The following is a 108301-nucleotide window of genomic DNA, read 5'->3' on the forward strand; positions in this document are numbered from 1 at the left end:
CATTCCCCTTGTGATCAGGTCTCCACCCACCCGCAACCATATACCCCCCAGGGGTATTCCTCCATCGGGAGGAATTACGCCGGACAGAAGCAGCCGCGAGGACCGACCCGGCTCCCGTCGCCCGGCGGGGCAAGCCCGGCCGGGGGCATCCTCAAGATGCGGTTGCCCCCGGCCGGGGTGGGGTTACTGCTTACCGAGGATCTTGTTCATCTCGGTGATCTCGGCCGACTGCGAGGTGACGATCGACTTTGCCATGGTCTGGGCCGGGCCATAGGCGCCCTTGGCCTGCTCGGTCCTGGCCATCTTGATGGCGCCCTCGTGGTGGCTGATCATCATGCCCAGGAACGCCTCGTCGAAGGCGTCGCCGGTCCGTTGCTCCAGCTCGGCCATGTCGTCGTCCGACATCATGCCGGGCATCGACGACGAGCCGGAGTGGTCCATGCCCGGCATCCTCTCTGTGCCGGACGCGCCGGACGTGCCGGAGTCCGGAACCTCTTCACCCCAGGACTTCAGCCAGCTCGACATGGTGTTGATCTCTGGGTCCTGCGCGTTCTTGATCTTGGCGGCGAGATCCTTGACCTGCTGGGACTTGGCTCGGGACGCGGCCAGGTCGGCCATGGCGACGGCCTGCCGGTGGTGCGGGATCATCCCCTGCGCGAATGCCACGTCCCGGGTGTTGTGGCCGCCCGGCTGGGCGGAGGTGGTGGACGACGGGCCGGCCGTCGACCCCGTGTCGTGGCCGGAGTGTCCCGACGACGAGTCGTCGTTGCTGCCGCAGGCAGCCAGGACGACCCCAGCAGTGGCGGCTGCGACCAGCACGCCGGTTCGGCGGAAAAGAAGACGGCGAGATGCCATGGAAATACAGCTCCTTGACGAACCCGCGCTTGCGCGCGCGGGAAGAGCGGATCGTGAGACAGGCCGAAGCACGCCACCCCATGCGAGGGCGCCGTGCGGGTGCCTCTAGATCCTCAGAAGCTGCAGCTCGGACAGATCCGGTGGCGCTCGACCGTCGACCGCCTCCGCGGCCGGGCCGGTGAGCGTCGCCGAGACGGGCTCGACGACAGCGGCCGGCCCGCGCAGCAACGCGGGAGGGGCGTACGCGGTGGACGTACCGCCCGCCGCGCAGGTTCCCCCGGCGTGTTCCATGGCCATACCGTCCGCGCCCGTGCCGGACAGATGCCGGCACGGGCTGCCGGCGACATGAGTGGGTGCGGCATGATGCTCGGCCGCACCGAGCGGAGCCATCGCGCCGTGCTGGCCGGAGGCAGGCATACCGGACGGCGAGAGTGCGTGCATCGCCAGCACGGCCGCCACCACCACGAGAGCCAGCAGCGTCCAGCGGACACAGCTCGCTTGGGAGCGGCTGTGCACACGGGACGTCATGGGGCTCATAGTACGGGGGACCAGAACGCGCAGCAGCTAGTGCCGCATCAGAGAACCTTTGACCTATGGTCATGTGACACGCCGTTGGGACACTGTATGTGGTGTGCAACTCGGTGTCACTCACCGCGCATCCTTCGGGCTTCAAAACCGTGTGCGAGCGACTGGGACGAATCCTTACCCTCCGGCCATGGAGCTTCGCGAAGAACTTCCGAACGACAGAGAGTCCGTGCGGGACATCCACCTGCGGGCGTTCGGTGACCACGGCCTTGTCGTGGCCGACCTGGTCGATACCCTGCGGGGCACGATCACGCCCGCGGACGGTCTCTCACTGGTCGCTGAGCTCGACGGGCAGATCGTCGGGCACATCATGTTCACCCGCAGTCTGCTCGATGCCCCTCGGCGACTGGTTGAGGTGCATGTGCTCAGCCCGTTGGCCGTCATGCCCGAGCATCACAAGCGCGGTATCGGCTCGGCCCTGGTCCGACACGGTCTGAAGATCCTCGCTGAGCGGGCCGTCCCCCTGGTCTTCCTGGAGGGCGATCCGGGCTACTACTCCCGCTTCGGCTTCGCGCCCGGTGACGCCCAGGGCTTCCGAAAGCCATCCCTGCGCATTCCAGATGGCGCCTTCCAGGCCCTCAGACTCCCGGAGTACGAGCCATGGATGACGGGGACACTGGTCTACGCAGAGCCGTTCTGGCGGCACGACGCAGTCGGCCTCCGCGACCCCAGCGCATAATGCCGCGAGAACCTCTACCCCTGTCGTGGCGTGGCGTGCCGTGCGGATGCTGGTCCGGACGGCGCGATGTCGCCAGGCTGTCCGGGTGGCAGAACAAGTACGCGTCCGCCAGATCGAGGGCGACGAGGGGCAGCGCCTGCTGCGGATCATCCGCAGAGGCACGGGATCGGTGGTGACCTGGCGGCGAGCCAAGATGGTGCTGGCGGGCGACCTACACCCGACCGCACGGGTCCGGCACCTGTTCGCCGCGTTGGACCTGGGCAAGGACAAGCTCCACGGCCACATCAAGCCGAGGAAGTACCGCACGAGGTTCCTGGAGTTCTGCCGCTACCTGCGCAGCCTCCACCCGCCCAGTTAACCGCCCTGCGCTGCTTCGCGCTGGACGGCACCGACCACGCCAGCCACAAGCGATGATTGGTCCCGATGTGGCCCGCTCCCATCTGCGTGCGGCGGGGTCGCGGTCAGTCGAGCGGGACGCCTGTGTGGCTCTCCAGGGTGTGAATGAGGTGGGCCTGGAACGCTTCGTCCTGCGATGCGGAGTGCGGTGTCTGGGTCTGCTGGTGGTACCAGTAGCCGCCGGTGCTCGGGGTCACGTCGTCGTGGGTGGCGAGCCACGCCTGTGTCCGGTGCCCGGCGGTCAGGTCGTCCGGGGCGCCGGGACCGCCCATACGGGTGGGGACCCATCCGGGATCGACCACATGGCTTGACGTTCCTTCCCACCGGGACGCGCATGCGAGCGCGAGGGTGGTGACCCAGAGTTTGCTGTCGTCGTAGGAAGCGGTGCCGGTGGCCAGCCGTCGCAAGTCCGTGGAGCCGGTTCGGTGCATGGAGCTGCTGAGGTAGATGAGCCTGGCCGGTTTGTCCATCAGGGCCGTCAGCATGTAGGGCGCGATGGTGTTGACGGTGATCGCCTCGGGGGAGTGCAGGGCTCCGGCGTTGTGGATGACGGCGTCGAAGCGGCCGAATTCGGCGGCATGGCGGGCGACGTCGCGGATCTCGTCGAGCTGGGCGAGGTCCCCGGAGACGATGCCTTTCCACCGGGCGGTGTCCTCCGCGTTGACGAGACGGGCCAGGTTGCGGACGTGGATGACCACGTCGTGCCGGTCGTCGGCCAATGCGTTCGCCGTGTCGTACCCGAGTCCGCTGGATGCCCCGGTCACCAGGATCAGTGCCATGCCAGTCATCTTGCCCGCTCTCGCCGAGCCACGCGTCACCGACTGGGACGACTTGCCGCGCATCGGCACCTGGGCATGAACTTGGCGTGACCACCAAGCTGCACCTGGCCGTCGAAACAAGCGCGGCCCCCGTGGTGGCAGGCCACCGAAGTTCGACGGCACCGTGCCGCCGCAACCCGATACGAGGTGATCGTCCTCGTCGCGGCGATCAACGAGTGGCTCCTAGACAACGTCGAATTCGTTGCCTTCCGGGTCCTGCAGCAGGACAGCGTAGTGCCCCATGTCCGGCTCATCCGTGATCCGAAGCACGCTGGCGCCAGCGTTGACCAGTCTTTCCACTGTGGTGGTGACCCGCTGCGTGCGGACCGCCAACGGGACGTCGCGCCCGCCGCCGACCTTCAGGTCGAGGTGTATTCGGTTCTTGGTGGCCTTGGGTTCCGGAACCTGCTGGAACCACACCCGGGGCCCTTGTCCTGCGGGATCGACGATCGACTCCGGGATGTCCCCCGCGCCTACAGGCAACTCCTCCTCGGGCACCCCCATGGCTGCCCAGTACTCCCGCCACGTGGCATGGCCGCCCGGTGGAGGTTCGGGTATGTATCCCAGAGCCTCGCTCCAGAACGCCACCAGCCTCTGCGGGTCGGCACAGTCGATCGTCAGTTGCAGCGTCATCTCCATAACCAGAGCCTGACAGACAGGTCTGACATTCATGCTGGACCGACCCCGCCTACGGGAGAGGCGCACGTTCGCAACAGGCCCTGAACTTGTCGTTCAACCAGGCGGCCGGTTCGGCGGCAGGCAGCCTGGGCGCGGGCCGGGATGTTCGCGCTGTTCTTGCAGAGGTGCTATCGGGCATCGACTATTCACAGAGTGGGTGGGGCGATTACGAGGGTCCCGGGTTCTCCATCAGCACGCCGGTCAACGAGGCTGACGACGCGCCGGTCCCCGGAGTAAGCCTCTTCATCCATGGCGACAGCGAAGCAGCAGCTCACGTTGCGCTCGCGGTCGCCGATGCGTTGCAAGCACGGGCCTCGACACAGGGTCGGGAGACTTCCTCACCGAGGAGTCCGCTCAGGCGGCCTTCGATGCATGGCGTGCATACCGCGATCGTGTCCTGGAGATTCCTGTGCGCCCTCTACCGTCCTCCTTCGGTCGCACCGTTCAATCAGCCTTGCGGTGGAGCGAGTTCAACCCACGGACCGATCCGGAGCGAACCCCTTGACTGCGATCTTCATGAGCGAACGGGGCAGCCAAGCCCCGCCGAAGCCGAGGACCGCACATGCAGCCGCAGCTCCTGCACGCCGAAGACCTCACCACCACCCGTCCCGGACGGCTTCGTGCGGCATGGCGGGAAGCCCACGAGCCTGTTGCCGGGGTGTCCCCGCGGATGCGGCTCGTCGCCTACGCTGTGCTGCTGGCCGTCCTGCCCTCCAGCCTCTGGAGGCTCCCGGCCGCGCTCGACAACGGAATCACGGTCGGCGAGCGGATCTACATCGTCGTTCTGTCGGCCCTGTCCGAGGTACTCGCCTTCACCGCGTTCGGTCTGATCGCCCGCTGGGGCGAGATGTTTCCACGCTGGATCCCGTTCCTGCGTGGCCGCCGGATCCCGACCACGGCAGTGGTCATCCCCGCCGCGACCGGAGCCACTCTCGTCACGTTCATCTGCTGCCTGACCCTCGTCACCCAGATCATGGGAAAGACGATCCGAGGCGACGCGGCTCCCGACGATTCTCCCAACGACCCCTTGTTCTACATCTGCTACGCGCCGCTGCTCCTGTGGGGGCCGCTCCTGGCCGTACTGACCGTCGCATACTGGAAGCGCCGTCGAGCGATCGAGCACCCGCCCGTGAAGGCCTGACGTCCAGCCCCTCGCTCCGCAGTGGTGCAAGTCCGGAGCCCCACCGCCACAGGCTGAAGCGGTACCCGGGCGCTGGGTTCGACCTGTGCCTGCATATGCACATGACCGTGAGGTCGACGGTGCCGACGGCATCGCAGTGCTGCTGGACATGGGCCAGCAGACGGTCTCACGTGCCGTCGGCGGACCAGCGGCGGAAGCGCTCCTGGACCGTCTTCCACGGCCCGTAGCGTTCGGGCAGGTCCCGTCAAGGCCGCCCCGGTCGAAAGCTGCGACAGGATGCCGTTGACCACCTGCCGCCGGTCGCGGACCGGCCGGTCCATCCGCGGCGGAGCCGGAAGCGGCTTGATCACCGCCCACGACTCATCGGTCAGCTCATGACGACGCACCACGAACAGACCAACGACCAACTCACTTTGCGGACAAGACCTAGCGCCGAGCTGTCAGCTTTGCACCCATTCGACCCGTTCGACGGTGTCGTTGTGCTCGGCGGGTTCCTCCAGGGACTCGCCGGCCTTGAGGACACGGGTGCCCTTGCTGCTGATCAGCTTTGCGTCGCTCTGGGTCTTGTTGACCCATGAGGACACGTTCTTCATCATGCTGCCGCCATCCGCGGGCAGCTCCCTGAGGGCGACCGTGTACCCCGCGCCGATCCCGTAGGCGGGGCCCTTGCGCCCGTAGTGCTTCCACAGCCCCAAAGTCGCCGGAGGGCACTCGCTGCCCTCGATCGCGACCACGCCGGCAGGCAGTCTTGTCTCCTGAGTCGTCACGACTCGCTCCTTTCCTTCGGCCCGTCGGCCTGGTGGCAGGCGGCGCCGCTCCTCATCTCAGTTGAAAGCGGCCCAAAGCGCATGTCGAGCAGGCGGCAATCCGGAACGGTGAAGGAAAAGTGAGGCCGATCGGTGGAAGGCCGTCCCGTGCGGGGCGGTGGTTCGGCGCGACCCCGCCCGCCGTGCGGGTGGCGGTGGCGGGCGGTCAATTCCCCTGCGTCCTCGTGGTGGTGTTTTCTGCTGACGTGGTGGGTTCCTCGTACGATCCACCCTGGACGCCGCCGACGGGCCTTCCCTCCGCTCGCCGGGCGTTCCTCGGCGAATGCGTCAGCAGGACGACACCAAGGCCGGCCGCCACGACCTGCGCGGCGGCCGCCATGCCCAGGAGCGGTGCGGCACCCAGTCCGCCCAGGGCACCGATCCCGGCCGCTCCCGCCGCGGCCGCCGTACTCTTCAGACCAGCGCCGAGGGTGAAGATCTGTGTGCGCAACGACTGCGGCGCATACCGTTCGCGCGCGGCGAGCAGGGCACTGAACAGCGGACCGGTGGCCCAGCCCGCCATGGCGAACAGCGCCGTGGTCAGTTCCATTCCGGCAACGCATGAGGCCAGGGCCAGGGGCAGTGCGGTGAGCGGCAGGCACAGCAGCACTACTCGTTCGGGCCGGGTCCGGGTCCACGGTTTGACGGCGTAGGTGAGGGAGCCCGCCATGGCGCCGACGGCGAAGGCGGTCATCAGGCCGCCCGCCGCCCAGCCGGCATGGCGTTCGGTGGCCAGCAGGGCGGTGATCACGGGCAGGGCGCCGACGCCGAGCTGGCCGATGCTGCTGGCCCAGGTCACGGACCGCAGCGGCGGGTTGCCCACGATCTCCCGGGCACCGGCCGTGAGGACGGCGGGCCGTAGCGCGGCGGTCGTACGGTTCTTGGTGGGAGGGCGGGCGGGCAGGCGCAGCAGGGGCAGGGCGAGGGCACCGGCCGGCGCGGCCGCGCCGAGGGTGAAGAGTGCCGCGCCCGGTCCGATCGCGGCGGCCAGCGTCGCTGCCAGCGCGGGGCCGAGGATGCCTGCCAGGTTGTAGGTGGTGGAGTCGATGCTGAAGGCGCGTGTGAGGGCCCGCTCGGGGAGGAGTTCGGCGAGCAGGCTGGTGAGTCCCCCGGTGACCAGGGGGGCGCAGCAGCCGGCCGCGAGGACCAGGACCAGGACCAGGGCCGTGGGGAGGCGGCCCAGCGCCCACGCGGTCGCGGCCAGGCCGGTGCCGTAGGCGGCCAGGCCCAGACCGTGGAAAAGCCTGCGGCGCCGGACCCGGTCGGCGAGGGCGCCGACCACGGGAGCCGCGACCACGTGAGGCACCATCAGTGCGGCGACCAGGAGGCCGCCGAGGCTCGCGCTGTGTTCGCGCGCCAGGGCCAGCAGGACGAGTGCGACGCGCGCTCCCTCGTCGGCCAGGCGCGCCGGAACAGCAACGCCGAGGTAGCAGGCCGTGGGCGCGGCGACGGGGGTGGATGCGGCGGTGGCGGCCATCGAAGTCCTGCCCGTCCTCAGGGGGCCGCAGCGGAGTGGAGGGCCGGCCCCGGTTTCCCGCGAGCGTTATCGGTCAAGGGTATGATTCCACGATCTTGCCGATCAATGCCCGGCCGGGCCACACTGCTTGGGTGGAGTTCACTTTCGTCAGCGGTCATCTGGCCTTGGACCTGGCCGCCACGCTGACTTGGCGCAACAGTTACGCGGTCGAGTTGCTCGCCGGTCCGCAGGACCTGTCCGCCTGGATCGAGCAGGCGGGCCTGGCAGACGTGGCCGGGGGCGTCGGCGACGACGACGTCGCACGGACCCGGGCACTGCGCGAGGCCGTCTACCGCACCGCGTCCGCGGATCTGCTGGAGCAGCAGCCGCGTGCCGGGGACCTGCGCCTCATCGGTAGGACGGCGGCCGGCAAGCAGGTCACGCCAGTGCTGGAAGGGTTGGGCCGCGGGGTGTGGCGTGGCAGCGTCGACCAGGTACTGGCCACGGTCGCCCACCAGGCATGCGTTCTGCTCGGCGGCCCCGACCACCGTCGCATCCGGGCATGCGCGGACACACAGTGCACCCGGCTGTTCGTCGACCACTCCCGGTCCGGCAGCCGCCGCTGGTGCGACAAGCTGACCTGTGGCGGGCGGGCCAACGCCGCAGCCTACCGCCGACGCCAGGCGCAGCACCCACCGCGTTGACCTCGGGCAAGCGCCGCAATCGCGGCCGGTGCGGGGCACCGCCCCTACGGCGGCGTCCCGCACTCGGCCTCAAGAACCGTGGATACCGACGTACGGACATCGGTGGTCTTCGGGCACATGTGCAAGAAGGTCATCGGTCCGGCGTGACACCGGCGCGGACCTACAGGTCGTTGGTGCGCCCCCGCTATCCGGCGCGAGTGATCGTGAACATGTAGCAGCCCCAGGCCACGTTACGGCTGTGGACCTGCACCACGTCAGGCTCCGCGAGCAGTTCAGCGATCGCTCCCTCTGGATCCTGGCCGTCGTGCACTCTGGTCGCGTCGTGGATCCAGCCGCGCGCATCGTATGCGCGCAGCACCTGTGGGCGTCCGCGCCAGTCCGGCGGATAGTCGTTGACGTCGGCGGGTCCCTCGCAGGGTTCAGCGTGTGCGAGCACGGCGCCGACCTCACGGTAGGGGCTGGCCGGGAGCGGCGGCTGGTAACCGAAGAGCAGCAGCGCTTCGCCTGGCTCGGCGTTGCGCAGACAGCACCGAAGGGGATCGCCGCCCTCGGCGGTAACGCGTTCCACGGGATTCCCGAAGGCGTCGACTCCGCCGGCGCGCACACTGTCCAGTACCTCAACGGGCAGCGCATGGACGCGGAAGGCGACTGTCGATGTCGTAGTCATGCACCCAGACTCTCGACTCGGCAATGATCGCGCTGGCGGATATCGGACGTGTACGCCGCCGGTGGCGGCCGACCGTCACCGGCGGCGGACAGGTGTCTTTTCGAACGGTCAGGTCAGGGGTTGGGGCTCACGTCCGGGTGCAGACAGTTCCACGTCTTCGGGCCGACGATGCCGTCCTTGGTGATGTGGCATCGTCCCTGCGCCCACATGACGGCGGCTTTCGTGCCGGAGCCGAAGATGCCGTCCTCGTCGAGGCCCCGGCCGTAGATGTTCAGCAGGCACTGTGCGTGGGTGACGGCCTTGCCGGTGTCGCCGGGGTAGAGAGTCGGGTGAGCCAGGTTGTACGGGCAGGCGCTCTCCGAGGCCGGCCCGGCCGATAAGGGGGCGGGTGAGGCGATCGCCGGTCCGGCAGCGACGGCTGCCGCGCCGAGTACGAGCGCCGAGACGACGAGCCCGGCTCGCCTGGTGAGGGTCATGGACATGGGGTTTCTCCTTTTCACATGGGGGTGAAGGGCAGCGGCCTTCGGCCGTCGCTGTTCGCCGGCGCGGATCTGCTCAGCAGCGGGAGATACCGGGACGCGGATCGGCGCCGGTGTTGATGTGCTGGCCCGGGGTGTATCCGTCGACCCAGTACTCGCCCTCCCACGTCGTGGTGTAGTACCAGATGGAGTTGCCCGAGACCGGCTGACCGACGTAGTAGCAGTCGATCGACAGCGGCTGCCCCTTGAAGAGATTCCTCTTCACCCGGCAGGTCGTCTTGGCGCAGGTGTACTGCTTGGTCGCCTGGGTGGTGAAGAAGACGTCGTCGCTCGCGGTGGACGCCGCCGACGACGGCGGCGCGAGGGCAAGCATTCCCGCGGTCACCAGTCCGCCCAGTATTCCTGCCGACTTCATGACAGCCTTCATCAGCTGCGACTCCTTCCAGTTTTTCGGCGACAGGGGCGTCTTGGCCCGACTCGTCACCGGATGAGGCATCCGTGCCGATGGCAACGGCCTAGAGCCTCCCCATGACGGCGAGCGGGCACAAGCCGCTCAGGCGTTCGCGTACGTTCGGAACAGTCCCGACCAGCCCCCGAACACTGCTGAACAGCGGAGCCCGAACATGGCCGGACAACGCACCTGGTTGACGAATTTGGCGGGGTTGCCCAGATGGGAGCCCCCGTTACGGTGGAAATGTGGAACAAGGGGCAGACAGCAACGGCGCCCAGCCGCCACCCGGGACACCGCAGCCGGAACAGGCCCGCACTGCCGAGGAGTTCACCGCGGCGTTGCGTGCCCTGCGGATCTGTTCCGGGTTGTCCTACCGGCAACTGGAAGGGAAAGCCGCGGCGCGCGGGGACACTCTGGCCTCCAGCACGATCGCGACCGCGCTCGGGCGCACCACGCTGCCCCGCGAGCCGTTCGTCGCCGCGTTCACCCGCGCGTGCGGACTGGGTGAGGCCGAGGCCCAGCGGTGGCTCGACGCTCGCCGACGCCTGGCCGTGGCCCAGCAGCCCCCCGGCCCCCGTACCGATCTCGTCCCGCCCGGCACCGACGAGCAGGCCACACCGGACACGGACGAAGCCGACCGTGAGCCGCGGTCCGGACACCGGTACCGCCACATGCGCTTGATCGCCGCCGCAGCGCTCGGCGCCGGGGCGGCCCTGGGCGTACAGGCACTGCTGTCGCCCCTGACCGCACCGCACACCACCACAACCGCCACCCACCCCGTGCGGGGCCTGGCCATCCTGGCCGTCGGCAGCTGGGCCCAGATCCACCCCGCCCGCACCCCGCGGCTATGTGTCACCGAAGGACGTGACCGGACGCACCACTACGCCACGGCCATCGCGGCCCAGTCCCCCTGCGCACGAGCCGTCCTGCCCCACACCTACATCGAACCCGTCGGCGAAAACCTGGTCCAGATCCAGTGGCACCATCCGAAGTACGGCATCGGCTGCCTGACCCTTTTGCGCGACGGCCCCGGCCGCGACCTGATCGAACCCCGTGACGACTGCGCCGAGGACAACCCCGCACAACAGTTCCGGATCGAACCCATCGGCCCACCGGCCTCAGCACACTTCCGTCTCCGCCCCGCCGCCACCGGCCAATGCCTCTCCGTCCGCGACCAGGACACCGTCGAAGGCGCCGAAATCGTCGAAGGCCGCTGCTCGGGCGCCCGCGACCAGGAATTCCTCATCACCCTGACACCGCCCGCATGACAACGCTCTTTTGACGGCGAAGAGTGAAGGCCCAGCGCACGACCGACCGGATGCGGGTGTCCCGGGCCGGGGTGAGCCATCTGGTGATACGTCAGCGGCGCAGCTACCTGCTGCTTCAGCTCCGGGCGGAGTGCGTGCTCGCCGGACCTTCTGTCCCCGGAGACCTTTCGGCGCCAAGCCGCGGCGAGCTCAGCGCCTGCATGGCCTCGCGCTCTATGCGTGAGAGATCGCAGAGGATGGTTCCCGCCTGGACGAGGCACTGCGCATTGCCTGACTCACCGGCTTTCGTGATCAGTGCTGCGACTTCCGTCCACAGGGTGGCTGCCTCGGTGTACAGCCCGTGACCGGTGCGCAGGTGGCTACTGTCGAGCAGTTGGATGCATTCGGCGAGGAAGTCGCGGTAGAGGTTACGGAACAGGGCGCCGCCGGTACCGGCCTTCTCCATCAAAAGTGCGGCCTGCGGTAGGTCCCGCTGCGGGTGGTCGGTCCGCTGGAGCCATGTGCGCACGAGCTTGCCGGCCTTCTCGATGCCTCGGTAACCGAGGTTGGCGATGGGCGGGTTGAGGAAGGCGTCGGCGCAGGCGGTGATGGCGGGGATGATCTGGCCCTGTGGGCAGGGCAGGTTCCTCGGAGCGGTGAGGGTGAAGGAGCGGTGCTTGGCGGTCATCGGGCCGCGCGCGGCCCTGGCCCGGGCGAGGCTGGTCAGGCTGGTGGATACGGTTCCTCCTTGCTGGTCGGTGTCCACCAGGTAGGCGTCGCGGTCGTCGTAGCCGTACATGGCGACGACATGGCCGCCGAAGTGCACCCTCGAGGCGAAGTGGTCCAAGTGATAGCTGTCCAGCTGGAGTCCGACGGGGTGGCCGGCGCCAATGGATGCCACCACGTTCTCCCAGGCCCTGCGGGGGGAGGTGGTCTCCTGGACCAGGAGCTCAAGCCCGAGTCTGGTGGCCAGGTTTCTGGTGAGCTCGAAAGGCTTGACCCGTCCCCCCAGGAAGGGGAAGCCCATGTTCTTGCTGTCCCAGTAGACGAAGGACAGACCGGAGCCGAGGCCGAAGAGCATGGGCTCGGACAGATCGAGCCCCTGGTGCCGCAGCAGCACCCCCAGAGCTGTTGTCTCGCAGTGCTGCGAACTGCGGGCGTCGATGTCTAATACCGTGGTCATGCCATGCTCTCCTGGACGGGGATGATCAGCCGGGTCATCGGTTCTGCCCGGCTGAGCGGGGCAGTCGGCCGCTTGCGCGGTCTTCCCACCGCGCAACCACCTCTCATGCCCCGGTGACTCCGTCGATCTGCTCGCGGATGAGATCGGCGTGGCCGTTGTGACGTGCGTATTCCTCGATCATGTGCACCATGATCCAACGCAGGGAAACTCCCTGATCGCCGACGTGACCCGCCTCCTGTCCAGACAGGCGGCCGGAGTCGTCCAGCGTTGCGTCGGCGATGAGCTCGCGGCCCAGCGCGACCTCCGCTCGCCAGACGGCCATCGCCTCGTCGAGTCCTCGGTCCGGCTGAAGGGCAAAGCCGTCGCCATTGTTCTCCCCGAAGACCGGAGGCACATCCCGGCTCGCGAACACTCGTTGGAACCAGTTGCGCTCGACCTCAGCCATGTGCTGGACGAGACCCAGCAGCGTCATCGACGAAGGTGACGCCGCAGCAAGCCGTAATTGATCATCCGTCAGGCCCTTGCACTTGAGGGCGAGAGTCGCACGGTGAAAGTCCAGCCATGACTCCAGCATGGCGCGCTCGTCAGCATGCGGGGGCGGGACAGGCCGACCATCCGGTGCCGTATTCATGAGCACACCCTGGCAGGAGTGGCCGCGAGCTACGAGTGTCTTCGCTAGCGATGAACACGGGGATCGTCCGCCCCCCAAGGCGGGCCCCTACTACTCCGCAGCAGCCGCGTGGGCGGACAGCGGCGTCCATTACCCTCGTTGCCGTACCGATCTTGCTTACAGGGGAGCCAGACTGTGCGTAGCGCCGTCGCAACGACCAAGGGTGACCGGATCCGCTGGGTGGAACTGCCAGGGCGGGAGCGCGCCCGGGTCTACGTACACGGTCTGGGCGCCACGTCGCCCGCCTACTTCGCGGAGACAGCGGTCCACCCACTGCTGGCAGGCCACCGCTCGCTGCTGATCGATCTGCTGGGTCATGGCATCAGCGACCGCCCGACGACATTCGACTACACGCTGGAGGCGCACGCCGACGCCCTCGCGGAAGCCCTGACCTCCGCGGGTGTCACCGGTGCGGAGGTGGTCGCCCACAGCATGGGCGGCTCGGTGGCCATCGTCCTGGCGGCCCGGCACCCGCACTTGGTTTCCCGCCTGGTCCTGGTCGACGCCAACCTGGACCCGATTCCGCGCCAGCCCGGCTCCAGCGGCAGCAGCGGCATCGCCGCCTACTCCGAACAGGAATTCCTGGCAGGTGGCTGGCAAGAGGTCCGCGACCGGGTCGGCCCCCACTGGTGGTCCACCATGCGCCTGGCCGGCCTCGAGGCCCTGCACCGCAGCGCGGTCCATCTCATCCGCGGCACCACCCCCACCATGCGCGAACTTCTGCTGGACTTGAAGATCCCCCGTACCTACCTGTTGCCCGAGGACGACGGTCCGCTCCTGGGCGCCGAAGCGCTCACCGAGTCCGGGGTGGCCGTGGTTCCGATCCCGAACTGTGGGCACAACATCATGCTGGACAACCCGGACGCCTTCGCCTCCGCCACCGCAGCAGCACTCGGCCAGAAGTAACGTTCTTCGTGAGCGGCGGCTGCCCGTGGCGCGGCAAGGACACTGCATCGCCGTCACCGTGCGGTGGAATTGCGGAAGTTCCTACCCGAACTCGACACGGAGGTGCCGACACCGCATCACCCGGGGACGCGCGGCCCAGGCCGCGCCTGCGAGGACCCGGACGCGGCCGATGCCTGCGCCCGAGGCACGGCCTATGAGCTGGTCCTCGCCCTGTACGGCAGCATGCCTTACGGCTCGCTTCAGCTCGGTTGTTGAGGCGTCGGGGTTCGGGTCGGGGCGGCCCCGGCGTCCGCGGATGGCGGGGGCCTTGTCCAGCAGCGGCAGGAGTGGGTGACGTCGTTGCGGTTGCCGCCGGTCACGGCCGGCTACGCCCGCCGCCCCAGCGCCCGGACCACCAGCCACGCGCACAGCGCGGCCAGCGGCAGCTCGGCGCAGAGAGCCATCGCTGCCGCCGTGGCGAGGTCGCTCCCTGCGGCCGCGGTCGTGATGTCGAACCATGCGTCGATCACGAGCAGGGTGGCGGTCACGGTGGCCGCCAGGGGATGGCGTGGGTCGCCGCGGGTGGCGAGGACGCCGGTGGCGATCAAACCGGCTGCCTCCAGGGCATCGAGGCCCACCCAGGCGACAGGCCAGTGCGCCGCCGTCGTGGTGTCCGGCAGCCCGGTCGTACGAGCCGCCCTCGTGATCCGCCGGCAGTGGCCGGGTACCTCCGTGCTGTTGCTGTCGCAGTATGTGGAGGAGCGGTACGCGGCCGATCTCCTCGCCGCCAACACGTCCGGCGTCGGTTACCTGCGCAAGCAGCGGATCGCCGACGTCGAGGAGTTCGCGGAGTCGGTACGCAGGGTGGCGGCCGGCGGCACCGCGTTGGACCCGCAGGTCGTCGCACAGCTGTTGATGCGCCGGCACAGCGATCCCCTCGACCGGCTGACGCCGCGCGAGCGCGAGGTGCTGGAGCTGATGGCTGGCGGCCGGTCCAACTCCGGGATCGCGGCCGAACTCGTGGTGAGCGAGAGCGCGGTCGCCAAGCACATCAACAGCATCTTCACCAAGCTCGACCTGCCCAAGGCGGACGCCGACCACCGCCGAGTGCTGGCGGTCCTGCGCTTCCTCGGCGTGGCGAACGCCTAGATGATCGACTCGCCGTGCGTGTGACGGTCTCACGTGAGCGCCCGCATTCCACCGGCGTGGAGTCGAGGATCCACATGTCATCGCTCCACGTGGAGGTGTCGGTCACCAGACACGTCATGGCTGCAGCCGGTACCAAACTCGATCGTTCAGACCGCAGTCCGCTCCACGGGGATCCACAGCTCCGCGTCCGCCTGCGTGGCATCCTGCGACAGCCGGGTCCGCAGGATCTCGGGTCCCGGCCGGCTCCGGTACGGATTGGACGGGAACCACTGCGTGAACACGTCCCGCCAGAGGTACTGGAGCGCCTGCGGAAACGGCCCGGAGCTCTCGAAGACGGCCCACGTCCCGGCCGGCACGGTGAGCGCATCCATGTCCTCGGGCACGGCGGCTCGGGTCACCACCCCGTGGTAGTAGTCGAGTTCGGTTCCCTCCGCCCGGCTCGGGTCGAGGTTGTCACTCACCCCTACGATCCCCTGCGGCTCCTGATCAGACAGATTCTGCATGCGCTGCAGGGTCTCCCGCCCGATGCCCCGGATGAAGTCGGCGATGGCGGGGTTCACCCCCTCGTGCACGAGGGGGACGAGTGCCTTCCTGCCGACCACACGGAACTCGTCCTTCTCCACGACCCGGTATCGCATACTGCTACTCCCTTCGACGGTGAGGCGGAAGGACAGCCGTGGCTGGGACTGCAGACTCGCACCGGACCGCCTGGCCTCGCCGGGACCGACGCCGTGCATGGCGCGGAACGCACGCGCGAACGCCTCCCCGGACGTGTAGCCGTACCGCACCGCGATCTCCAACAGCGTCCGGTCCCCGGCCAGCACCTCAGCACCGGCGACCGTGAGCCGCCTGCGCCGGATGTACTCCGACAGCGGAAATCCCGCCAGTGCGGAGAACAGCCGCCGGAGGTGGTACTCCGAAGTCACCACGATCCGCGCCAGGTCGACCGCCTCGATCTGCCGATCAAGGTGGCACTCGATGTGCTCCATGGCCTGATTCAGCCGCTCCAGCACCCCGGCCTCCTTCCCTTTCGATCACTCACGTTAGGAAGGACCCACCCTGCCGGACCCGACATCCTGTGCCCGATCCGGTCGGGTACGAGAGGAACGAAGGGCTTGCTGCCGCGGATGCGGATGACGCACTCCACACCGAGCAGCAAGGCCCTCGCTCTTTTCAAGATCCGTCAGCCCGGACCTTCGTCACCCGTCCGCAGGGTCGGGCGCCTGGGGTGACGTGCCGTCGGTCGGCTCAAGCCCTGTGGAGCTCCAGGGCAGCGCGCACAGCGGATTCCAACGCCCCCTCGATCCATGCGGGTTTGACGGAGGTGTGGTCGCCGGCGAAGTGCAGGGGGCCCTCAGGTGTCGGGATGGAAGGAAGCAGTTCCGTGTGCTGACCGGGCAGGAGTACGGATGCCTCACCGTAGGCGTAGGGGTCGCGCAGCCAGCTCTGGGTCTGGCCGGCGCCGGTGTAGAAGACCTCGATCCGCTGGCCGTAGACCTGTTGCAGGCCGCACAAGGCGTGCGGGTAGCGGGCCTCTTCGTCCAGGGAGTCCCAGCGCAGCGCGTCGTCCGCCCAGCTGTAGGAGGCGAGGACCACTCCTCCCCGGCTTCCGGGCACCGGGTGGGAGGGGTGGTACATGAAGCGGTTGGCGTTGTCGGACACCGAGCCGCCGCCGATGACGTCGGCCGCATGCGGCTGGTCTCGCGTGACAGCGCGGTTCGCGGCGTAGTGGGTGCGCTGACCGGGTGTGATGTGACCGGGCGGGACGGAAGGGTGTGCGCCGAGCAGGCTGCCGTCCCCGGGTGTGCGGTTGGTGCGGTAGGCGTCGTACAGGTCGGGGGAGATCCGGTTCAGTTCGCGCTTCCAGTCGGACTCGTCGAACTCCCACCAGCGGCGGCTGAACTCCAGCAGCACCTTGGTCGCGCAGTCGTAGTGCAGCTCGGTGATCGCGCGGCGCTTGGTGTACGACATCGGGGGACTGACCTGCACGTGCCGTAGACCGGAGAAGGGCACGGTGACCACGGCGGCGTCCGCGGTGAACTGTTCGCGCACGACGGGACCGCCACGCCCCTCGGACACGGTGTCCACCCACACGTGCGGCCCCTTGCGGCTGACGTGCGGCGAGCCGGTGTCGGCGCGCTCGGGGTCGTAGTACTCGATACGGGTGACGCGGCGGTCGAACCTCACCTCGTTGCGGACCCGGGCCAGCAGGGCGTCCGGCAGTACGGCCGTGCCGCCCTCCAGTTCCCAGAAAGCGGTGTCGGGGCTGATGAGGGAGGAGCCGATGAAGCTGTGGACGAAGGACAGGGGCAGGCGTGACGTGAGGTTCTCGACGGTGCCGATGAGATCGATGGTCCGCTCGTCCAGGCCGGCGTGCTCGGTCAGGAAGCGGAACATCGACCAGTCGCCGAAAGCCTGGATGACCCGGGCCCAGCCGCGTACCCGCTCGGGCAGCGGTTTGCCGACGCGTTTGCCGTCGGGGTTCACCGTGCTGAACTCGTCGCGGACAGGGTCGAGTACGGACCGCAGGATGGCGGCGGCGGGTGTGTCCCAGTGGGCGCGTGGCACACCGAAGGAGCGGTTGATGCGCCGTGGGGTGCGGGCGTAGTCGGCGCGTCGCATCCGGATGCCGTTGACGTGGATCCATGTGTGGTTGGCGGGCCGGCCGGCGCCGTCGACGTCGACGTAGTGGAACGGCCGCTTCTTCAGACCGAGTTGGCCGATGAGGTCCATCACCAGCGGGTGGCTGCCGGGCAGGCGCATGGCGCCCGCCTCCGCGTACTGGAGCGGGTCGGCGAAGGGTTGCGCCGCGTGCTCATGGCCGCCGCGGCGGAACGTCTTGATGCGTCCGCCCGCCCGGTTGCCGTTGGCCTCCAGGACGGCCACGCGATGTCCCGCCCGCTTCAGCAGCCACGCCGTCACGAGGCCGGCGGGGCCCGCACCGATGACGAGGACGTTCTTGGGCCGGCTCGCCCCCCGGTGCGGAAGACCGTCCCTGAGAACGCGCTGGTAGGTGGGGGCGAGGGGCCGGTCGTCGGCGTCCACGACGAGCACGGCCCGCGCGACGGCGAGACAGCGGTCGAAGTCCGCGCCGCGGGTGGGGGAGGGGGCGGCCGGGGCGGGCAGGGCCGCCGCGCTGCCGCCAGCGAGGAGGGTGGCCACGGCAGTCGCGCCGGCCGCGGTCGTGAGGGTGCGCCTGGTCAGGCCGTCGTCGCCGACGCCCGTCCGGTGATCTTCGGTCATGGCGCACTTCTACTGGCGTGGAGGGGGGACGGTGCCCGTGAACGCCGCTTTGTTGCCTCGGATGAGCGAACGGTGCAGTTCAAACCCGACAGAGCCGGCGCTCAGGTGCGCGAGGAGCAGGTGATCGCCGGATGCCTCGAAGGGATGAATCGGTGGCCTTGCCGACCTGGGCGGGTCGGCAGGTCAGCAGACTGCCACGTACACGTGTGACGTGCGGGTCTGCCGGGCCCGTGCGGGGCGTGGACAGGGATGTCGACCGCGAGGAGCGGCAGGTGTGGGGGAGAACGTGGCAGAGCGGCGTCGCGTGAGCGCCAGGGCCCGGTACTGGTTCGACACGACCCTCGCCCGCGGGACCCCCGCCCTGGTGGGCTGGCTGGTGGTGTTCTGCCTGGCCGTTGTCGTCCCCGCGAGCGCCGTGCTGGTGTGGGCGGGCCCGGACGTCCCCGCCGCGCTCCCCGCGAAGCTGGCGGCGGTGTGGCGCCTGACCGGCGAGACGCTGCGGCTGGGCGGGGCCACCGGTACGCCGTTGCATGTGCTGATGTCGGTGCTGCTGGCGCTGGTCGCCCTGCTGTACGTCTCCACCCTCGTCGGTCTCATCACGACCGGTCTGACCGAGCGGCTCATCGCGCTGCGGCGCGGGCGCTCCGTGCTCCTGGAGCGGGGGCACGCGGTGGTGCTGGGCTGGTCGGAGCAGGTGTTCACGGTGGTGGGTGAGCTGGTCGCCGCCACCGCCAACCAGCGGGACGCGGCCGTGGCCGTACTGGCCGACCGGGACAAGACCGCGATGGAGGAGGCCCTGCACGGCAAGGCGGGACCCACCGGCCGGACGCGCTTGATCTGCCGCAGCGGCCCGACGACCGACCCGGCCGTCCTGGCGCTGGCCAGTCCCGGCACGGCGGCCTCGGTGGTGGTGCTGCCGCCCGACGATCCGCGCGGCGACGCGGACGTGGTCAAGACCCTGCTGGCCCTGCGGGCGACGGTGACCGCAAGCGAAGCCGGTCCGCCCGTCGTGGCCGCGGTCCGGGACAGCCGCTACCTGCTGGCAGCGCGCCTCGCCGCAGGAGCGCACGGCGTCGTCATCGAGAGCGACACCATCGCCGCCCGGCTGATCGCGCAGGCCGCACGCCGCCCGGGGCTCTCCCTCGTCCACCGTGAACTCCTCGACTTCGCCGGGGACGAGTTCTATCTGACCTCGGATCCGTCGCTGGTCGGCCGGACCTTCGGTGACGTACTGCTTGGCTACGACCATGCGAGCGTCGTCGGTCTGGTCCGCGACGACACGCCGTGGCTGAACCCGCCCCCGCAGACGGTGATCCAGCGTGGTGACCGGATCATCGTCATCACCGCCGACGACGACACCGCCCGACTCGCCGACTGCGCGCACTCGGTCGAGGAGCGGCTGATGGCGGGCCCGCAGCCGGTGCCCACACGTCCCGAGCGCGTGCTCCTGCTGGGCTGGAATCGCCGGGCGCCGCTCGTCCTGCGGGAGTGGGGCCGCAACGCGCCACCCGGTTCCGTCGCCGACGTGGTCGCGGACGAGGACCAGACCGCCAGGCGGTACGGGTACGGCGCCGGACCCGCCGGACTGAGTACGGTGTTCCGCGAGGGCGACCCCACCCGACCCGAGACCCTGCGCGATCTGGACATCTTCTCGTACGCCAGCGTCATCGTCCTCGGTCAGGAACCGCTTCCCGGCGGGGCACACGAGGAGCCCGACAACCGCACGCTCGTCACGCTGCTGGTGCTGCGCCACCTCGAGCAGGAGATCGGCGGCAAACTGCCGGTGGTCACGGAGCTGACCGACGACAGCAACCGGCCTCTGGCGCCGATCGGTCCCGGGGCCGACGTGATCATCAGCGGCAAGCTCATCGGCCTGTTGATGGCGCAGATCTCGCAGAACCGGCACTTGGCGCGCGTGTTCGACGAGCTCTTCTCGGCCGGCGGCACGCAGATCCACCTGCGGTCGGCTGCCGACTACGTACTGCCCGACCGTGAGGCGTCCTTCGCCACGATCGTGGCGGCGGCGCGCACGCGGGGGGAGTGCGCCATCGGTTACCGCAGTCACGCCGAGGCCGGGGCCGGGCCGGGCTACGGTGTGCGCATCAACCCGGCCAAAGCCGAGCGCCGGCGCTGGACTTCCGGTGACGAGGTCGTCGTCATCGCCGGCGACGCGCACGAACGCGTCCTGTGACGCAGGGGCGTTGCCGAGAAGGGTGAGCGGGCAGGACGCACGCCGCCGTCGCCCGCGTCAGGAATAGAAGCCCCGGCCGTACTCGTCCGGGCTCACATGGAAGTCGTCGGGCCGGTCGCGACGGAGTTCCTCGTACCGCTCCACGAAGACGTCGAGTGCTTCGTGCAACGTGCAGCCCGTGGCCTCTCGGATCGTCTTGATCGCGAAGATGATCCGGTGTTCCAGGATGTCTCGGTCCACGCTCTCGGGCAGCTGTTCCATGAGGCCGCAGGGTAGCTGAGGCGGTGCGGGCCGGACCTGGTCGGTCAGCCTTCCCAGCATCGGTTCTCTCCACTGTCGGACGGATCGCCGCGTCCGGGGGTCCGAGCCCTCGGACGCGGCACGTTTCCGTTGCGGAGGTCACTCGGCTCCGGCGAGCAGCCGTGCCTCGCTTTCCTCGTACAGCTGCCGGTTCTCGCGGCTCTCGGCGGCGCGGCGCCGGTGGTCGAGACGGCTGCCCAGCCAGCCCGCCAGATAGCCGAACGGGATGGAGACCAGACCGGTGGACTGCATGGGGAACCAGCCGAAGTCGGCATGCGGGAAGACGGCGGACGGGGTGCCCGAAACGGCCTTGGAGAACACCATCAGCACCAGCGCGCAGGCCGTGCCGCCATAGAGGCTGGCGAGCAGGCCGGTGCGCGTGAGGCCTCGCCAGAACAGCGAGTAGGTCAACGCGGGGGCCACGGCCGACGCCCCGATGCAGATCGCGAGCGTTGTCAGCACACCGACGTCCCAGTTCTGGACCAGGGTGGAGAGCATGATGGCGACGGTCCCCACAGCCACGCTCGTCCACGCCGCGACCGTCATCTCCGTACGCGGTTCCGCCCGTCCCCGCCGTGCGGCATGGGCGAACAGGTCGTGGGCGAGCGAGGATGCCGCGGCCAGGGTCATCCCCGCGACAGAGGACAGGAGGGTGATGAACACCGTGCCCGCCACGGCCGCGTAGAGAATCGTCGCGCCTGCGGAGGTGGTGTCGCCACCGAGTGCCCGGGACAACATGAGCACCGACGTCCTGCCGTGCGGATCGGTGGCGGTGATGTACTGGGATCCCACCAGCGCCGCCGCGCCCGTACCCATGATGATCACGAGTAGGCAGAAGGTGGTGACCGTGCCGACGGCCCATGACATGGAGCGGCGTGCGGCGGGCACGTCTCGCGCGGAGTACAGGCGCATGGTGATGTGGGGCAGGCAGGCGGCACCGAGGATCACGGTGATCTGGAGACTGGCGAAGTCCAACCGGTCACCGGCCGTGGTGCCCAGCTGCAGGCCCTGCTGGAGGAAGGAGGGGCCCGCGCCGCTGCCGCGCTCGGCGGCCCGGAGCACGTCGCCGGGGCTCCAGTCGAAGCGGTTCAGAACCAGGGCGGCGATGGTGACGCTGGTGCCCAGGAGGAGCACGATCTTGATCATCTGGATGAGCGCGGTACCCCTCATCCCGCCGATCGCCGCGTAAATGATCATCAGGCTGCCGACGAGGACGATGCACGTCGTCCTGGCGCCCGTCTCGTGCGGGATCCCCAGGATGAAGGTGAGCAGCGACCCGGCCCCGGAGAGCTGGACGACCAGGAAGGGCAGGGTCGCCGAGAGCGTCACCACGCAGGAGGCGATGCGAACGGCCCGTCCCGGCATGTTGCGGGCCAGGACGTCCCCCATGGTGAAGCTGCCGGCGTTGCGCAGGGGTTCGGCCAGCAGGAACATCAGCAGCACCAGCGACATGGCGGTGCTGACCGCCAGTACGTAGCCGTCGTATCCGGCGAGCGCGATGATGCCGGTGGTGCTCAGCACGGTGGCCGCGGAGATGTAGTCGCCCGCGATCGCCAGGCCGTTCTTGAGCGGGGTGAGGGAGAGGTAGCCGGTGTAGAAGTTCGTCAGGTCGTCGCGGTCCGGCCCCGCCATCACGCACATCAGCAGCGTGAGGGTGACCAGGGTGCTGAACAGGATGAGGACGGTGGCCTGGGTCCCGGAACCGAAGTCGTTCATCCCGCCACCCCGGCATCCCGGCCCGCCCCGACGGCCTGCTCCCTGACGACCCGCGCAAGCGGGTCCACGGAGCGTTGTGCGCTGCGCTCGTACCAGACAACGGCCGCGAAGGTGACTACGAGCTGCAGGATCCCGAGGGCCATACCCAGGCTCAGCTCACCGGCGATCTTGGACCCCATCATGTCCGGCGCGTAGCAGGACAGCACCACATACACCACGAAAGAGCCGAGCGCGGTGAGCGTGGAGACGCGGCGGAGCACGCGGTAGGCCGACTGGAGGGCGGCGAGGTCGGTGCTGTGCCGATGGGTGTCCTGCTCGTACGGTTCGGGTCGGTGGGCTTGCCCGTACGAGGGGTCCCGGAAGGCGTCGTAACCGTACGGGTCGTATTGAGGGGCGTCGTGTCCGTACGACTCCTGCCATCCCCTGTCCCGCGCGTAGGACTCGGTGCGAGGGACGTGGCCATAGGGCCCGGGTTGCGGCTGCGACCATCCTGGCGGTGCTGGTGGTGGATGTCTGTTGTCGTCGTGGTGGGTCATCGCATGGCCTTCCGGTGCGGCTCGGATGCGTGGGAGTGGGAGGTGGAGCAGCGGGAGCGCACGATACCGACTGGTTGGAATGCGTGATAAGCCCACGACGCGTTACGTTTTGGGTTCGACGCGGCATCCGGTCGGCAGTGATCGGCCGCCGGTGCCGACGGCCTCCGCACTCTAGGCATCCGCACGGGCGGATGGCTTGTGGTGAATGTCATGCACTTGGCATACGTCCGCGCCGGCCGGCGCGTGCGGCGTTGGTGGGACGGATCGCCGCTGGAGCGTGCGGGTGACGGCCGCCGCGCCGCGACACGGCGGGCGGGCAGCGGGGCCTTGACCGGGTTCAATACGTCACATGGCCTGGTGTGTACACCCGGCGTCGCGGACTCGCCCGGGTCTGAGGCGCGCCGGTTTCCCACCGTGCGGAGGACCTGGCGGAGAACATCGGTAGCCGAGCACGAGGTGGTGTCCGAAGTGAACGAGCGGATGACGGTACTCAGCGAGGGCAGGGACGATCCGTTCGCCCTGCACCACGCCGCGTCGGCGGTGCTCGACGACCAGGGAACCGTGGTCGGCTGGAGCCGACGGGCGCAGGAGTTGCTCGGCTACGCGGAGACAGAGGTGATCGGCCGCTCGGCGCTCGATGCCCTGATCGTTCCCCGCGACCTGCCGGCCGCCAAGGACGCCGCGGCGGTGTGCAGGCGACACGGGGGCTGGTTCGGGGTGTTGGCGGTGCGACACGGCGGTGGGGGACTTGTCGAGATGGGGTTCAGGGCGCGTGCGATCCTGCGCGGCGACCTGCTCCGCGAGTGGTTCCTGGTCGGGGCGCCCGCGGCGGAGGTCCTCGACTGGCAAAGGGACCGCGCGGTCCTCGACGGGTTGTTCCGCCGGTGCCCGATCGGTCTGGTCGTCCACAGCCCCGAGATGAGGATTCTGCGGGTCAACCGGGCAGTCGAACGATTCACCGACCTCCCGACCGCCTCATTCCGGGGAATGCCTACGGGCTCGCTTCTGATCCCCGAGGATGCGCGGAAAGCCGTGGCACGGGTACGCCAGGTGTTGGACACCGGAAGATCACTGGTCTCCACCGAGCAGTACACCCGCCTCGAGCGGGATCCGACGAGATTGCGAGCCGCGTCCGTCTCTGCCTTCCGCCTGGAAGATCCCGCGGGCCGGGTTCTGGGAGTGGCCGAGACGATCCAGGACGTCACCGAACACCATCGGGCCCGACTACGGCTGGCGCTCCTCGACAGGGCAGGCGCCCGCATCGGATCCACACTCGATGTGGGGGAGACGGCCCGGGAACTCGCGGCTGTACTGGTCCCCGACCTGGCCGACTCGGTGTCGGTGTACCTGTCGCAGTGGGTGACGCGCGGCGAGGAGCCCGCGCAGGCCTCAGCGGGGCCCGTCACACGGGTCGCGGTCCGCAGCGACCTGGCCCAAGAGCCCGGCCTGGCGCACCCGGAAGGGGAGCCGACGCACTTCGCGCCCGGCACCCCCCTTGCCAGCTGCCTGGTCGAGGGGCGGCCCGTCCTCGAACCGGTGCTCTCGCCCGAGTGGTTCTCCGCGGAAGCGCGTCGGGGCGCGCATGCACCCACCCTCTCCGCCCATTCCCTGATCGTGGTGCCACTGGCCGCGCGGGGCCTCGTCCTGGGCGTGATGAGCCTGTGGCGAGCGCGGCACCCGGAGCCGTTCGAGGCCGACGATCTCACGCTGGCCCAGGAACTCGCCGCCCGCGCCGCCGTCAGCATCGACAACGCCCGACGCTTCACCCAACAGCAGCAGACCGCGTCCACCCTGCAACGCACCCTGCTGCCGAAAACCATCCCCGACCAGTCGGCTGTCGAGGTCGCCCCTCGCTACCTCCCGGCCAGCACTGCTCCGGGCCTCGGCGGTGACTGGTTCGACGTCATCCCCCTGTCCGGGGCCAGAGTCGCACTCGTCGTCGGTGACGCTGTGGGGCACGGACTGCATGCCGCTGCCGTGATGGGCCGACTGCGTACGGCCGTGCACACCCTCGCCACCCTCGACCTGGAACCGGACGAGGTCCTCTCCCGGCTGGACGACCTGGTCAACCTCCTTGCCGCGGAACAGGAGACAGCCGGTGACACCGCGGACGAGCAAGTCATCGGCGCCACCTGCCTGTATGCGGTCTACGACCCCGTCTCCCGGCAGTGCTCCGCCGCGCGCGCCGGCCACCCGCCACCGGTCGTGACCACACCGGGCGGGCAGGTCAGCCTGCTCGACCTGCCCCCAGGCCCACCGCTCGGCCTGGGCGGCCTGCCGTTCGAGACCCGGGAGACCGAACTGGCGGCGGGCAGTCTGCTTACGCTCTACACCAACGGACTCATCGGAGAACGCCACATCGACGTCGACACGGCCCTGCAGCGGCTGCGCGCAGCGCTCACCCGCCCCTCGGATCCCTTGGAGCAGACGTGCCAGGCGGTTGTCGACTCCCTCGTACCCGCTCACCCCACTGACGACATCGCGGTGCTCATCGCGCGGACCTGTTCACTGCCGCCACAGAACGTCGCCTCGTGGCAACTGCCTCTGCTACCCACGGCCGCCGCCCAGGCCAGGACCCTCGTTGCCACCCAACTCACCGCATGGGGACTGGACCACTTGGCATTCACCACCGAACTGGTCGCAAGCGAGTTGATCACCAACGCCTACCGCTACGCCAGCGGTCCCGTGACCCTGCGGCTCATCCGTGAACGACATCTCGTCTGCGAGGTCGCCGACGCAAGCCATACGTCACCCCACCTGCGTCGCTCCGCCACTACCGATGAAGGCGGACGGGGCCTGTACCTGGTGGCTCAGCTGACCGAGCGCTGGGGCACTCGCTACTCCCGCGAGGGCAAGACCGTATGGACCGAACAGTCACTGGTCGGGCTGTGAGGATGACCCGGCGACGGGGGCGGACTCCCATGTGGTGGTAGGCGACGTTCGCCCTGTTGTCGGCCGGTGGAGCCCTGAGGCGATGTCGGGCTCGCCGTCCTCGGGTATGACCTCGCCGTCGGCGAAGTACAGGCGCGTCCTTCCGGGTTCAGCAGTCCTCGGGCGGCCCGAGGACGCGGTGCAGACCCGGCTCGATGTCCGGGGCGTTGATCGAGCCGTAGCCGAAGACGAAGCCCGGGCGCGCGGAGCGGCTCGCGGCGACCTCGGCCAGGGTGTAGACCGCCACGCCGGATGCCCGGGCCCGGCCGGCCCGGACCGCGAGGGCGTCGGGGTCGGCGAGGTGGCCCCGGGTGAATGTGGTCACGTGCAGGCCCGCGGCGGAAGGCACCAACTCGGCCAGGTCCGCGAAGTGGTCGGTGAGCGCGCGGGTGATGGCTTGGTGCCGGGCCGCGTACGTGTGCTGCATCCGGCGGACGTGCCGGGCGAGCAAACCGTCGTCGACGAAGCGGGCGAGCGCCGCCTGTGTGGGGACCGCGGTGTGCCAGTCGGCGGTGTACTTGGCGGTACGCAGCGCCGTGCGCAGCGGGGCGGGCGCCACCAGGAAGCCGACGCGCAGGGAGGGCAGCATCACCTTGGAGAACGACCCCACATAGATGACGTGTCCGTCCCGGTCCAGACTCTTCAGCGTCTCGACCGGCCGCCCGCCGAACCGGAACTCGCTGTCGTAGTCGTCCTCGATCACCGCCGCGCCGTGCCGCCGCGCCCACCGCAGCAGCGCCGTCCTGCGCCGCAGGGACATCGGCATGCCGAGTGGGAACTGGTGGGCGGGGGTGACGTACACGGCGCGGGTGTCCGGCGGGATGGCGTCCACCAGCAGGCCCTCGGCGTCCACCGGTATGCCCGTGACCTCGGCGCCCTGCGCCAGGAACGGCAGCCGGGCCGGTGGGTAGCCGGGCTCTTCGACGGCCACCCGGTCGCCCGGTTCGAGCAGCACCCGCCCGATGAGGTCCAGGGCCTGCTGCGTGCCGGTGGTCACCAGCACGTCGTCCGGGACGGTCCGCACGCCGCGGGAGAGTCCGATGTGCCGGGCGAGTGCGGCCCGCAGCCCGGCGTGGCCGGCCGGATCGCCGTATCCGACCGCCCCGGACCCGGAGGGGCGCAGTTCCCGGGCGATCAGGGGACGCCAGGCGTCGTACGGGAAGAGCCGGGCGTCCGGCAGGCCGACCCGGAAGTCGTGGGCCGCCGTGGTCCGTCCCGTGGTCTCCGGAGCGGCCCATGGTGACAAGCCCGCCCACAGGGCGCGCGGGCGCAGTCCCGAGCCGGTGGTGCCGGTGGCGGTCACGGTCCCACGCGTGGGCAGTCCCGTCGTACGCACATACGTCCCGGAGCCGACCCTGCTGTCCGCGTAGCCCTCGGCGACGAGCCGTTCGTAGGCGACGCCGACGGTGTTGCGGGCCACCGCGAGGCGGCGGCCCAACTCCCGGGTCGGGGGCAGCGGATCGCCGGGCCGTAGCAGCCCGTCGTGGATCGCGGTGCGCAACTGGCGGTAGATCTGGCCGGACAGGTCGCGCTGCCCGTCGAGCCTGACGTGCACGTCCATCTCGGATTTCCGTTTTCGGCTCGGCTGCTGTCGGTCTTCAGCCCGGCAATTGGCTCAATCATTTGGCAGCTTATTGGCTCTGGAGCTGAACCGCTGTGCGATTTTACGCTCCAGCCATGGACATACGACAACTGGACCACCAGGCGCTGTTGTTGACCGGGGAGGCGGTCTCCCAGGTGAAGCCCGACCACTTGAGGCTGGCGACGCCCTGCGCGGACTGGACCCTGTACGGCCTGCTTCGCCATCTGGTCAGCCAGAACGAGGGGTTCGCCGCCTCCGCCCGCGGCGCGGGGCAGCCGTGGGCGGTATGGAGGGACGGCGACCTCGGTGACGACCCGGCCGGGGCGTATGAGGCGTCGGTGGGTGGGGTCACCGGGGCGTTCGCGGAAGACGACGTGCTGGAGCGGCCGTTCGCGCTGCCGGAGGTGGGCGAGGACTTCGCTGTCCCCGGACGGACAGCGATCGGCTTCCACATGCTCGACTACGTGGTGCACGCCTGGGACGTCGCGGTAACGATCGGTGCCCCGTGGGAGCCCACCGCCGAACTCACCACCGCCGCGCTGCGCGTCGCCGCCCTGGTCCCGGACGAGGGCCGCGGCGCCGGTGCCGCGTTCCGCCGACGGCTCGCCGTCCCCGACGACGCCCCGCCTGGCGACCGGTTGCTCGCCCTGCTCGGCCGGGACCCGTCCTGGAGGCCGGGGCCATGCTGAGGAGCAGCTGGTGCCAGGGCCCGGCCGGGGACGCCCTTGGCGACCGCGCCGCGGCGAACGGCGTCGACAGCGGCATGCTCGGTCGCCGCAGCGGCCCGCTGATCGTCAGCGTCACCGACTTCACCAGCCACGCATACCGAGACCTGCCCGGCATCGCCCGACGCGGCCTCACGCTGCGGCGCCACTGGCCGCATCTCGACGGAGCGGTCGGCATGTGGTTATGGGCCGAGCCCTGGGCCCGGCGCTGCGGATCGGTCTCGGTGTGGACCGGTCGGCGGGCCCTGGCGGAGTTCGTACGTCTGCCGGAGCATGTCGCGATCATGGACGAGTACCGCGAGCGAGGCACGATCAGGTCGGTGATCCGGGAGTGCGACAGCTTCGACGCGGCGCTGATCCGGCGGGACGCGGAGGCATGGCTGATGTCGGACGATCGCTGATGCCGCGCGGTGGGCGCCACCGCAGTGCCGCGAACAACGGCTTCTCACGGAGATCGCCGACTACGAGGAGCAGCGGGGGTGCCCGCCGGGGGAGCGGGGCACCTACGCACTGGACCAATGGGCTGCCGACGGTTCGCGCCCACCGAAGCCGCCCACGGCGAGGTCGCTTTCCGAACCGCGCGCACGGTGGCAGAAGTCGGCGATCCGGAAGGTGGGCGGCTGCGGCTTTCCGTTTCGCCATACCGCGCACGGCACGCACGCGGCGGCCATCCCCACACGCCCAAGCAGGAGCTCAATTCAGTTGCTCAAGGGCCATGGCATGGGGATAAATTCGTGATCGTGGATGAAATGGACTTACTCAAGCACTCCGGCGGCCCGGTCACCCGAAGCCGGATCAGCCATGACCTGGCCGCGCTCGGCCTCGGCGACGGCGACGTGGTCATGTTCCACACCCGCATGTCCGCCATCGGCTACGTGGCAGGCGGACCGCAGACCATCATCGGCGCGCTCCACGACGTGGTCGGAACGCAGGGAACCCTCATGGTGACCTGTGGCTGGAATGACGCACCACCCTATGACTTCGTCACCTGGCCGCTAGCCTGGCAGGACGACCTACGCGCAGAACACCCTGCCTACGATCCCGCCCTCAGCGAGGCGGACCACAACAACGGCCGTCTGCCAGAAGCACTGCGCCGCTGGCCCGGCGCCGTCCGCAGCCGTCACCCTGATGCCAGCTTCGCAGCCCTGGGAGCGGCAGCAGACGAACTGATGGCCGACCACCCCTGGGACGACCCCCATGGCGCCGACAGCCCTCTTGCGCGGCTGGTCGCCCGCGGTGGCCGGGTCCTGCTGCTCGGTGCTCCCTTGGACACCATGACGCTGCTGCACCACGCCGAGGCGCTGGCCGAGGCCCCCGGCAAGCGGTTCGTGGACTACGAACAGCCCATCCTCGTGCAGGGCCGGCGAGTCTGGCATCGCTTCCACGACATCGACTCGGAGAACGGGGCCTTCGACTACTCGGCTGTGGTGCCCGAGGGACAAGATCCGTTCGAAGCCATCGCCCAGGACATGCTCGCCGCTGGAATCGGTCGAAAAGGCAGAGTCGGCGCTGCCGAGAGCCACCTGTTCGAGGCCGCGCCAGTCATCGACTTCGCCACCGCCTGGATCGAGGAAAGACTGGGCAGGTAGACGCGCACTAGGAGTTCACCCCCTGGCCCTCTCGACGACCTGCGCACCCGCTGCCTGAGTTCCGGCGTCTGGACGCGATTCCCCGATACGGGGACCTTGTGGACGTCCGCGCAGCATGCCCAAGTCGAGGGCGACGGCAGAGGAGGAGAGAAGCGTCGCAGCGGCGAGGCTGCCCCACAGGGCGGCGGAGCCGTGGGGGGCGAGTGCGGTGATGACTGCTGGAGAGACGGCGAGGCCGAAGCCGGTGGAGAGCTGGAAACGGGCGAGGGCGCGGCCCAGGACGTGGGGCGGGGCGAGTGCGCTCACCAGTGCCGTGGCGCTGCCGGCGTAAATGATCTCGCCGAGGGTGCAGAGGACGGACACCGCGGCGATGGCGGGGGCGGCCCAACTGCGCTCCAGCGAAGCGGCGACGAGGAAGCCGAGATACGACACGGAGAGGACCACGCCGGCGAGGGCCAGCACGGTCCGCCGGGAGTAGCGGGACAGCAGAACGGTGATCGGCACCTGGAGAGCGACCACCAGTACCGTGTTGGCCACGAAAATGCCCGCCGACCATACCGGGGAGGCGTGCAACTGGGTCACCAGGATCAACGGAAGCGCGATTTCGGGGACGTTGAGGCAGAAGACGTAGATCACGTTGGCGGCGAGCAGGGCGCGCATGCCGGGCGCGGGATCGTCGTCCTTTTCCTGCGCCGGGTACGCGGCCGGATCCGCGTGAACACGGACCGACCAGGCCAGGGCCGCCGCGGCGATGTAGCTGAAACCCGTGACGGCCGCGAGCGCCTGCAACGCCGTGGTGCCGCCCGCCAGGCAGGCGGTGGCGATGAGCGCGCCGACGCCCAGGCCGGCGTTGCGCAGGGCGCGGCCCGCCGCAAGCGCCGCGTCCCGTTCTCGGCCGTGGGAGACCGTGGCCACCAGGGCTGCGTGGGCAGCCGGCCAGGCCTGGTTGCCGATGCCGAGGAAGAGCGCCGCCGTCGTGAACAGCCAGACGTTTCCCGCTGGGGCGGCCAGCAGGAGTGCCGTACCCACCACCCGCACCAGCATCGACGCCGCCACGGCCGTGCTGCGCGCCCCCCGGTCCAACCAGCGGCCCAGCGCGGGCATGCACACCAGACCTGCGACGACACCCACCGTCATGGCGGTGCCGGTCAGCGGTGCCGACAGGCGCAGCACCGTCACTCCGTACAGCAGCAGGAAGGGCCGCAGCAGGCCGGTGCCGAGCGCGTCCACGGCCAGGGCGACGGCGTAGCGGGGGCCTCCGGAGGCACGGACGAGGGTGCGGGGCCGGATCTTGGTGGTGGTTGGCATGGAGCCCACCGTGGCTTCGGATGGCCGGTGGGGGCACGTCGGTTGACGGACACCGTCAATCGACGCCTCCACCGACCAACCGGCCAGCGATGATGAAGGGATGACGCTGCGCATCGACATCACCGGCCTGCCGTCCGACCGGCTGCGGTTCGCCGCCTCCCCGCTGGCCGAGCTGACCGCGATGCTGCATGTGCTGGCCGCCCCCGGGCATCACCCTCAGCTCGCCGGCTGGGCCGCTGACGTCCGGGCCCGGCTGCGACCGGAGCTGGCCGAGCGCTTGCAGGAGGCGGAGTTCCTCTGGCGTTCCTCGTGCGCCGACTTCCTGCTCCCCGCCCGCCCTCGGCAGACCCTCGCCGAGGAGTTGGACGATGTCGACCGCATCGACGACGAGACCTATGTGACCGCCGCGCTCATCACCACGTGTGGCAGCAAACGGGTCCACTTCGGCGCGCCCTCTCCGCTCACCGATGCGGATGCGCGCGAGCGTGCCATGGACCTTGCCCAGGCCCGCGGCGCGCTCCAGGAGGCCTTCACGGAACGGCTGCTCGCGGACCCGGCCACCGTGCGGGCGCGGGTGCGCCACACACTCGAACAGTGCGCCGAGGCCTTCTTCGACACCGCCTGGACCGGTGTCGCCGCGCGGCTCGCCGCGGACCTGCGCCTGAAGACCGACCTGCTGGCGCGCCAGGGCATCGGCGCGGCACTCGCGTCCGTCTCCGGCGCCATAGCACTGGCACCGGACGGTGACTGCATCGTCGTGGACAAGCTGCAGGACAAAGCGACCGCCGCCCACAGCACCGGGGTCACCTTCATCCCCAGCGTCTACGGCCGCCCGCACCTGGTGGTGGTCCACGCGCCCGGGTGGCAGCCGGTGGTGCAGTACCCCGTGGCCGGGCCGAACCCGCCGGAGCCGGTGTCCCTGGAGACGGTCGGGCTACGACTGGAGGCGCTCGCCCATCCGGTACGGCTGCGCCTCCTGCGCACCCTGGCTCGCGGCCCGCACACCACCGGCGAGCTGGCCCACGCCTGGGAGCTGACACCCCCGGAGGTCTCCCGCCACCTCGCCGTCCTGCGTCGCGCCGACCTGCTGACAGCCAAGCGGCACGGTCGCTACGTCCACTACGCCCTCAACCTGCCCGCGATGACCACACTGGGCACGGACCTGCTGTCGGCCGTGCTGCGCTGAGCGCTCGGCGACTCCTGGCGCCCGCACCCTGTAAAGCGCGTCATTTGTGGGTGCTGACTGACCGGCAAGATAGGACAACTTGTCATCAGGCACTTCTTCGTCAAGTACGCAGGAGGGCGAGGGTAAGCGCTATCTGGCCAGCCGCCGGGCTGGGTTCGAACCTGTCCGAAAATGTATGGACAGTTGGCTACCCGCCCAGGACTCACCGCAGATCGAATAGTTCCAGTCAGTTCGGCATTCAAGAGGCGACAACGGAACGGAAAACTCCACCCATTGGATGCGACGACTCGCGCATTGATATCCGCATTCATCCCCGGCAAGCGGTGGGGCCGATTCCCGAGCATGTGCATATGGCTTACCTGTGACAACTTGTGAGGCCTCGGTGACCGCTGGGGTCGCTGTGCCTGTCTTCCCCTGTTTCTCGGCGCCGCCACGGGCACCGCAGCTGTCTCGGTCGGACCGCCGGAGTCGATGGCGGAGGCCGAGCTGAACAACAGACAGATATGCGACGAGAAAGGTATGAACGTGAAGAGAGCCATTTTAGTTTCCGTGGCCGCAGGGTCACTCCTGGTCGGCGGTGCTTTCACGGCAGCCCACGCGGTTGACGCGCCCGCAGGGTCGGCGGTGAAGGCATCGGCTCCGGTGCACGTGGCCGATGCTCGCGCAGACGGCAAGGCGCTGTTCGCCGGCCTGTACTTCGGCCAGGGAGGGGTCGGCGAGAAGCTGCTGAAGAGTGACGCTTTCATCGGGGATCGCAACGGTCAGCTGAAGAAGAACGGCACCCCCGAGGCACGTAAGGCGATCGCGAAGCTGACGGCCGCGATCGACAAGGCCTCGCCGGAGTTCTTCGCCAAGTTCTCGGCGAACGTCCGCAGCGGCAATCCGTTCAAGGTCAAGGACGCCGTCGACACCGGTACGGCCCAGATCGAGAAGATCGTCAAGGTGCAGTCGGAAGACGGCACGGGCAGCGGCAAGTGCGCGGTCACCGTCAACGTCGTGGCGTTCGTCAACGTCGTGGGGGGCATCAACGTGGCCTCCCAAGTCAACGTGGTGCTCGAACTTGCCCTCTGGTGGTCAGCGCCCGCCGGCTCCCTCGCTCCGGAGAAGAGCGATGAGCAGATCGCCGCGTTCACCAAGCAGCTCCGCGTGATCTGACTGACCCACCCCCGCGCGGCAGGCGGCTGTCCGTCGCCTGCCGCGCTCCACGCCCACCCCCGGGCGGACCGGAAGGACGAATGGGGTATGCCGAGGCGCAAGGACTGGCAAGACCGACTACCGCTGACGGTGGAGCGGCCGCGTTCCCTCGTCGGCTTCTCCCGGCGCTGGGTGGTGCTGACCGCCGTAGCCTGGTTGGTGCCCGCGCTCTACGTGATTCAGATTCATCTGCCCGGCAACACCCTCACCTTCCCTGGGCAGGACTCCGTGGCGACCACAGTCAGCCGACTGGCACCTCAGGGCTGGAGCTTCTTCACCAAGTCGCCCCGCGAGAGCGAACTACAGCCCTACGTTCTGCGTGACGGTGCCTGGCAGGACCGGCTGTTGGCCCCGCACGGTGCCCCGCACAACGCCTTCGGCCTGGACCGCCGCTCGCGCTCCCAGGGCATTGAGATGGCGCTGCTGCTCGCGGAGGCTCATGGGCTGCGCTGGACGAAATGCGACCTCGACCTGGCGGCGTGCCTGGGCCGGGCGAAGGGGGCGGGCACGGTCGCCAACCGCGTTCCCGAGCCAACCCTGTGTGGCCGGGTGGCGCTCGTGGAGCAGAAGCCGGTGCCCTTCGCCTGGCGCGACATCATGCACGCCACCCACACCGCCGACCGTCTCACCGTCCTGGACGTCACATGTTGAGTCACACACCGGTGCGCGCTCCCTCTCCCTGGACGAACGTCTACGGCCTCGCCCGCACTCTTCTCGCGCTCGGGACCCTCCTCACCCTGGCCTTCAGCGACTCCGCGACACTGTTCCGCCCGGTGGCCTTCCAGGGCGACCACCCCCCCTGCCGCGGTGTCGAGGCCGGCGGGGCCTTCTGCCTCGTCCCCGGCGACGAACTGGACGCAATGCGGTGGGCCTGCGTGGCGGTCCTGCTTGTCGTGGCCAGCGGTTGGCGACCGCGGCTGACCGCGCTTCCCCACGCGTACATCAGCTTCAGCGTCTTCACCGGCATCGCGATCGGTGACGGCGGCGACCAGATGACCACCGTACTGACCCTTCTGCTGATACTGCCCGCTCTCGGCGACGGCCGGCGATGGCACTGGAGCGCCGCCGACTCCACCGCCGTGCAACCGCGTTGGCTGCTACTGGCCGGTGACAGTGCCCTGGTCGTGGTGCGGCTGCAGATGTCGGTCGTGTACTTCCAAGCGTGCGTGTCGAAGCTGCCGCATGCGGAGTGGGGGGACGGCACCGGCATGTGGTACTGGGGGAACAGCCTGGCCTTCGGAGCATCCGGATGGCTGCACCCGCTGGTCGGCCCGGTGCTCGCCAACCCCGTCGGCGTCGCCGTGCTGACATGGACTCCGCTGTTCATCGAGATCTCCCTGGCAGCCGCGCTACTGGTACGGCAGCGGGTGCGTTACGCGCTGCTCGCGGCCGGTATGGGTTTCCATCTGTGCATCGCGGTGATGATGGGCCTGTGGAGCTTCGCGCTGGCGATGTGGGCGGGCCTGTTGCTGCTGTGCCTGCCGCTGGGCGGGGAGTTGCGCATGCGCGAGCCGAGTACTGGTCACGAATCCTCCGTCCAGCAGGCGCGCAGCAGGGCGACGGCCCTGGACTCCGAGAACCCGGCCTCACGAGCCGCCTCCACCAGCTGAAACGCGGCTTCACGCAGTCGTGCCTGTGCCGGAACAGCGATCACCACGGCACCCCGGCCGCGCCGGAGGTCGATCAGCCCCTCATCGCGCAGCTGCTGATAACCGCGCAGGACGGTGTGAACGTTGACCTCAAGAAGCCGCGCCACCTCCCGAGCGGCAGGCAGCCGGTCGCCGGGGTGCAGGGCGCCCTCGGCCAGCGCCCGTCGTACGGCGGCGGCGACCTGTTCCGCCAGCGGGACAGCGGAGCCGGTGTCGATGCGGATCAGCATCTCAGCGGTCCCGTCGAGCGTTCTCGGCCAGCAGGTCGCTCAGCAGGCCGGCCGCCGTCGCGGCGTCGTCCACGGCCACGACGAACTGCCCGCCGTCGTCCAACTCCAGCCACACCGCCTGCCCGGACCGCAGTGCAAGCCCGCGCCTGCCCTTGGCGATCCGGTACCCCCAGCCTCCCAGATCCGCCAACGGCCGAACCTCCGCGGCCCACGCCCTCTCGATGCGCTGAAGCGGGATGTGGATCCGGGGGACGCCGAACAGTGGCGGCCGGATGGTCAGCCCGCCGCCGTGAACGCTCACCCGGGCGCCTGCCATCCCCGCGAACAACAGCCCCACCGGCCACAGCCAGAATCCGGGGACCCATCCGAGGACACCCGCCATCACGGCGAGGACCGCGCCCACCACCCCGGCGGCCATCATCCATCGCGGGCCGACACTACGCACCCATACGGCCTTCTCACCCTGCCGCAGGCCCACGGATCCAGAGGTCGTCGGCCGATCTGTGCCGACGGGGCGATTCCGGGGCATGAGCACGCGCGCCCCGCCCGCGGCGGCCGCGGCCAGTCCCGCGGCAACGGCCAAGTGCCACAACGGCATCCGCGCCTCGCCGGCGGTGCCGGCGTCGGCGTTGGCCAGCACCGTCACCGTGAAGAGGTATCCCAGGGAGACGGCAGCAGCCGCAGAAGTGGCACAGAGCGCCCGCAGGGAGAGCGAGCCCCGTACCGCGCTCCGGGACAGTCCCACGCCGAGGGTGAGCAGGGTCAGCTGGGAGATCAGCAGCATCTCCACCGGGGACGCGGAGCCGTTGACGTCTCCCCTCTCGTCGAAGTGCACGGCCATGGGATCCGGCAGGTCGGGCCACGACACGGCGAACACCACAGCCACCAGCAGTGCGGCCACCAGGCAGGGGAGTCCGGCGAACCACTGCGGCGGGCCCGGCCGCCGGCCGCGGGAAGTCCGGTCAGGGCGGCGATCCATTCCGCCTCCTCGGTGAGGATTGTTCGCTTAGGACTAGAACAATGAGATGTTAGCTCGGTCGCATCAGCGCTGTGCGACGTGTTCCGGCCATACCTGCGGCGCGAAGGTGGCTGCCGTTGGGGAGGACCACGGGGATGGGGGCGTGCCCGGCACGGCTACGGGCCTCTTGGCGCTCTCCGTCCCCGAAGACCCCGGCACGGTGTTCACCCCGACGCGGTCAGCCCAGAGGCCACACCGTCGACCTCATCGCCCCGACCGCCGCGGCCCCCGGCGCACAGCGCGTTGTCGATCAGGGTGCTGGCCGCGTTCTCTTGGGCCAGTATGTGCTCCAAGGTGTCGCCGCGTGCCTCGGACATGGAGACCACGGCGCTCCGACGGCCGTCGTCGGTGACGCCGTTGAGGGTGATGTAGCCGCCGTCCCCGCCCTCGTGGCTCCAGTAGGTTCCCCCGCAGGTCAGGGGGCGTTCGACCAGGCCGAGCCCGTATCGGCCGCCGGGCCACATCTGCTGGACGTCCGCGCTCACGGGGACGGTCTGCTTCATCTCGGCGAGCTGCCGCGGCGGCAGCAGGCGGCCCGCGAGCAGCGCGCGGAGGAGGCGGTTCTCATCTCGTGTGGTCGTGGCGAACGCGGTCTCGTGGTCCACCGCCACCTGATCGGTGACGTCGACCAGGGAGCCGGGGCCGAAGAGCTGGTAGGCCTCGGCGTGCGGCCGGGGCAGGGCGGAGGAGGTGCCGGTCCACCGGGTCTGGTCGAGGCCGAGCGGGCGCAGGACGCGGTCCTCGATCTCCTGGTGGGCGGGGTGACCGGTGGCCCGCTGGATGATCATGCCCAGCAGGACGTAGCCGGGGTTGGAGTACGCCCAGCCCTCGCCGGGCGGGAAGTCCGGTGCGTGGGCCATGGCGCCGGCCACCAACTGCTCGGGGCTGTAGACGTCGTGGCGCTGCTGGTAGTACTCCTCCGCCGTGGTGTATCCGGGCAGGACGTTGCGGATGCCGCTGGTGTGCTGGAGCAGCCGGCGGATGGTGATCCGGCTGCCGTCGTTGCCGTTGCCCCGCACCACTCCGGGCAGCCAGTGGTCGACGGTGTCGTCCAGGGACAGCTTGGCCTCGGCCTCCAGTTGGAGGACAACGGTGGCGACCAGCGTCTTGGCCGTGCTGGCCATACGGAAGTAGCCGTCGGAAGAGACCGGGCGGCCGGTGCGCAGGTCGGCCGTGCCGCTGGTGGCGACCGAATGCCGGCCGTCAGGTGCGACCGCGCGGGCCTGCACGCCGCTGACACCGAGGGCGTGGATCGCCTCGGTGTCCCGGCGCAGCCGGTCTTCGGCGGAGGAATCCGCGGGCCGGGCTACGGCGGTGGTCGCCTCGGCGGCGAGCAGCATGGCGGTGGCCAGTACCACGGCGAGGCGCGTGCGCGAAGTCGAAGTCATGGCCAAACGCTAGGTCCGCCCCCGGGCGGAGACGATCGGGCGCACCCCAGGTTCGGGATGGGGATATCCCCAGCAGGGGGCCGTCACCGGTCCGGTGTGGACCGGTTCCTCGGCAGTCCGGGTCCCGGACGTGGTCGACGGCCAGATCAGCAGTCACGGCAGTGGCGAGAGCGTGGACCTGGAGATCGTCATCGACCGGCCCACGTTCGACGCCGCCGTACCGACCGCATTTCAGGGGTGAGTGAAGGCCGTCTGGAGGAGGTCGGCGAGGAGAGCCGCGCAGGAGCCGTCGGGGTCGAGATCGGGGTCGTAGATGGTCAGGTTCAAGCCTGCGCAGCGTTCCGACCGCACCAAGGTCCGTAGCAGCGGGGTGAGTTCGTCGGGCAGGAGCCCGCCGGGGTCGGGACTGTCGACGGCGGGCATGACGGACGGGTCCAGCACGTCAGCGTCCAGATGGACCCAGAACCCGTCGGTCACGGGCGCTTCAAGGGTCTGCAGAACCGCGCCCGCCAGCTCTTCGGCGCCCCGCTCCCGGATCGCTCCCACCGTCGCGTTCGCGATCTTCAACTCGGCGAGCTCGGCCCGATCTTCGTCGTAGTCCCGGATGCCGAAGAGCCGTACGTCCTCGTCCCTGATGTACGGCTTCAGCCCTTCGAGGTCCGTCAGGTCCGCCTGGCCGCGGCCGGTCGCGATGGCCAGCTCTTCACCGCCTGCGGCACCGATGCGGTCGGAGTTCCCGGGGTGCCGGAAGTCGGCGGATCCGTCGATGGCGGCGAGTCCGTACCGCCCGATGCGGCGCAGGGCGAGTGAGGCACCGAGCTGGATGGAACAGTCCCCGCCCAGGACGACCGGGAAGTCCCCCGCCCGGACGTGGTGTTCGATGCGATCGGCGAGCTTGCGGGTGTACGTGGCGATCGCCTCGGCGTTGAACACGCCGTCGCCCTCCCGCCAGCCACCGCGGTCGTAGCGGGGCGGCACCACAACTCCGCCCTCGAAGGCCCCGAGCCGCTGCACCAGCCGCTGCTCACGCAGCGCGCCCGCCAGCTTGTAGCACCCGGGCACGGTGCCTTCGCTGGGCGGCCGGAGGCCGAGGTTGGACGGGGCGTCAATGACCACGATGCGGCGCATCCGGCCATTCTGGCCGCGCGTGGTGGCGCGGGCCACAGCATTTCGCGACCCGCAGTAGCAGAGCGGCCCACGGCGGGCCCGGGGGCCGCCGGGGGCCGCCCGGGAAGGGGTCCCGTAGATGATCTCCGGGATGCATGACTTGCCGCTGTGCTGGGGTTCGCGTGCGTGCAAGACTGACCACATGTCGGAGGTCGCCTTCACGAGCGTCGCGCCCGTTGTCCCCGTCCGCAACCTCGACGCCGCTCTGGACCGATACCGTCGTCCGGGCTTCACGGCGCACGCCTACGAGGGTCCGCAGCGTTATGGCTTCGTCGAGCGGGGCTCGGTATCGGTTCACCTCAGCGAGTGGGCCGAGCACGATCCTCTTCGCACCGGCGCCGTCATCTACCTCTACGTGAGCGACGCTGACGCCGTCTATGCCGAGTGGAAGACCTCCGGTGTCGAGGGTCGCTTCCTGGAGCCGGCGGACACGCCCTCCTACGTGGACGCCGAGGGCACGGCTCACCGCGTGGGATCGCCGCTGGCAAGCTGAGGCGACGGGATCGCCGCCACCCGCCGGGGAGTGCAGGGTCAACACCCGTTCGTCGCCCGCCCCCTCCGGCGACGCCGCCCACCTGAGCCGGCACGGCCCTGCTCGACGGCGCCGCACTTGGTCTCGCGATCACCGCCGACCCTGAAGGCCTCGACGCTCACGCACCGCTACGAGACGGCATGTTCACCCGGGCCGAGAAATTCGAGGCCGCAGGTCCTAAGCCCGGTGGAGGGGCGTATCTCATACCCTGGCCCGATGGTGGCAAATCAGCGAGCGGTTAGCGTCAGTTGCATGGACACGAACAGCACGCTCGACGAGGCTTACGAAAGGCTGCATCGGACGGGACCGGAGTTCGAAGGCTGGTTGACCAATCACGGTCCCATGGCAGTGGAATCCATGGTCAGACGCGGGCACGCGCGACAGGTCCACCGCTGGTTGGACCGCTACATGCGTCGGCTGGACGAACGGCCACGCGGTACCTCGCCCATCACCGCCGACGGATGGCGTACGGCGCTCGGTGACCCTCATCGTCTCGGTGACTGGCTCGTGTTCTTCGAACGCGAGGTGATCGAACAGCCCTGGCGTGCGGTGCTGGAAACGTGGTGGCCACGGCTTCTGCCCGGCATCGCGGCCGGCGCCACACACGGGGTGATCCGTACCGGCCACGCGGTCCACGCCCTGCTGGATTACGAGGACGGGCCACGCTTGACCGAGCTCGGCCAAGCCCTCGGCTACTGGGCGGCCCGCTGGCAGCCCGTCCCGCTCGCTCCCCCCTCCGGCACCGCCGACCCGGCGTCCGCACTCGCCGGCGTTCCGCGCGTGCCCGACCAGACCGCGGGCATCAACCACCGGCTCGACCAGCTCACCGGCCTGACAAGCTGGCCAACCGCGCTGGCCGCGCTGAGACCCGCCACGGACGCCGAGCAGGCCCGGAAGCTGCTGGCCGATCTGACGACTGCCGCCGGCGTGCACTACCTCCCGAACGCACATGGCTCGCCCGTCATGCTGGTTCACGCCGTGACCGCGCCCATGGCCGTCCTGCGCACCCTGCCCGCACTCCCCAGCACCCAATGGGTCATGAGCCTGCACGCGGCCTGGGCGGCCAGCGCGGCCGTGACTGCGGCCTACGCCCCAGCCACACCCGCACCTCGACACAGCCTTCCCTCCGCCCCCGAATCGGCGGACGAGGTGTTCGCCCTTGCCGTCCGTCACCAGGACGAACACGTCATCAAGCTCGCCGACACCTGCCTCGACGTGCACCAGCACACGGGCCGCGTCGAGGCGCTTGCCGCAGTGGTCCGGGCGACCGAGCTGATCGACGAGTTTTGACGACGCGCCTTTGTACTGCGACGGCGTCTCCTCCGGGCTGGACCATGACGGTTCGGTGATCGGCGTGCCGGCAATAGCGCCCGGAGGCACTTCGCCGGACAGGCCGGCCGCCTCCCCGGGCAGGATGGGGAAGAGCTCGCCCGTCACCACCCCGAGCAGGACGACGTCCCGCCAGGTGTGGTGGCGTGCGGCGAAGAAGGTCCTCGGTGTGGAGAACCAGTCCACCGCCAACGGTGCCAAGGTCCTTCAGTGGGACGACAACAACACCCTGGACCACGAATGGGCCGTCGCCCCGCACCCCGTCGGCGGCTACACGCTCACCAACCGCCTCACCGGCAAGTACCTTGAGATCCCCAGCGCTTCCACCGCCACCGGCGCCTCCGCCGGTCAGTGGAGCGGCACCGGCTGCGCCTGCCAGCGCTGGAACCTCGCCCAGACCGCCCTGCCCCCGCTGGGCACCGGACAGTACATCCTCCTCAACAAGAACAGCGGCAAGCACCTGGACATCCCCAACGCTTCCACCACCACCGGCACAGCCGCCGACCAGTGGCAGAACTCCGCCTGCACCTGCCAGCTGTTCACCTTCCAGTCCGCGGGCGGCGGAGCCTGGACCGTCAAGAGCGTCAACAGCAAGCTCAACCTGGACATCCGCAGCGGCTCCACCACCACCCCGGGAGCCGCCATCGTCCAGAACACGCCCTCCACCGCCGACTCGCAGAAGTGGACCCTCACCGACGCGGGCAACCGCTACTACAAACTCGAGAACGTCAACAGCGGCCTCAACACCGGCGTCGCCCAGTCCTCCACCAGCAACGGCGCCCCCGTCGTCCAGTGGAACGACCTGACCGTCGACGACCAGCTCTGGAAGATCGTCCGCGTCAACTGACCGGCTGCCGCCCCACTGGCGTCGGCTTCACCATGGGCCTCCTGTCAGCTCGGGATCGCGATGCGAACCGAGCGACAGGAGGCCCTGGTGGTCGCGCCCGACGCACCGTCAGCAGCCAGCGATGACGTCCAGCGCCTCCGGTAGGTGGCCACCCCCGGTTCCCGTGTGCTCAACCGTTCCCGATGAAGAGTGCGGTCGCTGAGGTCTTGGGACGGAAGCTGGCCGCTCCGGTCGTGTCCGTCGATCCTCGAAGCGGCGATGTGGCGTGCGGGGGTGGCCCGTAGCCAGCCCACTGGCCTGGCGGCGTATGTCGTGGCTGAAGCCGTGGCCGGCGGTGTGCTGGCTCTGGGGCAATCTGTGTCGTTGATGCGGTCAACGCCGTGGAGGTGGCGCGGGAGCAGTGGCGGTCGCTGGCGGATCGTCATGGCGTGCGGGTGGCGTTCATCGAGGTGGTGTGTTCGGATCCAGTGGTGCATCGCCGGCGGTTGGAGGGCCGATCCCCTGGGATCGAGGGCTTCGTGGAGCCGACGTGGGAGGCGGTGGAGCAGTTGCGGTCGGAGTTCGCCCCGTGGGCCGATCACCGGTTGGTGCTGGACGCGGTGGTCGACGTGTCGTCCAACGTCGCGACGGCCCTTGGGTTCCTGGCCGCGGCATCCTGATCCGTCGTGGGTTGACCGCCAGGTAGGTGTCCTCACCAGCCCACCGCCATAGGAAAGGCCGCTACTGCCGTGTCGGCGGCCACACCAGTGCCTGGGCGACGATGACGTTGTCACCGTTGAAAGTGATGGCGGGGCCCTGGTGCAGTTCGTAGCCGAGGCCGATCGCCTCGCTGACACGTCGGCAGAATGTCTCGTCGTCTGGGCCGGTCAGGACTCGATAGACAGGCAGTCCGTCCGGGGGTGTGCTCATGTCCATAGGCAACTGGCCCTTCCACGCTGGTACGTGCCGGAAGGCGCGGCACGACGGTGTGCTCGGCATCGGATCGGTGCATCCTATCGGTGGGCGAGTGTGCGAAGGAGTTCCCGGCCGACCTGCCAGCCGCCGAGACGGCTGTCGGAGTTGATGTGTCCGTGGCCTCTGATGAGATGCGGTTGCGCCTGCCACCCGTGCGCGAACGAGGCCGCGGTCGTGGGGTCGCAGTAGGGGTCGTCGTCGCTGGAGACCATCAGACTTCGGCATGGCAGAGGGTGAGCGGACAGCTCAAGGAACGTTGACGCGGCCTCACGTGGGAACGCCGGTCCCTGGGGATCGGGTGGCGCGACCAGGAATGCCGTAACCCCGTCGGGCCGCGTCCGGGCCAGCCACTGAGCGGCTGCCCAGCAGCCGAGGCTGTGAGCCACCAACGTCACCTGGTCGTCGCGCTCGCAAGCGATCTCGTAGGCGGCCTGGACTGCGGCAACCCAGTCCCGTAGGTCCGGCATGTTCCACGAGGACGGTGCGATCCGGACCGCTGAGGCTCCCCACTGGTTCTCCCACAAGCTCTGCCAGTGCCTCTCATCCGAACCGTCGATCCCTGGGATGATGACGTACGCGGCCATCGCGCACCGCCCTTCCAATCGTGGCTCCCACGCGCTGTGGGCACCTTCTGCGGCGATTGTCGATGGACCGGCGGTGATGACCGGGCTCAGCAACTGATTCCTAAGAAAGTGGATGCGACAACGATGGAATCACTCGACAAGATCGACCGCGCCATCCTGGAGCTTCTCCAGACGGACGGCAGGCTCACCGGAGCCGAGGTCGGACGCCGAGTCGGGCTGTCCCAACCAGCAGCCGGTGCCCGTATCCAACGTCTGGAGAAGACCGGAATCATCACCGGCTACCGCGCGGTCGTCGCCCCGACCATGGTGGGACTGAACATCCACGCCGTCATCCGGCTGCGCACCAGCCACGCGCAGCTGTCCCAAGCACTCACCCTCGCCGCCCAGACTCCCGAGGTCGTCTCGACCCTCCGCGTGACCGGCGAGGACTGCCTGCTGTTCGACGTGCACTGCCCCCATGCCGAACGCCTTGAGCAGGTCGTGGACTCCCTCGCCCGCTACGGACCGGTCACCACCTCGCTCGTACTGCGTAGTTACCCAACCAAGTCGCTGCCCACGGCACCGCCGACAACGTCATGACCCGCAACAGCTGGACGTGAGTGCTGAGGCAGGCATCGTCACATCCGTGCGGCGGGTTGCCGACTGCGTGTGCCCGGGTGGGTAAAGGCGTGGATGGGGTTGGGGCGAATGGAACCGGAGTTTGCGCAGGGCAGGCTGATCACGGCGTCGAGCCCTCCGGTGGGTACGGGGCGCAGGGCGACATCGCCTCCTCCGGCGTGAGCGAGGCGTTGGACGAGGGCGAGGCCAAGGCCGGTGCCGCCTTTGGGGGCGTCGGGGGCTCGCCAGAAGCCAGGCCTACCCCCTTGCCGACTCCAAGGCACCCGGCAGCCCGCTGGAGAACATGGCGGGTATCCCCGCCCTGATCGCCCGAACCGCGGCCGACCCGCAGGCGGCGACAGCCGCCGGGCTCGGCATCCTCACCATCGTTCTCAGCTTCCAGTGGAAGCTCGTGCCCGCACCGCTGAAGAAGATCCCCGCCGCGTTGGTCGCCGTGGCCGCGGGCATGGCGGTCGCGTCACTCCCCGGCGTCGAGGTGAAGACCCTCCAAGTCGGCAACCTGCTCGATTCCGTCCACGTCCCCGGCGCGCAGCAACTGGGTCAACTCGCCGACCCGGCCATCCTCGGTGCGATCCTGACCTTCACCGTCATCGCCTCGGCGGAGAGCCTGTTCACGGCCGCCGCCGTGGACCGAATGCACAGCGGGCCGCGCACCCGCTACAACAGCGAGCTCATCGCCCAGGGGGCGGGCAACACATTGTGCGGGATCCTGGGCGCGCTGCCCGTGACCGCCGTCGTCGCCCGCAGCTCCGCCAACGTCCAGTCCGGCGCCAAGACACGGGCCTCCCGCACCCTGCATGGCCTGTGGCTGCTCGCCTTCGCCGTCCTGCTGCCCCAGGTGCTCGCCCTGATCCCGATCTCCGTGCTCGCCGGCGTGCTGGTCCACAGCGGATGGAAGCTGTTCGCACCGGCCGAGTTCCCGAAGATGTGGCGCCAGGACCGCGGTGAGTTCACCGTCATGACGCTGACCACCCTTGTCATCGTCGCCACGGCCCTGCTCGAAGGCGTGCTGTTCGGGCTCGCCGCCGGAGTCGTGCTGGCTGCCCTGCGCATGTCGCAGACTGTCGTCGAGCAGCACTCGGCTCATGACACGGCCAAGATCGTCATGGGCGGAAACGCCACGTTTCTGCGTCTTCCCAAGCTCATCGACGCCCTGGAGGCGGCAGCCGCCTCGGACAAGCCCCGCATCCGCCTCGACCTGACCGGCGTCACTCACCTCGACCATGCCTGCCGCAACCAGATCGAGGAGTTCGTCGCACAGCAACGGACATCGGGCAGGCGTGTGGAGGTGTTCATGCCCGGCGCTCCGGCATCTGTCACCGAGACGGCGAAGTCGGAACACGGTCGCACCGACCGACAGACCGATGCCGCGGACCGGCTCACCACCGGGCCTGCTGACACCTCGGGTGCTGCACCGGCATCGCCTCACGCACAAGACGCGCGGCCCGTGGCGCAGCCCATCGCGGAGATGGCCGCGCCGCCATCGCACCCGTACGGTGCGACCGCCCCTTCGCCGGAGCCCGGGCCGACGGCCGAGTGGTACTACCTGGACACCCGGCCTCCGACCGACGAATACGGAAGGCCACGCATGTTCCGGCGCGGAGGCAGGCCCTCACCGCATGCCTGAACACACAAACATTCCACGGCCGACCGCTCCTGCATTTGTGCGAGCAGGGCGGTCGCCGTTGCGGGCTGTTCCGCCATGCTGGGCAAAACGGGTTCTCCCCGTCGCCCGCCAGGCGCCGCACGGGCCCGCGGCCCGGCCCCAGCAGAAAGCACCCTCGCGGAATGCCCCTCGACCCCCTGGCGATCATCACCGCCTTCGGGCTGATCTTCCTCGCCGAACTCCCCGACAAGACCATGTTCGCCTCGCTGGCCATGGGCACGCGCATGCGGCCCCTGTACGTGTGGTTCGGCACCTCCACCGCGTTCCTCGTGCATGTCTCCATCGCGGTGGGCGCCGGAAGCCTGCTCGGCCTGCTGCCGCCCATGGCCGTCAAACTTGTCTCCGCCGCCCTGTTCGCCTTCGGTGCCTTCGTACTGCTGCGCGGCGGACACGACGACGAAGACGACACGGCGGCCAAGACGGTCACCGGCTTCTGGCCCGTCTACACCACCGCCTTCATGGCCGTCTTCATCAGCGAGTGGGGCGACCTCACCCAGATCACCACGGCCAACCTCGCCGCCACCCATGGCTGGCTTCCCACCGCGATCGGCTCCGCCGCCGCACTGATGTCCGTGTCCGCTCTGGCCTTGTTGGTGGGCCGGTTCATCGCCCAGCGCGTTCCGCTCAAGACGGTGCAGCGGATGGGAGCACTATGCATGGCGGGCCTCGCTCTCTGGACGCTCATCGAAGCCTTCGCCGGCTGACGTCGGCGACGCCACGGCAGGCCCGACGCTCGGACCGCCGCGGCAAGGGACGAGGGACCATCCGGCGGCGCGGCTTCAGGCGACGGCCGGCTGTCCGGGTGCCCGCAGGGTCAGGGCCTGGTGGTAGCGCCGCAGCAGGAGCAGGGCGGTGGCGGCGAGGCCGGTGAGGAGGCCGAGCCAGACGCCGACCGTCTCCAGACCGGCGAGGTGACCGAACAGCCAGGCGGCGGGCAGGCCGATCAGCCAGTAGCCGACGAGGGTGATCCGGAAGCCGCTCTTGGTGTCGTCCAGGCCGCGCAGCAGGCCGACGCCGATGTTCTGCGCGCAGTCGAAGAACTGCAGGACGGCCGCGACCAAAAGGAGGTTGGTGGCGATGTCCGTCGCGCTGTGCCCGTCGGCGGCCGACGGGTCGAGGAAGGGGCGCAGCACCAGGCGGGGGACGGTGAGGTAGACGATGCCGACCACGGTCATCACGGCCGCCGCGCAGGCCAGCGCCGTGTTCTTGATGCGCCGGGCCGCCGAGGTCCGGTCCAGGGCGAGTTCGCGGCTGACGTTGAGGGACGCGGCGTGGGACAGCCCGACCGCGATCTGGAAGACGATGTAGATGAGCTGGTTGACGGCGGTGTGCGCGGCCAGTGCGGCGCTGCCGAAGGTTCCGATCAGCAGGGCGACGACGGAGAAGAAGCCGGCCTCGGAGCCGTAGGTGGCGGCGATGGGTACGCCCAGGCCGGTCAGCCGGCGCAGGGTCGCGGGGCGGGCCCTCCATATCCGGATGTCCAGCAGCGGGGCGAGGCGGGGATCGCGGCGGGCGGACGCGTAAAGGGCCACGCAGGTCAGCGCGTACACCAGGGATGTGGAGACGCCGATGCCGGGCAGACCCAGCTCGGGAACGCCCCAGGTGCCTTCGACGAACGCCCAGTTGAGGGCCGCGTTGACGGCGACGGAGGCGAGGGTGATGCGCAGCAGGGCCTGCGGGCGGCGCATGCCGACGGTGAACTGGCGGATGGCCTGGAACCACAGGCAGGGGATCAGGCCGGGGGCGAGGGCGAGCAGCACCGGCCAGGCCGTGTCCACGACCTCGGGGTCCTGGCCGAGATGGGCGACGGCCCGGCCCACCAGCAGGATGACGAGCGCGCCGACGACGCCGGCCAGGGTGGCCAGCGCCAGCGCGGCGCGCACGACGTCCCGGACCTCCTCGGACGCCGCGTCGGTGAGCTCGTCGTCCTCGTCGGCGCGGGCTGAGGTCGCCGACACCTGGTTGCCGACCGCGGTGACCAGGCCGACGCCCATGGTCCGCAGCTGGTTGAAGATGACCAGCGCCAGGCCGCCGCCGGCCAGCGCCTCGGCTCCCGTCAGGCCCATCATCACCGTGTCGGTGGTGGTGAGGGCGACCTGGGCGAGCTGGGTCAGGGCGAGTGGTACGGCCAGGGTCGCCAGGGCGCGGCCGTCCCGGAGCAGGGTGGTGAGCGGTGTCGGCATCGGTGTCAGTTCTCGCGGAGTTTGGTCAGCAGCTCGTCGATCTCGCGTTCGACGGCCGGGTCGATGAGGTGGCGGGCGTTCATCCAGTCGTCGTTGAAGACGGTGTCCATGTATTTCTCGCCTCCGTCGTTGATCAGCGCGACCATAGTCGTGCTCGGCGCGAGGGAGGGCATGCGGATCAGCGCCTCGTACACCACACCGCCCGCGGAGCCGCCGATGAGGAGCCCGGTGCGGCGGGCGACGACCCGGGCGGTGGCGAACGCCTCCACGTCACCGACCTTCACGCCCTCGTCGATCAGGTCGAAGTCGACGAGAAGGCCGATCGTGGCGCCCTCGGGGGTGCCGGTGCCGGACTGGTAGTAGTCGTGGGCGGGACCACCGAAGGCGATGGACCCTTTCGGCTCGACGCCCACGATCCGCACGCCCGGCACGGTCTTGCGCAGCTCGCGGCCGGTCCCGCACAGTCCGCCGCCGGTGCCGACGGCACCGACCAGGACGTCGACACGTCCGTCCAGGGCGGCGTCGAGTTCGCGGCCGACCGGGTAGTAACCGACCGCGTTGGCGGGGTTGTTGTGCTGCTCGGTGAAGTAGGCGTTGTCGTCCTCGTCCGCCATCTTCTCGGCGAAGTCCTCGCGGGCGGCGGTGGCCAGCTCCTCGTCACCGTCCTCCGCGACATAGACGAGTTCGGCGCCCAGCGCTTTCATGCCTCGCAGTTTGTCGGAGCAGGCGTGGTGGTCGACGACCGCGGTGAAGGTGTAGCCGCGTTCCGCGGCGATGACGGCGAGGCCCAGCCCGGTGTTGCCCGAGGTCGACTCGATGATGCGGCCGCCGGGGCGCAACGCGCCCCGCTCCTCGGCTTCGAGGACCATCTGGCGGGCCATACGGATCTTCGCGGTGCCGGTGGGGTTGAACTGCTCCAGTTTCAGCAGCAGTCGGCTGCCGGTCTCGGTGCGGCACAGCTCGAACAGCGGGGTGTGGCCGATGAGGTCGGAAACACGACTGACCACGGCAGGACGCGACAGCGTCTTGTCCATCGGATGACTCCAAGTGAGGGGAGAAGTCTGGGCTTCGGGGAGAGTCAGGCGAGCGGATGGCGGTCGAGCCGCCAGCGGGTAAGGCCACCACCGTCGGTGTCGAGGACGACCTTCGGGGGGAGCGGAAGCTCGTGGAAAGGGGACTCGTTGGAGTCCATCTGGTATCCGGCGGTGTTGGGGTAGACCAGCAGGTCACCGACGGTCGGGCGGGCCGGCAGGAGCACCTTCCGCCAGGTGAGCATGTCGGACTCCAGGCAGGTGGCGCCGCCGACGCACGCGGCGTACGGCCGGTCGTCGACGGCTTGTGAGACAGGCAACGGGTCCGGCAGATACTCGCTGTTGAACCACTGCTCGGACAGGCTCAGGCTGCTGCCGTCCACGGTGACGATGCCGTAGCCGCCCCGGTCCTTGACACCTTGCACGCGGAACACCGTGCATCCGGCCCGGTCCAGCAACGCCCGCCCCGGTTCCAGCAGGAGCGCCACTCCCGCCGCGCGCAGTCGTTCGGCGAGGTCGTGCGCGCCGAGGACGGCACGCAGGGCGTCGGCGCCCGCCACGGGGGAGTGGTACGGGTAGAAGTCCGCCGCGTCGAAGGTCCTGCCCGCGTGGTAGTGGTCGGGCTGTTGTGCGCGCAGGAAGCCTTCCCAGTGCTCGGCGTCGGTGTAGTCGACGGCGAACCCGCCGCCGATACTGATCCGGTCCGCTCGCAGGCCGAGCACCCTCGCCTTGAGGCACAGCTCGATCGACTCGGCCGCCGACTCGGCGCGCGACCGTGTGTCGTAGCCGGACAGATGGAAGGAGAAACCCTCCATCACGACGGCCTCGCCCGCCTCCGCGCACCGCGCGAGGGCGGAATCCAACTCCCGATCCGTCAGCCCGAATCGGCTCTGCCGCTGTGCGGGCGGCAGCCGTCGCAGCAGCACTCGCGCCGCACGTCCCGTGGCCCGCGCCTGATCGATGACGCGATCCAACTCGTCGAGCGCGTCCACGGCGATCAGACAGCCCTGCAGCACGGCGACCCGCAGCAGGCCGTCGGCTTTGGCGGGCCCGGTGACCACGACGTACTCGCCGCGCACCCCGTGTCCGAGCGCATCGCTCAACTCGCCCGTGCTGGCCACGTCCACGCCCGTGCCGGACAGCGCGCAGCGGTCCATCCAGAGGGCGGCCTTGTTGGCCTTCTTCGCGTAATACACGCGGCCCTCAACGCCCGCCTCTTCCAACGCCCGGTTGAAGGAGGCCACGTTGGCGTCGAAGCGGTCGGGCAGCAGCAGATGGAACGGGCCGCCGAGCGCGTACGACACCTCGTGCGGCAGTCCGCTGCCGAGAATCGCGTCGAGGCGAGGGTCCGGGTGTGCGGGCAGCGGGGGAGCGGCGGCGGTGCCGGTCACTGCCACAGCCGCACTCGCGTTCCCAGACCCTGCTCGATGGCCAGTTGCGCGAAGCGGTGCCCGAGCGCGATGTCGGTGACGACCAGGCCGCTGTTGTACGCGAAGATCCGCTCGTCGGCCGAGCGTCGCCCCTCGGCCCGGCCCGCCACGACCTCGGGGAACTCCGCGTCCACCGGCGGGAAGTTGCCGTCCGCGTCGGCCATGTCGATGCCGGTGACCTTCATCTGTGCCTCACTGGTGGCCACGACCCGGTCCGCCTGCCGCAGAGTCGAGGGGGCGATACCGTGTCCGACCAGGATCGACAGCGCGCTCGGCTTCAGGTCCGCCGCCTCCACCGCGGCCGGCGTGTGCTGTCCTGCGGTGGCGACCACCACGTCGGCGTCGGCCGCGGCGGCCCGTACGTCGTCGACCACCTCCAATTCACGCCCGGGGAAATGGTGTTGGAGCCGTTCACGGACCGCGGTGAGACCGTCGGGGTGAGTGCCGTACACCATGAGCCGGTCCAGGTCCGGCAGTGTGGTGAGCAGGAACGGCAGGGCCAGCCGGCCCTGGGTTCCGGTGCCGATGACGAGAGCGCTGCGGCTGCCGGGCGCCGCGCACTCGCGGGCCAGCAGCGCCGAGACGGCGGGGGTGCGCAGCGAGCCGATGCGGCCGCAGTCCATCATCGCGACCGGCAGTCCGGTGACGTCGTCGTAGATGGTGAGGGTCGTGTAGTAGTGCTGCTCGTCGCGCGAGCGGTCCAGGCCGTGCTTGTACGAGGTCTTGACGGCGACGACCTCACGGACCCCGTCGCGGCCGAGCATGGCGTACGAGACGGAGTGGCCGTCCTCGGGTTTGACGGTGAGCTTGCGCGGGTTGGCGGACTTGCCGTCGGCCAGGGTGCGGTACGCCTGCTCGACCACGTCGACCACGTCGGTCAGGGAGATGTCGATGCCCGCGAGGTCGCTGGTGCTCAGGATGCGCAGGGCTTTGTCGTCCGCGGATGCGTCGTCCGGGGTGTCGGCGCTTGGGGCCACGGTGGTTCCCTTCGCTGTAAGGATGATTGACGATCAGTCAGACAAGGGCCACGAGCGCGGCCTGTCCGTACCCGTGTTCGTCGGCCTCGGTCAGGGGGCGGCTGCGGCGGCCGGGGATGCGCACCGAGGCACGCTTGAGCCAGCGGTCGGTGCCGTCGTAGCGGGCCTTGAAGGGCACCCGGCCGTGGACGACCACGTCGTTGTCGACGACCAGGACGTCGCCGGGCTCCATGGCGACGGCGACCGACACGCGCTCCAGTTCGGCCGTCAGACGGTCGTAGGCGGCGCGGTAGTCGGCGGGCGCCTCGTCGAGCGGGGTGTAGGCGGGGTCGTAGCGCAGGGTATGTCCGGCCTCGGTCTCCCACAGGACGGGGACCTTCGGCGGCTCTCCCGCGAAGGTCCGCGCCTCGGCGTAGGCGTCGTCGGGGAGGATCGGCAGCTCCGGTCGGGACAGCAGGGCGATGTCGTCCGGGCTGAGCCGGATTTTGCGGACGCTGGCGGCGGTGGTGGCGACGGCGTCGTGGTTGCGCATGCAGGCGAGCAGCAGCAGGTGGGCGCGGCCGGGGTGGAAGGCGTCCTCGGTGTGCGGGCTGAGCAGCACGGTACTGCTGGCGCCGGTCTGCTCGGCCTCGTGGCCGGGCGAGGGCACGATGTTGTGCACGAACCGGCCCTCCTGCTGGCCCTCCCAGGCGATGGGGTGGCCCATGGCGGTGGCGAGCAGCAGCAGGATCACGTCCCAGGTGGCGGCGCGATCGCCCGCTGCGGCCCAACTGCCGGGCGTGGGGCCGATTCCGGCGTCGTCGACGGGCAGTCCGCGCAGGACGAACAGGCCGTCGTCCGTGTCGACCGGGCGGCAGGCGTACAGGATCGTTTCGCCTAACCGGGCGGCGGAGGCCCCGACCCGACGGAGCAGTTCGGGACGTGCGGCCGAACTGCCGAACTCGGCGAGGATCTTCTGGGCGATGTCGGTCAGCTCGTCGACGGCGTGCACGTCGAGCTGGCGCAGGGGTAAGGCTCCCGTGGGCATGGCGCGGTCATCCGTTTCGGAGGCGGGTGCGGGTGCGGGTGAGAGATCGAGCTCGAAAGTGCCGACCTTGTGCGGCCGCCTGTGGGTCGGCTGTGTGATCGCTGCCGAAACGTATCAGCCGTAATTAGGTTAGGCAACCCTAACTATCCACCCGTGCTTCGATTGCGGTGCGTCGCACTCTCCATGTCAACTCATGCTTCCGTGCGCCGATTTGATGCTTCGGCAGGGCGGGCGAACGGCTCCGCGCGTCTTGCGGCACAGGATCTTCTTAGGGTAGGCAAGCCTAAGCAATCCGCCCCATGTGAGTTGGAACGAGGTCGTACGTGAACCTGAACAGACGTCAAGTGCTGTGGGCCGGGGGTGGAATGGGTGCGGCCGCACTCCTGGCCGCCTGTGCCGGTGGTGACGAGACCTCGTCCGACTCCCCGGCGAAGGCGAGCGGGAAGCCCCGGCGCGGCGGCACCCTCAGGGTCGGTGCGCTGGGCCGCGCCTCGGCCATCACCCGTGACCCGCACGGCACCCAGGCCAACGAGAGCGACTACCTGATCATCTCCCTGGTCTACGACACCCTCACCGTGCCCGGCGCCAAGCCGAACACCGGGCCCCGCCTCGCCGCGAGTTGGCAGGCGTCGGACGACCTGAAGACCTGGCGTTTCACGCTCGCGAAGGGAGCGAAGTTCCACGACGGTACGCCGGTCACCGCGGCCGACGTCGTCTGGTCGCTGAAGCGACTGCGCAACACCCCCGCGGGCGCCTCCCGGCTGCCCGGCATCAAGCCCGAGAACATCAAGGCCGAAGGCGACGACACGGTCGTCCTGGTCTCCGACTACGCCAACGCCGAACTGCCGCAGCTGACCCGCCTGACGACGTTCGTCCTGAAGAAGGACACTGCGGACAAGGAACTCGGCAAAGCGCCCGGCACCGGCCCGTTCAGGCTGGAATGGTTCCGCTCCGGCAATGCCCGACTGGTCCGCAACGACGACTGGTACGGCGGCGACGTCCACCTCGACGCCATCGAGGTCAAGATCTTCGAAAGCCCCCAGGCGATGGCGAACGCCCTGCTGGCCGGACAGATCGACGTCGCCTCCAACGTCGGCGCGGTGGCGGCCCGTACGGCCGAGAAGCGCGGGGGCATCCAGACCGTGCGCCGCCCCAACGACATGGCGATGCCGATCGTCATGCGCACGGCCGACGGACCGTTCGCGGACGCGAAGGTACGCGAGGCGCTACGGCTGGCCGTGGACCGCGAGGCCATGGTCAAGCAGGTGCTGTCCGGCTACGGCACGGTCGCCAACGACATCCTCGGCACCGGCGACCCCGCCTACGCCAAGGACATCCCGCAGCGGGGGCGTGACCTGGCCAAGGCCAAGTCGCTGCTGGCGGAAGCCGGCTTCGACCTGTCGAAGACGTACAAGCTGCTGACCACCGAGGACATCGCGGGCCTCGCGGAAGCGGCGACGCTGTTCGCCTCGCAGGTGCGCGAGGCCGGTGTCAAGGTGGAGGTGGTCAAGCAGGAGTCGGCCACGTTCTGGGACAAGACGTGGCTCAAGGGCGACCTGTACACCACCTATTGGGGCACCAACGACTCCGTGGTGTTCTTCGCGAGCAAGACCATGGTCTCCGACTCCGGCCAGAACGAGGCGGGTTGGAAGAACGCCGAGTTCGACACCGCCTACCGCAAGGCGATGGCCACCAAGGACGCGGCGGCACGGGCCCAGGTTCTGCGTGAGCTCCAGCGGATCGAGCACGACCAGTCCGGCTACCTGCTGTGGGGCATGGCCGACGGCATCGACCTGGCCGGCGCGGCCGTGCGCGACCTGCCCACACTGCCCGGCTACGGACGCGTCCAGTTCGAGACGGCATGGCTGGCTCGCTGACCCGCGGTGAACCGGTAGGGGCCACCCGGCCCCGGCCGGTTCCCGCGGCAGCACGTACGGCCCTGTACACGGCCGGCGTCATCGCGCGCCGCGTCCTGCTGCTGGCCGTGCTGCTCGCCGGCGTCTTCGCCGCCGTCGAACTGCTCCCCGGCGACGCGGCCACCGCCACCTCCGAGCGCGGGGAGAGCGCGAGCGACCTCGCCCGGCGGCGCCAACTGCTCGGCCTCGACCGACCCGTCCCCGAACGCTTCTGGGACTGGATGACGGGCCTGCCCACCGGCGACCTCGGCACCTCCGCACGCGGAGAGCCCGTCACCGACCTGCTCGCCCACCCGTTCCCCAACACCCTGCTGCTCGGCGGGCTCGCGCTCCTGGTGACCCTGGTCGCCTCGGTCGCGCTCGGCTGCTGGGCTGCGGCCCGCCCCGACAGCCCGCTCGACCGGGCCGTGTCGGCGAGCGCCACCGGCATCCTCGCGCTGCCGGAGTTCGTCGTCGCCGTCGCCCTCGTCCTCGTCCTCTCGCTGTGGACCGGCTGGCTGCCCGCCGTCACCCTGACCGACGCCGACGGCTCGCCCGCCTCCTGGAAGATGCTCGTCCTGCCCGTCCTCGCCCTGGCGATCCCGCAGATCGGCTGGAACACCCGCATCGTGCGGGCCGCCCTGGCCGACGAGGCCAAAGCCCCGCACATCGAAACCGCCGTACTCGACGGACTGCCCCGGCACCGCGTCCTCACCCACCACCTGCTGCCCGGCGCCCTGCCCACCATCGCCGCCGGCCTCGCCACCTCCACCGGCATGCTCCTGGGCGGCGCGGTCGTGGTGGAGACCGTCTTCAACTACCCCGGCATCGGCTCCGTCCTCGCCGGAGCGGTCACCGACCGGGACAGCCCCGTCATCGCCGGGGTCGTCGCCGTCACCGGCGCCGTCATCACCGGAGTCCTCCTGCTCGCCGACCTCGTACGCACCTGGGCCTCGGGAGGCCGGACATGACCGCGCCCCTTGTGCACCCGGATCCGACCGTGCGCCGGGCCGGCCGACGGACCGCCCTGCGAGTGCTCCCGGCCCTGCTGCTCACCGTCCTCGCCCTGGCCGGACCGTGGCTCGCCCCGCACGCCATCGACGCCCCGGTCACCGCGCCCTACGCGGAACCCGGCGGCGACGCCCCACTCGGCAGCGACCAGCTGGGCCGGGACGTCCTCAGCCGCGTCCTCGCCGGAGGACGCGAACTCGTCGTCACCTCGCTGCTCGTCGCCGTCCTCGTCACGGCCGCGGCCGCGATGCTCGGCGCGGTCAGCGTCCTGCGCCCGGCCGTCGGACGGATCGTGGAACGCACCGCCGACGTACTGCTGCTGCTGCCCGCCGTGCTCGGCATCCTCCTGGTCACCCTCTCCTGGCCGGACGGCGGACGCCTGGCCGTCGTCGCCGCGTCCGTCGTCCTCGGCGTCCCCTACGCCGTGCGGCTGGTCTCCGGCGCGGCCGCGCCCGTGGCCGCCTCCGGCTATGTGGAGGCGGCAGCCGTCGGTGGCGAGCGGCTGTGGTACCTCGTCGCCCGGGAGGTCCTGCCCAACCTGCGGGCGACACTCCTGGCGCTGTTCGGGCTCCGCTTCGTCGCCGCCGTCTACCTCGTCGCCACCGCCGGCTTCCTCCAGGTGGGCCCCCAGCCACCCGCCGCCGACTGGGCGTTGATGATCCGCGAGAACTCCGCCGGCATCCTCCTCAACCCCTGGGCCGTCCTCGCCCCCAGCGTCGCCATCGGCCTGCTCGCCATGAGCGTCAACCTGGCGGCCGCCGCCCTCGTCCCCGCGACCGGCCGGAAGGCGGTGCCCGCGCTGTGAACCACATGCCCGACTGGTATTCCGACAGCCGCGCGCCGGACGGGGAGAACACGGTACGGATCTCGGGCCTGACCGTCGCCGCCCCGAACGGCCGCCTCCTGCTCGACCGAGCCGACCTGGAGCTGGCCCCCGGCCGCGTCACCGCTGTCGTCGGCCCCTCCGGCTGCGGCAAGACAACCCTGTTGCGGGCCGTGACCGGCGCACTGCCCGCAGGCACCGAACGCACCACGGGCACTGTCACCGTCCTCGGCCAGGACCCCCTCGTCCTGCCCGCCCCGGCCCTGCGCACCCTGCGCCGCCACCACCTCGCCTACGTCGGCCAGGACCCCGGCTCCGCCCTCAACCCGCGCATCAAAGTACGCCGACTGCTCACCGAAGTCGCCGTCGACAAGGGGCCAGAGGCGATCCGGGCGCAACTCGCCGAGGTCCGGCTGCCCCTGGACGACGGCCTGCCCGACCGACGCATCGGTGGGCTGTCGGGCGGCCAGCAACGCCGGGTCGCGCTCGCCCGTGCACTGGCCCGCCGCCCCGCCGTCCTGCTCCTCGACGAACCGACGGCCGGACTCGACACCGTGCTGCGCGACGAGATCGCCGACCTCCTGCGCCACCTCGCCGAAAGCCACGGCATCGCCGTCGCCCTCTCCTGCCACGACCCCGGCCTGGTCACCCGGCTCGCCGACGAAGTCGTGGACCTGACCGGCCCGCACCTCCGGACGACCCCGCGCACCGAACCGGCCCCGCGCCAGCCCGCCCCCACCCCGTCCGACGGACCGCCCACACTCATCGCATCCGGCCTCCGCGCCGCCCACGTCCACCGCGGCCGCCGCGTCCCGGTACTGCACGCCATCGACCTCACCCTCGCCGCCGGAACCAGCCTCGGAATCGTCGGCCCCTCCGGCTCCGGCAAGACCACCCTGCTCCGCACCCTCGTCGGCCTGCACCGCCCCACCGCCGGCACCGTCAGCCTGGACGGCACCCGCCTGGCCCCCGCCGCACACAGCCGCTCCCGCGAACAGCGCCGCCGCCTCCAACTCGTGCCGCAGGACCCCCTGGGCACCCTCAACCCCAGCCGCACCGTCGGCGCCACCCTGCGCCGTCCGCTCCTGCTGCACCGCAGGGCCGGGCGGGCCGAGGCATCCGACCGTGTCCTCGAACTCCTGGAGCAGGTCGACCTGCCCGCCGCCTTCGCGGACCGCTACCCCCACGAACTGTCCGGCGGACAGCGCCAACGCGTCGCCGTGGCCCGCGCTTTGGCGGTCGACCCCGACGTGCTCATCTGCGACGAGGTCACTTCGGCGCTCGACGCGGACACCGCCGCAGCCGTCATGGACCTGCTGACAAACCTCCGCGACCGGCGCGGCCTGTCCCTCATCCTCGTCAGTCACGACCTGCGCCTAGTCGCCGACCGGACGGACTCGCTGGTTGTGATGTCCGAGGGACACGTGGTCGAGTCGGGCCCCACCGCACACCTGTTCACCTCACCGTCCCACCCCGTGACAACCGCCCTGGCCACGGGGATCCCGCTCGGCGGCTGACCACGACGGGATGTACCTGGCGGGGGCGCCCCCATCGGATGCCTTGCCCGCTACGGACTTTGGCGCGTTCGTATCGCCGGCACGGCAGTAGGGTGAAAAGGTGACCGCTTTACCGGAAGACCGGCCGCCACTGATCAGCGAAGACGACCGTGACACGGCCGTGCGGCGCCTGCAGGAGGCGTACGCCGAAGGGAACATCTCGCACGAGGATTTGGACGAGCGTCTCCACCAGGTGCTCACTGTCAAGACGCACAGCGAGCTCGCGTCGGCTCTGGCCTCGCTCCCCGAGGAGAACGCGGGCACCACGTCCACGATCGCCGCCGCCGGCGGACGGATCCAGCGGCGCGGCGTATGGCGGGTGCCTCGGAACCTCAAGGTCGAGTCCGCATTCGGAAGGGTGTACCTGGACCTCTCCAGGGCGGTCATCGAGCATCCAGTCGTCGACATCGAGTTGCAACTCGGCACCGGCGGGGCCAAGATCACGGTGCCTCGCGACGCGATCGTCGACATCGAGGATCTGCGCACCGGGTGGAAGGACTCGCACTACAAGCCCCTGCGGCGCTCCCGCCCCAGCGGACCGAGGATCCGGATCTCTGGGGCCATGGGGTTCGGGCGATTGAAGATCCGCCACGCGCGGCGTTGAGGTTCCATCCGCCACCAGGACCACCTGTCCGGCACTTCTTCGTCCCCGCTCGACTGGTGGTGCCGTGACCGCATGGGGCGTCGGGTTGAGTTCATGCCGCGACGGCGAGGAGACGTCCGCCCCGGCGGAGCGTACTTCAGCGCTGCCAACGGGTCAGGCTCCTTCCTGCGGCGGTTGACAGGGAGTTCTGGGCGGGCGAGTGACCTACCGGAATCGGGGGCCTTGGCGTCGCCGGGAATGGGACCGTAGGCGGCCTTCGGCGGGCCCAGGCCGTGCTCTGGCCGCAGGGCGCGCCCCTTGGGCCGATTGCCTCCTGGCGGGCGCCCACCTACCCGTCCACGGCCTCGGTGAACCGACTCTGACCTGGTCTTTTCCGGGTTTCGGCATAGGCTGGGGAGATCTGCTGGACACCATCCGGGGGGCCTCGTGAGTCAGGAAGGCATCAGGTACGACGCCAGCCACATCGAGGTGCTGGAGGGGTGGGAAGCCATTCGGAAGCGGCCCGGGATGTACGTCGGCTCGACCGGTGAACGCGGCCTGCACCAAATGGTGTTCGAGGTCGCCGGCCGGGCCGTGAACGAGGTCCTGGCCGGTCGCGCCGGCTCCGTCGACGTCGCTCTCTCGCCCGACGGCGGCGTACGTGTCGCAGACGACGGGCCGGGCGTCCCCGTGGAGGCCGCCGCCGGGGACACCTGCGGTCCCGACCTCGAAGCCCTGCTGACCCGCACGCACGCCGGGGCAGGGCCTGGGGGTCGCCACGCCGCGGCGATGAGCCTCTTCGGCATGGGACCCTGCGTCACCAACGCCCTGTCGAGCCGCCTGACGGCCGAGGTACGGCGTGAAGGAGTGTGCTGGGTCCAGGAGTACGATCACGGCGTCGCGCTCACCCCGCCCACCGCCGTAGGGCCGGCGACCGGAAGCGGGACCACCATCACCTTCTGGCCCGACACCAACATCTTCGGGACGGCGGAATGCTCGTTCGCCGTGCTGGCGGAGCGCTTCAGGGAACTGGCCTTCCTGAACCAGGGCCTGAGCATCTCTCTGACCGACGAACGCCCCCCAGGCGGATCCCGGCCGGTGCGGTACCAGTTCCCGGACGGGGCACGGGACTTTGTCGCCTTCCTCGAGGCACGGGCTGGGGCCCCCGTCCACCCGGACATCATCGGCTTCGCGCGGGAGGACCCGCGGATGGCGGGAACGGTGGAGGTGGCCCTGCGATGGTGCGGCTCCCGCGAGGGGCAGATCCGGAGCTTCGCCAACAGCGTGCTCACCCCCGACGGCGGAACACACGAGAAGGGCTTCCGCGACGGGGTAGCGGCCGCGGTCACCTCGTACGCGCGGCAGCTACGGCTGCTGACGGTCGCCGACCCCGATCTCGGAACCGACCAGATCGACGACGGCCTCACGGCGGTCGTGTCGGTGAAGCTGGACAGTCCGGAGTTCCTCGGCGCCACATGCGGCGCGCTGGGCGGCGCCGCAGTGCGCGCCTGCGTCGCGGAGGCCGTCCGGGAACACCTCGGCGCGCGGCTGGAGGGGCACCCGGATCAGGCCGCCGTCGTCGGCCGGATCGTCCGCGGCACCCGCCGGAACTGAGCGGCAGCCAGACGACCGGGACCGGCGAAAGCGGGGACCCGGCCGTCGGCAATCGCGAGCACGGCGATCAGCAGCCGCGAGCGCACATTCAGATGCCTCTTGCTACTCGGGTAGGCGGCGGCACACGAAACGAGCTCAGTAGCGGTGGTTGGGCCAGTGCGGGTCCTCCCAGCGAGCGGGACCGGTGAGTCCAAGCAGCCGTATCCGGTGGAGCAGTTCCTCGGGTACGTCCTGGGCTTGCAGCCGTGCGAGGGCGTGGCGGACCAGCCAGGCCGCGAGCTCGGTGCGCAGGGTATCTGTGTCGTCCCACGGGTCCCATGGAAGTTGGTCTCCCAGCAGGTCGTACTCCCAGTGGGCAGCCGCTTCGGCCAGGTGCTGGTCGGCGACCGGGTGATCGAGCGCCTCCCAGGTGCTGAGCCACGGGCTGAGCGTGGCGGATGCCTCGGTGCACAGCGCGAGGACCTCATACACGGGGACAGCGGGAGCCGGTTCGGTGAGGATGTGAGCCCACCAGGCATGCAGGAACTCCCATACCGCCGCGCTTTGGTGCGCGGGCCACTGCTGCCAGTCGCCCCGAGAGAACGAACGTCCGACCTCGGCCATGCCGAACATGGGCTCCATGTGGCCGTTGACCAGAGCTCTGGCGAATTGAGGCAGGATACGGCGCAGCACAGCGCCGTGGTCGTTCCAGTCGGGGGCATTCCACGTACGACGCAGAAGGTCCGGATCGAGCTCCACGTCCGGGGTCTTCAACAGCGCGAGTTCTTCTTCGCTGCCCCAGTGGCAGTCACACTGGGTCTCGTCGCTGTGGGCGGTCATACCGCGAAAGGTGACGGCCAAGCAGTCCAGAGCACGGTCGAGTCGGAGTCGTACGGGACTGTCGTCGAGGTTCATCGTTGTCGGCACGGCCTTCAAGGACTCCGGGTGGCTTCCGCCAACCGAAGATCACAACCCTACCGGTCCCAGCTGCCGTCGTCACCGGAAATCGCCCCCTCTCCCAGCCGCTTGCGATGTCTCGGGTACCACTCGGCGAAGAAACGTCCCGTGTGGCGCTGTCGGACCCATGTGACAGGATCCGCCTCATGGATCTTGCTGCCGCGTTTGCAGACCTCGACCGGGTTGCCTGGCCGGAACTGCACCATGCCTATGGTCCCGCTGATGATGTACCCGGTCTGCTGCGCGCGTTGACGGCCGCGGACGACGAGGCCGCGGCGGAGGCCGAGCAGGAGCTGTGGAGCAGCATCGTGCACCAGGGCACGGTGTACGAGGCCACGGTGCCGGCTGTTCCCTTTCTGGCCCGTCTCGCGTCGGCTGGTATCCGCCGTGCAGAGCTGCTCGGCATGTTGGGTGCCATCGCCGAGAGCACGGACGACTCGGGCCTGGACCAGCCGGGTGCGGCGCGTGCGGCCGTCGTCGCGCAGCTGCCGCTGATGCTGCCCTTGCTGTCGGACGCCGCCCCCGAGGTGCGGCAGTGCGCGGCCTGGGCGGTGGCCCAGTGCGGGTGGGCGGCGGGACCGGCCGCCAAGGCGGCGTTGCGGCAATGCTGGGAGGCGGAAACCGATCCGGTGGTGCGTGCGGACGTGCTGACCGCGTTCGTACTGGTCGACCGGGAGGCGGCCGAGGAGCTGTGCGCGGCCGCCTTGCGCGCTACGGAGCCCGCACCGGTGCGCGTGGCAGCGCTCCTGGCCTGTGTGGACACCGGTCGCCCCTGGGACAGGCAGTTGGCCGCCGTCGTAGCGGGGCTGTCGCCACTGGAGCCGCACACCGCAGGCGGCCAGTGGCAACGGGAGCCGCTCAAGGACCTCGTCATCGGCCTGTACGAGCGTGGCGACCTGGAGGCGGCGATCGAGGTTGTCGTCTCGGCGCTGGAACGCGCGGTGGAGGCCGTACGCGCCGACACGGATCCCCGGACGACGGTCGCAGAGGCGACCTGGGCGGCCGCGTCGCTCGCCCTGCGCTCAAGGACGGCACCGGCGCGGTTGCTGCCGGCGATGCTGCCGCTGTTGGACACTCCGGCCACCGCAGACAACGTCATCACCGCGCTGCGCGACTGGGCCGAGCCCGCCCCGCAGGCGGTCCCGGCACTGATCCGCCTCGCGGAGGGAACGAGTGAATCGGCCGACCGTGCCCTGGCAACCCTGGTGTCGCTGGGCGCGCCCGAGGCGGCGGATCTCCTCGCGCGACGGCTGACGGACCGGCCGCACACTCTGAAGGCCGCCTTCCAGCGCACCACGCAACTCCCCCCGGCTCCACTGCCGTGCACACCGGCGTTGCTCGACACTGTCCGCACACGGCTGGCCGCTGTGACAGCCGAAGCCGCGACACAGCGCAAGCGCCAGTCGCTGCTGGCGGGCGGCCTCGCGACCGTCAACGAGCCGGTTTATCTCGCCGGTCTCCTGGCGGGTTGGGGGCCCTCTGCTCGGGCCGCGATACCCGAGTTGGTGGACGCTCTGCCGCATCACCCCGTCCCGGTCAGCCGGGCGCTCGCCGCGGTCGCCGACGCGAAGCTCGACCCAGGAGTGGTCACCGCCCTGCGAGCCTGCGCCGAGGACGGCCCCCGGCCGAACCGCCAGGCGGCCGCGACCGCGCTCCACACACTGACGGACGACGCCGGACCCTTGGTCGCCGTCCTGGGGACGGCGCTCAGCGAGCAGAGCGGTACGCGCGAGCAGTGTGCCCAAGCCGCCGTCTCACTCGGCGAACATGCCCGCCCGCTCGTTCCCCACCTCCAGGCGCTGCTGGCCGAACCGGCGGAGAGCCGGACCACCATCCCCGCAGTCCGAACGGGGCTGGCGGCGGCTGCTGCGATATGGAAGCTGACTGGTGATCAGGGGATCGTACTGCCCATGGTCCTGGAGGGCCTGACCTGGGCAACCAGACCATGGGGCCACCAAGCCGCGAACCGCGCGGCCGAGGTCGCCGTTCTCCTCGGTCCCGCCGCGCGGCCGGTCACCCCTCACCTGGTGCCGATGCTCGACCGACCGGACACGGTCGTAGCCGCCGCGCGGGCACTGGTGGCCGCGCACCCGGGAAGTGACCGCCCCGCCGGTGTCACGCTCACCGAGCTTGTCGACCGCATCCTCCCCTCAGCCGCGCCAGGCGCGTACCTGAACTCCGCGTTGGCCGCGCTCGAGGCCCTCGCCACCCTCGGCCCCGCCGCGTTCACCCCCACCCAACTCGACCGTGTGCAGATGCTCGCCGACGGGGAACGCCGCATCGTGGGCTCAGGTGTCCAGACCGAGATCATTCACAACGACACGGAGTTCCGCGCCGTCGCCCGGCGCGTGCTGGCGGACCTGGCGCGCTGAACTGTGCCCACCGGCCCCATCCAGCACAACGGGGGTGGCGCTATCGCTGACGTGAGCGACCCTCGTTCGGCTCGGTGGTCTCCGACCCGGCATCTTGGAGATCCTTCGCCACTTCCGCCACAGCACCGACTCCGCTCTCGGACCCGCGGCTCGGACTGTGCCGCTGATCACCAACACGCGGACACGATGCTCTCGGTTCTCGCCCACATCCCCGGCGTCTCGATCGAGAACCGATGCCAGAACTCACCGACACCCGCTCTCCGGCGTCACCTGCACGGCTAGCCGCCGGTGGCACCGGCGCGCCCCTCGTCCCCCTGTGGCCTGAACCGGAGACGCATTACATGTCTTTGGCGATGCGGTCGAGCAGCTCGGTGAGCAGGCCGTGCTCGCCCGCGGTCAGCGCACTGGTCCGCGGGAGCAGGGCACGCAGAGCAAGCGCTGCGCCGGCGGGACCTGGCGTCTCCGTGGCGGGAGCGTCGGTCGTGATCGCGGCGATGACCGCTTCCCTGGCCAGGTGGGACACGGTGAGGTCCCGGCAGTCCTCGGGGGTGGCGATGAGGGTGAGGGTGGTGCCGCCGCCGACGGCGTGGACCAGCTGGGTGGCGCGCGCCTCGTCGATCCGCAGTCGGCCTGCCTCGGCGATCCGGTGGATGTGGGAACCGAGGATTTCCAGCGCGGTCGAGGCGGCGGGAGACAGGGCGCCGGGGCTTGGCTCGGCGTACATGAGGGTGTACAGGGCCGGGTTGGCGAGGCCGAATTCCAGGTTGAGGTTCCAGCCGGTGCGCAGGTCCTCGACCGGATCACCTGTGGGCTCAAGGCCGGCCTTCGCGCCGATATGGGTGGCGAAGCCGTGTGAGGCGACCGCGTCGAGCAGGCCCTGCTTGTCGCCGAAGAGCCGGTAGATGGTCGGCGCCTGGACGCCTGCCGCGGCGCTGACCGCGCGGGTCGACACCGCTTCGCGTCCGCCGTCGGCGAGAAGCCGGGAGGCGGCGGTGATGATCCGTTCACGGTTGCTCTCCGCCGAAGCGGAGCGGTCGGTCTCCATGGTTTCCAATGATAACGGCTCACTGTTAGCGGTTTGCCGAATCATCGGAAACGTGACACCGTTAACAGTGGAAACAGGGGTGGGCGAGAGCCGATGATCCGGCACGGCGCCCCGCACCGAAACCGTCCCACTACAGGAGGCTGCCGTGATCGTCATTACCGCTCCCACCGGCCAGATCGGCCACCAGGTCCTCGACACACTGCTCGACAGCGGTCATCCGGTCCGTGTGATCGCCCGCGATTCCGCCCGACTGGCTCCGCGTACGCGTGAGCGGGTCGAGGTCGTGCAGGGCTCGCACAGTGACCCCGAGATCCTCGCCAAGGCGTTCAAGGGCGCCGACAGTGTCCTGTGGCTGGTCCCGCCGAACCCTGGCGCCGACGACATCCTGGACCACTACCTCGACTTCACCCGCCCGGCCTGCGACGCCTTCAGGACTCAGGGCGTTGAGCGCGTCGTCGGCGTCACCAGCCTGGGCCGCGCCTACGGCGAGCACGCCGGGCTGCTGTCACCAGCGTTCGCGATGGACGACATGATCGAGCGCGCCGGGGTGAACTACCGGGCCCTGGCCATGCCGTTCTTCATGGAGAACCTTCTCAACCAGGTCGAGGCGATCAAGGCGCAGGGGATGTTCTTCCTGGCGAACTCGGCGGACCGCCCGCTGGCGACTGTCGCCACCCGTGACATCGCCGCGGCCGCCGCCGGTCTGCTCGGGGACGGCTCCTGGAGCGGGCAGGGCACCGTCCCGGTGATCGGCGACACGTTGTCCCCCGATGAGATGGCGCAGGTCCTGACCGAGGTGCTGGAGCGGCCGGTTCGCTTCCAGCAGGTCGACGAACTGGCATACAAGGCGACGATGATGCGGTACGGCATGAGCGACGCCTGGGCGCAGGGCCTGGTCGACATGGCCGCCGCCCAGAACGACGGCATCTACGACGCCGAGCAGAAGTCCCTGGCCTCGGCCGCCCCCACCGGCTTTCGTCAGTGGTGTCAGGAGGTGCTCAAGCCTGCCCTCCTCACGGCTTCGTGAAGCGCGGCACGATCGGGCTCGCGGAGTGGCTGGGGCCTGTCCTTTCCCTCGTGCTCTTCCTCGTGGCGGGTTTGGCGTCGGGCATCGGATGGCGTCCGGGGAGTCGGCCCATTAAGGAGCCGTCGGACGCCGTCGGGCAGCCCCTAGGAGGCAGCCGATGTGCCGGTTGACGCCGGCGTTTTGCCGGGCGGGGTGGGCTGGCCGGTGAAGACGGCGAGGTGCCAGGTTCCCTTGTCCCGGGTCACCGTGAAGGTGTCGTTCATGGGCTTGCCCGCCTTGTCCGTGGCGGCGAGATGGGCGCTGCCGGTGTCGGGGCCCATGTCGTGGTCGATCTCGAGATCGCTGATCTTCCATCCTCGGCCGCCTTTGTCGGTGAGGATCTTCGCTGCTTCTCGTCGCGACCAGGGCTCGTCTTTCACGCCGCCGATCCGGATGAGGCTGGTCGCGCTGCGTGCGTTGAGAGCGGTGACGTAGTCGTCGACGGCCTGGCGTGCGCCGTCAGCCGGTGAAGTGGCCCGCTCGGCTTCGTCGTCGTGTGACGAGCAGCCGGTCAGGGCCAGTAACGCGAGCGCGGCGGCGGCGAGGTGGCGAAGGTTCACGGCGGGGCTCCTTCATCTCATGAGGGGGCAGCAGCTTGACATGTGCGGTGGGCATGCCCTCGGCGTGCGCCGTCTACCCGGCCGACACGGAGAGGAGAATCTTGCGCGCCTCTTTCGCGCGTGGAGAGCCCAGGGCGGTGTAGAGGGACAGCGCCTGGTGAAGGTGATCGATGGCGTGCGCCCGCTCCCCCCTGCCCTGCCGGACGAGGGCCGTACCGATGTGGGCGCGGGCCTGTTCCTCCTGTTCCCCGATTCCACGGGCCACTTCCAGCGCGGATGCGTGAGCTTCCAGGGCCTCGGCGTGCCGTCCGGTGCCGTGCAGAGCCTCGCCCAGGCCGTTGAGGGCGCCCGCCTCCCCATACGGTTCCCCGGTCCGCCGGAAGTGGACCAGGGCCTGGTGCTGATGCTCGGCGGCCTCCTCGTACCTGCCCTGACGGCACAGCGCGTTCCCGAGGTTGGACAACGCGTGTGCCTCTCCGCCGGTGTGCCCGAGCCGCCGGAAGAGAGCGAGCGCCCGCTCGAAGCGCCCGGCCGCGGCCGAGTGGTCGCCCAGCCGCGCCAGTACGATCCCCAGGTTCCCGAGGGCGCTGGCCTCCCCGAAGGTATGGCCCGTCTGCCGGTACAGTGCCAACGCCTGCTGATACCGCTCGATCGACGCCGGGTAGTCCTCCAGCAACTCCCGTACGATGCCGAGGTTGTTCAGCACGTCGGCCTCACCGTGGGCATCACCGACCGCGCGAAACAGCTCGACCGCCCTCTCATGGTGCTCGGCGGCCTCCCCGTACCGGCCCTGCAACTCGTGCAGCACGCCCACATTGGTGAGATGACGCGCCTCCCCGGTCCGATACCCGACCCGCCGGCACAGCGACAGCGCGTCCGCGTGGTGCTGGTGAGCGGTCTCGTAGTCTCCGAGCCGCCGGTGTACCGCGCCGACACAAGCGAGGACATCGACCTCACCACGGGCGTCTCCCACCGCACGGGCCGCCCGCACGGCGTGCGTGTGAACGGTCAGCGCGTCGGCGAAATGCCCCGAGCGCTCGTAATGGCGGTGGAGCGTGGTGGCGAGCCGCACGGTGTGCCGGGACGGCCCGGGCTCCTCGGTCCTGGAACACAGCACCACCAGCGTGTGCTGCGCGGCGCGCAGCCACGCGCGGCACTCGTCGGCCGTACGCAGCGGCGGCAGACCGGTGTCGGGCACCTCGACGGCGGGACGCAGATGCCGTTCGGCGGGATACAGCACATCCATGGCCACCGCCGACGCCGCCAGACAGTGGTCCAGCAGACGGGTCACGGCGGCGTCCCGCTCCACCGCCCCCTCGTACCGGCTCGCGAGCTCCGCGGCGTAGGCACGCAGCAGGTCGTGCATGCCATGGCGGCCGGGCCCGGTCCGATGCACCAGGTGCGCACGGGCCAGGACGTCCAAGGACCGCCGCGTCCGTTCCACGGGCTCGCCGGCCAGGGCGGCGGCCGAGTGCACGTCCACATCGGGCCCCGGGTGCAGGCCCAGCAGCCTGAACAGGCGCGCCTCATGCTCGGGAAGGCGGTCGTAGGACCAGGAGAAGACGGACCGCACGGCAGCCCGGGGATCTCCGTCGTCGGAATCCAGCAGATCCAGCCGGCGCCGATGGTCCCGCAGCTCCTCCACCAGCTGGGCCAGGGAATCCAGGGGACGTGACACCACCAGTTCGGCCGCCACCCGCAGGGCCAGGGGCAGCCACCCGCACTGCTCGGCCAGAGCGGACGCGGCCGCGTGGTCCGTGTCGACGCGCGGCCCGATCAGGGCGCGCAGCAGGGCCAGTCCCTCGTGCGGGGAGAGGACGTCCAGGACCACTCGGTTCGCCCCGTGCACCGTCACCAGGGACGACAGCGAGTCCCGGCTCGTGATCACCACTTTGCACGTCGGGCTCCCGGGCAACAACGGGCGCACCTGCGCCGCGGAGGCGGCATTGTCGAGGAGGACGAGCAGACGCCGTCCGTCGACCGCTGTGCGGTAGCGCGCCGCCCGGTCGTTGAGCCGCAGCGGTATCTCCTGGCCGGGCACGCCCAGCGCGGTGAGGAACCCGGCGAGGGCCTGAGCGGCGGAGACCGGCTCATCCGGATCATAGCCTCGGAGATCGACGTAGAGCTGTCCGTCGGGGAAGACCTCACGCACCTGGTGCGCCCAGTGCACCGCCAGCGCGGTCTTGCCCACGCCCGCGGTGCCGGAGACGGCGGAGACGAGCACCGCCGCCCCGCACTCCCCACCCTCCGGACCGTCCGTGGCGACCAGGCACCGCGTGAGCTCGGCCAGTTGCTCCTCTCTCCCGTGGAAGGGCCGTACGGCCATGGGGAGTTGGGCGGGAATCGGGACCAGGGTCGGGACGGCCGTACTGACAGCGACCGCCTCGGATCCCGCACCCGGCGACTCCTCCCGTCCGGTGCCGCGCAGCATCTCCTCGTACACCGCCTGCAGTTCACGGCCCGGGACCACGCCCAGCTCGGCGCGGAGCTGCCGGCGGATCCCGGTGTACGTGTGCACTGCCTCGGCCGTTCTTCCGGCGGTGGCCAGGCTCCGGATCACCGCCACGGCGAGCGGCTCGCACAGCGGGTGCTCCGCCTGCAAGGGCTGCAGGATGGTGAGAACTTCCTCGGGCCTTTCCTGCCGCAGCAGTACGCGGGCCCAGGCGAGCGCAGCCTCGACACGTTCCTGCGTCCACGCGGTCCGCGTGCGCTCCGCCCACGCCCCCGGCACCCCCGCCAACGGCACACCGCGCCACAGCCGCAGTGCCTCCTCCAGGACGTGCGCGCGGCGTGTGTCGGACAGCTGCGGCTCGCGCCCTTGCACGACGAGCGAGCGGAAACGGAGCAGGTCGACGGCGTGCTCGTCCGCCTCCAGCACGTATCCACCGGAACCCCTGCGGATGCGGAGCGGTGGCTGGGGCATCTCCGCCTCACCACCGCCTGCCGCGGATACCGCGTCGTCAAGGAGCCGCCGCAGACGGCTGATGTGCGAATAGAGGACCGACCGGGCCCCATCGGGCGCGGCGGTGTCCCAGACGCGATCCACCAACGTGTTCACGGGGACCGGTCGGCCGGTATCGGCCGCCAGCGCTGCGAGGACCGCTCGACGACGCGGCTGCCCCGTGTCGACCACGCACCCCGCGACGCGCAGTTCCAAGGGTCCGAGTAGGTGCAGGTTCATGGTGCCTCACGTGGGACGGGCGGTGGAACGACCAGCCGGTGGCGGGGTTCTACGTCCGCCGAGCAGGAGCCGGGATTCCAACGGCCCTCCGTCATTCGCTCCGGGGCCGTCGCAGGACGGCCGTCACAAGGTTTTCGCAAGGTTCACCGTAGATCCTCACCTCACGTGCCGTCAGGCGGATCGCGGCAGGCGCTGCGGGCCGCACAGAGCACCGACGCCGGCCCGCGCAGGGCTCCCAGGGAGGGGCGTTGCCACCCACCCTGCCGGCAGTAGCGCGAGGCATGGCCTAGCCGACGCAACAAGAGAATGGAACCGCATGCGCAACATGATGTCCCGAGCGAACCGAACGGTGGTCTCCATCGTTGCCACCGCCTTCATGGCGTCCGGAGCAGTCGTCGCGGGGGCGACGACCGCCTCCGCGGACGGGTGCGTGGGTCCCCTGTGCGGCGCGGTGAAGAACAGGACCGGCGGCACGATGCACTACACGATGAGTCTCGGCGAGGGCCCGCACTACTGCGACGTGTGGAACTGGGACGGCGGCACCGGGAGCGAGTTCAAGCACGCCAAGTGCAAGCAGGAGTCGTTCGGCAACGGAACGCGGGGCGGTAACGGCACCGGCCAGGACGTCGACGCCTTCACGTTCGCCACCCGCGGGTACCACGAGCGGTTCTCGCGGGTCGGTACCTGGCACTGGCGGAAGAAGGGTGTCTGGACGAAGATCCGGAGCGGCGAGATCGCCGACTGCGGCGTCGGTGACAAGAACGAGGTCTGGTGCACCGTGCTCGTGCAGGCCTGAGACATCCCGGAAGGCGGCGGCACATGGCACGTGCCGCCGCCTTCCGGCGTGACGACGTGCCGTTCGAGGAGACAGGTGCCCGGTACGCCACCAAGCCACAAGACGGGCGAGTACGGCGAGGCGGAGATGCGGGACCGGTACCGGGGACGGTCGCCGGCCGATATTGGGTTGCCGCCCGCCACGCCGATGCGGGCTAATGCCACCCATGGCTGACATCCAGGGCTCGTACGACGAACTGTTCACCGCGGTGCCCACTGCGCTCGGCGCGTTGCTGGACGGCGGGGACGTGGGTGGGTCGGTGGCGGTGTTCGTGGGCGGGGAGCCCGTCGTGGACGTGTGGGGCGGGTTCGCCGACGCGGAGCGTACGGTGCCGTGGGAGCGGGACACGATCGTCAATGTCTGGTCCGTCACCAAGACGATGACCGCGTTGTGCGCGCTGGTTCTGGCCGACCGGGGTGACCTCGACCTGGACGCGCCGGTGGCCCGGTACTGGCCGGAGTTCGCCGCGGCCGGCAAGGAGGAGGTCCTGGTCCGCCATCTGCTCTCGCACACCGCGGGCCTGCCCGACTGGGACGGGACCGTCGAGGAGCTCTACGACTGGCCGTCCGCCACGGCGCGGCTCGTGGCGAAGGCTCCGCAGTGGGAGCCGGGCAGTGCGGCCGGGTATCACTCGCTCACCCAGGGGTTCCTGGTGGGTGAAGTGGTGTGGCGGATCAGCGGGCGGAGCGTGGGTGAGTTCTTCGCCGACGAGGTGGCCGGGGCGCTGGGGGCCGACTTTCATATCGGGCTGGCCGCCGAGCACGATCGGCGCGTGGCGCTCACCGTCCCGCCGCCGGGACGGGACGCGGAGTACCGGGCCAGCGCGCCCGGCAGCGACGCCGCCGCCCACGCCGCCGGGACCGCCATCCGCGTCCGCGACGGCAACAGCCTGGCCTGGCGGCGCGCGCAGATCCCCGCGGCGAGCGGCTTCGGTAACGCCCGCTCGGTCGCCCTCGTGCAGTCCGTGATGGCGTGCGGAGGGGCGGTGCTCGGGACGCGGCTGCTGTCGGCGGCGGGGTGTGACCGTGCGTGGGAGGAGCAGTTCAACGGCGACGACCGGGTACTGGGGATGCCGGTGCGCTGGGGTCTGGGCTACGGCCTGTTCGGCAGCACCTACGGGTGGGGCGGCTGGGGCGGCTCGGTGGTCATGATCGAGCCCGAGGCCCGGATGGTGGTGGCGTACGTGACCAACCAGATGCGTGAACCCGCCGAGGACAACAGGGGGTTGGAGATCCTCATGTCCGCCTACGACGGCCTCAAGGGGCTGCGCGGCTAGAGCGCTTTGTCGCCCCCTGCGACCGCACTACGCAGCAGCGGCTCGCAAGGACCGTCCTCCCGTCAACCTGCCGATTCCTATGGGGAGATGAGCGACAGAGGGTCCCCCTGTTATGGTGCGCCTGTGTCTTCGATCAAGCAGTTCCAAGTCACCTTCGACTGCGCAGAACCTGCGCGCCTCGCCGGCTTTTGGTGCGAGGTGTTGGGGTACGTCGTACCGCCGATCCCGAGTGGGTTTGCCACTTGGGAGGACTACCATCGCTCGCTGCCGCCTGAGGATCAGGTCGTCTACTTCGCATGCAGCGATCCCTCGGGTGTGGGCCCCCGCCTGCTCTTCCAGCGCGTTCCCGAAGGGAAGATCGTCAAGAATCGGGTGCATCTCGATGTGCGGGTCGGAACCGGACTCGTGGGTGAAGAGCGCCTCGCCACGCTGGAGGCCGAATGCGCACGACTGGTCGCGCTCGGTGCGGTGCACGTGCGAACACTGCTTGCCGATGACGACAACGAGTCGTGCATCCTGATGCAGGACATCGAGGGCAACGAGTTCTGTCTCGACTGAGCATCCTTCGCGACGGCGAGACCCTCGCCTTTCAGACGGCAGTCGCGAAGGATCTTCCAGGTCTTCATCCGTGCGAAGACGTGCTCGCGGACAAGATCCTCTCTGCCGTGAACAGCAGTTACGGGGCAACCCTTAGCCACTGATGGCATTCCAGCAGCCGGTCAGATCGCGCTGGGTATGTATCGCTCCGCAATGACTCCGGCCGTCATCCGCAGTCTCGCGTAATAGGTCTTGCAGTAGTCGTCGCCGATCAGGGGCAGGATCTTGTCCAGGTCCGCGATGCACGCCCAGAGGATCGCGACGCCCTCATCGTTGAGCCCGCCGTTGAGTTCCCTTTGGGTGAGGGCGGCGACGTCCGCATCGAGCAGGATCAGCTCCACCCCTTCGAAGTCCACTCCACGGAAGCCTGCGGGGAACGGCGCGCGCATGTGCTCCTCCCACAGCTGGGGGAGCCGGCCGTCATGGTTTCGTTCGCTCATGACCGTGATCATTTCCTTTGGAGTGGCCGGTGCGGAAGAGGGGGGGAGTCGCGGGGGAGTTGTCCGGTCGCCCCCGCCCATGACAGACGCGGTTGTGGACGGTCGACCAGGCGCGCTGGCGTCAATCGATATACGTCCTAAGTGAGTTGCGGCGAGACCTCGGTCGCGACCCACTCCATCGCCATCCCCGCATGCCCAGTCTCGACGGGCAGCCACAGGGTGCAGGCGGTGAGCCCCGCCTCGGTGAGCCGCCCGAGGTCGTCGGCGACGCTCGCTGCGGTGGGTGCGGCGCCGCCGAGTGGTCGTCCCGGGTGCGAACCGCCGCGGGGATACCGGGCGGAGTGAGGAACGCGGCTGAAGCGAGCGTCAGGCGGTCGGCGTTCTGCGTGTCGCCGGCGAACTCGTCCGGGTTCCAGCCGGTGCCGACGCCCAGGATCAGGCGGCCGCCGGACACGACGTCCAGGGTGGCCGTTTGGTTGGCGAGTACCAGCGCCGGGTAGTACGGCGCGACGAGTACGGACGTCAGCAGCCGCAGGCGCGTCGTCACCCCCGCGACGGCCGACAGCAGAGCAAGCGGCCGCCCCGTTTCCCCGGCCAGTCTCGCGCCCCCTCGTGGTGCGCCGCGAGTGCGGTCGATCGCGAGGACTCGCTTGCTCCCCGTTGTCTCCCGCACATAGCATTACGATTGTAATCCAATGGCGGCCCCGGAGGGTGCCGCCCTTGTGCTGGGGCAGGCGGCATCCGATGTGATCGGCATGGATGTCAACGCACACCCGTCAACAGGAGAAGGACATCATGAGCACGTACCTGGCAGACAAGGCCGAGGACCTCACCGTGGAGGGTCCCTCCGCGACGTTCACCTACCGGCGGATGGGTCCGCGCGGCGGCGTCCCGCTGGTCCTCCTGAACCGCTTCCGCGGAACCATCGACTGGTGGGACCCGGAGTTCCTGGACTACCTGGCCGCCGACCACGATGTGATCGTGTTCGACAACGTAGGCGTCGGCTACACCGACGGCGAGCCGCGCGACTCCCTCGAGGGATTCGCTCAGGGAGCCATCGAGTTCATCGACGCACTCGGCCTGGCGCAGGCCGACCTGCTCGGCTGGTCGCTGGGTGGCATCGTGGCCCAGCGTGTGGCCGTGCGGCGCCCCGAGCTGGTGCGCAAGCTCGTCGTGGCGGGCAGCGGCCCGGCCGGCTGGGTGCCCGACGCTCCGCCCTTCAGCGAGAAGGTCCTGGGCATCATGGCCAAGCCCGACGCCGACCTGGAGGACATGCTGTACCTGTTCTACCCGGAGACGGAGGCGGCCCGCGCCTCTGGGCGCGAGCACTTCGACCATGTCTCGACCCGGCTCGCCGACGGCGGCCCCGCGGTCTCCGAGACGGCGGCCCAGGGCATGCTCACCGCGGCGGCCACTCTCCTGGCGGCCCCCTTCGACCAGGTGGTGGCGGAACTGGAGGCCATCAAGCAGCCCGTCCTCTACGCCAACGGCCTGCACGACGTGATGATCCCCGCCCACAACTCCTACGTCGCGGTCCAGCACCTCGACAACGCCACCCTCGTGCTCTACACCGGCGCCGGCCACGCGTTCCTGTTCCAGTACGCCAAGGCCTTCACCAAGCAGGTGGCCGACTTCCTCGCCGCCTGACCACGCTGATCCCACCGGTTGTCCGCGCACTCACCCGGCTCAGTCATGGCGGGTGGGCGATGCGGGCTGTTGGGTGTGGCGCTCCGGTCGCCAGGTCGTGGTGGTACCGGTGGCCAGGATGGTCACGCCGCCATCGGGCCACTCGATCCGTGCTCTTGTGCCGGTGGGCACGGTCGTGTGCACCTCGATGCCCGAAGCGCGCAGCTCCCATCGGATCGCCACGCGGCCGTACGGTGACTCGTGGGCGGCGCCGGCCCAGGAGATGCCGCCGCCCGGTCGTGGGCGGAAGACGATGTCCCGGTAGCCGGGTGAGGCGGCGGTCAGCCCGGCGACCGTGGTGTGCACCCACTGGGCGACCGCGCCGAGGGCGTAGTGGTTGAAGAGCTCCTCGGAAGCGACCCGGCGAGGTCGTTGACGAACTCGGACTGCGTCTTGAACGAGCTCAGCATCAGCCACAGCAGCGGCGCCACCTCGATCACCAGCAGCAGGGCGACGAGTGCGTTCCGCACCGGACGCCGGGCGGGCAGGCCCTTCCGACGGGGCGCCGTCGGCCGGTGGGGGAGAAGTTCCCGTGGAGGCGCCGTCAGGGTGTCGGTCATGGGAGTTCAGCCCTTGGTCAGGTCGCGTCGCGAGAAGCGGAAGATGATGAGGGAGACGCCCAGGCAGACGACGGTGAGCAGCGATGCGATGGTGCTGCCGTAGCCGTAGTCGCCGTAGGAGAACGCGGTGCGGAACATGTACAGCGTCAGGGGTGTTGTGTCGCTGCCCGGTCCGCCGTTGGTCAGGGCCAGGACCGAGTCGAACACCTTGAGGGTGCCGTTGATGCTGAAGACGGCCGACGACAGCACCGCCGGCCAGGAGAGCGGCAGGACGATGTGCCGGATCAGCCGCCGTCCCGTGGCGCCGTCCATCCGCGCGGACTCGATCGTCTCGTCGGGGATGTCGAGCGTCCCGCGCAGATGAGCACGCCGTAGAAGCCCATGGAGCGCCATACATCCATCACGACCAGGACGAGGAAGGCCCCGCCGCCGTCGGCGAACCAGTCCCCGTGGTGGATGCCCAGCGCCTCGACTGACATGCCGGGCGAGGTGAAGAGTCGAGACTGCCAGGAGGGTCGATGCGCGATTTCGGCGATGACCTCATCTCCTTCGGGGCGTCGTCTTGCAGGCTCATAGAATTACGCTCATAATGTAATGATGCTGCTCCCTCCCCCTCCGGGGAGGCGGGGCCGACGCCCTCGCAGAAACCCCCAGGCCGAAGGGCACCACCGTGCATGAGCCGCAGGAAGTACGAGGCGACGTCGTGACGTCGTACAAGAACGCGCCGACCCGCACCCTCACCGCCGGGGGAGTGGCCTTCGCCTATCGCGAGCTCGGTCCCCGGTCCGGTGTGCCGGTGGTCTTTCTCAACCATCTCTACGGGGTCCTCGACAACTGGGACCCCCGGGTCGTCGACGGCATAGCCGCCAAGCGCCGGGTCATCACGTTCGACAACAGGGGCGTCGGCGCTTCCACCGGATCGACCCCGCGCACCATCCAGGAGATGGCGAAGGATGCCGGCACCTTCATCCGGGCGCTCGGATTGGAGCACGTCGACATCCATGGCTTCTCGATGGGCGGCATGATCGCCCAGGTGATCGTGCAGACCGACCCGCAGCTCGTCCGCAAGCTGATCCTCAGCGGCACCGGTCCTGCCGGTGGCGCGGGCATCAAGAACGTGACGGTGCTGTCCCATCTCGACACCGCCCGAGCTCTGCTCACCTTCCAGGACCCGAAGCAGTTCCTCTTCTTCACTCGTACCGCCAACGGGCGTCGGGCCGGCAAGGAGTTCTTGGCCCACCTGAAGGAGCGCACCGCCGACCGGGACAAGGCGATGTCCCCCATCGCGTACAGCAACCAGCTCAAGGCCATTCACCGCTGGGGTCTGGAGCGGCCCCACGATCTCTCCGTGATCCACCAGCCCGTGCTCGTCGCAAACGGTGACAGCGACAGAATGGTTCCGTCGAAGAACTCGGCCGACCTGGCGCGACGACTGCCGAACGGCGAGTTGGTGATCTACCCCGACGCCGGGCACGGTGGCATCTTCCAGTTCCACCGGCAGTTCGTGGAGACGGCGCTCGAGTTCCTCGAACGGTAATAGGCGTGAAGTGCGGTCGTCGCTTCGGCCTAGGGCGGTGCCGCAGAGCCGTGAGGCCCTTTCGGCCTGGAGTGGCGGACGCCGCGGAGAACGGGGTCCGGGGCTGCCATCCGCGATGATGGTGGTTCCGGTCGCGGCAGCCTCCCGGCGACTCCGTGGGGCGGCCGTAGGCATCCCTCCTCACCTCATGAATGCGAGAGCGTTCTCGATTCCCTGCTCAAGGACCTCATCGGCGAAATTCCGGTCGGAGAGGGCGCGGGACAGCTGCAACGTCCCCACCATCATGGTGAAGAGCCCGATGGCCGTGCCGCGAGCGGACTTCGGATCCTCAGGTGTCAGACGGGCGGCGATCTCATCGACGATCTCCCGCGCACCGTCGGTGTAGGCCTGCTTCGTCCCGTCCTCGCAGCGGCCGATCTCGTCGAGCAGGGCGGCGGAGGGACAGCCGACGCCGGGCTGGTCCCGGTGCTCGGGCGACAGATACTCGCGGACCAGGTCCTCGAGCCCCGGGCGACCGGGCCGCAGCGTGGCGTACCTCGCGACCTGCGTGCGCAGTTCGTCGGCCACGACATGGGCGACGAGGTCGTCCTTGGACGCGAAGTGGGCGTAGAAGGCTCCATTGGTGAGCCCGGCGTCCGACATCAGCGTGGAGATGCCCGAACCGTCCAGGCCGTCCTGCTTGAACCGTTGGCCGGCCTTCTCGATGATCCGTTGCCGCGTCACCTGCTTGTGCTCCTTGGCATAGCGCACCACGGGCTTCCTCCGTTCGCTCCTAAGGCCGTTAGCTCGCACTCCAGCTTAATTCATGGCCTGACGCACGTAATATTATGATCAGCAGGTGATTCGGCCGCTGATATGTGGTGGCGGTGCGGACCGGGGGGCGATGGCTCACGAGCGGAGGCGGGCACCAGGTCCCGGCCGGGCGGTGACTTCCCTGGGGGTGAGGGCGGAGTGCTCCGCGGAGCACTCGACGACGACGCGGACCGGAGCGTCGCAGTCGGTGTGGCGGACGTCCAGTACGGGGCCCTCGGCGCCGAGGGCGTACATCTCGCCCCACTGGCTCAGGGCCATCAGGACAGGCCACAGGTCCCAGCCCTTGGGGGTCAGGCGGTACTCGTTGCGGGAGCGGCTGCCGGGCTCCCGGTAGGGGACCGTCTTGAGGATGCCGGCCGAGATCAGCTTCCGGAGGCGGTCGCTGAGGACGGCTTCCGACAGGCCGATGTGGCGGTGGAAGTCGTCGAAGCGGCGGACTCCGTTGACGGCGTCACGCAGGATCAACAACGTCCATTTCTCTCCGACCACGTCGAGCGTGCGCTGGACGGGGCAGTTCTCCGTGCTCGCCTCAAGCCACTCCATCCCGCCATCGTAAGGGCCTGGCTTCGTCATTGACAGCCAGATGAGCCGGAAGCTAGCTTCACCCGTAAAAGCCAGATGGGAAGGTGCGCGGTCTTGGGACGAACACGTACGTATCAATGGGAAGATCCCGCGATCCTCGCGGAAGCCGCCGGACGCATGGCCGGCATCGACTTCCTGCGCGAGCTGCAAGCGGGGCAACTGCCGGGGGCGCCCATCAGCTACACCATCGACTTCGCCTTGGACGAGGTGGAACCCGGCAGGGTGGTCTTCTCCCTGACGCCGGGCGAAGAGCACTACAACCCGATCGGCAGCGTGCACGGCGGCGTCTTCGCCACCCTGCTCGACTCGGCGGCGGGGTGCGCCGTTCAGTCCACCCTCCCGCAGGGCATGGCGTACACCTCACTCGACCTGACGGTGAAGTTCCTGCGACAGATCACCGTGGAGACGGGCACGGTGCGCGCCATCGGCACGGTTGTCAACAAGGGCCGTCAAACCGCCCTCGCGCAGGCGCAGTTGGTCGATGCGACGGACCGTCTGCTCGCCCACGCCACCAGCAGCTGCATGCTCTTCCCGGTGCCTCCTGCACGCGGGTGACCCCGGCGGCTACGAGTACTGGCCGTGTCGAGGCGCCCGAAGTCGGTGGTTCCCTCGGGCGCCGGGCTGTCCTTCGTCAGGCGGCGTGGGTGGGGTAGTCGGTGTAGCCGGCCGCGCCGCCGCCGTAGAAGGTGTTGGGGTCGGGGGTGTTCAGGGGGGCGCCGGAGCGCACGCGCTCGACGAGGTCGGGGTTGGCGAGGGCCATGGTGGCGACGGTGACGACGTCGGCCAGACCGTTCTCGACGTCCTTGGCGCGGGTGGCGATGTCGGCGCCGGCCCGGTTGACGATCAGCGTCGTCGGCCACGGCTCGCGGAGGGTGAACAGGAGTTCCTCGTCGCCGCCGTGGCCTATGTGCAGGTAGGCGAGGTCGAGGGGGGCGAGGGCGCGCAGGAGGTGCGGGTAGAGCTCGTGCGGGTCGCTCTCCGCGAGGTCGTTGATCTGGGAGGGGTTGCCGGGGGAGATCCGGATGCCGGTGCCGCCTGCGCCGATCTCGTCGGACACGGCCGTGGCGACCTCCACCGCGAAACGGATGCGGTTGTCGAGGGAACCCCCGTACTGGTCGGTGCGCTGGTTGGTGCTGGGGAAGAGGAACTGGTTGACCAGGTAGCCGTTGGCCCCGTCGATCTCGGCGCCGGCCGCGATGGCGGCCGCGGCGGCGCGCCGGAAGTCGTCGACCGTCGCGGCGAACTTCTCGGTGGACAGCTCACGCGGCACCGGCATCTCCTGGAGCCCGGACGCGGTGAACGTTCGGCCGGCCGGTTTGATCGCGGAGGGAGCCACCGGCTGCCGGTGGCCCCTGGGTGGGTTGCGCAGCCTTGCACATCGCCAGCCAAGAGGGTGGGTCCCGGTCCGTGGCCCGGCCTCGTTGATCACGATCAGCCGCCGCTGCAACCGGCGGTCGCGTTCCCTCTGGTTTGCCGCGACGGCCAGCTGATCAAGCAGATCCGCGTGCTCGATGGCGGCGGGTGGCGTCCTGACCTCAGTCGTATCCAGGCCGCGTCAGAGGAAATCCAGACCGGCAAAAGGTACCCGCACCCTGGTCGACGGGCCGTGTCCACGCAGTGTGCGGGCTGCGCTCACCCATCGCCGGCCAGGACGTGGGTCGCTCCGATCACGGAGTGTGACCGGAGCGGCGGAGAACAGGGCGCAGGGCCTCGATGACGCCGGGGTCGTCCACCGTGGAGGGGATGGGTTCGTCGTGGCCGTCGGCGATGCCGCGCATCGTCTTGCGCAGGATCTTTCCCGAGCGGGTCTTGGGCAGGGCGGCCACGACCGTGACGTCCTTGAGGGAGGCGACGGCGCCGATGCGGTCACGTACGAGCTGGACGAGTTCGGCCTCGACCTCGCTCGGTGCGCGGTCGATGCCGGCTTTCAGGACGACGAAGCCGCGCGGTACCTGCCCCTTCAGGGCGTCGGCGACGCCGATGACGGCGCATTCGGCGACATCGGGATGGGAGGCCAGGGCCTCTTCCATGCTGCCGGTGGAAAGCCGGTGTCCGGCGACGTTGATGACGTCGTCGGTGCGGCCCATGACGAAGACGTAGCCGTCCTCGTCGATGTGGCCGCTGTCGCCGGTGAGGTAGTAGCCGGCGTAGGCGGAGAGGTAGGAGGCGACGTAGCGATCGTCGTCCTTCCAAAGAGTGGGGAGTGCGCCGGGCGGTAGGGGGAGCCTCACGACGATCGCACCGTCGACGCCTGCGGGCGCCGGCTCGCCGGAAGCGTCGAGGACGCGTACGTCCCAGCCCGGCAGCGGTCGGGTGGGGGACCCGGGTTTGACGGGAGCTGCCTCGATGCCCACGGGGTTGGCGACGATGGGCCAGCCGGTCTCGGTCTGCCACCAGTGGTCGATCACCGGGATGCCGAGAAGAGCGCTCGCCCAGTGATAGGTCTCGGGGTCGAGGCGCTCACCGGCGAGGAAGAGGTGGCGCAGGCCGGTCAGGTCGTAGTGCGCGGTGAGCGTTCCCTTCGGGTCCTCCTTGCGAATCGCCCGGAAAGCGGTGGGTGCCGTGAACATGGTCTTGACCCGGTACTCGGCGGCGACGCGCCAGAACTGGCCCGCGTCCGGAGTGCCGACCGGCTTGCCTTCGTACAGGACCGTCGTGGCGCCGACCAGCAGGGGCGCGTAGACGATGTACGAGTGCCCGACGACCCAGCCGACGTCGGAGCCGGTGAACATCGTCTCGCCCGGGCCCACGTCGTAAACGGCACCCATCGACCACTGGAGGGCGACCGCGTAGCCGCCGCAGTCACGCACGACTCCCTTGGGTTTTCCGGTCGTTCCGGACGTGTAGAGGATGTAGAGGGGATCGGTGGCGGGGACGGGAACACAGTCGGCCGGCGGCGCGGTGGCGACCAGGTCGGCCCAGTCGAGATCGTCGGGACCCAACTCGGCGGGCTCCTGCGGGCGTTGCAGGATCACACTCTTCTCCGGCTTGTGGACCGCGAGTTCGATCGCCCGGTCGAGCAGGGGCTTGTACGCGATGACACGCTTGCCCTCGATGCCGCAGGAGGCGGAGACGACCACCTTGGGGGTCGCGTCATCGATGCGGAGGGCGAGTTCGTGCGGGGCGAACCCGCCGAAGACGACCGAGTGGACCGCGCCGATACGTGCGCAGGCCAGCATCGCGACCACGGCCTCGGGAACCATCGGCATATAGATGACCACACGATCGCCGTGCCCCACGCCGAGCTGCGCGAGGGCTCCGGCGAAGGCCGCCACCTCGTTCCTCAGCTGCGCGTAGGTGTAGGTGCGGCGGGTGTCGGTCACGGGTGAGTCATGGACGAGCGCGGGCTGTTCGCCGCGGCCGGCCTCGACGTGCCGGTCGAGCGCGTTGAAACAGACGTTGAGCCGCCCGTCGGGGAACCAGCGGTAGAAGGGTGCGCCCGAGGAGTCCAGGGCGCGTCGCGGAGTGACATCCCAGTCGATGCTCTCCGCCGCCTTCAGCCAGAAGCTCTCCGGGCCTTCGGTACTGGCGCGGAAGACATCCTCGTACGTTCCCATCGCGCACTCCTTTATGGCTTCGGGGTTCTGCCGCTTCGAGCCCGGACCACGGCGGCGGCGTACGGAAGCGGTGTGGCACACGAATACAGCGTGTCACCGACGAGGTGAAGCATGACAGCCGGGACCGGCCGCCGGTCACCGGACTCGCGGTGAGGCCGGGAGCCGGCCGGCAGCCGCTGGACGGGGCTGCGGCCGGGTTAGGCGAAGCCCGGCGTCAACGAACGGTTCTTCCGGTCAGGCGCCGAGGTACTTGCGGAGCCACTGCCCCATCTGCCCGATCGCCTCGTCCACCTCGGGCACACGGCCTGCGCCCAGGACGAACGAGTGCTGCCCCTCGGGCATCGAGTGGACCTGAGAGATGACCTTGAAGTCGGCGAGCCGGCGGCCGAGCTCGGCGCCGTCGTCGGCGAGGGTCTCGTACTCGCCGTAGTAGACGACCGTGGGCGGCAGGCCCGTCAGGTCGGCGTTCGCGATGCTGATCTCGGGGGCGGCGAAGTCCACCGCAGGGTCCTGCAGCCAGGCTCCTCGGAAGAGCTCGAGGGTGGCGCGGCTGAGCATCTTGTCGTTGTCTTCGTTCTCGTCGACCGACGCGTGCTGGATGGTGAGGTCGGTCCACGGCGAGACGCTCACGATCGCACCAGGGGTGGCCTCGCCCTTCGCCAGGAGGCGGAGCGGCAGCATCACCGCGAGGGTGCCGCCGATGGAGTGGCCCGTGCTGCCGATGTTCCGGGGCTCGTAGCCCTGGGAGAGCAGCCAGCGGTAGGCGGTCTCGGCGTCGTCGAGCTGCGCCGGGTAGGGGTGTTCGGGCGCCAGGCGGAAGTCCACGACGAGGGAGCGGGCGCCGGCCGCCTTCGCGATGTGGCCGGCGGCCTTGCGGTCGGAGTGCATCGAGGCGGTGACCGATCCGCCGAAGTGGAAGTGGAGCAGTGCCCGGTCGGGGTCGGCGCCCTCGGGGATGCACCAGAGGGCGGGGACGCCGTTCGCGTCCACTTCGGCGTAGGTGACGCCTTCCGGCTCGGTCGACGCCCTGTGGTTCGAGTCGACGATGTCGCGGATGACGGCCAGGTCGAGGCCCGGCGTCGACGACTTCGCGCTCACGCTCCCGAGGAACTCCGCGAACTGCTGTGCCTCTGGGCTTACTCCCATGGTGACGCTCCTTACGGGTCGCTGCCACGTCGACATCTCGCGCGCAGCCGGGTTGATGTGCCGGCCGCGACGCTAATATCTGAGTATAGGAAAGTAAACTCAGGTGAGGTTAGAATCACCCCCATGAATGCGTGGACCGAAGCACCGCAGGACGTCGGCATGGACCCCCGTCTCGACCGGGACACGTCGAACTGCTCGATCGCGCGGACCCTCGAGATCGTGGGGGAGAAGTGGACGATCCTGATCCTCCGCGAGGTCTGGTACGGCTCGTCGCGCTTCGGCGACTTCGAACGCGTCCTCGGCTGTCCTCGCAACCTCCTCGCGGCGCGGCTCCGGATGCTCGTGGAGGAAGGGATCCTGGCCACCGAGACCTACAAGGAGCCCGGCTCGCGGAGCCGACCGAAGTACGTGATCACTCCCAAGGGGATGGATCTGGTGCCGGCCGTGATGGGGCTCCTGCAGTGGGGTGACCGTTACCGCGCCGACCCGGAGGGGCCCGCCGTACTGGCGCGACACCACGCATGCGGCGCAGCCGTCGACGTCCAGCTGCGCTGCGCGGAGGGCCACCCTGTACGGGCGGAAGACATCGAGAGCGTCCCTGGCCCTGGCTTTCGTATGAAGCCGGCCGAGTGAGGGGTGGCGGCGGCCACTGCTCGACCTCGTCGGCGAGCGGCCGACGCGGCTGCGCCCGCTGGGTTGCCCACTCCTCGGACTCGCGGCATCGACAAGGCCGAGTGGCAAGATCCAGGATCTCTACGCGCAGATCTACGCCTGACATCCGACGAGCAAGGACCCCTGACGAACCATGCCGCCCATGGCTGATCCCGCTGAGGCCGAGATCCTCGCCGACGTCCACCGGGGGGTTGGCAGGATCCTGCTGAACCGCCCCAAGGCGCTCAACGCCCTGACGACAGACATGATCGCCGCCATCGACCGTGCGCTCGCCGCGTGGGAGCACGCGCCGCTGTCCGCTGTGGTCTTCGCCAGCACCAACACGAAGGCGTTCTGCGCAGGCGGAGACATCCGCACGATCCGCGAGCACAGCCTCGCCGGGGATGCCGGGGCCAGTGAGCGGTTCTTCGCCTCCGAGTACCGGCTCAACGCGCGGATCGCCGAGTATCCCGTCCCGGTCGTGTCGCTCATCGACGGCCTGTGCATGGGCGGCGGCCTCGGCCTGTCCGTCCACGGCACCTTCCGTGTCGTCACCGAGAACGCGGTACTGGCGATGCCTGAGACGGGGATCGGGTTCTTCCCGGATATCGGTGCCAGCTACTTCCTGCCGAGGCTGCCCGGCGCGATCGGCATGTACCTGGGGCTGACCGGGCACCGGCTCGACGCGGCCGACGCCCTGTACACGGGGCTGGCCACGCACTTCGTCCCGGCGGACGGGCTCGACGCCGTCGTGGACGCACTGGCCGACCATCCCGGCGACCCGGTGGACATCGTCCTCAACCGCCTTGCCGGCCGCTCCCCGGTGGCCGAGAGCGGGCTGGCGGAGGTGCGCGGGGACGTGGACTGGGCGTTCGGCGCTCCGGCCCTCGGCGAGATCGAGGGACGCCTGCGCGACCTCGGCACCCCTTGGGCGGCGGCCACGCTGGTCGCCTTGGAGGCCGCCTCGCCGCAGAGCCTGGAGATCACTCACGCCCTGCTGGCCAGGGGCAGGCAGCACACGTTGCGCGAGTGTCTCGACACCGAACTCGCGCTCACGCGCACGACCATCCGCACGCCGGACTTCCTGGAGGGCGTCCGGGCGGCCCTGGTCGACAAGGACCGCAATCCCGCCTGGCGGCGGGCGTCGCGTGGTGGACCGTCGAACCGAGCAGGTTAAGTTTACTTTTCTATACTCAGCCGATAGTGTCGTCCTGTGTAGAACGGCACGCCTGCGTATGACGAGCCCGTGCGGCACCGAAGAGGAGCCTCGCGACGGCTGTGAGTCCTGGGCGCAGCGGTTTGCGTGCCACGTTCGTCCCGGGTGCGGCGCGGATGCCCGAAACGGGCCAGGTGATCGAGCAGATGGGCCGGTTGCCCCGGCGGCGTCTTGAGGCCTGACGTGGAAAACCGTCCCGTGAACACATCGACCGTCGAGAAGACCACCGAGAAGATCACGAAGATCACGCAGAAGGCTGGCTGACATGAAGGCATTCGTCGTCGAGAAGTACGGCAAGGACGGCGTGCGCGCCGCTGACGTACCCGAGCCCACCGTCGGGGACCGTGACGTGCTGGTTCGGGTGAGCGCCACCAGCATCAACCCGTTGGACAAGATGGTCCGCAACGGGGAGTTCAAGCTGCTTCTGAAATACAAGGCTCCGTTCGTGCTCGGCCACGACGTGGCCGGCGTCGTGACACGGGTCGGCTCCGCCGTACGCGACTTCAGAGTCGGCGACGAGGTCTACGCCCGTCCGCGCGACCTGCGGATCGGAGGCTTCGCCGAGTTCATCGCGATCGACCAGGACGACGTCGCGCTCAAGCCGGACTCGCTCACCCTGCCGGAGGCAGCGGCGGTGCCGCTGGTGGCCTTGGCCGCCTGGCAGATTCTCGTCGACCGTGCCCGCGTGAAGCCGGGCCAGAAGGTGCTCGTCCACGCCGGTGCCGGTGGCCTCGGGTCGACCGTCATCCAGCTGGCCAAACACCTCGGCGCCACAGTGGCGACGACCACGGGCACCCGCACCGAGGAGTTGGTGAGAAGCCTCGGCGCCGACATCGTCGTCGACTACACCAAGGAGGACTTCTCGAAGGTCCTGTCCGGCTACGACTTGGTGCTGGACTCCCTGGGCGGGGCGAATCTCGAGAAGTCGCTGAGTGTGCTGAAGCCCGGCGGTCTGGCCATCGGTGTGGTCGGCCCGCCGGACGCCGGGTTCGCCAAGCAGCTCGGCGCTCCATCGTTCCTGGGTGTGGTCATGAATGTGCTCAGCCGCAAGGTGCGCAAGCAGGCCAAGGCCCTGGGCGTGCGCTACCAGTTCTTCTTCATGCAGGCCAACGGCTCCCAACTGCGCGAGCTCGGCGCCCTCTACGACAGCGGGCAGCTCCGTCCGGTCATCGACCGGACCTTCCCGTTCGACCAGACTCTCGAGGCGATGGCGCACGTCGAGCAGGGCCGTACCCGGGCCGGCAAGGTCGTGGTCTCGATGGTGCCCGACAACGACTGACGCGAACTCCGCCGTCAGTCATCCGGGACGCGCCCACTTCGTTGGGGAGCGGTCCAGGAAGCGCGAGGCGTAGCGGTCCGCCCCGAAGACTCGTCGGCGACCGTCAGTACGGCACGGACGATCGCCTCGCGCAGCCCCGTCGGCCGGGCGCCGGAACCGCCGCCGTGGCGGGCTTGATGGGCACCCGGCGAGAGCACGGCGTCTCCGGGCCGCCGTGCGCCACCGGGTATCGCGCACGAATCGGCGCTCATGCGTCGGCGCCCAAATCCAACTCTTCGAGAACGGTGACGAGCTGACGGCGGGCGTCGGGGGCGAGCCCCGCAGCGGCAGGGGCAGGTTCACCTCGGCGGCGTACCGCAGGTGGGAGGCGGCAGCGGACATCACGCGCAGGCCGCCGTGCCGGCGGAACAGCTCCCACAGCGGTTCAAGCCGGTCGGACAGGGCCGCGGCGCGGTCCGCGTCTCCGGTGCGCGCCGCGCGGGTGAGGGCGAGCGCGGTCTCGGGGAACAGACCGCCGATCACCGAATACCACACATCGCAACCGGCGTTCAGTCCGGTGGCCGCCGCCCAGTCGCCACTGATCCCGATGGTGGCCCCCTCCGGGACCCGGGCCCGCAGTGCCTCGACACGCTGCTTGGCGGCGGCCAGGTCGCCGGACACGGGCGGGAGCTTGATGGAGGCGACCCGTGGCAGCTGAGCGATACGGGCGTGGAGTTCGTCGGTGAAGTGCACGTGGGTGGTACGGGGATTGTCGTAGACGCACAGCGGCACGGACAGCTCCCGGGTGACGTCCTCGTACAGGCCGAACACCTCGTCCTCGGTGAGGGGCTGGTACGTCATCGGAGCCAGCAGCACGGCCGACGCGCCCGCCGTCTGCGCGTCCTCGGCGAGTGCGAGGACCTCGGAGGTACGCAGCGCGCCGATCCCGACCATGACCGGCGTCCCGGCAGCGGCGTCGATGGCGATCCGCGCCGCCCGGGCGCGCTGGTCGCGGGAGAGATAGGCGTAGCCACCGGTGGAGCCGAGTGCTCCGATGGAGTCCACCCCGGCCTGGGCGAGGCGGCTGACGAGCCGGGCGTAGGCGTGTTCGTCGATGCCGGACTCGCCGGCAGGGGTGAGCGGGAAGCCGCTGAGGCCGGTGAACATGGCAGAGGGTCCCTTCGTACAGTGCGGCTGAGACGGCGGCCGGTTCGGCCGCACGAGGAGGTGCGGTGGTCAGGTGGCCCGGGGGTCGGTCAGGACGGCGGCGAGGTCGTCGGCGAACTCCCGGCCCCGCTGTTCGGTGAGTGTGGTGGTGGTGACCCGCAGGGCCTGGTGCCCGGAGGGACCGGCGGTGAAGAGGTCTCAGGGCGGTGCCGCCCAGCCGCGTCGCGCCAGCGCGTCCGTGACCGCACGGGCGTCGGTGTCCTGTTCGATCCACACGTTCAGCCCGTCCGGCCGGTACGCGGGCGGGGTGGCGATACCGCGTGCGTTGAGTGCGGTGACCAGCAGCCGGCCGCGCTCGGCGTAGGCGGTGCGCGCCCGTGCGTGCAGCTTGTGCACCCGGGGGTCGAGGAGGAGCTGACGGGCGGTGTGCTGCAACAGTCGGCTCACCCACATCGTCCCGGGCGCAACCGGGAATCCAGGTGTCTGGCGGTCTCCTCGTCGGCGGCGACGAGGACCAGGCGCAGGTCGGGGCCGAGGAACTTCGACACCGACCGCACCAGCGCCCACCTGGCCGTCTCGGGCGGGGTAGTCCGCTGGTACGGTACGGCGGACACGGCCGAGAAGTGGTCGTCCTCGATCACCACGACCTGCGGATAGCGCGCCGCCGTGCCTCGGCGTCGGCGCCAGAGCGCTTTCCCGGTCGCCGCACTCATTCGGCCGTACGTAGCAGCAGCTTGCCCGTCGAGGTGCGCCCGCCCATCAGCCGGTGTGCCTGGGCCGCGTCCGACAGTGCGAACTCCGCGGTGACCGGCAGGTTCACGGTGCCGTCGGTGACCGTGCGGAAGGCGCGCTCGGCGAGAGAGCGCAGCGCCTCGGGCGCCGACTGCGCGAGAGCCAGGATGGAGAAGCCCGCGACGGAACGGCCCCGCGCATAGAGCTCCGGCTGCCCGACGTGCCACGGCTCCGCCCCGCTCGCGTTGCCGAAGGAGACCAGGCGTCCGAAGACCGCCAGAGCGTCGAGGCCGCGGAGGAGGGTGTCTCCGCCCACTGGGTCGAGCACCAGGTCGACGCCCCTGCCGTCGGTGGCGCGGCGGACGTCGTCGGGGAAGGTGTCGGTGGTGAACACCGCGTCGTAGCCGTGCTCGAGGGCGTGCCCGGCCTTGGCTGTGGAGGAGACCACGCCGTACACCGCGCCGGCGCCCGCCGCCCGGGCCAGCTGCCCGGCCACCGTGCCGATGCCTCCGGCCGCGCCGTGCACCAGCACACTCTCACCGGTGCGCAGCCGGCCCACCTCGTGGAGCAGGGCGTGCGCCGTGGGCAGCACCGTGGGCAGTGCGGCTGCCGTCCGCAGGTCCAGGCCTTCAGGGAGCGGGAAGACGGTGGCGGAGTCGGCGACCACGACCTCCGCGTACGCCGCGCTGTTGACCAGCGCCACGACTTCCTGCCCCGGACGCAGCCCTTCGACGCCATGGCCGACGGCCCGGATCCGTCCGGAGGCCTCCAGGCCGGGGCGGAAGGGCAGCGACTCCACCCGGTACCCCTCGGCGCGCGCCTTGAGGTCGGCGAAGTTCACACCCACAAAGGCGGTGTCGATGGTCACCTGACCTGGCCCCGGCTCGGGGGTGTCGACCTGCACGACCTTCAGCACCTCTGGGCCGCCGTACTCCTGAAACTCGACTGCGCGCATGAACGGAAGCCGCCCTTCGGATGAGTGTTCAATGGGAAGCGAACACTGGAACTGTAAGATATTCATCGAACACCAAGCAAGCAGGCCGGGCGCGCACCCTGAGCCACCATCGAGGACGCACAGGACAAGGAGAGGGGCATGTCGAACCGGGCTGCGGGCGGCAGTCACCGTGCGGCGCCGGTCCACACGGATCCCGCGGACGTTTCCGTCCTGACCGCGCTGTCCGCGGTCGCCGACCCTGTACGCGTCCAGCTGATCCGTGAGTTGGCGGGATCAGCCGATTGGACCCGTAGCTGTGGCAGCTTCGACGTACCTGTCGGCAAAGCCGCACTCAGCCACCACTTCTCTGTCCTGCGCGGTGCCGGCCTGGTCGAACAGCGCGACAAGGGACCCAAGCGAGTCAACCGACTGCGCCGCGAGGAGTTCGACGCGCGCTTCCCCGGCCTGCTTGATCTGGTTCTCCGCGCCGATGGCGCCGGCTGAACGGATGCCCTGCCTCCTCACCCCGCCGCCTTCCCCGGCATGGGCAAGCTCTCCATCGAGGTCAACGCCACCGACGCCATGTGGGTACGCGTCGGATCAGCAGGGTTGGTGACCTCCATGCGCTACGAGTCGGGGCCTTCGACGATGGGAGTCAGGCCGTCGAGGAGTGCCTTGAGGCCGGATTCGAAGAGCGCGTCGAGACGCAGGTCATAGCCGTCGTCGAAGGCTCCGACCACCTTGGCGAAGGTGGGGAAGCGGCCGGATTCCAGCATTTCCTGTAGGAGAGGGGCCCGGCTGTCCATCCACTGGTCTTCCGACTGGCCTGTGGAGGCTTCGGCGTGTGCTTCCCATTCCAGGTGCACTGCCAGGCCCTGGACATGGCTGTAGATCAGTACGTGGATGTCGAACAGGGTGGTGGGATCGAGGCCGTGACCGTCGAGGGCGCTCAGCATCCAGTCACCGTGGACCAGCAGATTGGGCACGAGCAACGGGCGAGTGAGAGAACCGAGTTGGGCCAGCCACGGGTGCCTGCGGTACAGGGTCCAGAGGGTCCGAGCGCCCAGCTCGACGCGGGAGCGCCACCCTTCGGGCGCATCGGCGGGGTAGGTCTCTTCGCCGAACGCGGCGTCGGCCATGAGCAGGACGAGGTCGTCCTTGCTGGGGACGTACCGGTAGGGCGACATGGCGGCGACGCCGAGCCGGGCCGCGACGCCGCGCATGGAGAGCGCTGACAGCCCTTCGCCGTCGGCGATGTCGATGGCCGTGCGGACGATCCGGTCGAGGGTCAGCTCCGGCTCGGAGGGCGGGGCAGGTGGCGACTGCCTGCGGGGCGGCGTGGCGGGAGCGGTTCCGGCGACGACAGTGCCGGTCCGGGGGCGGGTGTTGACAAGTCCCTCAAGGCGCAGGGTGGTCAGGGCCTTGGTGGCGGTGGCGAGCGCGACACCCCATTCCCTGGCGATCTGACGGGTCGAGGGAACCCGGTCCCCGGGGCCCAGTTCCCCGTCCATGATGCGTCGGCGGATCCCGGCGACGATGCGCAGATAGGGCGGCTGATCGGGTGGGCCTGTGGGCTTCGTCACACCCTGCCGCCTTCCTTCTCTGTACTAGTGCAGACGCTATCAGCGAGGGCGCCGAATGAAGGCCGACTGCCCCTGCGGGACAGTGGTCTGGCCTGGTTGAAGGGACTGCGCGTACGCCGTACGTTCAAGATTGCGTACACCGTACTGGAGGAGCTTCCGATGCAGACCGTTCTCATCTCCGGCGGCGGAATCGCCGGTCCCGTGCTCGCCTACTGGCTTCACCGCCACGGCTTCGAAACCACCGTCGTGGAACACGCCCCGGTTCAGCGCTCCGGGGGCCAGGCCGTTGACGTCCGCGGCGTCGCGCTCGACGTTGTCGAGCGGATGGGCCTGCTGGAACAGGCACGACGCGTGCGCACCCGGATGCGAGGCATGTCGATCCTCGACCCCGAAGGCCACGAGATCGATCGCTCCACCGAGGCGACCTACAGCAGCGGCCGACTCGACAGCGACGACATCGAGCTGTTACGCGAGGACCTGGTGCGGATGGTGTACGAACACACGCGCGCAGACGTCAAGTACCTCTTCGGCGACAGCATCACCGCGCTCGACGAGGACGAGACCGGCGTGCACGTCGACTTCATCCACGGGGCGTCCCGCACCTTCGACCTCGTGATCGGGGCCGACGGCCTGCACTCGACCGTACGGCGCCTGGCCTTCGGCCCCGAGGAGAGCTTCGCTCAGCACCTGGGCTACTACCTCGCGGTGTTCAGCGCGGACAACTTTCTCGCACTGGACAACTGGCAGATGTGGCTGCGCGACGGCGACGCAGGGTTCGGCATCATGCCCGTGCGCGACAACACCGAGCTCAGGATCGCCTTCGGTTTCCAGTCCGCGCCGCTTGGTCCTGACCTCCCCAGCAACGGTGCGCTTCGGCGCCTCGTCGCGGACAAGCTCGCCGCCCTGAGGTGGGAGGGGGCTCGCCTGGCCAAGGCTGCCTGGGACGCGCCGGACTTCTACTGCGATGCGATGGCCCAGATCCTGATGGACCAATGGTCGCGGGGCAGGGTCGCCCTGCTCGGAGACGCCGGCTATTGCCCCTCCCCACTCTCGGGGCAGGGCACCAGCCTCGCCCTCGTGGGCTCCTACGTGCTGGCTGAATGCCTCGCTCAGGCACACGGCGATCACCAGACCGCGTTCCCCCAGTACGAGCAGCGGATGCGCACCTTCGTGAGCCTCAACCAGGCCCTGGCCACGGAAAATCCGGGCGCACCTGCCTCCGAGGCATCCGTCACGCACGCCAAGAACGCACTCTCGCTGGACGACTGACTTCCTGCCAAGTGCGCGCCGTCGGCTGGCGCGGCCGCGAGCGTCCAGTTCGGTCCGGCGGCCGGCGCAAGGCAGCCACCCCTGCCCACACCGCTTCAACGTCCTCTTCACGTGTGATGTCGGCCTGGAAGGAGCCGCGGCGGGCCAGGACCGCCGCGGTCTCCTTCTGCGCACCGCAGATGCCGGCCACCAGCACCTGCGCGCCCCGCCGCACGAACAGCGAGGCGCCGGCGCCGGTGAGCACGGCCACGTTGCCTTCGAGTAGGCCGCCCGGGCTCTTCGTGTGCGAAAGGCCGGCGTCCGCGATGGCGGTCGCCGCGGCAGGGCCGCGCGAGTTGGCGCGAGACGGCGAACGGCCTGATCGACGCCGTGGTCGCGCTGTGGCAGGCGCCCGTCACACGCGCGGGTTGACCGCCGGGCCCTGCGGGGCACCCATGCTTATGTGGAGGGGCGGCGGGTTGCCGGCGTTGTGCGTCTACACGGTCAGGGTGCCGCCGTCGGCGCCCGACGAGCCGGTGCTCCCGCTGGCACCGCAGCCGGCCACAAGCGCCGCCGCGGCCACGGCGACTATGCTCCATATTGTGAGGCGCCTGGTTCTCGATTCCACCTGGGTTCCTTCATTTTCACTGGGGCACGGTCCTGGCAGACCGTGCCGGCGGCCGCGCTGACGGCCGCCTGTGTCGGTGGTGCTTCGCCGTTTCGGGGTCAGAGTCGGGGCGGCGAAGCGACCGATGCCCCAGTTCGGCGGAGGCGCGGTAGCCGCCCATCGCCATGCGGTCGGCGAAGCAGAACAGCGCGGTGGGGCATGGTCCCGCCCGCAGCAGTCGGCGGGCCGCCCGGTACCCGCCGGCAACGTCGGAGGTCTCGGGCAGCACCAGCCGGGGGTCAGGTCGCCGGATCGAGGAAGGTCAGCACTGAGGCGTCCTCCTCGATCAGCGGGACCAGCGCGGCGTTGAACGGGCCGCCGTACGGGGCGTTCAGGTGGGCCTGGAAGGCGTCGTCGTCCCGGTACACCTCGAAGATCCAGTAGGCACGCGGGTTGGCCTGCTTGGTGTAGACGTCGAAGGCGAGGTTGCCCTCCTCCTCGCGTACTTTCTTGGCGTACTCCAGGATCAGGCGGGCGACCTCGTCCTCCGTGCCCTCGCGGGCGGTGAACTCGGCGAGCAGGGTCTTGTTCACGGTGCGGTGTCCTCCTGGTCGGGGTCAGTCACGGTAGGGGCCGAGATGCCGGACGCGGGCCTGGTCCGGCTTCACCGAGCCGTTCTCGCTCAAGACCTGCATGCCCTGGCCGGTGGGATCGGGGCAGATCTGGTCGGTGATGACGGCTTCGCCGCTGCCGCCGAGAACGATGTCATCGTTGACTTGTGTCATCGATGACATCGATTGGGCCCGATGATGGGGCAATCCGGCCGACGCGTCAACGGTTCGGGTGCGATGGATCGTCGCGGAGCTTGCCTGCCCGTTATGCGGGGTCGGCCGTGGCGAGCTGCGCCAGCTGGCTCTCCCACGGCGGGTTGGGACCGGCAACCGAACAGGTCAGGGCCGCGACGCGGACGCCGAACCGGCAGGCGTCCGCGACGTCGTCGAGGCGGACTTCTGTCAGCCGGCCGCCGAGAAGGCCGCGGGCACCGAGGTGGTGCAGCAGTCCGGCGGTGAAGGAGTCGCCCGCCCCGACCGTGTCGGCGACGCTCGTCGCGACGGCGGGCACCTGGACCCGTTCACCGTCGAGCGAGGCCAGGGCGCCGTCGGCACCGCGGGTGATCACGACGAGCCGCGCCCCGGCCGCATGCCAGATGTCGCACGCCTGCTCGGGCGGGGTGCCCGGCAGCAGGAGTTCCAGGTCGTCCTCGCTGAGCCGCAGCACGTCGGCGAGGGCGCACCAGTGCGCGAGCCGGGCGCGGTAGACGTCGGGATGCACCAGCAGCGGCCGGACGTTGGGGTCGATGCTGATGGTCGCGTGGGGGGAGGCCGCGGTCAGGAAGTCCTCCACCACCGCAGCGCCGGGTTCTTGGACCAGGGCCAGGGAGCCGGTGTGCAGGCAGGTGGTTTCGGACAGGTCCACGCCTCCCAGTTCCCCGGCCGTCCACTGCCAGTCGGCCGTGTTCTGCGCGTGGAAGGAGAACGCGGCCTGCCCCTCGGCGTCCAGCTCGGCCACCGCAAGCGTGCTGGGCTCGGCAGCCTGGACGGCGTCCGCCAGGTCGACCCCTGACGCCTCCAGGTGGGCGCGGAACATGCGGCCGAACACGTCGCCGGACAGGCGCGCGAGGAAGCGCGCCGGGGTGCCGAGACGGGCCAGGGACACTGCCGTATTCGCAGGTCCGCCGCCCGGCAGTACACGCAGGGCGAGTTCGTTCGAGGTGCTCGCGGGTTCGGTGAAGGCGTCCGCGACGCACTCTCCCAGGACGGTGATCTGACGCGGGCTCATGGGCTGCTCTTCTCTGACGGACCTACGGGTACCGGTCACGTCGGGGAGCGGCCTGCGGACAGCCACGGTGGGCGGCGGCCGCGGATGTTTGCCGATTTGTGACAAGTGCAAGGCATTGACGTTTCCGGGAAGCGGAGTCCATCATCCTCGCCAGGCAGTGTCAACGATGACATAAGTCAACGCTGACACCCCGGGCGGCACGCTCTGATCCCAACCCCGTGCCGCTCGCTATCCCACAGGAGTCGATCATGTCTCGCACCACTCGTCTGTCCTCCTCCCTCCTCAGAGCCGCCGCGGTCACGGGCGTCGCGGCCCTCACCCTGACGGCCTGCGGGTCCGGCTCCGGATCAAGCTCCTCGAGCTCCGGCTCGGGCGACGTCAAGGTCGGCCTGATCACGAAGACCGACACCAACCCGTTCTTCGTGAAGATGAAGGAGGGCGCGGAGAAGGCCGCCAAGGAGAACGGCGCCAAGCTGGTCACCGCGGCGGGCAAGTTCGACGGCGACAACGCCGGCCAGGTCACGGCCATCGAGAACATGGTCGCCTCCGGCGTGAAGGGCATCCTGATCACCCCGAGCGACTCCAAGGCCATCGTGCCCGCGATCGCCAAGGCCCGCGCCAAGGGCGTCCTGGTCATCGCCCTGGACACCCCGACCGAGCCGGAGAGCGCGGTCGACGCCCTCTTCGCCACGAACAACCTCAAGGCCGGCCAGCTGATCGGCGAGTACGCCAAGGCCGTCATGAAGGGCAAGAAGGCCAAGATCGCCACTCTCGACCTCGCGCCGGGCGTCTCCGTCGGCGTCCAGCGGCACAACGGTTTCCTGAAGGGCTTCGGCGTCAAGGAGGGCGACTCCTCCATCGTCTGTTCCCAGGACACCAACGGCGACCAGGCCAAGGGCCAGACGGCCATGGAGAACTGCCTGCAGAAGTCGCCTGACATCAACGTCGTCTACACCATCAACGAGCCGGCCGCGCTGGGCGCGTACACCGCTCTCAAGGCCAAGGGCCGGGAGAAGGACGTCCTGATCGTCTCCGTCGACGGCGGCTGCACCGGTACCCAGGCGGTCAAGGACGGCAAGATCGCCGCCACGTCGCAGCAGTACCCGCTGAAGATGGCCGCCCAGGGCGTCAAGGCCGTCGTGACGTTCGCCAAGGACGGCAAGAAGGCCTCCGGTTACACCGACACCGGCGTCACCCTGATCACCGACAAGGCGCAGACCGGTGTCACGGCGAAGGACACCGCGTACGGCCTGGAGAACTGCTGGGGCTGAGCCGCCCCGAGGACTTTACGACGCCGCGTTCCCCTCAGCGGGGCGGTCGGCCCCTCCTCCCCGACCCGGGGACGGCCGCCCCCTCGTCCCCCTGGCCTCTGGCAAGGACGGACCAGGACTTCTGTCTTCCGACAAGGACTTCGCATGACAGCCACGACCACGCCGTACGCCGAGCTCAAAGCGCCGACCGCGGCGCGCAGACTGCTCACGGCACCGACCACCGGCCCGCTGGTCGCCCTCCTTCTCGCCTGTGTCTTCTTCTCTCTGTCGACCGACCAGTTCCTCTCCGGGGGGAACTTTTCGCTGATCGTGCAGCAGGTCATGGTGGTCGGCACGCTCGCCATCGGTCAGACTCTGATCATCCTCACGGCGGGCATCGACCTGTCGTGCGGTGCCGTGATGGCGTTCGGCAGCATCATGATGGCCAAGATGGCGGCGGAGGGTTCCCTTCCCCCGTTCCTGGCCATCGCGCTGGGTCTGGTCGTCTGCGGCGGCTTCGGGCTGCTCAACGGGCTGCTGGTGCAGAAGGTCCCGCTGCCGCCGTTCATCGTGACCCTCGGCATGCTCAATGTGGCGTTCGCGCTGACCCACATCTATTCCAAGGAGCAGACGGTCACCAGCCTGCCCGGGTCGCTGACGGCCCTCGGGCAGACCTTCCCGCTCGGACACACCGACATCACCTACGGCTCCCTGGTCACCATCGCACTGTTCCTCCTCCTCGCCTACTCGCTGAGCAGCACCGGTTGGGGCCGGCACGTCTACGCCCTGGGCAACAGCCAGGAGGCGGCGCGGCTGAACGGCATCCGTACCTCCCGGCTGACCATCGGCGTCTACACCGTGGCCGGCCTGCTGTACGGCATCGCCGCCCTGCTGCTCATCTCCCGCACCGGAGTCGGCGACCCCCAGGCAGGACAGACCGAGAACCTCGACAGCATCACCGCCGTGGTCCTCGGCGGCACCAGCCTCTTCGGCGGACGCGGATCGGTCCTGGGCACCTTCATCGGAGTCCTCATCGTCGGTGTCTTCCGCAACGGGCTGCAGCTGATGGGCGTCGCCTCCATCTACCAGACCCTGATCACCGGCGTCCTGGTGATCCTCGCGGTGACCGTCGACCAGATCTCCCGGAAGAAGTCCCGATGACCACCACCAGCACTCCCACCCCCGTTCTGCAGGCCCGCGGTCTGGTCAAGCGCTACGGCCACGTCACCGCCATCGACGGCGCCGACTTCGACCTGCTGCCCGGCGAGGTGCTCGCCGTCATCGGCGACAACGGCGCCGGCAAGACCAGTCTCATCAAAGCCCTCACCGGCGCTGTGGTGCCCGACGCCGGCGAGATCCGCCTCAACGGCGAGCCCATCACCTTCTCCGGCCCGCAGAGCGCACGCGCCCACGGCATCGAAACGGTCTACCAGGACCTGGCGGTGGCGGCTTCCATGGACATCGCCTCGAACATGTTCCTCGGGCGCGAACTGCGCCGCCCCGGCGTCCTCGGCAGTGTCTTCCGCATGCTGGACAAGAAGCGCATGCGCCAGGAGGCCGCCGAGCACATGGCCGATCTGAAGATCGGCCTGCGCTCGCTGACACAGTCGGTCGAGACCCTCTCCGGCGGACAGCGGCAGGCCGTCGCGGTCGCCCGTTCCGTCGCCTGGGCCCGCAGTGTCGTCGTCATGGACGAACCCACCGCCGCCCTCGGCGTCAAGGAGTCCGGCCAGGTCCTGGACCTCATCCGCCGCGTCCGGGACAAGGGCCTGCCGGTCGTCCTGATCAGCCACAACATGCCGCACGTCTTCGAGATCGCCGACCGGATCCACGTCCACCGGCTGGGCCGGCGCGCTGCCGTCATCAAGCCCTCGGACTACTCCATGGCGGAGGTCGTCGCCATCATGACCGGCGCTCTGACCGTCGACGAGGCCGGAGACACCGTCGTAGCGGACTCCGAGGCGGCGAAGGCCGCCGGCGTTCAGGCCGGCTGACGACGCGATGCACCACTCACAGGTTCCGGCCGGGGCCGCGGCCGGAACCGACGAGCACAGGGAGACCGTTTCCTCCATGGCAGCGAACCGCCGCCCCACCCTGGCAGATGTCGCCCGCGAAGTGGGCGTCAGCGCCAAGACCGTCTCCCGTGTCCTCAACGAGGACGGCCCCGCCTCGGCCCAGACCAGGGAACAGGTCCTCGCCGCCGTGGCCAAGCTCGGCTTCCAGCCGAACCTCATGGCCCGCAACATCCGCGTCGGCGGACCCGACACCACCGTCGGACTGGTCATCCCCGACCTCGGCAACCCCTTCTTCGGAGCCGTGGCCCGCAGCATCGAGGACACCGTCCGCGACCGCGGTCTCACCCTCCTCATGGGCTCCTCCGCCGACGACCCCGGCCGGGAGCGCGCGCTGACGGACAAGTTCCTCGCCCGTCGCATCAGCATCCTCATGGTCGTGCCGTCCGTCGGAGCCGACCACGCCCACCTCAAGACCCACCGCGCCGCCGGCCTGCCCGTCATCTTCATCGATCGTCCGGGAGTGGGCCTGGCCACGGACAGCGTCGTCAGCTCCAACCGCACAGGCGCCCACGACGGCGTCGCCCATCTGATCGCCCACGGACACCGACGCATCGGCTTCATCGGTGACCTTCCCACCAAGCTCTACACCCGCCGCGAGCGCCTGGCCGGTTACCGCGAGGCTCTCCAAGAAGCCGGCCTCCCCTACGACCGTTCCCTGGTCACCAACGCCCACGACCAGCACGGCGCCTCCGCCGCCACCTCCCGGCTCCTGAACCTGCCCGATCCCCCCACCGCGCTGTTCGCCGGCAACAACATCGTCGCGCTGGGCATCGTCGCCGAACTCTCCCGCAACGGGCGGAAGGACGTCGCCTTCGTCGCCTTCGACGACGTGGCCCTCGCCGAGGCACTCGAACCGGCCCTGACCGTCGTCGCCCAGGACCCCGAGGAAATCGGCAGAACCGTGGCGACCACCGCCCTGGCCCGCCTGGATGGCGACCGCTCCCGCGCCCGCACCATCACCGTCCCCACCCGACTGATCGTCCGAGGGTCGGGCGAGAGGTCTGCCCCGGTGCTGCAGGAGGGCTGATCCCCTCGGGGTGCACGTTGGCCAGAAGTGGCCGGACGCTGGATGGCCGCCGGCAGCTTGGTCGTGTCTTCGGACAGATCGCCGGCGATAACGGCACTGTTGCCTCGCTTCGGCTGTGGCGCCGCTACTGATGCTCCGACGTTCGGCTCAGTCGTCGGCCGCTACAAGGAGGGTGATCCGCGCGGCTGAGCGTTCGATGACCACGAACTCGTGAAAGCAGTCGTGCACGCGTCCCCAGTCATGAACCGCTCCGTCGCCGAGCTCGCCCAGGTAGTAGACACGATCGGCTGCCGCCAGGCGGTCGAATACCTCCCGCTGCAGATCTGCCTCCAGTCCGGCGGGTACCTCCCAGGCCGGATCAACCCACTCTTGCAGGATCTGCGTGGCCTGTGCCCCGCTGATGCGCTCGTAGACGTCGGGAGTGACCGAGCTCAGCCAGTACGGGCCGTGCCTGATCCCCTCCGGCAGCACCCCACCACCTGCATAGTCATCCCGAAACTGTTCATGCACAACGAGTGCTGCGAGCAGCCTCGTGTCGCCGACAGACTCCGCAGGAAGGCGGAACTGCTTGACGTCGACCCACCGGAACCCATGATCCTTTGGGTTCGGAGAGTAGCGCCGAAAGTTGATGAAGGCGCCGCCCTCGTGCGTGAGCCCGTTCTCCATGGAGGCAGCCTAGTGTGCGGCGTAACCGCCGTTACCTGCGCAGGGCACTGTGAGCGTCGCGGCGATCCGGCTCTGGCTCCGGGGGTAGATCCATTATGGCGGTCTGCGGAGGTTCCTGTCACCGTTCTCCGGAATGATCTTCGCATCCGATATGCGCCCATAGGGTTGCGGGCGGGGAGCACAACCCGCCTACTGAACCTGGGAGTTGAGAGTGACGCATGATGTTGCCGTGCTGGCGGCGGAACTCACGGACATGGCCGCGGCAGACCACCGGTCCTCAGTCAACGCCAACAGCGATGACCCCGCCGAGCAGTTGGCCTGGCGCCGACTGACCGCACGGCATGGTGACCGCCTCAGCGAGATCATGGACGAGTACGGCTGGCCGACACCGGAACTCGTCGGCGAGGAGGCCTCACGCGCAGCGTGGCTGATCGCCCAGCACGCCGACCGGCAGCTCAACGTCCAGCGACGCGCCCTCCAGCTGATGCGGCAGGCGGCTTCGGCAGGCTCAGCCGGCCGACGCGAGCTGGCCTTTCTGCGCGACCGCACACTGGTCAATGAGGGCCGCAAACAGATCTACGGCACTCAGATCGCCGGCGTGAAGGACGGATCACCGGTTCCGTGGCCCTGCGAAGAGCCCGAGCGTATGGACGAACTCCGTGCGGAAGTCGGCATCGAGCCCTTCGACGAGTACGTTGCCAAGTTCGCGCCGGCCTGATGACCCGTTCCTGGCCGCGGTCGACATCATCCAGTGCTGACCGGCGCCGCCACCGCAGCGCGTCACAGCGTCGAGGTCGTCCCCTCCCCGGACGCGCTGCCCGCGAGCCACTGGTCCCATCCCAGGTTGAAGTCGGCGTAGCCGTTGTCGGCCGGGGCCTTGGCGCGGGGCGAGCCGGTGATGGTGACGGGGTCGCCCTGCTTGACCTGACCGTAGAACCACTTGGCGTCCGACATGGACAGGTGGACGCAGCCGTGCGAGCCGCGGGCGCTGCCGCTGCCCGGGTTGGGGTCGCCGGTCGAGTAGTGCACGTACGTGCCGGACTGGGTCAGGTGGACGTCCCAGGGCAGCGTCAGGTCGTAGTAGTTGGGGCTGCCCTTTTTGCAGCTGATGCCAACGCTGCAGGAGGTCATGTGGACCTTCTCCTGCTTGTCGATGACGGCCATCGTGCCGTTCCACGTCGGATACTGAGCGCTGCCCGCATTGATCGACAGGGTGCGCACCGCCGTGCCGTTCCGGCTCACCTTCATGGTGTGGCCGGTCACCGAGACATCCGCGCGCACGTCGTCGCCGATCTTGAAGGTGTGCGTGTAGCTGTGCACGCCGTAGCGTCCGTTGCCGTTGCTGACGCCCTTCATGTCAGCGTCGATCTTCACCTTCGTGCCGGAGGGCCAGTACGTCTTCGGTCGCCAGTCGGCGCGCTTGTCGCCGAACCAGTGCCAGGCGCCGACCACCGGCTGCGAGGCGCTCACCTTCATGTGCTTCTCCACCGTGGCCCGTGCCTTTGCCGCCACCGGGTTCGTGAAGACCACCGAGATCGGCATGGCCACGCCGACCGTGGTTCCTGTCTGTGGGGTGATCGTCTCCAGCAGCATCGGCGGGCCCGCGGGCTTCGTCGGTGACGGCGAGGCGCTCGCACCCGGCTTTCCCGACGCCTTTGCGTCGTCCCCGTTCGCCTTGTCACTGCCGCCCCCGCCGCAGGCACTCGCGCCCACCAGCATCACACCCGTGACGAGTGCGATCCCTATGCCGCCCTTGCGCCGTCCCACGACCTGCCCCGCTCTCTCGCTCTTCGGCCCTGACGGGCCCGACTCCCTGTCAGACGGCCATGGCGTGGGCCGCAGTTGCGTGCATCGCGTAAAAGCTCTCTCAAGACTCGCTGCGAACCGCCGGTTCGGGGACGATGAGGGGCGCGGTGTGGCAGTGGCCCAGGGCGATCCCGGTGAATCCCGCGGTGCCGATCGCCGCCTATGGGGCCGGAACCGTCTACGGGCTCGCCTTCACGAACCCGCTTGACGTATGCGGGGACGAGACCGGCGACCGGACGGGAAGTGTGGGGACGCCGCGACCTGGGCGGAAGGCGCGCGGGGTGCCCTGCCACAGCACCGAACGCGGCTCCAGGGCACAGCCCGGCCTGCCACCGATCGCCTCAAGCCCGCACGCTCGACGAGTGTGGAAGAGGGCCTTTCCCGCGCGGCCGACAATGTGGTCCCCGCTCTCCGGTGTCCGGCGCTTCCCTTCGTTCCATCCGTCACTCACACCCAGCGTGCTCGCTGCACTCACCGGATGGCAGGGCGGGTCGTGCCGGGGAACGGGGTTCAGTGATGTGCCAGGCCGTTTCGGACCGACCTGCGGAGCACTTGCGCCATGAAGCACATCAAGCTGGGAGACCTGGACGTCTCCCGTATCGGCCTGGGCACCATGACGATGCCCGGCGTCTACCTCAGCCCTGGCGAGGCCCCGGACGAGAGCGAGTCCATCCGGGCGATCCACCGGGCACTCGACCTCGGCGTCACCCTGCTGGACACCGCCGAGGCCTACGGCCCCTTCGTCAACGAAGAGCTCGTCGGCCGGGCCATCAAGGACCGTCGCGACCAGGTAGTCCTGTCGACGAAGTTCGGCATGTACTCGTACACCAGCGGCGGCATGGGCCACATCGACGGCAGCCCGGCGAACCTCCGCACCGCGATCGAGGGCTCCCTCAAGCGGCTCGGTACGGATCACATCGACCTGTACTACCAGCACCGCGTCGATCCGAACACGCCCGTCGAGGAGACCTTCGGCGCCCTCGCCCACCTGGTCACCGAGGGCAAGATCCGCCACATCGGCCTGTCCGAGGCGGCCCCCGAGTCGATCCGCCGCGCCCACGCCGTCCACCCCGTCGCCGCACTGCAGTCGGAGTACTCGCTGTGGACGCGGGACGTGGAGGCGGAGATCCTGCCGCTGCTACGGGAGCTGGGCATCGGCCTGGTGCCCTGGTCGCCGCTCGGCCACGGCTTCCTCACCGGCAAGATCCGTGCCACGGAGCACTTCGAAGCGAACGGCGTCGCCGCCGAGGCCGATGCCACCCCCGCGCAGGTGGGCCTGGCCTGGCTGCTGGCGCAGGGCGACGACATCGCCCCGATCCCCGGCACCAGGCGGGTCTCCCGCGTCGAGGAGAACACCGCCGACGCCGTCGCGCTGACGGCCGAGCAGCTCACCCGGCTGAACAACCTCGCCCCCGCCGCCGGCGACCGCCTCCACGAGGCGGGCATGCGGCTGGTCAACCGCTGACACAGGCGACGACGGCACTGCGAATGGGCCGTCGATCGACGAGAGTCTCGGGCGTCCGACCGCTGACGAGTATCGATACATCGACTTTGAACAGCACAACTCACCAACCGGACAGGCGGCGCGCGGACTGCTGGCGCCCCTGGACCCACCTCCTCAGTCGGACATGTCTTCCGCGGGAGGCGCGGCGCCGGTGCTGCTCGCGCGCTGGTGGGCGACGATGCCGGGCAGTTGCTCGTAGATCGCGTTGATGAGGTCGCAGATGCGCTCGGCGATCAGGCGGCCGAGACGGGTGAGTTCGTAGTCGGCCCGCCTGGCGACCGTGGGGTGGTGTGTCCGCGTGACGAGGCCGTCGTCCTCCAGCCGTTGGAGGGTCTGCCACAGCATCCGGTCGGAGACCCCGGAGACGTCGCGACGCACCTCGGCGAACCGCAAGGGGCCTTCGACCAGGGCGGCGAGGGTCAGGGCGCCCCACCGGCCCGTCGCGTGCTCCAGCACCTCCCGCGACGTGCACTGTGGGCCTCGTCCTTGGTGCAACCGGCGCCACCGGCGCCCTGTTCGTGGAGCGGGCCACTGCGGCCGGGCACGAGGTGGTCGCCTTCGTCCGGACGCTTCCAAGCTCACCCCGGCCGACCGGCTGACGATGGTCGAGGGGGACGTCCGCGACGCCCGCGGGCTCGCCGAGGCGATGCGCGGCACCGACGCGGTGGTCAGCGCGCTCGGTCTCGGCAAGGTCAAGGACCCGGGGAACCTGATCGCCGACACCACGCGCGCGCTGGTCCGGGCTGCCGAGGAGAGCGGCACCAAGCGCGTGCTGATCATGTCGGCGTTCGGCGTCGGCGAGTCCCTCGCCAAGGCTTCGGCGTTCGCCCGGTTCCTCTACAACTCGGGTGGCAAGGCGGCCTTCGCCGACAAGGTCGCAGGCGAGCGGATCCTCACCGCCCCCGGTCTGGACTGGACGCTGGCCTACCCGGTGCTGCTGACCGACAAGCCCGCCACGGGCAACGTCCGCGCCGTCGACCTGACCGCGCTCGACCGCCTGCCCGGCCTGCCCGGGATCTCCCGAGCCGAAGTCGCCGCCTTCCTGCTGGACGCCGCCGTCGAGGGCTCGTGGTCCCGGCGCACCGCGGTACTCACCGCCGGTCGCTGACCCCGTCGGCACGCCACCTCCCGTGACCAAGACCCTCGGGCTCATCCGCGACGCGCACGCCAGGGCCGCCAGGCTGCACCGATGGTCCCGCGTCGCGTAGTACCGCGGTACTACGCGCGCGGCGCAGTTCAGCCTCCCGGTACCACCAAAGCGGGGTGATCCGGCGCCTAGCGTTGCCGGTGTGGCGTCGGAAGCGCCGGACGCCGGAGGCCTACAGGAAGAACGCGAATGATCGACGCACGGCAGTTGACCAAGAGGTACGGCGAGAAGACGGCCGTCGACGGGCTGGAATTCGTCGTGAAGCCGGGCACCGTGACCGGCTTCCTGGGGCCCAACGGCGCGGGTAAGTCCACGACCATGCGCATGATCGTCGGCCTCGACGCCCCGACGAGCGGCTCCGTCACCGTGAACGGCCACCACTACGCCCGCCACCAGGCACCGCTCCAGGAGGTCGGCGCCCTCCTGGAGGCGAAGTCGATCCACCCGGGCCGCTCGGCGTACAACCACCTCAGGGCCCTCGCGCTGACCCACGGCATTCCGCGCCGCCGGGTCGACGAGGTCATCGACCTCGCCGGACTGGGCAGCGTGGCGAAGAAGCGGGCCAGTGCCTTCTCCCTCGGGATGGGCCAGCGGCTGGGCATCGCGGCGGCGCTGCTGGGCGATCCGCAGACGGTGATGCTCGACGAGCCGGTCAACGGGCTGGACCCGGAGGGGGTGCTCTGGATCCGCAATCTGCTGAAGGCGCTCGCCGACGAGGAACGCACGGTGTTCGTGTCCTCGCACCTGATGAGCGAGATGGCTCTGGTGGCGGACCACCTGATCATCGTGGGGCGCGGTCGGCTGCTGGCGGACACGACCGTGGCCGACCTGATCCGCGAGGCGGGCGGGGACACGGTGAAGGTGGCGACGCAGGACCCCGCGGGGCTTCGGGACGTGCTGGCGGGGCGGGGCGTCGACGTCACGGGCCGGATCGGCTCCGAGGAGTTGCAGGTGACCGGGCTGACCGCCCGCGAGATCGGGCTGAAGGCCGCGGAGCACGGGATCGCACTGTTCGAGCTGAGCGCGCGGACGGTGTCGCTGGAGGAGGCATTCATGGACCTGACCAGGGATGCCGTCGAGTACCACGGCTCCACGACCGGGACCGAGACCCTCGGGAGGCCCGCATGAGCACCCTCACCGCGACCGCCGAGGAACCCCGGACCGCCCCCGCCCGCCCCGCCTACCGGGTGACCGGACGGCGCGTGCTCTCCTCGGAATGGGCCAAGCTGTGGTCCCTGCGCTCGACCTGGATCACCTTGGGCCTCGGCCTGCTGTTCCTGGTGGCCTTCGGTCTCATCTCCGCGAGCCGCTACAAGTCGGGGATCGACTCCGGCCACCTGGACCGGGACTTCGCCGACTCGACGGCCGTGAGCCTGTCCGTCTTCGGTACGAACTTCGCCCAGCTGGCCCTGGGCGTGCTCGGCGTGCTGGTCACGGCGGGGGAGTACTCGACCGGCATGATCCGCTCGACGCTCGCGGCGGTGCCCCGCCGACTGCCGGTCCTGTGGTCCAAGGCGGCCGTGTTCGGGCTGGTCGCGCTGGTGGTGGGGACGCTCGGCGTGTTCGTCGCCTTCCTGCTCGGAAGCGGAATCGTCTCGGGTACGCCCGCGGCCATGAGTCTTTCGCACGCGGGTGTCCTGCGGAGCCTGCTGGGTGCAGGGCTCTACCTCGGCCTGGTCGGGGTGATCGGCGCCGCCCTGGGCGCGCTGCTGCGGTCGGTGGCCGGCGGGATCTCGGTGCTGGTGGCCACCCTGATGCTCATCCCCGGACTGATCTCACTGCTGCCGAGCTCCTGGCAGGACGACATCAGCCCCTACCTGCCCTCCAACGCCGGGGAGGCGGTGTTCGCCCTGACACACGACTCCACGACCCTGTCTCCGGCCGCCGGGCTGCTGGTCTTCCTCGGCTGGACGGCACTGGCGCTGGCGGGCGCGGCCTACCGGCTCGCGCGCAGCGACGTCTGACACCCGCACCATGGCAGCGTGACATCCGTGACCACCGATGACATCAGCGGGATGGGGCCGCTGGTCGCCCGTCTGTCCCGGGGCGGCCAGCGGCTGCGGCAGGCCGACCGGACACATCCGTGGGTGCTGGACACCGCGGTCGTGGTCGTGGTCGTCCTGATGTTCTGCCTGCCCGACCTGTTCCACGGCGGTGTCGACGACGGCGACCGCCCGCGCCGGTTCCGGCTCGTCTTCACCCGACTGCCCGTCGCGGGAATGCTGGCGCTGCAGGCCGGCCTGGTACTGCCCCTGCTGTGGCGGCGGCGCAAACCCCTCGTGGCCTTCGCCGCCATCACAGCCGTGTTCGTCCTCCAGTGGTCCCTGAACGCCCCGCTGCGCGCGGACATCGCCCTGCTCGTCGCCCTGTACAGCCTGGCCCTGCACGGGCCGCTGCGGCAGCTGCCGTGGGCCTGTGCGGCCATGGCGGGCGCCATGGTGCTGGTCGCGGTACGCGCGTCCTCGGCCGTGTCCGTCTGGGACGCGCTGTTCTTCCTGCTCAGCACCGCGACCGCGGCCCTCGCGCTCGGCCTGATGGTGCGGATCCGCCGGGCCCAGCTCGCCGGACTGCGGGACCGGGCGGCCCGGCTGGAGATAGAGCGCGACCAGCGCAGCAGGCTGGCCACGGCCACCGAACGCACCCGTGTCGCCCGCGAGATGCACGACATCGTCGGCCACAACCTGTCCGTCATCATCACGCTCGCCGACGCCGGTGCGTACGCCACCGACATCGCTCCCGAACGGGGCAAGGAGGCCCTGCGGCTCATCGGCGACACCGGCCGACAAGCCCTCGGCGAGCTGCGGCGCGTGCTCGGCGTGCTGCGCGAGACCGCGGACGGTCCCCAGGGCGGGCCCGAGCTCAGCCCGCAGCCCGGCATCGTGGACATCGGCGCCCTGTGCGCCAAGGTGCGCGCCGCCGGACTGGAGGTCGTCTACCGGACCTCCGGCGACGTGGACGCCCTGGACGACGGGGTACAGCTGACGGTGTACCGCATCGTCCAGGAAGCCCTCACCAACATCCTGAAGCACGCCGCCACCGACACCCGGGTGCACCTGGCGATCCTCGTCGAGGGCAGCCGGCTGAACATCAGGGTCCAGGACACCGGCCCGGCCACACCGTCCGGGCCGCCGAACGAGGAAGGACACGGACTGGTGGGCATGCGGGAACGAGCGGCCTTGTACGGCGGTACCGTCAGCGCGGGGCCGACGGGCGGTGGAGGATGGAGCGTCGAGGCCGTCCTCGACCTCACGCCCCGAGGCGGTGACCGATGACCACCGTGCTGATCGTGGACGACCAGCCGCTGCAACGCTACGGCTTCCACATCCTCCTGGACTCCGTCCCCGAGACCGACGTCGTCGGTGAGGCCGCCCACGGTGCCGAGGCCGTCCGCAAGGCCGCCGAACTGCGCCCGGACGTCGTCCTGATGGACGTCCGCATGCCCGGCATGGACGGCATCGAGGCCACCCGCCGCATCGTCGCCGCGGGCGGCCGCTCGCGCGTCCTGGTGCTCACCACCTTCGATCTCGACGAGTACGTCCACGCCGCCATCCGGGCCGGTGCCAGCGGTTTCCTCCTCAAGGACGCGCGCCCTGAGGAACTCCTCGCCGGCATCCGCGCGGTCGCCTCCGGCGACGCCGTCATCGCGCCCGCCCTCACCCGCCGTCTCCTTGACGAGTTCGCCCGCTACGTCCCCACCCACCGCGCAGACTCAGCCGAGGACCCGGGACTCGGCTCCCTCACCGACCGCGAGCGCGAGATCCTCGTGGCCGTCGGCAAGGGCTGGACCAACGGTGAGATCGCCACCCGGTTCGTCCTGTCCGAGTCCACCGTCAAGACCCACGTCGGCCGGGTCCTGGCCAAGATCGGAGCCCGTGACCGCATCCAGGCCGTGATCTTCGCCTACGACCACGGCCTCGCCCGGCCCAACGCGGACTGAACCGGCGAACAGCGGCCGAGGTGGACTGGAAACGGATTTCGCCCCAGCCGGGCGTGCTGTGTAGAGTGGCGGGGTCGACGCGGGGTGGAGCAGCTCGGTAGCTCGCTGGGCTCATAACCCAGAGGTCGCAGGTTCAAATCCTGTCCCCGCTACGAGACGAAGGGTCCGGCAGCCGCCGGACCCTTCGACGTTTCTGGCCTGGGGCTGCTTGGCCCCCTAGGGATTCGTGCCGGTGTCGCCCTCGTCATTCAAAGAGTTCCGATGCTTCCTCTCGCCCCGAGCAGAGAGGTCGTCTCGCTCGTCCAGCAGCTCCAGGAGTGCGGCGTCCGCCTTCTGCCTGTCCTCTCTCGTCAGTTCGAGAGGTGCGTTGCTGTAGACGGTGTACCGGTCGGGATCGATGATATTGGCGGCCCTCAAGGTGAACGTCACAAGGGTGCGCCACCCCTTGCGGTGACCGACCCTCGCTTGAAGTTGGACCTTGTAATTACGGGGCTCTGGAAGGAATCCGGAAAACGGTGCCTCGAACTCGATGAGGAGTTGCCGTGCTTCTCTGCCGACCACAGCGAATCCGGCCGGCAACTGCGGCTCGTCCTCCGGCCCGGGTTGGAGACGGGACGGTGAAGACATCCACAGGAGTGGCAGATGGGAGGCGGGCTCATCGGGGAAGGTCAACCTGAGGTCCTGCACGACTATCGGCTTGGCGCCGGTGTTGTGAAGGACGAACGGCAGCCGTAGGCGGGCCATGGAGTGGCGGGCGATAGCGGCAAAGGAATGAGGCTCCCAGGACTTCAGATGCCCTTGCCTGGCGTTGATCCACCAGAAGGATGTGACGGTAAAGATCAGCGCGCAAACCGATACAACGCCGGCTCCAGGAATCGATGGAACGTCCTGAACTGCGGCGGCTGTCAGCGGAAGCACAAATTCAGTGTGCCAGCCCGAGGGTGCGCACGCTAACAGAACTGGTGCGGAGCAGCTGGGTTCCTCATCCTTCGGCGATGAGGTGCGCCAGCAAAGCGTCCAAGTCGATGTGCACGGGCTCGGCCCCCCTGGGCACCGCCGCCTCCGTTTCCCGCAGGAACGTCTTGATTTCCCGCGCCGGGGCTTTGAGCAAGGCCGCGCCGTCCGGCGCGTTGAGAAGGATGTAAAAGTCGCTGACGGCGTGCTCCTCGGCGGCCCATACGCGTATGTCCCCCTCGCCGGCGGGGCCGGCCAGGCCATCGGCCAGAAGATCTCGCCCAATGATCCATTCCACCGACTCGTCACTGCCGGCAACGGTGAATGCGGCGCGGACGGCATAGGGATCGCGGGGCTCGTACTGCAGCGTCATGCTCACGGGCATGGACCTCTCGTGCGAGACGACCAGCTGGACAGACAGCCTCCGAATTACGGTTTTCAACGACTTCATTGCTCTCACTCTTCGTGCCGAGTCATACGGGGAGGGTCATCGGTCCCAGCGGTGGCAGTGGACGCGGGAGAGCCCGATGCCTTGATGCCCCGAGTTTCCGTACATCGTACGGTACTCTCCTCGGTCATGCCATACATCGTATGGAAAGCGAAAGGGATCCACAGGCGATCTTGACGTCCTGCTCGGTGGCGAGTTCGACATTTCCGGACATGCTCTGATATGAAGGTACTTCCATACAGCGTATGGAACGGATCGGAGTGCCGCCGGATCGGCGGCCCTTCGTTGCGACTGATGGCCGTCGGCTGTGCCCTCACGAGGGGTGAACTCGCCGATGCGGTCGATATCGATGGGGCGTACCGCATCACCTGCGTAAGCGATCGCTGGGATTGCGGACGACGCCGACACGAAGGAGATAACCATGAGGAAGCTCACGAAGCGCGTTTCTCTCGCTGCCGCCTCCGCTGCGGTCGCGGGTGGCGCCGTTCTCGGCGTCGGGGGCACCGCCTCGGCCGCGGTACCTGAGTCCGCGCACGTGCAGCGCCCGGCCGTTGGCGCCAAGGCCGACGACCACCGCGGGGACCGCGATGTCACCTACCGG

110 protein-coding genes, 1 tRNA gene and 7 pseudogenes (1 of these 118 running past the window's edge) are annotated in these 108301 nt (G+C 69.7%); 56 read left to right on the plus strand and 62 right to left on the minus strand.

The genetic code is table 11. The annotated features are described in order from the left end of the window. Positions 1-183 precede the first annotated feature (183 nt). Positions 184-855, minus strand: a complete 672-nt coding sequence (locus ACZ7L0_RS20035; RefSeq protein ID WP_471243813.1) for a DUF305 domain-containing protein — start codon at positions 853-855, stop codon at positions 184-186. Positions 856-960: 105 nt separating this feature from the next. Then, entirely contained in the window at positions 961-1383 is a 423-nt protein-coding gene (locus tag ACZ7L0_RS20040; protein ID WP_471243814.1) for a DUF6153 family protein, read from the minus strand. A gap of 187 nt (positions 1384-1570) precedes the next feature. Here ACZ7L0_RS20040 and ACZ7L0_RS20045 point away from each other — a divergent pair, with 187 nt between their 5' ends. Both ACZ7L0_RS20045 and ACZ7L0_RS20050 read left to right on the plus strand, forming a co-directional pair. After that, positions 1571-2119, plus strand: coding sequence for a GNAT family N-acetyltransferase (locus tag ACZ7L0_RS20045; RefSeq protein ID WP_471243815.1), 549 nt, complete (start codon positions 1571-1573; stop codon positions 2117-2119). A gap of 176 nt (positions 2120-2295) precedes the next feature. Beyond that, positions 2296-2471: pseudogene (locus ACZ7L0_RS20050) on the plus strand (IS630 family transposase); the annotation flags it as partial. Positions 2472-2580: 109 nt separating this feature from the next. On the opposite strand, the gene ACZ7L0_RS20055 reads toward ACZ7L0_RS20050, so the two are convergent. Together ACZ7L0_RS20055 and ACZ7L0_RS20060 are read right to left on the minus strand one after the other, a co-directional pair. Continuing rightward, the gene (locus tag ACZ7L0_RS20055; RefSeq protein WP_471243816.1) at positions 2581-3294 is read right to left on the minus strand and encodes an SDR family NAD(P)-dependent oxidoreductase; all 714 of its coding nucleotides are present in this window, start codon (positions 3292-3294) and stop codon (positions 2581-2583) included. A gap of 222 nt (positions 3295-3516) precedes the next feature. Further along, positions 3517-3972 carry a VOC family protein gene (locus tag ACZ7L0_RS20060; RefSeq protein ID WP_471243817.1) on the minus strand — a complete coding sequence of 152 codons (456 nt, stop codon included), beginning with the start codon at positions 3970-3972 and terminating at the stop codon, positions 3517-3519. 601 nt (positions 3973-4573) lie between these two features. Between ACZ7L0_RS20060 and ACZ7L0_RS20065 the strand changes: the two genes are divergently transcribed. Then, positions 4574-5152, plus strand: coding sequence for a hypothetical protein (locus tag ACZ7L0_RS20065; RefSeq protein WP_471243818.1), 579 nt, complete (start codon positions 4574-4576; stop codon positions 5150-5152). A 94-nt stretch (positions 5153-5246) separates the two neighbouring features. On the opposite strand, the pseudogene ACZ7L0_RS20070 reads toward ACZ7L0_RS20065, so the two are convergent. The 3 genes and pseudogenes from ACZ7L0_RS20070 to ACZ7L0_RS20080 form a co-directional block, all read right to left on the minus strand. Beyond that, a pseudogene (locus ACZ7L0_RS20070) lies at positions 5247-5559 on the minus strand (transposase); the annotation flags it as partial. Positions 5560-5592: 33 nt separating this feature from the next. Further along, the gene (locus ACZ7L0_RS20075; protein ID WP_471243819.1) at positions 5593-5919 is read right to left on the minus strand and encodes a peptidase inhibitor family I36 protein; all 327 of its coding nucleotides are present in this window, start codon (positions 5917-5919) and stop codon (positions 5593-5595) included. A 205-nt stretch (positions 5920-6124) separates the two neighbouring features. After that, positions 6125-7435 (minus strand): MFS transporter, encoded by a 1311-nt coding sequence (locus tag ACZ7L0_RS20080; RefSeq protein WP_471243820.1) that lies wholly within the window; start codon positions 7433-7435, stop codon positions 6125-6127. Positions 7436-7566: 131 nt separating this feature from the next. Between ACZ7L0_RS20080 and ACZ7L0_RS20085 the strand changes: the two genes are divergently transcribed. After that, positions 7567-8118, plus strand: a complete 552-nt coding sequence (locus tag ACZ7L0_RS20085; protein ID WP_471243821.1) for a CGNR zinc finger domain-containing protein — start codon at positions 7567-7569, stop codon at positions 8116-8118. Positions 8119-8302: 184 nt separating this feature from the next. On the opposite strand, the gene ACZ7L0_RS20090 is transcribed toward ACZ7L0_RS20085, so the two are convergent. The 3 genes from ACZ7L0_RS20090 to ACZ7L0_RS20100 form a co-directional block, all read right to left on the minus strand. Next, the gene (locus ACZ7L0_RS20090; RefSeq protein WP_471243822.1) at positions 8303-8785 is read right to left on the minus strand and encodes a DUF1203 domain-containing protein; all 483 of its coding nucleotides are present in this window, start codon (positions 8783-8785) and stop codon (positions 8303-8305) included. A 113-nt stretch (positions 8786-8898) separates the two neighbouring features. Further along, positions 8899-9267, minus strand: a complete 369-nt coding sequence (locus ACZ7L0_RS20095) for a peptidoglycan-binding domain-containing protein (RefSeq protein WP_471243823.1) — start codon at positions 9265-9267, stop codon at positions 8899-8901. Positions 9268-9340: 73 nt separating this feature from the next. Further along, on the minus strand, positions 9341-9691 hold the full coding sequence (locus ACZ7L0_RS20100) for a hypothetical protein (protein ID WP_471243824.1): 351 nt from the start codon (positions 9689-9691) through the stop codon (positions 9341-9343). Positions 9692-9960: 269 nt separating this feature from the next. Here ACZ7L0_RS20100 and ACZ7L0_RS20105 point away from each other — a divergent pair, with 269 nt between their 5' ends. Beyond that, the gene (locus ACZ7L0_RS20105; protein ID WP_471243825.1) at positions 9961-10983 is read left to right on the plus strand and encodes an XRE family transcriptional regulator; all 1023 of its coding nucleotides are present in this window, start codon (positions 9961-9963) and stop codon (positions 10981-10983) included. A gap of 115 nt (positions 10984-11098) precedes the next feature. On the opposite strand, the gene ACZ7L0_RS20110 is transcribed toward ACZ7L0_RS20105, so the two are convergent. Both ACZ7L0_RS20110 and ACZ7L0_RS20115 read right to left on the minus strand, forming a co-directional pair. Beyond that, positions 11099-12145: a BtrH N-terminal domain-containing protein gene (locus ACZ7L0_RS20110; protein WP_471243826.1), complete on the minus strand. Its 1047-nt coding sequence runs from the start codon at positions 12143-12145 to the stop codon at positions 11099-11101. A gap of 103 nt (positions 12146-12248) precedes the next feature. Further along, positions 12249-12776, minus strand: a complete 528-nt coding sequence (locus ACZ7L0_RS20115) for a DinB family protein (protein WP_471243827.1) — start codon at positions 12774-12776, stop codon at positions 12249-12251. A 174-nt stretch (positions 12777-12950) separates the two neighbouring features. On the opposite strand from ACZ7L0_RS20115, the gene ACZ7L0_RS20120 reads away from it, so the two are divergent. Then, positions 12951-13721, plus strand: coding sequence for an alpha/beta fold hydrolase (locus ACZ7L0_RS20120; RefSeq protein ID WP_471243828.1), 771 nt, complete (start codon positions 12951-12953; stop codon positions 13719-13721). A 365-nt stretch (positions 13722-14086) separates the two neighbouring features. Here the strand turns inward: ACZ7L0_RS20120 and ACZ7L0_RS20125 are convergent, their stop codons facing one another. After that, positions 14087-14338, minus strand: coding sequence for a hypothetical protein (locus ACZ7L0_RS20125; protein WP_471243829.1), 252 nt, complete (start codon positions 14336-14338; stop codon positions 14087-14089). A 49-nt stretch (positions 14339-14387) separates the two neighbouring features. Here ACZ7L0_RS20125 and ACZ7L0_RS20130 point away from each other — a divergent pair. Beyond that, positions 14388-14849 (plus strand): annotated as a pseudogene (locus ACZ7L0_RS20130) (LuxR C-terminal-related transcriptional regulator); the annotation flags it as partial. 13 nt (positions 14850-14862) lie between these two features. Here ACZ7L0_RS20130 and ACZ7L0_RS20135 read toward each other — a convergent pair. The 3 genes and pseudogenes from ACZ7L0_RS20135 to ACZ7L0_RS20145 form a co-directional block, all read right to left on the minus strand. Beyond that, positions 14863-14958: pseudogene (locus ACZ7L0_RS20135) on the minus strand (IS982 family transposase); the annotation flags it as partial. Positions 14959-14995: 37 nt separating this feature from the next. Continuing rightward, a complete protein-coding gene (locus ACZ7L0_RS20140; RefSeq protein ID WP_471243830.1) occupies positions 14996-15862 on the minus strand; it encodes an AraC family transcriptional regulator in 867 nt (288 codons plus the stop codon). Positions 15863-16097: 235 nt separating this feature from the next. Continuing rightward, positions 16098-18092, minus strand: coding sequence for a flavin monoamine oxidase family protein (locus ACZ7L0_RS20145; RefSeq protein WP_471243831.1), 1995 nt, complete (start codon positions 18090-18092; stop codon positions 16098-16100). A gap of 286 nt (positions 18093-18378) precedes the next feature. On the opposite strand from ACZ7L0_RS20145, the gene ACZ7L0_RS20150 reads away from it, so the two are divergent. Then, positions 18379-20283: a CASTOR/POLLUX-related putative ion channel gene (locus ACZ7L0_RS20150; RefSeq protein ID WP_471243832.1), complete on the plus strand. Its 1905-nt coding sequence runs from the start codon at positions 18379-18381 to the stop codon at positions 20281-20283. Between the two features lie 57 nt (positions 20284-20340). On the opposite strand, the gene ACZ7L0_RS20155 is transcribed toward ACZ7L0_RS20150, so the two are convergent. The 3 genes from ACZ7L0_RS20155 to ACZ7L0_RS20165 all read right to left on the minus strand — a co-directional run bounded on the left by ACZ7L0_RS20155 (position 20341) and on the right by ACZ7L0_RS20165 (position 22835). Beyond that, positions 20341-20544, minus strand: coding sequence for a hypothetical protein (locus tag ACZ7L0_RS20155; RefSeq protein ID WP_471243833.1), 204 nt, complete (start codon positions 20542-20544; stop codon positions 20341-20343). Positions 20545-20682: 138 nt separating this feature from the next. Beyond that, entirely contained in the window at positions 20683-22299 is a 1617-nt protein-coding gene (locus ACZ7L0_RS20160; protein WP_471243834.1) for a sodium/solute symporter, read from the minus strand. After that, entirely contained in the window at positions 22296-22835 is a 540-nt protein-coding gene (locus tag ACZ7L0_RS20165) for a DUF485 domain-containing protein (RefSeq protein WP_471243835.1), read from the minus strand. The genes ACZ7L0_RS20160 and ACZ7L0_RS20165 overlap by 4 nt, the downstream gene beginning before the upstream one ends. A 468-nt stretch (positions 22836-23303) precedes the next feature. Between ACZ7L0_RS20165 and ACZ7L0_RS20170 the strand changes: the two genes are divergently transcribed. Next, complete coding sequence (locus ACZ7L0_RS20170) at positions 23304-25727, plus strand: SpoIIE family protein phosphatase (RefSeq protein ID WP_471244000.1); 2424 nt, start codon at positions 23304-23306, stop codon at positions 25725-25727. A 148-nt stretch (positions 25728-25875) separates the two neighbouring features. On the opposite strand, the gene pdxR is transcribed toward ACZ7L0_RS20170, so the two are convergent. Next, a complete protein-coding gene (pdxR, locus tag ACZ7L0_RS20175; RefSeq protein ID WP_471243836.1) occupies positions 25876-27327 on the minus strand; it encodes a MocR-like pyridoxine biosynthesis transcription factor PdxR in 1452 nt (483 codons plus the stop codon). 116 nt (positions 27328-27443) lie between these two features. On the opposite strand from pdxR, the gene ACZ7L0_RS20180 reads away from it, so the two are divergent. The 3 genes from ACZ7L0_RS20180 to aac(3) all read left to right on the plus strand — a co-directional run bounded on the left by ACZ7L0_RS20180 (position 27444) and on the right by aac(3) (position 29662). Further along, on the plus strand, positions 27444-28037 hold the full coding sequence (locus tag ACZ7L0_RS20180) for a TIGR03086 family metal-binding protein (protein ID WP_471243837.1): 594 nt from the start codon (positions 27444-27446) through the stop codon (positions 28035-28037). Further along, a complete protein-coding gene (locus tag ACZ7L0_RS20185) occupies positions 28031-28474 on the plus strand; it encodes a hypothetical protein (protein ID WP_471243838.1) in 444 nt (147 codons plus the stop codon). Before ACZ7L0_RS20180 ends, ACZ7L0_RS20185 begins: the two co-directional genes overlap by 7 nt. Before the next feature lie 339 nt (positions 28475-28813). Further along, the gene (aac(3), locus tag ACZ7L0_RS20190; RefSeq protein ID WP_471244001.1) at positions 28814-29662 is read left to right on the plus strand and encodes an aminoglycoside 3-N-acetyltransferase; all 849 of its coding nucleotides are present in this window, start codon (positions 28814-28816) and stop codon (positions 29660-29662) included. Positions 29663-29677: 15 nt separating this feature from the next. Here aac(3) and ACZ7L0_RS20195 read toward each other — a convergent pair whose 3' ends face one another. Then, entirely contained in the window at positions 29678-30970 is a 1293-nt protein-coding gene (locus tag ACZ7L0_RS20195) for an MFS transporter (protein WP_471243839.1), read from the minus strand. A gap of 100 nt (positions 30971-31070) precedes the next feature. Here ACZ7L0_RS20195 and ACZ7L0_RS20200 point away from each other — a divergent pair, with 100 nt between their 5' ends. The 4 genes from ACZ7L0_RS20200 to ACZ7L0_RS20215 all read left to right on the plus strand — a co-directional run bounded on the left by ACZ7L0_RS20200 (position 31071) and on the right by ACZ7L0_RS20215 (position 34960). Further along, on the plus strand, positions 31071-32156 hold the full coding sequence (locus tag ACZ7L0_RS20200; RefSeq protein ID WP_471243840.1) for a DUF5937 family protein: 1086 nt from the start codon (positions 31071-31073) through the stop codon (positions 32154-32156). A 471-nt stretch (positions 32157-32627) separates the two neighbouring features. Then, positions 32628-33311, plus strand: a complete 684-nt coding sequence (locus ACZ7L0_RS20205) for a hypothetical protein (RefSeq protein ID WP_471243841.1) — start codon at positions 32628-32630, stop codon at positions 33309-33311. Between the two features lie 87 nt (positions 33312-33398). Continuing rightward, complete coding sequence (locus ACZ7L0_RS20210) at positions 33399-34001, plus strand: SdpA family antimicrobial peptide system protein (RefSeq protein WP_471243842.1); 603 nt, start codon at positions 33399-33401, stop codon at positions 33999-34001. An 11-nt stretch (positions 34002-34012) separates the two neighbouring features. Further along, positions 34013-34960: a sporulation-delaying protein SdpB family protein gene (locus tag ACZ7L0_RS20215; protein ID WP_471243843.1), complete on the plus strand. Its 948-nt coding sequence runs from the start codon at positions 34013-34015 to the stop codon at positions 34958-34960. On the opposite strand, the gene ACZ7L0_RS20220 is transcribed toward ACZ7L0_RS20215, so the two are convergent. The 3 genes from ACZ7L0_RS20220 to ACZ7L0_RS20230 form a co-directional block, all read right to left on the minus strand. Beyond that, complete coding sequence (locus ACZ7L0_RS20220; RefSeq protein WP_471243844.1) at positions 34873-35229, minus strand: GntR family transcriptional regulator; 357 nt, start codon at positions 35227-35229, stop codon at positions 34873-34875. The genes ACZ7L0_RS20215 and ACZ7L0_RS20220 overlap by 88 nt on opposite strands. Position 35230: 1 nt before the next feature. Beyond that, positions 35231-36208, minus strand: coding sequence for a DUF1648 domain-containing protein (locus ACZ7L0_RS20225; protein WP_471243845.1), 978 nt, complete (start codon positions 36206-36208; stop codon positions 35231-35233). 203 nt (positions 36209-36411) lie between these two features. Then, positions 36412-37635, minus strand: coding sequence for a serine hydrolase domain-containing protein (locus ACZ7L0_RS20230; protein ID WP_471243846.1), 1224 nt, complete (start codon positions 37633-37635; stop codon positions 36412-36414). Positions 37636-37729: 94 nt separating this feature from the next. Between ACZ7L0_RS20230 and ACZ7L0_RS20235 the strand changes: the two genes are divergently transcribed. Continuing rightward, a complete protein-coding gene (locus ACZ7L0_RS20235; RefSeq protein ID WP_471243847.1) occupies positions 37730-37876 on the plus strand; it encodes a hypothetical protein in 147 nt (48 codons plus the stop codon). On the opposite strand, the gene ACZ7L0_RS20240 is transcribed toward ACZ7L0_RS20235, so the two are convergent. Then, positions 37867-38763 (minus strand): arginase family protein, encoded by an 897-nt coding sequence (locus ACZ7L0_RS20240; RefSeq protein ID WP_471243848.1) that lies wholly within the window; start codon positions 38761-38763, stop codon positions 37867-37869. The genes ACZ7L0_RS20235 and ACZ7L0_RS20240 overlap by 10 nt on opposite strands. Positions 38764-38944: 181 nt before the next feature. On the opposite strand from ACZ7L0_RS20240, the gene ACZ7L0_RS20245 reads away from it, so the two are divergent. From ACZ7L0_RS20245 to ACZ7L0_RS20260, 4 genes are all read left to right on the plus strand, one after another. Then, complete coding sequence (locus ACZ7L0_RS20245; protein ID WP_471243849.1) at positions 38945-39295, plus strand: VOC family protein; 351 nt, start codon at positions 38945-38947, stop codon at positions 39293-39295. Between the two features lie 291 nt (positions 39296-39586). Further along, complete coding sequence (locus ACZ7L0_RS20250) at positions 39587-40624, plus strand: questin oxidase family protein (RefSeq protein WP_471243850.1); 1038 nt, start codon at positions 39587-39589, stop codon at positions 40622-40624. 124 nt (positions 40625-40748) lie between these two features. Continuing rightward, positions 40749-41510 carry an RICIN domain-containing protein gene (locus tag ACZ7L0_RS20255; protein WP_471243851.1) on the plus strand — a complete coding sequence of 254 codons (762 nt, stop codon included), beginning with the start codon at positions 40749-40751 and terminating at the stop codon, positions 41508-41510. A gap of 380 nt (positions 41511-41890) precedes the next feature. Next, positions 41891-42169 (plus strand): P-loop nucleotide/nucleoside kinase family protein, encoded by a 279-nt coding sequence (locus ACZ7L0_RS20260; protein WP_471243852.1) that lies wholly within the window; start codon positions 41891-41893, stop codon positions 42167-42169. Between the two features lie 61 nt (positions 42170-42230). Here the strand turns inward: ACZ7L0_RS20260 and ACZ7L0_RS20265 are convergent, their stop codons facing one another. Further along, positions 42231-42419 (minus strand): DUF1737 domain-containing protein, encoded by a 189-nt coding sequence (locus ACZ7L0_RS20265; RefSeq protein ID WP_471243853.1) that lies wholly within the window; start codon positions 42417-42419, stop codon positions 42231-42233. An 83-nt stretch (positions 42420-42502) separates the two neighbouring features. Next, positions 42503-43048: an RBBP9/YdeN family alpha/beta hydrolase gene (locus ACZ7L0_RS20270; RefSeq protein ID WP_471243854.1), complete on the minus strand. Its 546-nt coding sequence runs from the start codon at positions 43046-43048 to the stop codon at positions 42503-42505. Between the two features lie 123 nt (positions 43049-43171). On the opposite strand from ACZ7L0_RS20270, the gene ACZ7L0_RS20275 reads away from it, so the two are divergent. Further along, positions 43172-43627 carry an Lrp/AsnC family transcriptional regulator gene (locus ACZ7L0_RS20275; protein WP_471243855.1) on the plus strand — a complete coding sequence of 152 codons (456 nt, stop codon included), beginning with the start codon at positions 43172-43174 and terminating at the stop codon, positions 43625-43627. A gap of 38 nt (positions 43628-43665) precedes the next feature. Here ACZ7L0_RS20275 and ACZ7L0_RS20280 read toward each other — a convergent pair. Then, positions 43666-43896 (minus strand): annotated as a pseudogene (locus ACZ7L0_RS20280) (sensor histidine kinase); the annotation flags it as partial. Here ACZ7L0_RS20280 and ACZ7L0_RS20285 point away from each other — a divergent pair. Next, positions 43896-45293, plus strand: a pseudogene (locus ACZ7L0_RS20285) (SulP family inorganic anion transporter); the annotation flags it as partial. The pseudogenes ACZ7L0_RS20280 and ACZ7L0_RS20285 overlap by 1 nt on opposite strands. 161 nt (positions 45294-45454) lie before the next feature. Further along, positions 45455-46036 (plus strand): TMEM165/GDT1 family protein, encoded by a 582-nt coding sequence (locus ACZ7L0_RS20290; RefSeq protein ID WP_471243856.1) that lies wholly within the window; start codon positions 45455-45457, stop codon positions 46034-46036. A gap of 75 nt (positions 46037-46111) precedes the next feature. On the opposite strand, the gene ACZ7L0_RS20295 is transcribed toward ACZ7L0_RS20290, so the two are convergent. Genes ACZ7L0_RS20295 through ACZ7L0_RS20315 form a run of 5 tightly spaced genes read right to left on the minus strand, consistent with a single transcriptional unit; the run spans position 46112 to position 51980 of the window. After that, positions 46112-47515 (minus strand): MATE family efflux transporter, encoded by a 1404-nt coding sequence (locus tag ACZ7L0_RS20295; protein WP_471243857.1) that lies wholly within the window; start codon positions 47513-47515, stop codon positions 46112-46114. Positions 47516-47520: 5 nt separating this feature from the next. Continuing rightward, the gene (locus tag ACZ7L0_RS20300) at positions 47521-48549 is read right to left on the minus strand and encodes a cysteine synthase family protein (RefSeq protein ID WP_471243858.1); all 1029 of its coding nucleotides are present in this window, start codon (positions 48547-48549) and stop codon (positions 47521-47523) included. Between the two features lie 44 nt (positions 48550-48593). Continuing rightward, complete coding sequence (locus tag ACZ7L0_RS20305; RefSeq protein WP_471243859.1) at positions 48594-49943, minus strand: alanine racemase; 1350 nt, start codon at positions 49941-49943, stop codon at positions 48594-48596. Continuing rightward, positions 49934-50953: an ornithine cyclodeaminase family protein gene (locus tag ACZ7L0_RS20310; protein ID WP_471243860.1), complete on the minus strand. Its 1020-nt coding sequence runs from the start codon at positions 50951-50953 to the stop codon at positions 49934-49936. Before ACZ7L0_RS20310 ends, ACZ7L0_RS20305 begins: the two co-directional genes overlap by 10 nt. Before the next feature lie 37 nt (positions 50954-50990). Next, positions 50991-51980 (minus strand): TauD/TfdA family dioxygenase, encoded by a 990-nt coding sequence (locus tag ACZ7L0_RS20315; RefSeq protein ID WP_471243861.1) that lies wholly within the window; start codon positions 51978-51980, stop codon positions 50991-50993. A 323-nt stretch (positions 51981-52303) separates the two neighbouring features. Here ACZ7L0_RS20315 and ACZ7L0_RS20320 point away from each other — a divergent pair, with 323 nt between their 5' ends. From ACZ7L0_RS20320 to ACZ7L0_RS20345, 6 genes are all read left to right on the plus strand, one after another. Continuing rightward, positions 52304-53857, plus strand: coding sequence for an ABC transporter substrate-binding protein (locus tag ACZ7L0_RS20320; protein ID WP_471243862.1), 1554 nt, complete (start codon positions 52304-52306; stop codon positions 53855-53857). Further along, positions 53842-54846 (plus strand): ABC transporter permease, encoded by a 1005-nt coding sequence (locus ACZ7L0_RS20325; protein ID WP_471243863.1) that lies wholly within the window; start codon positions 53842-53844, stop codon positions 54844-54846. Before ACZ7L0_RS20320 ends, ACZ7L0_RS20325 begins: the two co-directional genes overlap by 16 nt. Next, positions 54843-55691: an ABC transporter permease gene (locus tag ACZ7L0_RS20330; RefSeq protein ID WP_471243864.1), complete on the plus strand. Its 849-nt coding sequence runs from the start codon at positions 54843-54845 to the stop codon at positions 55689-55691. Before ACZ7L0_RS20325 ends, ACZ7L0_RS20330 begins: the two co-directional genes overlap by 4 nt. Further along, positions 55688-57226: an ABC transporter ATP-binding protein gene (locus ACZ7L0_RS20335; protein ID WP_471243865.1), complete on the plus strand. Its 1539-nt coding sequence runs from the start codon at positions 55688-55690 to the stop codon at positions 57224-57226. The genes ACZ7L0_RS20330 and ACZ7L0_RS20335 overlap by 4 nt, the downstream gene beginning before the upstream one ends. Positions 57227-57326: 100 nt before the next feature. Beyond that, positions 57327-57869, plus strand: a complete 543-nt coding sequence (locus ACZ7L0_RS20340; RefSeq protein WP_471243866.1) for a DUF1707 SHOCT-like domain-containing protein — start codon at positions 57327-57329, stop codon at positions 57867-57869. Positions 57870-58295: 426 nt separating this feature from the next. Further along, positions 58296-59462 carry an ATP-binding protein gene (locus ACZ7L0_RS20345; protein ID WP_471243867.1) on the plus strand — a complete coding sequence of 389 codons (1167 nt, stop codon included), beginning with the start codon at positions 58296-58298 and terminating at the stop codon, positions 59460-59462. A 135-nt stretch (positions 59463-59597) separates the two neighbouring features. Here ACZ7L0_RS20345 and ACZ7L0_RS20350 read toward each other — a convergent pair whose 3' ends face one another. Then, positions 59598-60356 carry a hypothetical protein gene (locus ACZ7L0_RS20350; protein WP_471244002.1) on the minus strand — a complete coding sequence of 253 codons (759 nt, stop codon included), beginning with the start codon at positions 60354-60356 and terminating at the stop codon, positions 59598-59600. 188 nt (positions 60357-60544) lie between these two features. On the opposite strand from ACZ7L0_RS20350, the gene ACZ7L0_RS20355 reads away from it, so the two are divergent. Then, positions 60545-62770, plus strand: coding sequence for a HEAT repeat domain-containing protein (locus tag ACZ7L0_RS20355; protein ID WP_471243868.1), 2226 nt, complete (start codon positions 60545-60547; stop codon positions 62768-62770). A 337-nt stretch (positions 62771-63107) separates the two neighbouring features. On the opposite strand, the gene ACZ7L0_RS20360 is transcribed toward ACZ7L0_RS20355, so the two are convergent. Then, entirely contained in the window at positions 63108-63815 is a 708-nt protein-coding gene (locus tag ACZ7L0_RS20360; RefSeq protein WP_471243869.1) for a TetR/AcrR family transcriptional regulator, read from the minus strand. A 145-nt stretch (positions 63816-63960) separates the two neighbouring features. Between ACZ7L0_RS20360 and ACZ7L0_RS20365 the strand changes: the two genes are divergently transcribed. Further along, complete coding sequence (locus ACZ7L0_RS20365) at positions 63961-64842, plus strand: NmrA family NAD(P)-binding protein (RefSeq protein WP_471243870.1); 882 nt, start codon at positions 63961-63963, stop codon at positions 64840-64842. Positions 64843-64985: 143 nt separating this feature from the next. Here the strand turns inward: ACZ7L0_RS20365 and ACZ7L0_RS20370 are convergent, their stop codons facing one another. The 3 genes and pseudogenes from ACZ7L0_RS20370 to ACZ7L0_RS20380 form a co-directional block, all read right to left on the minus strand. Continuing rightward, positions 64986-65441, minus strand: coding sequence for a hypothetical protein (locus ACZ7L0_RS20370; protein WP_471243871.1), 456 nt, complete (start codon positions 65439-65441; stop codon positions 64986-64988). Between the two features lie 73 nt (positions 65442-65514). Continuing rightward, positions 65515-68364 (minus strand): ATP-binding protein, encoded by a 2850-nt coding sequence (locus ACZ7L0_RS20375; RefSeq protein ID WP_471244003.1) that lies wholly within the window; start codon positions 68362-68364, stop codon positions 65515-65517. Between the two features lie 42 nt (positions 68365-68406). Continuing rightward, positions 68407-68622, minus strand: a pseudogene (locus ACZ7L0_RS20380) (AfsR/SARP family transcriptional regulator); the annotation flags it as partial. Positions 68623-68938: 316 nt separating this feature from the next. Here ACZ7L0_RS20380 and ACZ7L0_RS20385 point away from each other — a divergent pair. The 3 genes from ACZ7L0_RS20385 (at position 68939) to ACZ7L0_RS20395 (ending at position 71291) form a co-directional block, all read left to right on the plus strand. Next, positions 68939-69418 (plus strand): hypothetical protein, encoded by a 480-nt coding sequence (locus ACZ7L0_RS20385; protein ID WP_471243872.1) that lies wholly within the window; start codon positions 68939-68941, stop codon positions 69416-69418. Between the two features lie 205 nt (positions 69419-69623). Then, the gene (locus ACZ7L0_RS20390) at positions 69624-70733 is read left to right on the plus strand and encodes a serine hydrolase domain-containing protein (RefSeq protein WP_471243873.1); all 1110 of its coding nucleotides are present in this window, start codon (positions 69624-69626) and stop codon (positions 70731-70733) included. A gap of 123 nt (positions 70734-70856) precedes the next feature. Continuing rightward, positions 70857-71291: a VOC family protein gene (locus ACZ7L0_RS20395; protein WP_471243874.1), complete on the plus strand. Its 435-nt coding sequence runs from the start codon at positions 70857-70859 to the stop codon at positions 71289-71291. Between the two features lie 161 nt (positions 71292-71452). Here the strand turns inward: ACZ7L0_RS20395 and ACZ7L0_RS20400 are convergent, their stop codons facing one another. Continuing rightward, a complete protein-coding gene (locus tag ACZ7L0_RS20400) occupies positions 71453-71770 on the minus strand; it encodes a hypothetical protein (RefSeq protein ID WP_471243875.1) in 318 nt (105 codons plus the stop codon). Positions 71771-71891: 121 nt separating this feature from the next. Then, positions 71892-72443, minus strand: coding sequence for an LLM class flavin-dependent oxidoreductase (locus tag ACZ7L0_RS20405; RefSeq protein WP_471243876.1), 552 nt, complete (start codon positions 72441-72443; stop codon positions 71892-71894). A 122-nt stretch (positions 72444-72565) separates the two neighbouring features. On the opposite strand from ACZ7L0_RS20405, the gene ACZ7L0_RS20410 reads away from it, so the two are divergent. Further along, positions 72566-73417, plus strand: coding sequence for an alpha/beta fold hydrolase (locus ACZ7L0_RS20410; protein WP_471243877.1), 852 nt, complete (start codon positions 72566-72568; stop codon positions 73415-73417). Between the two features lie 39 nt (positions 73418-73456). Here the strand turns inward: ACZ7L0_RS20410 and ACZ7L0_RS20415 are convergent, their stop codons facing one another. From ACZ7L0_RS20415 to ACZ7L0_RS20430, 4 genes are read right to left on the minus strand one after another with little or no spacing between them, the layout of a single operon-like run. Continuing rightward, complete coding sequence (locus ACZ7L0_RS20415) at positions 73457-73762, minus strand: alpha-L-rhamnosidase C-terminal domain-containing protein (RefSeq protein ID WP_471243878.1); 306 nt, start codon at positions 73760-73762, stop codon at positions 73457-73459. Then, positions 73738-74016, minus strand: coding sequence for a hypothetical protein (locus tag ACZ7L0_RS20420; protein WP_471243879.1), 279 nt, complete (start codon positions 74014-74016; stop codon positions 73738-73740). The genes ACZ7L0_RS20415 and ACZ7L0_RS20420 overlap by 25 nt, the downstream gene beginning before the upstream one ends. Before the next feature lie 6 nt (positions 74017-74022). Next, complete coding sequence (locus ACZ7L0_RS20425) at positions 74023-74328, minus strand: carbohydrate ABC transporter permease (protein WP_471243880.1); 306 nt, start codon at positions 74326-74328, stop codon at positions 74023-74025. Further along, entirely contained in the window at positions 74301-74495 is a 195-nt protein-coding gene (locus ACZ7L0_RS20430) for a hypothetical protein (protein WP_471243881.1), read from the minus strand. Before ACZ7L0_RS20430 ends, ACZ7L0_RS20425 begins: the two co-directional genes overlap by 28 nt. Positions 74496-74686: 191 nt before the next feature. Between ACZ7L0_RS20430 and ACZ7L0_RS20435 the strand changes: the two genes are divergently transcribed. Then, entirely contained in the window at positions 74687-75553 is an 867-nt protein-coding gene (locus ACZ7L0_RS20435; protein WP_471243882.1) for an alpha/beta fold hydrolase, read from the plus strand. A 180-nt stretch (positions 75554-75733) separates the two neighbouring features. On the opposite strand, the gene ACZ7L0_RS20440 is transcribed toward ACZ7L0_RS20435, so the two are convergent. Further along, positions 75734-76306 (minus strand): TetR/AcrR family transcriptional regulator, encoded by a 573-nt coding sequence (locus ACZ7L0_RS20440; protein ID WP_471243883.1) that lies wholly within the window; start codon positions 76304-76306, stop codon positions 75734-75736. A 135-nt stretch (positions 76307-76441) separates the two neighbouring features. Continuing rightward, entirely contained in the window at positions 76442-76909 is a 468-nt protein-coding gene (locus ACZ7L0_RS20445) for a winged helix-turn-helix transcriptional regulator (RefSeq protein WP_471243884.1), read from the minus strand. Positions 76910-77002: 93 nt separating this feature from the next. Between ACZ7L0_RS20445 and ACZ7L0_RS20450 the strand changes: the two genes are divergently transcribed. Then, complete coding sequence (locus tag ACZ7L0_RS20450; RefSeq protein WP_471243885.1) at positions 77003-77503, plus strand: PaaI family thioesterase; 501 nt, start codon at positions 77003-77005, stop codon at positions 77501-77503. Between the two features lie 76 nt (positions 77504-77579). Here the strand turns inward: ACZ7L0_RS20450 and ACZ7L0_RS20455 are convergent, their stop codons facing one another. From ACZ7L0_RS20455 to ACZ7L0_RS20465, 3 genes are all read right to left on the minus strand, one after another. Next, complete coding sequence (locus ACZ7L0_RS20455; RefSeq protein WP_471243886.1) at positions 77580-78284, minus strand: oxidoreductase; 705 nt, start codon at positions 78282-78284, stop codon at positions 77580-77582. A 331-nt stretch (positions 78285-78615) separates the two neighbouring features. Continuing rightward, positions 78616-80505 (minus strand): propionyl-CoA synthetase, encoded by a 1890-nt coding sequence (locus tag ACZ7L0_RS20460; RefSeq protein ID WP_471243887.1) that lies wholly within the window; start codon positions 80503-80505, stop codon positions 78616-78618. 234 nt (positions 80506-80739) lie between these two features. After that, positions 80740-81651, minus strand: a complete 912-nt coding sequence (locus ACZ7L0_RS20465) for an alpha/beta hydrolase (protein WP_471243888.1) — start codon at positions 81649-81651, stop codon at positions 80740-80742. Positions 81652-81810: 159 nt separating this feature from the next. On the opposite strand from ACZ7L0_RS20465, the gene ACZ7L0_RS20470 reads away from it, so the two are divergent. The 3 genes from ACZ7L0_RS20470 (at position 81811) to ACZ7L0_RS20480 (ending at position 84797) form a co-directional block, all read left to right on the plus strand. Beyond that, positions 81811-82284 (plus strand): winged helix-turn-helix transcriptional regulator, encoded by a 474-nt coding sequence (locus ACZ7L0_RS20470; RefSeq protein ID WP_471244004.1) that lies wholly within the window; start codon positions 81811-81813, stop codon positions 82282-82284. A gap of 181 nt (positions 82285-82465) precedes the next feature. Beyond that, positions 82466-83479 carry an enoyl-CoA hydratase/isomerase family protein gene (locus ACZ7L0_RS20475; RefSeq protein ID WP_471243889.1) on the plus strand — a complete coding sequence of 338 codons (1014 nt, stop codon included), beginning with the start codon at positions 82466-82468 and terminating at the stop codon, positions 83477-83479. Positions 83480-83783: 304 nt separating this feature from the next. Next, positions 83784-84797 carry an NADP-dependent oxidoreductase gene (locus ACZ7L0_RS20480; RefSeq protein WP_471243890.1) on the plus strand — a complete coding sequence of 338 codons (1014 nt, stop codon included), beginning with the start codon at positions 83784-83786 and terminating at the stop codon, positions 84795-84797. A gap of 18 nt (positions 84798-84815) precedes the next feature. On the opposite strand, the gene ACZ7L0_RS20485 is transcribed toward ACZ7L0_RS20480, so the two are convergent. The 4 genes from ACZ7L0_RS20485 to ACZ7L0_RS20500 all read right to left on the minus strand — a co-directional run bounded on the left by ACZ7L0_RS20485 (position 84816) and on the right by ACZ7L0_RS20500 (position 87630). Beyond that, positions 84816-85943, minus strand: a complete 1128-nt coding sequence (locus ACZ7L0_RS20485) for a dihydrodipicolinate synthase family protein (protein ID WP_471243891.1) — start codon at positions 85941-85943, stop codon at positions 84816-84818. A 198-nt stretch (positions 85944-86141) separates the two neighbouring features. Beyond that, the gene (locus ACZ7L0_RS20490; RefSeq protein ID WP_471243892.1) at positions 86142-86390 is read right to left on the minus strand and encodes a hypothetical protein; all 249 of its coding nucleotides are present in this window, start codon (positions 86388-86390) and stop codon (positions 86142-86144) included. Then, positions 86387-86656 (minus strand): hypothetical protein, encoded by a 270-nt coding sequence (locus ACZ7L0_RS20495; protein ID WP_471243893.1) that lies wholly within the window; start codon positions 86654-86656, stop codon positions 86387-86389. Before ACZ7L0_RS20495 ends, ACZ7L0_RS20490 begins: the two co-directional genes overlap by 4 nt. Next, on the minus strand, positions 86653-87630 hold the full coding sequence (locus ACZ7L0_RS20500; protein WP_471243894.1) for a quinone oxidoreductase family protein: 978 nt from the start codon (positions 87628-87630) through the stop codon (positions 86653-86655). The genes ACZ7L0_RS20495 and ACZ7L0_RS20500 overlap by 4 nt, the downstream gene beginning before the upstream one ends. Before the next feature lie 138 nt (positions 87631-87768). On the opposite strand from ACZ7L0_RS20500, the gene ACZ7L0_RS20505 reads away from it, so the two are divergent. Further along, on the plus strand, positions 87769-88113 hold the full coding sequence (locus ACZ7L0_RS20505) for an ArsR/SmtB family transcription factor (RefSeq protein WP_471243895.1): 345 nt from the start codon (positions 87769-87771) through the stop codon (positions 88111-88113). A 122-nt stretch (positions 88114-88235) separates the two neighbouring features. Here the strand turns inward: ACZ7L0_RS20505 and ACZ7L0_RS20510 are convergent, their stop codons facing one another. Beyond that, a complete protein-coding gene (locus tag ACZ7L0_RS20510; protein WP_471243896.1) occupies positions 88236-89192 on the minus strand; it encodes a TetR/AcrR family transcriptional regulator C-terminal domain-containing protein in 957 nt (318 codons plus the stop codon). A gap of 159 nt (positions 89193-89351) precedes the next feature. On the opposite strand from ACZ7L0_RS20510, the gene ACZ7L0_RS20515 reads away from it, so the two are divergent. Further along, positions 89352-90461, plus strand: a complete 1110-nt coding sequence (locus ACZ7L0_RS20515) for an FAD-dependent monooxygenase (protein ID WP_471243897.1) — start codon at positions 89352-89354, stop codon at positions 90459-90461. A gap of 885 nt (positions 90462-91346) precedes the next feature. Here the strand turns inward: ACZ7L0_RS20515 and ACZ7L0_RS20520 are convergent. The 3 genes from ACZ7L0_RS20520 to ACZ7L0_RS20530 form a co-directional block, all read right to left on the minus strand. Beyond that, the gene (locus ACZ7L0_RS20520) at positions 91347-91640 is read right to left on the minus strand and encodes a putative quinol monooxygenase (protein WP_471243898.1); all 294 of its coding nucleotides are present in this window, start codon (positions 91638-91640) and stop codon (positions 91347-91349) included. Between the two features lie 24 nt (positions 91641-91664). Further along, positions 91665-91832 (minus strand): hypothetical protein, encoded by a 168-nt coding sequence (locus ACZ7L0_RS20525; RefSeq protein WP_471243899.1) that lies wholly within the window; start codon positions 91830-91832, stop codon positions 91665-91667. A gap of 91 nt (positions 91833-91923) precedes the next feature. Beyond that, positions 91924-92886, minus strand: a complete 963-nt coding sequence (locus ACZ7L0_RS20530; protein WP_471243900.1) for a carbohydrate kinase family protein — start codon at positions 92884-92886, stop codon at positions 91924-91926. A gap of 248 nt (positions 92887-93134) precedes the next feature. Between ACZ7L0_RS20530 and ACZ7L0_RS20535 the strand changes: the two genes are divergently transcribed. From ACZ7L0_RS20535 to ACZ7L0_RS20550, 4 genes are all read left to right on the plus strand, one after another. Beyond that, complete coding sequence (locus ACZ7L0_RS20535; protein ID WP_471243901.1) at positions 93135-94157, plus strand: substrate-binding domain-containing protein; 1023 nt, start codon at positions 93135-93137, stop codon at positions 94155-94157. 144 nt (positions 94158-94301) lie between these two features. Further along, on the plus strand, positions 94302-95297 hold the full coding sequence (locus ACZ7L0_RS20540; RefSeq protein WP_471243902.1) for an ABC transporter permease: 996 nt from the start codon (positions 94302-94304) through the stop codon (positions 95295-95297). After that, on the plus strand, positions 95294-96130 hold the full coding sequence (locus ACZ7L0_RS20545; protein WP_471243903.1) for an ATP-binding cassette domain-containing protein: 837 nt from the start codon (positions 95294-95296) through the stop codon (positions 96128-96130). The genes ACZ7L0_RS20540 and ACZ7L0_RS20545 overlap by 4 nt, the downstream gene beginning before the upstream one ends. Positions 96131-96206: 76 nt before the next feature. After that, a complete protein-coding gene (locus ACZ7L0_RS20550) occupies positions 96207-97238 on the plus strand; it encodes a LacI family DNA-binding transcriptional regulator (RefSeq protein WP_471243904.1) in 1032 nt (343 codons plus the stop codon). Between the two features lie 147 nt (positions 97239-97385). On the opposite strand, the gene ACZ7L0_RS20555 is transcribed toward ACZ7L0_RS20550, so the two are convergent. Then, positions 97386-97904 (minus strand): hypothetical protein, encoded by a 519-nt coding sequence (locus tag ACZ7L0_RS20555; protein WP_471243905.1) that lies wholly within the window; start codon positions 97902-97904, stop codon positions 97386-97388. 211 nt (positions 97905-98115) lie between these two features. Here ACZ7L0_RS20555 and ACZ7L0_RS20560 point away from each other — a divergent pair, with 211 nt between their 5' ends. Then, positions 98116-98622 (plus strand): DUF6624 domain-containing protein, encoded by a 507-nt coding sequence (locus tag ACZ7L0_RS20560; RefSeq protein ID WP_471243906.1) that lies wholly within the window; start codon positions 98116-98118, stop codon positions 98620-98622. A 62-nt stretch (positions 98623-98684) separates the two neighbouring features. On the opposite strand, the gene ACZ7L0_RS20565 is transcribed toward ACZ7L0_RS20560, so the two are convergent. Further along, positions 98685-99623 carry a L,D-transpeptidase gene (locus tag ACZ7L0_RS20565; RefSeq protein WP_471244005.1) on the minus strand — a complete coding sequence of 313 codons (939 nt, stop codon included), beginning with the start codon at positions 99621-99623 and terminating at the stop codon, positions 98685-98687. A 646-nt stretch (positions 99624-100269) separates the two neighbouring features. On the opposite strand from ACZ7L0_RS20565, the gene ACZ7L0_RS20570 reads away from it, so the two are divergent. Next, the gene (locus tag ACZ7L0_RS20570; protein ID WP_471243907.1) at positions 100270-101175 is read left to right on the plus strand and encodes an aldo/keto reductase; all 906 of its coding nucleotides are present in this window, start codon (positions 100270-100272) and stop codon (positions 101173-101175) included. A 153-nt stretch (positions 101176-101328) separates the two neighbouring features. On the opposite strand, the gene ACZ7L0_RS20575 is transcribed toward ACZ7L0_RS20570, so the two are convergent. Then, positions 101329-101670, minus strand: a complete 342-nt coding sequence (locus ACZ7L0_RS20575) for a winged helix-turn-helix transcriptional regulator (protein ID WP_471243908.1) — start codon at positions 101668-101670, stop codon at positions 101329-101331. A gap of 10 nt (positions 101671-101680) precedes the next feature. Here ACZ7L0_RS20575 and ACZ7L0_RS20580 point away from each other — a divergent pair, with 10 nt between their 5' ends. The 6 genes from ACZ7L0_RS20580 (at position 101681) to ACZ7L0_RS20605 (ending at position 106450) form a co-directional block, all read left to right on the plus strand. Continuing rightward, a complete protein-coding gene (locus ACZ7L0_RS20580; RefSeq protein ID WP_471243909.1) occupies positions 101681-102322 on the plus strand; it encodes an NAD(P)-dependent oxidoreductase in 642 nt (213 codons plus the stop codon). A gap of 228 nt (positions 102323-102550) precedes the next feature. Beyond that, on the plus strand, positions 102551-103489 hold the full coding sequence (locus ACZ7L0_RS20585; RefSeq protein ID WP_471243910.1) for an ABC transporter ATP-binding protein: 939 nt from the start codon (positions 102551-102553) through the stop codon (positions 103487-103489). After that, positions 103486-104325, plus strand: coding sequence for an ABC transporter permease (locus ACZ7L0_RS20590; RefSeq protein WP_471243911.1), 840 nt, complete (start codon positions 103486-103488; stop codon positions 104323-104325). The genes ACZ7L0_RS20585 and ACZ7L0_RS20590 overlap by 4 nt, the downstream gene beginning before the upstream one ends. A 27-nt stretch (positions 104326-104352) precedes the next feature. Continuing rightward, positions 104353-105633, plus strand: a complete 1281-nt coding sequence (locus ACZ7L0_RS20595) for a sensor histidine kinase (protein WP_471243912.1) — start codon at positions 104353-104355, stop codon at positions 105631-105633. After that, positions 105630-106298 (plus strand): response regulator, encoded by a 669-nt coding sequence (locus ACZ7L0_RS20600; RefSeq protein WP_471243913.1) that lies wholly within the window; start codon positions 105630-105632, stop codon positions 106296-106298. Before ACZ7L0_RS20595 ends, ACZ7L0_RS20600 begins: the two co-directional genes overlap by 4 nt. A gap of 78 nt (positions 106299-106376) precedes the next feature. After that, positions 106377-106450, plus strand: a tRNA-Met gene (locus ACZ7L0_RS20605). Positions 106451-106514: 64 nt separating this feature from the next. Here ACZ7L0_RS20605 and ACZ7L0_RS20610 read toward each other — a convergent pair. Both ACZ7L0_RS20610 and ACZ7L0_RS20615 read right to left on the minus strand, forming a co-directional pair. Beyond that, positions 106515-107216, minus strand: coding sequence for a hypothetical protein (locus ACZ7L0_RS20610; RefSeq protein WP_471243914.1), 702 nt, complete (start codon positions 107214-107216; stop codon positions 106515-106517). 64 nt (positions 107217-107280) lie between these two features. Beyond that, positions 107281-107703, minus strand: a complete 423-nt coding sequence (locus tag ACZ7L0_RS20615) for an SsgA family sporulation/cell division regulator (protein WP_471243915.1) — start codon at positions 107701-107703, stop codon at positions 107281-107283. Positions 107704-108121: 418 nt separating this feature from the next. Between ACZ7L0_RS20615 and ACZ7L0_RS20620 the strand changes: the two genes are divergently transcribed. Continuing rightward, positions 108122-108301, plus strand: the 5' end (the start) of a protein-coding gene (locus ACZ7L0_RS20620) for a hypothetical protein (protein ID WP_471243916.1). The gene runs 240 nt beyond the window's last position; only the first 180 of its 420 coding nucleotides appear in the window; it begins with the start codon at positions 108122-108124; its stop codon lies beyond the right edge, outside the window.

The organism is Streptomyces sp. NPDC039424, assembly GCF_055639495.1.

What these genes read in the sequence shown, in the direction of transcription:
- ACZ7L0_RS20035 (WP_471243813.1), bottom strand. Translation starts at nt 855, where the DNA reads ATGGCATCTCGCCGTCTTCTTTTCCGCCGAACCGGCGTGCTGGTCGCA.
- ACZ7L0_RS20040 (WP_471243814.1), bottom strand. Translation starts at nt 1,383, where the DNA reads ATGACGTCCCGTGTGCACAGCCGCTCCCAAGCGAGCTGTGTCCGCTGG.
- ACZ7L0_RS20045 (WP_471243815.1), top strand. Translation starts at nt 1,571, where the DNA reads ATGGAGCTTCGCGAAGAACTTCCGAACGACAGAGAGTCCGTGCGGGAC.
- ACZ7L0_RS20055 (WP_471243816.1), bottom strand. Translation starts at nt 3,294, where the DNA reads ATGGCACTGATCCTGGTGACCGGGGCATCCAGCGGACTCGGGTACGAC.
- ACZ7L0_RS20060 (WP_471243817.1), bottom strand. Translation starts at nt 3,972, where the DNA reads ATGGAGATGACGCTGCAACTGACGATCGACTGTGCCGACCCGCAGAGG.
- ACZ7L0_RS20065 (WP_471243818.1), top strand. Translation starts at nt 4,574, where the DNA reads ATGCAGCCGCAGCTCCTGCACGCCGAAGACCTCACCACCACCCGTCCC.
- ACZ7L0_RS20080 (WP_471243820.1), bottom strand. Translation starts at nt 7,435, where the DNA reads ATGGCCGCCACCGCCGCATCCACCCCCGTCGCCGCGCCCACGGCCTGC.
- ACZ7L0_RS20090 (WP_471243822.1), bottom strand. Translation starts at nt 8,785, where the DNA reads ATGACTACGACATCGACAGTCGCCTTCCGCGTCCATGCGCTGCCCGTT.
- ACZ7L0_RS20095 (WP_471243823.1), bottom strand. Translation starts at nt 9,267, where the DNA reads ATGTCCATGACCCTCACCAGGCGAGCCGGGCTCGTCGTCTCGGCGCTC.
- ACZ7L0_RS20100 (WP_471243824.1), bottom strand. Translation starts at nt 9,691, where the DNA reads ATGAAGGCTGTCATGAAGTCGGCAGGAATACTGGGCGGACTGGTGACC.
- ACZ7L0_RS20110 (WP_471243826.1), bottom strand. Translation starts at nt 12,145, where the DNA reads ATGACCACGGTATTAGACATCGACGCCCGCAGTTCGCAGCACTGCGAG.
- ACZ7L0_RS20115 (WP_471243827.1), bottom strand. Translation starts at nt 12,776, where the DNA reads ATGAATACGGCACCGGATGGTCGGCCTGTCCCGCCCCCGCATGCTGAC.
- ACZ7L0_RS20145 (WP_471243831.1), bottom strand. Translation starts at nt 18,092, where the DNA reads ATGACCGAAGATCACCGGACGGGCGTCGGCGACGACGGCCTGACCAGG.
- ACZ7L0_RS20155 (WP_471243833.1), bottom strand. Translation starts at nt 20,544, where the DNA reads ATGGAACAGCTGCCCGAGAGCGTGGACCGAGACATCCTGGAACACCGG.
- ACZ7L0_RS20160 (WP_471243834.1), bottom strand. Translation starts at nt 22,299, where the DNA reads ATGAACGACTTCGGTTCCGGGACCCAGGCCACCGTCCTCATCCTGTTC.
- ACZ7L0_RS20165 (WP_471243835.1), bottom strand. Translation starts at nt 22,835, where the DNA reads ATGACCCACCACGACGACAACAGACATCCACCACCAGCACCGCCAGGA.
- pdxR (WP_471243836.1), bottom strand. Translation starts at nt 27,327, where the DNA reads ATGGACGTGCACGTCAGGCTCGACGGGCAGCGCGACCTGTCCGGCCAG.
- ACZ7L0_RS20180 (WP_471243837.1), top strand. Translation starts at nt 27,444, where the DNA reads ATGGACATACGACAACTGGACCACCAGGCGCTGTTGTTGACCGGGGAG.
- ACZ7L0_RS20185 (WP_471243838.1), top strand. Translation starts at nt 28,031, where the DNA reads ATGCTGAGGAGCAGCTGGTGCCAGGGCCCGGCCGGGGACGCCCTTGGC.
- ACZ7L0_RS20195 (WP_471243839.1), bottom strand. Translation starts at nt 30,970, where the DNA reads ATGCCAACCACCACCAAGATCCGGCCCCGCACCCTCGTCCGTGCCTCC.
- ACZ7L0_RS20200 (WP_471243840.1), top strand. Translation starts at nt 31,071, where the DNA reads ATGACGCTGCGCATCGACATCACCGGCCTGCCGTCCGACCGGCTGCGG.
- ACZ7L0_RS20205 (WP_471243841.1), top strand. Translation starts at nt 32,628, where the DNA reads ATGGCGGAGGCCGAGCTGAACAACAGACAGATATGCGACGAGAAAGGT.
- ACZ7L0_RS20210 (WP_471243842.1), top strand. Translation starts at nt 33,399, where the DNA reads ATGCCGAGGCGCAAGGACTGGCAAGACCGACTACCGCTGACGGTGGAG.
- ACZ7L0_RS20220 (WP_471243844.1), bottom strand. Translation starts at nt 35,229, where the DNA reads ATGCTGATCCGCATCGACACCGGCTCCGCTGTCCCGCTGGCGGAACAG.
- ACZ7L0_RS20225 (WP_471243845.1), bottom strand. Translation starts at nt 36,208, where the DNA reads ATGGATCGCCGCCCTGACCGGACTTCCCGCGGCCGGCGGCCGGGCCCG.
- ACZ7L0_RS20230 (WP_471243846.1), bottom strand. Translation starts at nt 37,635, where the DNA reads ATGACTTCGACTTCGCGCACGCGCCTCGCCGTGGTACTGGCCACCGCC.
- ACZ7L0_RS20240 (WP_471243848.1), bottom strand. Translation starts at nt 38,763, where the DNA reads ATGCGCCGCATCGTGGTCATTGACGCCCCGTCCAACCTCGGCCTCCGG.
- ACZ7L0_RS20245 (WP_471243849.1), top strand. Translation starts at nt 38,945, where the DNA reads ATGTCGGAGGTCGCCTTCACGAGCGTCGCGCCCGTTGTCCCCGTCCGC.
- ACZ7L0_RS20250 (WP_471243850.1), top strand. Translation starts at nt 39,587, where the DNA reads ATGGACACGAACAGCACGCTCGACGAGGCTTACGAAAGGCTGCATCGG.
- ACZ7L0_RS20255 (WP_471243851.1), top strand. Translation starts at nt 40,749, where the DNA reads ATGGGGAAGAGCTCGCCCGTCACCACCCCGAGCAGGACGACGTCCCGC.
- ACZ7L0_RS20265 (WP_471243853.1), bottom strand. Translation starts at nt 42,419, where the DNA reads ATGAGCACACCCCCGGACGGACTGCCTGTCTATCGAGTCCTGACCGGC.
- ACZ7L0_RS20270 (WP_471243854.1), bottom strand. Translation starts at nt 43,048, where the DNA reads ATGGCCGCGTACGTCATCATCCCAGGGATCGACGGTTCGGATGAGAGG.
- ACZ7L0_RS20275 (WP_471243855.1), top strand. Translation starts at nt 43,172, where the DNA reads ATGGAATCACTCGACAAGATCGACCGCGCCATCCTGGAGCTTCTCCAG.
- ACZ7L0_RS20290 (WP_471243856.1), top strand. Translation starts at nt 45,455, where the DNA reads ATGCCCCTCGACCCCCTGGCGATCATCACCGCCTTCGGGCTGATCTTC.
- ACZ7L0_RS20295 (WP_471243857.1), bottom strand. Translation starts at nt 47,515, where the DNA reads ATGCCGACACCGCTCACCACCCTGCTCCGGGACGGCCGCGCCCTGGCG.
- ACZ7L0_RS20300 (WP_471243858.1), bottom strand. Translation starts at nt 48,549, where the DNA reads ATGGACAAGACGCTGTCGCGTCCTGCCGTGGTCAGTCGTGTTTCCGAC.
- ACZ7L0_RS20315 (WP_471243861.1), bottom strand. Translation starts at nt 51,980, where the DNA reads ATGCCCACGGGAGCCTTACCCCTGCGCCAGCTCGACGTGCACGCCGTC.
- ACZ7L0_RS20325 (WP_471243863.1), top strand. Translation starts at nt 53,842, where the DNA reads ATGGCTGGCTCGCTGACCCGCGGTGAACCGGTAGGGGCCACCCGGCCC.
- ACZ7L0_RS20330 (WP_471243864.1), top strand. Translation starts at nt 54,843, where the DNA reads ATGACCGCGCCCCTTGTGCACCCGGATCCGACCGTGCGCCGGGCCGGC.
- ACZ7L0_RS20350 (WP_471244002.1), bottom strand. Translation starts at nt 60,356, where the DNA reads ATGAACCTCGACGACAGTCCCGTACGACTCCGACTCGACCGTGCTCTG.
- ACZ7L0_RS20355 (WP_471243868.1), top strand. Translation starts at nt 60,545, where the DNA reads ATGGATCTTGCTGCCGCGTTTGCAGACCTCGACCGGGTTGCCTGGCCG.
- ACZ7L0_RS20360 (WP_471243869.1), bottom strand. Translation starts at nt 63,815, where the DNA reads ATGGAGACCGACCGCTCCGCTTCGGCGGAGAGCAACCGTGAACGGATC.
- ACZ7L0_RS20375 (WP_471244003.1), bottom strand. Translation starts at nt 68,364, where the DNA reads ATGCCCCAGCCACCGCTCCGCATCCGCAGGGGTTCCGGTGGATACGTG.
- ACZ7L0_RS20385 (WP_471243872.1), top strand. Translation starts at nt 68,939, where the DNA reads ATGCGCAACATGATGTCCCGAGCGAACCGAACGGTGGTCTCCATCGTT.
- ACZ7L0_RS20390 (WP_471243873.1), top strand. Translation starts at nt 69,624, where the DNA reads ATGGCTGACATCCAGGGCTCGTACGACGAACTGTTCACCGCGGTGCCC.
- ACZ7L0_RS20400 (WP_471243875.1), bottom strand. Translation starts at nt 71,770, where the DNA reads ATGAGCGAACGAAACCATGACGGCCGGCTCCCCCAGCTGTGGGAGGAG.
- ACZ7L0_RS20410 (WP_471243877.1), top strand. Translation starts at nt 72,566, where the DNA reads ATGAGCACGTACCTGGCAGACAAGGCCGAGGACCTCACCGTGGAGGGT.
- ACZ7L0_RS20420 (WP_471243879.1), bottom strand. Translation starts at nt 74,016, where the DNA reads ATGACCGACACCCTGACGGCGCCTCCACGGGAACTTCTCCCCCACCGG.
- ACZ7L0_RS20425 (WP_471243880.1), bottom strand. Translation starts at nt 74,328, where the DNA reads ATGGACGGCGCCACGGGACGGCGGCTGATCCGGCACATCGTCCTGCCG.
- ACZ7L0_RS20430 (WP_471243881.1), bottom strand. Translation starts at nt 74,495, where the DNA reads ATGTCAGTCGAGGCGCTGGGCATCCACCACGGGGACTGGTTCGCCGAC.
- ACZ7L0_RS20445 (WP_471243884.1), bottom strand. Translation starts at nt 76,909, where the DNA reads ATGGAGTGGCTTGAGGCGAGCACGGAGAACTGCCCCGTCCAGCGCACG.
- ACZ7L0_RS20460 (WP_471243887.1), bottom strand. Translation starts at nt 80,505, where the DNA reads ATGGGAACGTACGAGGATGTCTTCCGCGCCAGTACCGAAGGCCCGGAG.
- ACZ7L0_RS20465 (WP_471243888.1), bottom strand. Translation starts at nt 81,651, where the DNA reads ATGGGAGTAAGCCCAGAGGCACAGCAGTTCGCGGAGTTCCTCGGGAGC.
- ACZ7L0_RS20470 (WP_471244004.1), top strand. Translation starts at nt 81,811, where the DNA reads ATGGACCCCCGTCTCGACCGGGACACGTCGAACTGCTCGATCGCGCGG.
- ACZ7L0_RS20475 (WP_471243889.1), top strand. Translation starts at nt 82,466, where the DNA reads ATGGCTGATCCCGCTGAGGCCGAGATCCTCGCCGACGTCCACCGGGGG.
- ACZ7L0_RS20480 (WP_471243890.1), top strand. Translation starts at nt 83,784, where the DNA reads ATGAAGGCATTCGTCGTCGAGAAGTACGGCAAGGACGGCGTGCGCGCC.
- ACZ7L0_RS20485 (WP_471243891.1), bottom strand. Translation starts at nt 85,943, where the DNA reads ATGTTCACCGGCCTCAGCGGCTTCCCGCTCACCCCTGCCGGCGAGTCC.
- ACZ7L0_RS20495 (WP_471243893.1), bottom strand. Translation starts at nt 86,656, where the DNA reads ATGAGTGCGGCGACCGGGAAAGCGCTCTGGCGCCGACGCCGAGGCACG.
- ACZ7L0_RS20500 (WP_471243894.1), bottom strand. Translation starts at nt 87,630, where the DNA reads ATGCGCGCAGTCGAGTTTCAGGAGTACGGCGGCCCAGAGGTGCTGAAG.
- ACZ7L0_RS20505 (WP_471243895.1), top strand. Translation starts at nt 87,769, where the DNA reads ATGTCGAACCGGGCTGCGGGCGGCAGTCACCGTGCGGCGCCGGTCCAC.
- ACZ7L0_RS20515 (WP_471243897.1), top strand. Translation starts at nt 89,352, where the DNA reads ATGCAGACCGTTCTCATCTCCGGCGGCGGAATCGCCGGTCCCGTGCTC.
- ACZ7L0_RS20525 (WP_471243899.1), bottom strand. Translation starts at nt 91,832, where the DNA reads ATGACACAAGTCAACGATGACATCGTTCTCGGCGGCAGCGGCGAAGCC.
- ACZ7L0_RS20530 (WP_471243900.1), bottom strand. Translation starts at nt 92,886, where the DNA reads ATGAGCCCGCGTCAGATCACCGTCCTGGGAGAGTGCGTCGCGGACGCC.
- ACZ7L0_RS20535 (WP_471243901.1), top strand. Translation starts at nt 93,135, where the DNA reads ATGTCTCGCACCACTCGTCTGTCCTCCTCCCTCCTCAGAGCCGCCGCG.
- ACZ7L0_RS20540 (WP_471243902.1), top strand. Translation starts at nt 94,302, where the DNA reads ATGACAGCCACGACCACGCCGTACGCCGAGCTCAAAGCGCCGACCGCG.
- ACZ7L0_RS20545 (WP_471243903.1), top strand. Translation starts at nt 95,294, where the DNA reads ATGACCACCACCAGCACTCCCACCCCCGTTCTGCAGGCCCGCGGTCTG.
- ACZ7L0_RS20550 (WP_471243904.1), top strand. Translation starts at nt 96,207, where the DNA reads ATGGCAGCGAACCGCCGCCCCACCCTGGCAGATGTCGCCCGCGAAGTG.
- ACZ7L0_RS20555 (WP_471243905.1), bottom strand. Translation starts at nt 97,904, where the DNA reads ATGGAGAACGGGCTCACGCACGAGGGCGGCGCCTTCATCAACTTTCGG.
- ACZ7L0_RS20565 (WP_471244005.1), bottom strand. Translation starts at nt 99,623, where the DNA reads ATGCTGGTGGGCGCGAGTGCCTGCGGCGGGGGCGGCAGTGACAAGGCG.
- ACZ7L0_RS20570 (WP_471243907.1), top strand. Translation starts at nt 100,270, where the DNA reads ATGAAGCACATCAAGCTGGGAGACCTGGACGTCTCCCGTATCGGCCTG.
- ACZ7L0_RS20585 (WP_471243910.1), top strand. Translation starts at nt 102,551, where the DNA reads ATGATCGACGCACGGCAGTTGACCAAGAGGTACGGCGAGAAGACGGCC.
- ACZ7L0_RS20590 (WP_471243911.1), top strand. Translation starts at nt 103,486, where the DNA reads ATGAGCACCCTCACCGCGACCGCCGAGGAACCCCGGACCGCCCCCGCC.
- ACZ7L0_RS20600 (WP_471243913.1), top strand. Translation starts at nt 105,630, where the DNA reads ATGACCACCGTGCTGATCGTGGACGACCAGCCGCTGCAACGCTACGGC.
- ACZ7L0_RS20615 (WP_471243915.1), bottom strand. Translation starts at nt 107,703, where the DNA reads ATGAAGTCGTTGAAAACCGTAATTCGGAGGCTGTCTGTCCAGCTGGTC.